The sequence below is a fragment of the Mucilaginibacter paludis DSM 18603 genome (assembly GCF_000166195.2).
GTDB lineage: Bacteria > Bacteroidota > Bacteroidia > Sphingobacteriales > Sphingobacteriaceae > Mucilaginibacter > Mucilaginibacter paludis.
Genome location: NZ_CM001403.1, coordinates 4,645,927 through 4,761,269, shown reverse-complemented (window position 1 = coordinate 4,761,269; position 115,343 = coordinate 4,645,927). Strand labels below are relative to the sequence as shown.

92 protein-coding genes (2 of these 92 only partly in view) are annotated in these 115,343 nt (G+C 43.0%); 50 read left to right on the top strand and 42 right to left on the bottom strand.

From position 1 onward, the window contains the following. Nucleotides 1-381: the 3' portion of a phosphoribosylglycinamide formyltransferase gene (gene purN, locus MUCPA_RS20110; RefSeq protein ID WP_008508927.1), read on the top strand. Its footprint begins 198 nt before the window's first position; only the last 381 of its 579 coding nucleotides appear in the window; its start codon lies off the left edge, out of view; the stop codon is at nt 379-381. Nucleotides 382-416: 35 nt separating this feature from the next. On the opposite strand, the gene MUCPA_RS20105 is transcribed toward purN, so the two are convergent. Further along, a complete protein-coding gene (locus MUCPA_RS20105; RefSeq protein WP_008508926.1) occupies nt 417-2,090 on the bottom strand; it encodes an ArnT family glycosyltransferase in 1,674 nt (557 codons plus the stop codon). Between the two features lie 184 nt (nt 2,091-2,274). Between MUCPA_RS20105 and MUCPA_RS20100 the strand changes: the two genes are divergently transcribed. Further along, complete coding sequence (locus tag MUCPA_RS20100) at nt 2,275-3,690, top strand: PAS domain-containing sensor histidine kinase (RefSeq protein ID WP_008508925.1); 1,416 nt, start codon at nt 2,275-2,277, stop codon at nt 3,688-3,690. Nucleotides 3,691-3,805: 115 nt separating this feature from the next. Beyond that, nucleotides 3,806-4,213 (top strand): hypothetical protein, encoded by a 408-nt coding sequence (locus MUCPA_RS20095; protein WP_008508924.1) that lies wholly within the window; start codon nt 3,806-3,808, stop codon nt 4,211-4,213. Nucleotides 4,214-4,286: 73 nt separating this feature from the next. On the opposite strand, the gene MUCPA_RS20090 is transcribed toward MUCPA_RS20095, so the two are convergent. The 3 genes from MUCPA_RS20090 to MUCPA_RS20080 all read right to left on the bottom strand — a co-directional run bounded on the left by MUCPA_RS20090 (nt 4,287) and on the right by MUCPA_RS20080 (nt 6,118). Then, entirely contained in the window at nt 4,287-4,478 is a 192-nt protein-coding gene (locus tag MUCPA_RS20090) for a cold-shock protein (protein ID WP_008508923.1), read from the bottom strand. Between the two features lie 88 nt (nt 4,479-4,566). Beyond that, nucleotides 4,567-5,649, bottom strand: coding sequence for a 3-oxoacyl-ACP synthase III family protein (locus MUCPA_RS20085; protein WP_008508922.1), 1,083 nt, complete (start codon nt 5,647-5,649; stop codon nt 4,567-4,569). Between the two features lie 259 nt (nt 5,650-5,908). Then, nucleotides 5,909-6,118: a PLDc N-terminal domain-containing protein gene (locus tag MUCPA_RS20080; protein WP_008508921.1), complete on the bottom strand. Its 210-nt coding sequence runs from the start codon at nt 6,116-6,118 to the stop codon at nt 5,909-5,911. A gap of 184 nt (nt 6,119-6,302) precedes the next feature. Between MUCPA_RS20080 and MUCPA_RS20075 the strand changes: the two genes are divergently transcribed. Together MUCPA_RS20075 and MUCPA_RS20070 are read left to right on the top strand one after the other, a co-directional pair. After that, nucleotides 6,303-6,638 (top strand): hypothetical protein, encoded by a 336-nt coding sequence (locus MUCPA_RS20075; protein WP_008508920.1) that lies wholly within the window; start codon nt 6,303-6,305, stop codon nt 6,636-6,638. Nucleotides 6,639-6,736: 98 nt separating this feature from the next. After that, entirely contained in the window at nt 6,737-7,300 is a 564-nt protein-coding gene (locus tag MUCPA_RS20070; RefSeq protein WP_008508919.1) for a hypothetical protein, read from the top strand. Between the two features lie 101 nt (nt 7,301-7,401). Here MUCPA_RS20070 and MUCPA_RS20065 read toward each other — a convergent pair whose 3' ends face one another. After that, a complete protein-coding gene (locus MUCPA_RS20065) occupies nt 7,402-8,346 on the bottom strand; it encodes a Smr/MutS family protein (protein WP_008508918.1) in 945 nt (314 codons plus the stop codon). Between the two features lie 227 nt (nt 8,347-8,573). Further along, entirely contained in the window at nt 8,574-9,227 is a 654-nt protein-coding gene (locus tag MUCPA_RS20060) for a hypothetical protein (protein WP_008508917.1), read from the bottom strand. Between the two features lie 44 nt (nt 9,228-9,271). Here MUCPA_RS20060 and MUCPA_RS20055 point away from each other — a divergent pair, with 44 nt between their 5' ends. From MUCPA_RS20055 to MUCPA_RS20035, 4 genes are all read left to right on the top strand, one after another. Beyond that, nucleotides 9,272-10,045 carry a phytanoyl-CoA dioxygenase family protein gene (locus tag MUCPA_RS20055; protein ID WP_008508916.1) on the top strand — a complete coding sequence of 258 codons (774 nt, stop codon included), beginning with the start codon at nt 9,272-9,274 and terminating at the stop codon, nt 10,043-10,045. Then, a complete protein-coding gene (locus MUCPA_RS20050; RefSeq protein ID WP_008508915.1) occupies nt 10,038-10,574 on the top strand; it encodes an NADPH-dependent FMN reductase in 537 nt (178 codons plus the stop codon). Before MUCPA_RS20055 ends, MUCPA_RS20050 begins: the two co-directional genes overlap by 8 nt. Before the next feature lie 311 nt (nt 10,575-10,885). Beyond that, nucleotides 10,886-11,098 (top strand): hypothetical protein, encoded by a 213-nt coding sequence (locus tag MUCPA_RS20040; protein WP_008508913.1) that lies wholly within the window; start codon nt 10,886-10,888, stop codon nt 11,096-11,098. A gap of 97 nt (nt 11,099-11,195) precedes the next feature. Next, the gene (locus MUCPA_RS20035) at nt 11,196-11,420 is read left to right on the top strand and encodes a VF530 family protein (protein ID WP_008508912.1); all 225 of its coding nucleotides are present in this window, start codon (nt 11,196-11,198) and stop codon (nt 11,418-11,420) included. Nucleotides 11,421-11,493: 73 nt separating this feature from the next. Here MUCPA_RS20035 and MUCPA_RS20030 read toward each other — a convergent pair whose 3' ends face one another. After that, entirely contained in the window at nt 11,494-14,301 is a 2,808-nt protein-coding gene (locus MUCPA_RS20030) for a PKD domain-containing protein (protein WP_008508911.1), read from the bottom strand. A 198-nt stretch (nt 14,302-14,499) separates the two neighbouring features. Between MUCPA_RS20030 and htpG the strand changes: the two genes are divergently transcribed. Next, nucleotides 14,500-16,383 carry a molecular chaperone HtpG gene (gene htpG / locus MUCPA_RS20025; RefSeq protein ID WP_008508910.1) on the top strand — a complete coding sequence of 628 codons (1,884 nt, stop codon included), beginning with the start codon at nt 14,500-14,502 and terminating at the stop codon, nt 16,381-16,383. Nucleotides 16,384-16,454: 71 nt separating this feature from the next. On the opposite strand, the gene MUCPA_RS20020 is transcribed toward htpG, so the two are convergent. From MUCPA_RS20020 to MUCPA_RS20005, 4 genes are all read right to left on the bottom strand, one after another. Then, nucleotides 16,455-17,354 (bottom strand): IS3 family transposase, encoded by a 900-nt coding sequence (locus MUCPA_RS20020; protein ID WP_157544057.1) that lies wholly within the window; start codon nt 17,352-17,354, stop codon nt 16,455-16,457. After that, the gene (locus MUCPA_RS20015; RefSeq protein WP_008503751.1) at nt 17,276-17,797 is read right to left on the bottom strand and encodes a helix-turn-helix domain-containing protein; all 522 of its coding nucleotides are present in this window, start codon (nt 17,795-17,797) and stop codon (nt 17,276-17,278) included. Before MUCPA_RS20015 ends, MUCPA_RS20020 begins: the two co-directional genes overlap by 79 nt. Before the next feature lie 356 nt (nt 17,798-18,153). After that, on the bottom strand, nt 18,154-19,872 hold the full coding sequence (gene ggt, locus MUCPA_RS20010; RefSeq protein WP_008508909.1) for a gamma-glutamyltransferase: 1,719 nt from the start codon (nt 19,870-19,872) through the stop codon (nt 18,154-18,156). A 4-nt stretch (nt 19,873-19,876) separates the two neighbouring features. Beyond that, nucleotides 19,877-21,640 carry an AMP-dependent synthetase/ligase gene (locus tag MUCPA_RS20005; protein ID WP_008508908.1) on the bottom strand — a complete coding sequence of 588 codons (1,764 nt, stop codon included), beginning with the start codon at nt 21,638-21,640 and terminating at the stop codon, nt 19,877-19,879. Between the two features lie 249 nt (nt 21,641-21,889). On the opposite strand from MUCPA_RS20005, the gene MUCPA_RS20000 reads away from it, so the two are divergent. Then, nucleotides 21,890-22,381: a hypothetical protein gene (locus tag MUCPA_RS20000; RefSeq protein ID WP_008508907.1), complete on the top strand. Its 492-nt coding sequence runs from the start codon at nt 21,890-21,892 to the stop codon at nt 22,379-22,381. Nucleotides 22,382-22,417: 36 nt separating this feature from the next. Here the strand turns inward: MUCPA_RS20000 and MUCPA_RS19995 are convergent, their stop codons facing one another. After that, entirely contained in the window at nt 22,418-26,173 is a 3,756-nt protein-coding gene (locus MUCPA_RS19995; RefSeq protein WP_008508906.1) for a S8 family serine peptidase, read from the bottom strand. 68 nt (nt 26,174-26,241) lie between these two features. Between MUCPA_RS19995 and MUCPA_RS19990 the strand changes: the two genes are divergently transcribed. Further along, on the top strand, nt 26,242-26,682 hold the full coding sequence (locus tag MUCPA_RS19990) for a carboxypeptidase-like regulatory domain-containing protein (protein WP_050982139.1): 441 nt from the start codon (nt 26,242-26,244) through the stop codon (nt 26,680-26,682). Nucleotides 26,683-26,693: 11 nt separating this feature from the next. Here MUCPA_RS19990 and MUCPA_RS19985 read toward each other — a convergent pair whose 3' ends face one another. Then, the gene (locus tag MUCPA_RS19985) at nt 26,694-28,358 is read right to left on the bottom strand and encodes an NAD+ synthase (RefSeq protein ID WP_008508904.1); all 1,665 of its coding nucleotides are present in this window, start codon (nt 28,356-28,358) and stop codon (nt 26,694-26,696) included. A gap of 64 nt (nt 28,359-28,422) precedes the next feature. Between MUCPA_RS19985 and gldB the strand changes: the two genes are divergently transcribed. Further along, nucleotides 28,423-29,466: a gliding motility lipoprotein GldB gene (gene gldB / locus MUCPA_RS19980; RefSeq protein WP_008508903.1), complete on the top strand. Its 1,044-nt coding sequence runs from the start codon at nt 28,423-28,425 to the stop codon at nt 29,464-29,466. Further along, nucleotides 29,423-30,268: a patatin-like phospholipase family protein gene (locus tag MUCPA_RS19975; RefSeq protein WP_008508902.1), complete on the top strand. Its 846-nt coding sequence runs from the start codon at nt 29,423-29,425 to the stop codon at nt 30,266-30,268. Before gldB ends, MUCPA_RS19975 begins: the two co-directional genes overlap by 44 nt. Before the next feature lie 87 nt (nt 30,269-30,355). Here MUCPA_RS19975 and MUCPA_RS19970 read toward each other — a convergent pair whose 3' ends face one another. Together MUCPA_RS19970 and MUCPA_RS19965 are read right to left on the bottom strand one after the other, a co-directional pair. Beyond that, a complete protein-coding gene (locus tag MUCPA_RS19970; RefSeq protein WP_008508899.1) occupies nt 30,356-30,544 on the bottom strand; it encodes a hypothetical protein in 189 nt (62 codons plus the stop codon). 107 nt (nt 30,545-30,651) lie between these two features. Next, nucleotides 30,652-31,509: a DUF4349 domain-containing protein gene (locus MUCPA_RS19965; RefSeq protein ID WP_008508897.1), complete on the bottom strand. Its 858-nt coding sequence runs from the start codon at nt 31,507-31,509 to the stop codon at nt 30,652-30,654. Between the two features lie 177 nt (nt 31,510-31,686). Between MUCPA_RS19965 and pelA the strand changes: the two genes are divergently transcribed. The 3 genes from pelA to MUCPA_RS19950 all read left to right on the top strand — a co-directional run bounded on the left by pelA (nt 31,687) and on the right by MUCPA_RS19950 (nt 34,586). Further along, nucleotides 31,687-32,862 carry a pectate lyase gene (gene pelA / locus MUCPA_RS19960; RefSeq protein WP_008508895.1) on the top strand — a complete coding sequence of 392 codons (1,176 nt, stop codon included), beginning with the start codon at nt 31,687-31,689 and terminating at the stop codon, nt 32,860-32,862. 57 nt (nt 32,863-32,919) lie between these two features. Continuing rightward, nucleotides 32,920-33,423, top strand: a complete 504-nt coding sequence (locus MUCPA_RS19955; RefSeq protein ID WP_008508893.1) for a GNAT family N-acetyltransferase — start codon at nt 32,920-32,922, stop codon at nt 33,421-33,423. A gap of 362 nt (nt 33,424-33,785) precedes the next feature. After that, entirely contained in the window at nt 33,786-34,586 is an 801-nt protein-coding gene (locus tag MUCPA_RS19950) for a 5'-nucleotidase, lipoprotein e(P4) family (protein WP_008508892.1), read from the top strand. Between the two features lie 219 nt (nt 34,587-34,805). Here the strand turns inward: MUCPA_RS19950 and MUCPA_RS19945 are convergent, their stop codons facing one another. The 10 genes from MUCPA_RS19945 to MUCPA_RS19900 all read right to left on the bottom strand — a co-directional run bounded on the left by MUCPA_RS19945 (nt 34,806) and on the right by MUCPA_RS19900 (nt 49,023). After that, on the bottom strand, nt 34,806-35,339 hold the full coding sequence (locus MUCPA_RS19945) for a hypothetical protein (protein ID WP_008508890.1): 534 nt from the start codon (nt 35,337-35,339) through the stop codon (nt 34,806-34,808). 401 nt (nt 35,340-35,740) lie between these two features. Further along, a complete protein-coding gene (locus tag MUCPA_RS19940) occupies nt 35,741-37,450 on the bottom strand; it encodes a trypsin-like peptidase domain-containing protein (RefSeq protein ID WP_008508889.1) in 1,710 nt (569 codons plus the stop codon). Between the two features lie 126 nt (nt 37,451-37,576). Beyond that, complete coding sequence (locus MUCPA_RS36285) at nt 37,577-38,746, bottom strand: TlpA family protein disulfide reductase (RefSeq protein WP_008508888.1); 1,170 nt, start codon at nt 38,744-38,746, stop codon at nt 37,577-37,579. Nucleotides 38,747-38,770: 24 nt separating this feature from the next. After that, a complete protein-coding gene (locus MUCPA_RS19930; RefSeq protein WP_008508887.1) occupies nt 38,771-39,943 on the bottom strand; it encodes an AhpC/TSA family protein in 1,173 nt (390 codons plus the stop codon). Between the two features lie 40 nt (nt 39,944-39,983). Beyond that, nucleotides 39,984-41,546 (bottom strand): PKD-like family lipoprotein, encoded by a 1,563-nt coding sequence (locus MUCPA_RS19925; RefSeq protein ID WP_008508886.1) that lies wholly within the window; start codon nt 41,544-41,546, stop codon nt 39,984-39,986. A 5-nt stretch (nt 41,547-41,551) separates the two neighbouring features. Next, nucleotides 41,552-42,313, bottom strand: coding sequence for a DUF4843 domain-containing protein (locus MUCPA_RS19920; protein WP_008508885.1), 762 nt, complete (start codon nt 42,311-42,313; stop codon nt 41,552-41,554). 11 nt (nt 42,314-42,324) lie between these two features. Beyond that, nucleotides 42,325-43,752, bottom strand: coding sequence for a RagB/SusD family nutrient uptake outer membrane protein (locus tag MUCPA_RS19915; protein ID WP_008508884.1), 1,428 nt, complete (start codon nt 43,750-43,752; stop codon nt 42,325-42,327). 11 nt (nt 43,753-43,763) lie between these two features. After that, nucleotides 43,764-47,177, bottom strand: coding sequence for a SusC/RagA family TonB-linked outer membrane protein (locus MUCPA_RS19910; protein ID WP_008508883.1), 3,414 nt, complete (start codon nt 47,175-47,177; stop codon nt 43,764-43,766). 192 nt (nt 47,178-47,369) lie between these two features. After that, on the bottom strand, nt 47,370-48,347 hold the full coding sequence (locus tag MUCPA_RS36280; RefSeq protein ID WP_008508882.1) for a FecR family protein: 978 nt from the start codon (nt 48,345-48,347) through the stop codon (nt 47,370-47,372). A 91-nt stretch (nt 48,348-48,438) separates the two neighbouring features. Next, entirely contained in the window at nt 48,439-49,023 is a 585-nt protein-coding gene (locus MUCPA_RS19900) for an RNA polymerase sigma-70 factor (RefSeq protein ID WP_008508881.1), read from the bottom strand. Nucleotides 49,024-49,349: 326 nt separating this feature from the next. Here MUCPA_RS19900 and MUCPA_RS19895 point away from each other — a divergent pair, with 326 nt between their 5' ends. The 8 genes from MUCPA_RS19895 to MUCPA_RS19860 all read left to right on the top strand — a co-directional run bounded on the left by MUCPA_RS19895 (nt 49,350) and on the right by MUCPA_RS19860 (nt 64,009). Further along, complete coding sequence (locus MUCPA_RS19895) at nt 49,350-50,192, top strand: oxidoreductase (RefSeq protein ID WP_008508880.1); 843 nt, start codon at nt 49,350-49,352, stop codon at nt 50,190-50,192. A 523-nt stretch (nt 50,193-50,715) separates the two neighbouring features. Further along, complete coding sequence (locus MUCPA_RS19890; RefSeq protein ID WP_008508879.1) at nt 50,716-51,312, top strand: RNA polymerase sigma factor; 597 nt, start codon at nt 50,716-50,718, stop codon at nt 51,310-51,312. A 250-nt stretch (nt 51,313-51,562) separates the two neighbouring features. Further along, the gene (locus MUCPA_RS19885; protein ID WP_008508878.1) at nt 51,563-52,744 is read left to right on the top strand and encodes a FecR family protein; all 1,182 of its coding nucleotides are present in this window, start codon (nt 51,563-51,565) and stop codon (nt 52,742-52,744) included. Between the two features lie 290 nt (nt 52,745-53,034). Continuing rightward, the gene (locus MUCPA_RS19880; protein WP_008508877.1) at nt 53,035-56,550 is read left to right on the top strand and encodes a TonB-dependent receptor; all 3,516 of its coding nucleotides are present in this window, start codon (nt 53,035-53,037) and stop codon (nt 56,548-56,550) included. 94 nt (nt 56,551-56,644) lie between these two features. Next, the gene (locus MUCPA_RS19875) at nt 56,645-58,261 is read left to right on the top strand and encodes a RagB/SusD family nutrient uptake outer membrane protein (RefSeq protein ID WP_169316189.1); all 1,617 of its coding nucleotides are present in this window, start codon (nt 56,645-56,647) and stop codon (nt 58,259-58,261) included. A gap of 38 nt (nt 58,262-58,299) precedes the next feature. Next, a complete protein-coding gene (locus MUCPA_RS19870) occupies nt 58,300-61,176 on the top strand; it encodes a SusC/RagA family TonB-linked outer membrane protein (protein WP_008508875.1) in 2,877 nt (958 codons plus the stop codon). Between the two features lie 10 nt (nt 61,177-61,186). Beyond that, on the top strand, nt 61,187-62,881 hold the full coding sequence (locus MUCPA_RS19865; RefSeq protein ID WP_008508874.1) for a RagB/SusD family nutrient uptake outer membrane protein: 1,695 nt from the start codon (nt 61,187-61,189) through the stop codon (nt 62,879-62,881). A gap of 27 nt (nt 62,882-62,908) precedes the next feature. Next, on the top strand, nt 62,909-64,009 hold the full coding sequence (locus MUCPA_RS19860; RefSeq protein ID WP_008508873.1) for a DUF5013 domain-containing protein: 1,101 nt from the start codon (nt 62,909-62,911) through the stop codon (nt 64,007-64,009). A 335-nt stretch (nt 64,010-64,344) separates the two neighbouring features. Here MUCPA_RS19860 and MUCPA_RS19855 read toward each other — a convergent pair whose 3' ends face one another. The 10 genes from MUCPA_RS19855 to MUCPA_RS19810 form a co-directional block, all read right to left on the bottom strand. Beyond that, nucleotides 64,345-65,592: a type II toxin-antitoxin system HipA family toxin gene (locus MUCPA_RS19855; protein ID WP_008508871.1), complete on the bottom strand. Its 1,248-nt coding sequence runs from the start codon at nt 65,590-65,592 to the stop codon at nt 64,345-64,347. Then, nucleotides 65,582-65,887 (bottom strand): helix-turn-helix domain-containing protein, encoded by a 306-nt coding sequence (locus MUCPA_RS19850; protein ID WP_008508870.1) that lies wholly within the window; start codon nt 65,885-65,887, stop codon nt 65,582-65,584. Before MUCPA_RS19850 ends, MUCPA_RS19855 begins: the two co-directional genes overlap by 11 nt. A 232-nt stretch (nt 65,888-66,119) precedes the next feature. Next, nucleotides 66,120-67,004 carry an ATP synthase F1 subunit gamma gene (gene atpG, locus MUCPA_RS19845; protein ID WP_008508869.1) on the bottom strand — a complete coding sequence of 295 codons (885 nt, stop codon included), beginning with the start codon at nt 67,002-67,004 and terminating at the stop codon, nt 66,120-66,122. Nucleotides 67,005-67,142: 138 nt separating this feature from the next. Next, entirely contained in the window at nt 67,143-68,717 is a 1,575-nt protein-coding gene (gene atpA / locus MUCPA_RS19840; RefSeq protein ID WP_008508868.1) for a F0F1 ATP synthase subunit alpha, read from the bottom strand. Nucleotides 68,718-68,751: 34 nt separating this feature from the next. Further along, a complete protein-coding gene (gene atpH, locus MUCPA_RS19835) occupies nt 68,752-69,297 on the bottom strand; it encodes an ATP synthase F1 subunit delta (protein ID WP_008508867.1) in 546 nt (181 codons plus the stop codon). 138 nt (nt 69,298-69,435) lie between these two features. Beyond that, a complete protein-coding gene (atpF, locus tag MUCPA_RS19830) occupies nt 69,436-69,933 on the bottom strand; it encodes a F0F1 ATP synthase subunit B (protein WP_008508866.1) in 498 nt (165 codons plus the stop codon). A gap of 99 nt (nt 69,934-70,032) precedes the next feature. After that, nucleotides 70,033-70,242, bottom strand: a complete 210-nt coding sequence (gene atpE, locus MUCPA_RS19825) for an ATP synthase F0 subunit C (RefSeq protein WP_008508865.1) — start codon at nt 70,240-70,242, stop codon at nt 70,033-70,035. 46 nt (nt 70,243-70,288) lie between these two features. Beyond that, nucleotides 70,289-71,362 (bottom strand): F0F1 ATP synthase subunit A, encoded by a 1,074-nt coding sequence (gene atpB / locus MUCPA_RS19820; RefSeq protein WP_008508864.1) that lies wholly within the window; start codon nt 71,360-71,362, stop codon nt 70,289-70,291. 14 nt (nt 71,363-71,376) lie between these two features. Continuing rightward, nucleotides 71,377-71,718 (bottom strand): hypothetical protein, encoded by a 342-nt coding sequence (locus MUCPA_RS19815; RefSeq protein ID WP_008508863.1) that lies wholly within the window; start codon nt 71,716-71,718, stop codon nt 71,377-71,379. 41 nt (nt 71,719-71,759) lie between these two features. Further along, a complete protein-coding gene (locus MUCPA_RS19810) occupies nt 71,760-71,984 on the bottom strand; it encodes an AtpZ/AtpI family protein (protein ID WP_008508862.1) in 225 nt (74 codons plus the stop codon). Nucleotides 71,985-72,062: 78 nt separating this feature from the next. On the opposite strand from MUCPA_RS19810, the gene porW reads away from it, so the two are divergent. From porW to MUCPA_RS19790, 4 genes are all read left to right on the top strand, one after another. After that, nucleotides 72,063-74,912: a type IX secretion system periplasmic lipoprotein PorW/SprE gene (gene porW / locus MUCPA_RS19805; RefSeq protein WP_008508861.1), complete on the top strand. Its 2,850-nt coding sequence runs from the start codon at nt 72,063-72,065 to the stop codon at nt 74,910-74,912. Between the two features lie 3 nt (nt 74,913-74,915). Further along, complete coding sequence (locus tag MUCPA_RS19800; protein WP_008508860.1) at nt 74,916-77,165, top strand: transglycosylase domain-containing protein; 2,250 nt, start codon at nt 74,916-74,918, stop codon at nt 77,163-77,165. A gap of 117 nt (nt 77,166-77,282) precedes the next feature. After that, nucleotides 77,283-77,921: a type IV toxin-antitoxin system AbiEi family antitoxin domain-containing protein gene (locus MUCPA_RS19795; protein ID WP_008508859.1), complete on the top strand. Its 639-nt coding sequence runs from the start codon at nt 77,283-77,285 to the stop codon at nt 77,919-77,921. Beyond that, nucleotides 77,918-78,769, top strand: coding sequence for a nucleotidyl transferase AbiEii/AbiGii toxin family protein (locus MUCPA_RS19790; protein WP_008508858.1), 852 nt, complete (start codon nt 77,918-77,920; stop codon nt 78,767-78,769). The genes MUCPA_RS19795 and MUCPA_RS19790 overlap by 4 nt, the downstream gene beginning before the upstream one ends. A gap of 95 nt (nt 78,770-78,864) precedes the next feature. On the opposite strand, the gene uvrC is transcribed toward MUCPA_RS19790, so the two are convergent. After that, nucleotides 78,865-80,679 (bottom strand): excinuclease ABC subunit UvrC, encoded by a 1,815-nt coding sequence (gene uvrC, locus MUCPA_RS19785; RefSeq protein WP_040626174.1) that lies wholly within the window; start codon nt 80,677-80,679, stop codon nt 78,865-78,867. A 162-nt stretch (nt 80,680-80,841) separates the two neighbouring features. Between uvrC and MUCPA_RS19780 the strand changes: the two genes are divergently transcribed. Both MUCPA_RS19780 and MUCPA_RS19775 read left to right on the top strand, forming a co-directional pair. Next, nucleotides 80,842-81,975 (top strand): AI-2E family transporter, encoded by a 1,134-nt coding sequence (locus tag MUCPA_RS19780; protein WP_008508856.1) that lies wholly within the window; start codon nt 80,842-80,844, stop codon nt 81,973-81,975. After that, nucleotides 81,962-82,993 (top strand): aldo/keto reductase, encoded by a 1,032-nt coding sequence (locus tag MUCPA_RS19775; RefSeq protein ID WP_217220278.1) that lies wholly within the window; start codon nt 81,962-81,964, stop codon nt 82,991-82,993. Before MUCPA_RS19780 ends, MUCPA_RS19775 begins: the two co-directional genes overlap by 14 nt. Nucleotides 82,994-83,312: 319 nt before the next feature. On the opposite strand, the gene MUCPA_RS19770 is transcribed toward MUCPA_RS19775, so the two are convergent. Further along, nucleotides 83,313-84,899, bottom strand: coding sequence for an SUMF1/EgtB/PvdO family nonheme iron enzyme (locus tag MUCPA_RS19770; RefSeq protein ID WP_008508854.1), 1,587 nt, complete (start codon nt 84,897-84,899; stop codon nt 83,313-83,315). 245 nt (nt 84,900-85,144) lie between these two features. Between MUCPA_RS19770 and porV the strand changes: the two genes are divergently transcribed. Both porV and ispF read left to right on the top strand, forming a co-directional pair. Next, nucleotides 85,145-86,329 carry a type IX secretion system outer membrane channel protein PorV gene (gene porV / locus MUCPA_RS19765; protein ID WP_008508853.1) on the top strand — a complete coding sequence of 395 codons (1,185 nt, stop codon included), beginning with the start codon at nt 85,145-85,147 and terminating at the stop codon, nt 86,327-86,329. Between the two features lie 6 nt (nt 86,330-86,335). Beyond that, a complete protein-coding gene (gene ispF, locus MUCPA_RS19760; protein ID WP_008508852.1) occupies nt 86,336-86,854 on the top strand; it encodes a 2-C-methyl-D-erythritol 2,4-cyclodiphosphate synthase in 519 nt (172 codons plus the stop codon). A gap of 6 nt (nt 86,855-86,860) precedes the next feature. Here the strand turns inward: ispF and MUCPA_RS19755 are convergent, their stop codons facing one another. Continuing rightward, entirely contained in the window at nt 86,861-87,331 is a 471-nt protein-coding gene (locus MUCPA_RS19755) for an FKBP-type peptidyl-prolyl cis-trans isomerase (protein ID WP_008508851.1), read from the bottom strand. 2 nt (nt 87,332-87,333) lie between these two features. Beyond that, the gene (aspS, locus tag MUCPA_RS19750; RefSeq protein ID WP_008508850.1) at nt 87,334-89,079 is read right to left on the bottom strand and encodes an aspartate--tRNA ligase; all 1,746 of its coding nucleotides are present in this window, start codon (nt 89,077-89,079) and stop codon (nt 87,334-87,336) included. Nucleotides 89,080-89,458: 379 nt separating this feature from the next. Between aspS and MUCPA_RS19745 the strand changes: the two genes are divergently transcribed. The 12 genes from MUCPA_RS19745 (at nt 89,459) to MUCPA_RS19675 (ending at nt 104,755) form a co-directional block, all read left to right on the top strand. After that, entirely contained in the window at nt 89,459-90,547 is a 1,089-nt protein-coding gene (locus tag MUCPA_RS19745) for an IS110 family RNA-guided transposase (protein ID WP_008508849.1), read from the top strand. Nucleotides 90,548-91,631: 1,084 nt separating this feature from the next. Then, the gene (locus tag MUCPA_RS19735; protein ID WP_050982220.1) at nt 91,632-94,046 is read left to right on the top strand and encodes a TonB-dependent receptor; all 2,415 of its coding nucleotides are present in this window, start codon (nt 91,632-91,634) and stop codon (nt 94,044-94,046) included. A gap of 1 nt (nt 94,047) precedes the next feature. Next, nucleotides 94,048-94,671 carry a nicotinamide riboside transporter PnuC gene (pnuC, locus tag MUCPA_RS19730; protein WP_008508846.1) on the top strand — a complete coding sequence of 208 codons (624 nt, stop codon included), beginning with the start codon at nt 94,048-94,050 and terminating at the stop codon, nt 94,669-94,671. 121 nt (nt 94,672-94,792) lie between these two features. Next, a complete protein-coding gene (locus tag MUCPA_RS19725) occupies nt 94,793-95,902 on the top strand; it encodes an acyl-CoA dehydrogenase family protein (RefSeq protein ID WP_008508845.1) in 1,110 nt (369 codons plus the stop codon). A 73-nt stretch (nt 95,903-95,975) separates the two neighbouring features. Then, the gene (pafA, locus tag MUCPA_RS19720; protein ID WP_008508843.1) at nt 95,976-97,637 is read left to right on the top strand and encodes an alkaline phosphatase PafA; all 1,662 of its coding nucleotides are present in this window, start codon (nt 95,976-95,978) and stop codon (nt 97,635-97,637) included. A 465-nt stretch (nt 97,638-98,102) separates the two neighbouring features. Further along, nucleotides 98,103-98,723, top strand: a complete 621-nt coding sequence (locus tag MUCPA_RS19710; RefSeq protein WP_008508841.1) for a thiamine phosphate synthase — start codon at nt 98,103-98,105, stop codon at nt 98,721-98,723. Nucleotides 98,724-99,080: 357 nt separating this feature from the next. Beyond that, entirely contained in the window at nt 99,081-99,863 is a 783-nt protein-coding gene (locus MUCPA_RS19705) for an enoyl-CoA hydratase/isomerase family protein (RefSeq protein WP_008508838.1), read from the top strand. Nucleotides 99,864-99,979: 116 nt separating this feature from the next. Continuing rightward, on the top strand, nt 99,980-100,840 hold the full coding sequence (locus tag MUCPA_RS19700) for an SDR family oxidoreductase (protein WP_008508836.1): 861 nt from the start codon (nt 99,980-99,982) through the stop codon (nt 100,838-100,840). A gap of 66 nt (nt 100,841-100,906) precedes the next feature. Continuing rightward, complete coding sequence (locus tag MUCPA_RS19695; protein WP_008508833.1) at nt 100,907-101,164, top strand: hypothetical protein; 258 nt, start codon at nt 100,907-100,909, stop codon at nt 101,162-101,164. A gap of 199 nt (nt 101,165-101,363) precedes the next feature. Continuing rightward, on the top strand, nt 101,364-101,645 hold the full coding sequence (locus tag MUCPA_RS19690) for an ATP-dependent Clp protease adaptor ClpS (protein WP_040626168.1): 282 nt from the start codon (nt 101,364-101,366) through the stop codon (nt 101,643-101,645). A 537-nt stretch (nt 101,646-102,182) separates the two neighbouring features. Next, nucleotides 102,183-104,063, top strand: coding sequence for a sensor histidine kinase (locus MUCPA_RS19680; protein WP_008508829.1), 1,881 nt, complete (start codon nt 102,183-102,185; stop codon nt 104,061-104,063). Continuing rightward, the gene (locus MUCPA_RS19675) at nt 104,060-104,755 is read left to right on the top strand and encodes a response regulator transcription factor (RefSeq protein ID WP_040626164.1); all 696 of its coding nucleotides are present in this window, start codon (nt 104,060-104,062) and stop codon (nt 104,753-104,755) included. Before MUCPA_RS19680 ends, MUCPA_RS19675 begins: the two co-directional genes overlap by 4 nt. 60 nt (nt 104,756-104,815) lie before the next feature. Here the strand turns inward: MUCPA_RS19675 and MUCPA_RS19670 are convergent, their stop codons facing one another. Both MUCPA_RS19670 and amaB read right to left on the bottom strand, forming a co-directional pair. After that, entirely contained in the window at nt 104,816-106,462 is a 1,647-nt protein-coding gene (locus tag MUCPA_RS19670; protein WP_008508824.1) for a S8 family serine peptidase, read from the bottom strand. A 114-nt stretch (nt 106,463-106,576) separates the two neighbouring features. Continuing rightward, nucleotides 106,577-108,118 (bottom strand): L-piperidine-6-carboxylate dehydrogenase, encoded by a 1,542-nt coding sequence (gene amaB, locus MUCPA_RS19665; RefSeq protein ID WP_008508823.1) that lies wholly within the window; start codon nt 108,116-108,118, stop codon nt 106,577-106,579. A 251-nt stretch (nt 108,119-108,369) separates the two neighbouring features. On the opposite strand from amaB, the gene MUCPA_RS19660 reads away from it, so the two are divergent. From MUCPA_RS19660 to gldD, 4 genes are all read left to right on the top strand, one after another. Then, nucleotides 108,370-109,773, top strand: a complete 1,404-nt coding sequence (locus MUCPA_RS19660) for a tetratricopeptide repeat protein (RefSeq protein WP_008508822.1) — start codon at nt 108,370-108,372, stop codon at nt 109,771-109,773. Between the two features lie 109 nt (nt 109,774-109,882). Beyond that, nucleotides 109,883-110,644, top strand: coding sequence for a phosphosulfolactate synthase (locus MUCPA_RS19655; RefSeq protein WP_008508821.1), 762 nt, complete (start codon nt 109,883-109,885; stop codon nt 110,642-110,644). Nucleotides 110,645-111,059: 415 nt separating this feature from the next. Further along, nucleotides 111,060-111,860 (top strand): shikimate dehydrogenase family protein, encoded by an 801-nt coding sequence (locus MUCPA_RS19650; protein WP_008508820.1) that lies wholly within the window; start codon nt 111,060-111,062, stop codon nt 111,858-111,860. Further along, entirely contained in the window at nt 111,857-112,438 is a 582-nt protein-coding gene (gene gldD / locus MUCPA_RS19645; protein ID WP_040627717.1) for a gliding motility lipoprotein GldD, read from the top strand. The genes MUCPA_RS19650 and gldD overlap by 4 nt, the downstream gene beginning before the upstream one ends. A gap of 108 nt (nt 112,439-112,546) precedes the next feature. Here gldD and MUCPA_RS19640 read toward each other — a convergent pair whose 3' ends face one another. After that, entirely contained in the window at nt 112,547-113,539 is a 993-nt protein-coding gene (locus tag MUCPA_RS19640) for a hypothetical protein (RefSeq protein ID WP_008508818.1), read from the bottom strand. A 1,425-nt stretch (nt 113,540-114,964) separates the two neighbouring features. Here MUCPA_RS19640 and MUCPA_RS19630 point away from each other — a divergent pair. Beyond that, a protein-coding gene (locus MUCPA_RS19630) for an MBL fold metallo-hydrolase (RefSeq protein WP_008508817.1) crosses the window boundary here: on the top strand, nt 114,965-115,343 show its 5' portion. 260 nt of this gene lie beyond the right edge of the window; only the first 379 of its 639 coding nucleotides appear in the window; its start codon is at nt 114,965-114,967; its stop codon lies off the right edge, out of view.

Sequence of the window (115,343 nt, the reverse complement as noted above, 5' to 3'; positions counted from 1 at the left end):
GATGTGATCAGGCTGTTGAAAAACTTACAGATTGACTTAATTGTACTTGCCGGCTTCTTATGGTTAATACCACCATCCTTATTAAAGGCATTTCCTAACAAAATTATTAATATCCATCCCTCGCTACTGCCAAAATACGGCGGTAAAGGAATGTATGGCGATAGGGTACACAAAGCGATACTTGCCGCTGGCGAAGAGGAATCGGGCATTACGATCCATTTTGTGAATGAGCATTTTGATGATGGCGAGGTGATACACCAATCCAGGTTTAAAATTGAGCCCGACGACGATATTGAAATGATCAAATTTAAAGGGCAGCAACTGGAGCATGCGCATTTTGCCAAAGTAATTGAGGCTTTATTGAAAAAGATGAAAAGCTAAAGCTGCTGGTTAGGAGGCATAATTCGCTTTTTCATTTATCGCACCACTACCAAATCAACCTGCTCCAAAGTACCTTTACGGGTTTTTGCATCCAAAAAAGCAGGCTTTAAACGCGTTATCCAGTACCGGTCAAACGATTTTACAGGTTCAATCTGCCATCCTTTGGTTTTTAAAAATTGAATGTTATCCGGATAGGCGTACATTAAAAATGGCCTCGATGGCAATTTACCTACCCCTTTTTCATCTATAGTATAAAGTGGCCTGTCCAGATAAAATTCAAGTGGATAGCCATAATCATTTACATGGATACATTGCACCACCGGCAAATTAGATGGATTATGATCATTGATCCAAACGGCCGCTTCGCTACCCGACTGGTATTTTAGTAATGAGGGATAAAATGCCAGGTTGAGGTACGTATTAACAATAACGGCGGCCAATACCGTGCGGATAGCTATTTTCTGATATCCTACAGCCGCTACGCTACCCGGCAAAAAGATCATTAAAGCCAGTAAAGCAATTAATAACACTCCGGTTAACCAGCTAAAACTATCGGGCCTGAAATAATATTGAAGCACGATAAGCAATAGCACCATTAATGCAACAATAACATTTTGTACAATTTGAATAGCCCGCAAGCTTTTACCGTTTGTAACGCTGTACAAATAAGCTGCGGTAATAATGGCATAGAACGGAAAAATGATGTTGGTATAAAACGGTAATTGAAACTTAGAAGCCGAAAATACCAGGAAAGTAAGCCCAAACCCGCAGATGCAATACCATTCGGCAGATTGCACTTGCCGTCTATTGGTTTTGATGAACTGGAATATACCCGCAAACAGCAACAACGACCAAGGCAAAAATGCCCATAAAGTGGTATGTACAAAAAAGAAGGGATCGCCATGGCCTTTAATTGGACCGGTATTAAAAAAACGGCCGAATTGGCTATCCCAAAAAAAGAACCTGATGCCAGATACATTGTGCTGCCCGAATACTGTTTTTTCGGGATGAAGATCAAACTGGCTGTACAAGCAATAAAGTTCAGGCAAAATAAACAGCAAAATAAATATTGCGGCTACCAACCATCGCCAGCTGAACAATTGTTTCCATTGTCTTTTGATAATCATTTCGCCGCCAAGAGCTCCCACTATGGGAATAAGGGCGAACAGGCCCTTTGTCATAACGGCGCAAGCAGCAAATAAACACGCAATAACAAGCTGCGACATTTGTTTTTGCGTGTGCGCACGGTAAAAATGGTAAACTGCGGCAATTATCAGGCCTGTAAGGTAAGGTTCGGCGCGTACGTCGGTATTGGAAATAACGATATGTTCGGCGGTGAGCAAAATTAATACCGCCCATAAAGCAACTTCCTGATTGTACAACTTTTTAGCAAACAGATAGGTGTAAACCGCGCCTAACATTAAAAACAAAATAGCTGGTAATTTATACGCCCAGGTTGTAAAATCAAAGCACTTGAACGACAAGGCAGCCATCCAAAAGGGGAAGTGCGGCTTATCCAGCCAGTCGTGCCCTTCGGCAAACAGATCGATATAGTTGTTACGCAACACCATTGATTTGGCAATAGTTGCATATAAAGCTCCATCGGGCGCCATAATGGTAACAAACAGACCGCTAAAGTTCAATAAAACCACTATCCCTATTAATGTTTTAAGCCATTGGGACGTATTAGCAGGGTTAATATTGTTCATAAAAGTGCAAATGAAAGCGGTAAATATAGGCAGATTTGCTTGAAGGTGGTTATTAAACCGGAAGTTAAGACGGCATATTAATTCAAGCTTAAATTATATTTTTTTATGCGGAAAAAGTTTACATTCATACTTTATTTGAAAAATACAGAAACTAACCGCTAAATGAATAACATAGGTCAAATTTATGCCTGGCTTTAAAAAGACTTTTCTTAGTGGAGTTAGTTTAAAAAATGTTCCGTTTTACATCAGGTACGGGGTACCGGTACTGTTAACCTTGGTAGCCACGTTAACCAAAATCACCCTTGCCGATTATATCGGGTATAAAACGCCCTTTTTGTTGTATTTGGGAATAGTAATTATTACAGCAAAACGCTTTGGCGCAAAGCCGGCAATTGTGGTGAGCCTGCTATCGGCAGTTATTGTTAATTTGCTTTTCATGCATCCACCTGATTATTTCCCAATAACCAGGGAAGCAATACTTCAAACTATCGGCTTTTTGCTGGAGTGTACACTGGTTATTGGTTTAAGCAGTGCATTAACAGATGCTGTAAGTCAAATTGATGAAAACGATGCCCGTTTTAAAACGCTGGTTGAAAAAAGTTCGGAAGGCATAGTTACCATGAATGTTGACGGAAAAATCATCTACAGCAGCCCCTCGGTTCAAAACATCATCGGTTATACAGATGAGGAATTTATCCATTTGCCAACGTGGCAACTGCTGCACGAGGATGAAGCATCAAAGGTAAGGGAGCAATTTTTCAGGTTTGCATCTCATCCCAACAAAACCCTCACCATTATACACCGCATGAAACACAAAAACGGTAACTGGATCTGGATAGAAAGCAAGATGACCAATTTACTGGATGAGCGGCCGATTAATGCTGTGATAGCCAATTTTACCGAAGTAACAGAACGGGTATTGAATGAAAAATTGAAGGAGGATTTTATAGGAATTGCATCACACGAGTTAAAAACACCGCTCACAAGCTTGAAAGCGTATACACAGGTATTACAACACCGTTTTAAAAACAGCGAGGATGAAACTTCCCTCAATATCATTAACAAGATAGAACACCAGGTAACCAGGGTAGTGCAAATGATTACCAATTTACTGGACGTAACCACACTACAAGAGAAAAAATTAAATTTGCATATCCGGGATATTGACCTGAATTTACTGGTCACAGAAATTGCTGATGCCATTCAACAAACTACTAAAGTTCACCGGATTATTTTGCAACTGGCCCCCTTACCAACTATACCGGCAGATAGGGAACGGCTGGCGCAGGTAATTAGCAATATGATATCTAACGCGATTAAATATTCGCCCAACGCAGATGCTGTGCAGGTGAGTACCCGGATTGAAAACGACCGGGTTATATTTTCGGTACTTGACCATGGTATCGGTATATCGCCCTCAGAACTAAACCAGGTTTTTGAAAGATTTTTCAGGGCCGATGGTGCAAAAAAATCATTCCAAGGTTTAGGCCTGGGCCTGTTTATCTGCGCGCAAATCCTTGAACAGCATGGCGGCGAAATTGGTGCTACCAGTAAAGAAGGCGAGGGTTCAACTTTTTGGTTCAGCCTGCCTTTAGCTTAGCGCTATTAACGCATCCGCAAAGATATTGTCTTAAGCAGCCCTATATCTTGGCCTTTACACCCTTCATTATTGTTAATTCTTCCACATAAATTTGTCATCAATTGATAAGGCAGCTATGGAAATACATCAACAAACAGAAACGGTAAACATATTTTATGTTCAGGCAGAATCATTTCCCGAAGGGATTATGAAGGCATTTGATCAATTGTATGCATTAATGGAGGATAAGGAACAGCACACACTCTTCGGTATTTCAAAACCTGATAAAAACACCATAGCTTACAAGGCCGGTGCCCTGGAAAAATACCCTAACGAGGGTAAGCGGTACGGCTGCTATACCTTTGTGCTTGAAAAAGGAGACTATTTAAGCGAAACGATTACCAATTGGCAAGCGCAAGTAGAAAAAATAGGATTTACTTTTAGCAAGATATTAACAGACCAAAGAATTGATCCTGCGGCATACTGTATCGAATGGTACAGGGATAACGATGTAACCTGTATGGTTAAAATAATAGCGGAATAGCCTTTACCTGTACAAACAAAAAAAAGCATCCACTTTTGGTGGATGCTCAACGATTTTTATGATGGTATTGTAATTAAACAACTTTCACGTTTACCGCATTGAAGCCTTTTTTACCGCGTTCTACTTCGTAGTTAACGCTATCGTTTTCACGAATTTGGTCAATCAGGCCAGATGAATGAACAAAGATTTCGCTATCGCCGTTACTTGGTACGATGAATCCAAAACCTTTAGTTTCATTGAAGAATTTTACTGTTCCACTTTGCATTGTAATATATTTTAATGTATTAATAAGTACGCAAGGTACCACTATTAATTGATATACACTAATTTATAATTTATAATTATGGTACAGCCTAAAATTGATACACAATGGCGTTGATATTCATACCGGCTCCTACCGATGCAAAAACCACTTTATCGCCTTTGCCGATATGGTGGCCGGGCATTTTGTTCTTTAATATGATATCTAAAAGCGTAGGCACGGTAGCTACCGAACTATTGCCCAGCCATGATATGATCATAGGCATCACCTCTGCCGAATCAAAACTTTCGATATCGTACAATTTAAAAAGCCGCTGTAAAATGGCGTTATCCATTTTATCGTTAGCCTGGTGGATAAGCACCTTTTTAATTTCAGAAAGGTGAACACCTGCTTTATCCAACGCAGCCTTAACAACCAAGGGCACATTACTTAAAGCAAACTCATATAGCTTACGGCCATTCATCGTTAAAAAAATGTCATTCTCTTCGCCTCCGCAATCATAAACCGGGTTGTGCATAGTAAGCAGCATGGCGTGCTCAAGGGAATGCGTTTGGGTTTTGTGCGACAGGATTCCCACGGTTTCCTCTGATGAAGCCTCTAAAATAACCGCCCCGCCCCCATCACTGTAAAGCATAGTATCACGATCATGCGGATCAACAACCCGCGATAGCGTCTCGGTACCAATTACCATACAACGCTTAGCATCACCCGAGCGAATAAAATAATCGGCCTGTATTACCCCCTGTACCCAGCCCGGGCAACCAAATGGTAAATCATAAGCTACACAGTCGGCATTTTTGATACCGAGCATATGTTTAATACGCGATGCCAGCGTTGGTACCATATCCGAGCGGTTAGTTTCATAAGTAACATCGCCAAAATTGTGGGCAACAATAATGTAATCCAACGTTTCGGCATCAATGCCCGAGCTTTCCAGCGCGTCTTTCGCGGCCAGGAAACCAAGGTCGGATGCGCGCTGTTCCGGGCGCGCATATCTGCGCTCTTCAATTCCGGCTATCTCCCGGAATTTCTCTATCACGGTGGCATTGTCTTTTAAAATCGGGGTGCCGTTTTTTTCAAAAAAACTATGATTTAAAAAATCAGAGTTTTTAACAATCATATCAGGAATATAACTTCCGGTTGCAGCAAAAACGGTTTGGATAGTATTCTTCATTTATCAGTTAAACCAGGTTATAATAAACAGAGTTTGGCCTGAGCCATGCAACGGCTTATCAAAATAGTAATAATTAGGACGAGTTGCATACCAGGAAATTTTGCGTTCATCAAATCAAAAAATCAATTGATATCAATAATCTAACTCGTCTATTAATTAAATAAACGTAGGTATAATATTTGGCATTAGAAACAAAAAATTGAAGATTTTATTATTAGAACCAAAATGGTATATGGTATTAAAAAATGCTCCAAAAGCACTAAACCCGTTTTTTAGGGCCGTAAACAAGATAAACCACCAAACCCGCCACGGGCGCAAAAAGTATAATAGCGGCCCAAAAAACCTTTACCGGCGTAAAAATATCCCTTCGCCGCGAAAGGGATACCAGCGAAAAAACGAGCACAATTAACCAGATCAACAAAATGATTAAGGTTGTATTGATAAGCACAGACGACAAACTGGTTTGCATAACACCGATTTTAATTTTATATAGCCATTTTTATGCCATAAATAATAAATCGTACCTTGCGGCTCGCAAACAAAATTTCTCGTTATCAATTTTGGTACAATATTTCAGCAGGTATTGGTGTTATAACAAGAATGTAAACTTAGGTGCTGTAAGATGCGGCAAGTTTAAAAAATGTTAGATAGTTATGTTGAGGCGTATTATTTTAGCACAAATTAAAAAACACCGTATAGCTACCTTTATCTATACTCTTTATATCGCGCTCTGGATGATGGTTGCCTATTTAACCTATCATTTTCTTATTAAAGGCGATTCGGAAACTGTAGGAACGATAACCTATTATTCTTTGTTAATATCCCTGCCCTACCTATGCTTTAATATGGTGTTTGCCTACCGTTTAACAAGCCGGAAAAGCAAATGGTTTTTTAGTGAGTTAAGCTATTTTATAGCCCTGCCCATTGGCATCGTTATTTTAATTTACATAGCACATGCTTTTATTGGGTATATGAATATGGGAATGTGATCAATGTGCGGATTATGAATGTGCAAATGATATGGCGATCATTGTATTGCATGATACAATGACAACAAATGATGAAACTATTTTAAACAATACCAGAAATGATAGCGCATCGGTTTCAAAACTACATTGTAAAAATTTTTAACGATCCAACTTTTTCAGTCAAGTCAACAGATCGCAATCATTCCTATCGAAGATGTTATTTCAGCAAGGATGCGTATGAATACCCTACTTCAAAGCATGGAATAAAAGTTTTTCAGAATGATATAGAAATCAATAGCTGCTTAATAATTGGACATGGCGGAGCAACGGGCATCAATAAAAACTCAACCCTCGTTGATGACGAAAACCTTTTAATTTGCTGTTGTGATAGCATTTTTTCCCTAAGAATTGAGACTCTTGAATTACGATGGCTTGTACAGGCCGACACGGCAACATGCTTCCAAATATTTAAACTGGAAGATGATTATGTGATTCATGGTGAAACCGAAATAACACGTATTGACAGCAACGGTAATATTAAGTGGAATTTTGGCGGTGCCGACATTTTTGTAAATATAAATGGCGAAACGGAATTTATACTCCATGAGGATCATATTCAACTTATCGACTTTGGTAACAGAAGGTATAAAATTAATTTCAACGGCAATGAACTGTGTTGCTAAACATCCATATTGTTACAGCCTATAAAACCGGCACCCTTTATTCAATTACCACCGCCGTTTTGCAGCGGTGGTACAAACTGAACATAATTTCCTTTAGCCATCTATTTCAAAAGCACTTTGGTAGCGCCATAGCCAAATTTTTCTTTACGGGCATCCATAAAGGTTTGTACATGCGGGTGCTTGCCTACTATTTTATGTAATTCGTTTTTAAGTGTACCGTTGCCTACGCCATGAATAAAGGTGATTGATGGCAACTTGTGTACAACGGCCGCATCGAGCGCCTTGCGGAAAGCAGTCAGTTGGATGTTGAGCATTTCGGCACTGCTTAAAAACTGGTAATCGTCGCGCAGCTTTTCTATGTGCAGGTCAATCTCGTTCACCGGTTTTTCAATCTCCTGCTTTTCTTCGGCAGGCTTAAAAAAGCTCTCCTTAATCTTTTCAGCATCAATTACCAGCTCGGGTTCATCCAGCCTGATCAGCCAGGCTTGTTGCTTAATTAGCGGCACCACTTTTTTAGTCCCCGAAAAATCTTTCGCCTTAAAGTTTTCCTTCACAATTAAAGGGCTGCTTAGCGCAATGTTTTGGGTAGTATAAAACAAAATCTGGAAATTAAAGGTGGGCCAAAGCTGAATATCCTGCAATGGTGCCGAAAATATTTTAACGGCAGATTTTGGCGCTATAATACCTGCAAATTCCCCTTTAAACTTATGCAGCTTTTCGGTAGTGAGTGATGCCAGTAGCTGGAACGATGTTTCGTTCACCAGGTAAAAATGTACTACCGAAGCAATCCGCTGATCGCTGGAAACAGCTAAAAAAACACCGCGGGTATCAAACGAACCATCTGCAGACCGCACTTCATCAAAGGCCTGGCTCTCCACCGCCGTCGATTTATGGCCATGAACCGTGGTTACCTTGCTGGCTAAAACTGGGATCTCAAAGTCGTCATCACCGGTTACGCCAATCATATCTTCGTCAATAATGCGGGTAACGTAGCCTTCCAGCTTCTCATCAACAAACCGCACAAAATCGCCTAACTTAAACTTCATAATATATCAAATAGGCTGCAAATTTACCTATAATTATTGGGCAAGCCAGTTTTTGGTTTAATGGTTATTAATATCGATGCAAATTGGAGCGTTTCCGCAGAAAAGGCGGCCGGGCTCACTGCAATCCAAACGCAAAACACCGGCAATGTTAAGTAAAACAGAAGCATAACATAGCAAGGGCGCTTAGGCAAAATAGGCTCACCGGGAAAACATAGATACAACAAAAACTAATCCACGGTATTGTATTGAAGAATCGCTTTATAATAATCTTTTTTCTTTAAAGCTTTAACTGCTTTAGGATTCTCTTTAATTACCGGTGCTAAAGAAGCGGAATCTAATTTTTGAATAGATCCCCCAAATACCTGGAAGGCGCGCAGATAATAACTGTCGATATCATCAGTTTCAGACAGATTGGAATACGCGTTCACCTTACCCCATATCACCTTAAATAACCAACAGCTATCCGTTGCCATAACTGTATATGTGGCTCCACCGCCGCTGCGCGAAATATTTAAAGTTTTATCACAATAAATTCTGATCTCTTTATATCTGTTAGGATCGGTGTCAGGTAAAGCTTTATCGGTATACATAAGGTAACTTTTGTGGGTTGTGGTGTCTGCGTATATTTTCGACTTAACTTCCTTTACCGAGCTATCCTTCATCATCACTTTAAACTTGTATTTTTTATTAACCATGTAGTTCATACCAAAATACCAGCGTTGGTTCATCATGCGGTTCATATTCATGTTCATGGCCGCGTTACTTTGCATACGATTAAAATCACCCCTAAAGCTTGCAGGAACGCCAGCCTGCCCCTCGGCTTTTAGAGATAAAAAAAACAATGGCGCTAATAACGCCGATAGGATGGATAATTTTTTCATTGTGATTGTGTAAGGTTATTTTTTGGCATTTGGGTAAAAATACAATGCAAGATAATATATTAGCCAATAAAAGAAGCAGTTTTTTTATGACTGATGGAAGAAAAATAACCCAGGAATTAGACGAGCTTGGTTTTACAATTATTGACGATGTTTACACAGACGCCGAGGTAGATCAACTGCTTAATACCATTAATGCAACACCGGTAAATGGAGCTACCTTCCGCAAAACCAAAGACTTATTCGCCATCAGGCAATTCTTGAAAGAAGTACCTGATGCCGAAGGGTTAATTTTTAATCATCGGCTAACCGGTGTTATTCAGCAATTATTTGGCAGTGGCTTTTTTGTAACCAAGTCTATTTATTTTGATAAACCTGCGCAATCCAACTGGTTTGTGGCTTATCATCAGGACTTAACCATTTCGGTAGATCAAAAAACTGAAATTGACGGATACGGTCCCTGGACGGTAAAGCAAAATCAGTTTGCTGTACAGCCCCCGGTTAAGGTATTGGAAAACAGTTTCACCATCCGCATTCACCTGGACGATACCGATCAAAATAATGGCGCGCTGAAGGTGGTTCCCGGATCAAACTTAAAAGGGATTTACCGCCCCGAAACCATCAACTGGCAAACGGAAACCGAAACCATTTGCAACGTAAAAAAAGGAGGAATCATGATTATGCGGCCACTACTATTGCATACCTCCAACCGCAGCACCAACCAGCAACCCAGGCGGGTAATCCATATCGAATTTAGTAATAGTGAACTTCCACCGACTATTAAATGGTCTGAAAAACACCAATATACCCAACATGAGTAATATCAATATCCTTGCTATATCCGGCAGCCTCAGGCCCAACTCTTCCAACGCTGCCATCATCAGGCAGGTTACTGCCTTTGCGCCCCCCGGTGTAACCATCAACCAGTACAACGGACTGGCAACGCTACCGCATTTTAACCCTGACCTGGATAACGATACACCGCCTGCCCCTGTTTTCGAATTACGTACTCTGTTAAAAGCTGCCGACGCCGTGTTGATCTGTACACCAGAATATGCCTTTGGCGTACCCGGCAGTTTGAAAAATGCCCTGGACTGGACGGTATCTTCGGGCGAGTTTGTGGATAAACCAGTGGCTTTAATTACGGCATCGAGCGTGGGCCAAAATGCCCATGCGGCTTTGTTGCTAACCCTTGGCGCTATATCGGCTAAAGTTGCAGACGATGCTAAATTGCTGATCCCTTTTATACGCACTAAAGTAAACAGTGACGGTGAAGTTATTGATGAGGAGGTTTTGCAGGCGTTGAAAATGGTTTTGAAGGCGTTGATCGGGGCGATTAATGATCAGTAAAAGCTTGATTAAATTATACCCTGATTTTCCTGAGTGAACAGGTTCCAGGCAATAATCCTGTTATTTTAAAATGCTCTATATTATTATAAAGAGCAACTCGTTGATCACTTATAATTTTATCAACAAACTCATTTTTGAATTCTTGCAGATTTGATTTGATGCATGTATTAGGAACAAGATACCCCTTATCGTTGAAAGTAAGCATTGAAGTGATTTATAAAACATCGTTAGCTATCCTGATTCAACTATTATAAAATGTTACCTCTATTTAAATCAAAAAATTCATTAATGAACCAGATAAGGAAAAGACGATGTACGATAGCAGTTTAAAATATAAATGGGACAATAAAAATGTGCTGGACTATGCCGTAAAGGAAGCCGACGCAAAGGCCCGCGAAGAAGAGCGACTGAAAGCCTCAGAAGAAAAAAAGGATATTGCCCGTGAGATGAAAAAAGATGGGCTGCCTATATCACAAATTTCAAAGTTTACCAAATTGCCCATTGAAGATATAGAGAACCTTTAAGTTCAGGAAACAGCATATTGAGGATGTTAGTTAACCGGTCAATCATTCCGGATGCTCAAAGAAGAAAATTTCACCACATATTTTCTACCTTTGCATTATGCCAACCGAACAAATCAACAACCCATTGCACGGTAAAACGCTCGAAATGATCGTCACTCAACTGGTTGAATATTACGGATGGGAACGTTTAGGGCAACAGATCAATATCAACAGTTTCAACCAAAATCCGAGCATCAAATCGAGCTTAAAATTTCTGCGTAAAACCGATTGGGCCCGAAAAAAGGTAGAAGAGCTTTACCTGGAAACACCGGGCCTTCGTTAATATACTTGTACCAGATATTGATTTCCTGTGTTAGCTTCCGCCGATACAAACAAACATTCGGGATAGCTTTCCGCTACCTGATAATCGTGACCGACCCTGCCAAGGTTGACCGCCCATGCTTGGGATTAATTACATAATAATACACGCCAACCGGTAAATCAGCCCCGTTATACCGGCCGTCCCAGGCGGTAGGATAACCGATGGACGAATACACTTTTTGCCCGTTCCGGTTATATATGTCCACCGTGCAGCCCGGGTACGAATCCAGGTATAATATAACCCAGGTATCGTTCCTACTATCGCCATTAGGCGTAAATGTATTGGGTATCACCGGCGTTTTTAACACCGTTACTTTTACCATGCTCGATGCCGTACAGCCTTTATTACTGGTTACGGTTAAAGTATAAGTAATATCTGATTTGGGTGTAACAACCGGATTTTTTATAGTAGTATTGCTGAGATAAGTAGCTGGCGACCAGGAATAAATTACGCTATCACTCGATGTGGCTTTCATTGTAGCGCTTCCGCCTTCCAGCACCGTCATATCGGCACCCGCGTATACCTTAGGCGTTGCGTTTACTGTAATCTTCTGAGTAACCGTATCTGCACAACCGTTGGTTGAGGTATAAATATATTGAATAGGAAAGGCACCCACACCCGAGACCGAAGGATCAAACACACCGGTCGCGCTCACACCCGTTCCGGCATATACTCCCGTAGCAGGGAGAGCTGTGGCCACCGGGTTAACCGCTAATTGAACTGTACCGGCATCCTGGCAAATAGCGCTGATAGCCGGAAAGCTTACCGACGGCGTAGCACGGAGCATAATTACTTTTAATGTATCTTTCTCACAACTTCCGCTTCCACCAGAATGAGCCTCTATATATATTTTATAAGTTTTGGTGGCTGGCGAATGGAACTCCGGGTAAGTATGCCGGTATAATTTGCCATAATATGGGCTGTTATCGGTTACCTGCAAAGTAGTATCGCCACCATAATCGAAATAAACTTTCACTTTAGTGAGGCTGCCAAAATCAACTGTGGAACGATTAGCAATCATCACTTCCCGGTTACTGCACAAGTTGAGAGAATCTAATACATCAAAATCTGCTTTCCGTGTTGCCCCATTTACGGTTAATGTTTTGGTAGCTGTAACGGAACAACCATTTATTGAAGTAACGGTAAGGCTCACCACGTACCGGCCTGTATCAGAATAATGATGCTGCGGATTTTTAGAAGTGGAGGTGTTTGGATAAGTGGTGTTGGCGTTCTTATCGCCAAAGTTCCACAAGTAGGTAAAATTACCCGAGTTATCGGCAATGGTAGTATTATCCGTAAAGTTGGAATAGAAATCGCTTTGGCAAACCGAAGGCAAACTAAAATTCACCACCGGGAGCGGATTAATGGTAATGCGTCTGAAAGTGCTACTCGAGCACCCGCCCTTACTGCCTTTTACCATCAGCGTTACCGTATAAGAGCCCGTGCTTGTATAAGTATGCACTAAGGCATCGCCTGTCGTTCCATCGCCGTAATCCCATAACCATGATGTAATAGTACCATCCACGGCGGTAGACTGATCGGTGATGGTTACCGGTTGATTTATACAACCTGTTGAGGGTATAGTAAATTGAGCAACCGGTGGCGTACTGATATAAATGGTTTTGGATGCCGTTGACGAAACACAGCCATTGGCATTGGTAAGGGTCAACTTAACTGTTTTATTGCCCGCTGTGGTATAAGTGTGCGAGGGATTTTGTATGGATGACGATGGCGTACCGTCGCCAAAATCCCATAACCAGCTTTTTACCGTTGTTCCGGTAACAACGGTACTATCAGTAAAAGCGGTGGAATTGCCCAAACAGATGGTATCGGCCACACCAATAAGCGGCATAGCCGACGCCTGCACCGTTAAAGTTAGCTGGTTTGATGCCACCACGCAATTAGCCGAAGTAATATTATCTGATAAAGCCGAAACCAGGCGGTATTGATAAGTGCCAGCCGCAGTGGGTGTGGTAATGGTGTAGGTATCATTTGTACTGGCCGCACTCAGATCTACCCAACTGCCATTTATATAAGTCTGCAGTTTTTGTACATAGCCGCTGGCCAGCGTACTGGTAGCCTTAATGGTATAGGTTTGTGCGGATCCTGCGCAGGTAGTTTCTGTATCATCAGTTGAGCCTACAAAAATTGTTGAAATAGTGGAGCCATAAGGGCTAAAAGAAATATCGTCCACTGCAAAATCGTTACCTACAGTTCCGTTGGCGTTACTTACCAGTTTAATCACCACATTTTCCGACCCGGCAGGCAATGTAAAGTTGGCCGTATAGTTATGCCATACATTCCCTGTTGGTACATCACCTGTAGATACCGGAGTGGCAAGGTCGGTGGTACCATCAGCAGCATAAATATGGAAAACCATATTGGGGAGTATTCCACTGGTTGACAATACATTTTTCACCCAAACACTAAACTGATATTGCGTATTACCACATAGGTTGCTCACCTTACGTGTGTAAACCGTTCCTGCGGTTACATTACCGTTAATCACCATCATGTACCCGTTGGTATTGCCTGTAGTTTCATAATCATGATCATAACTGGTAACAAAGCCTCCATGTGTTGCCGCGGTAACCTGGTTGGTAATGGTATAATAATCTTCAAATACCTGACCGCTGCCACTGTAAGTATAGCTTGTGGAACCGGAGTCTGCAGAGAGCGCTCCCGCCCGCGAAGCCGTACCCGACCCGAAAGTAATTTTAACAACCGGATCGCCTAAACTTTGCGCGTGGGATTGGCCACCACACAGTATAAACAACAAAGCAATATGCCCAATAACAATATAGTTTTCATACTTAAAATGTTTTGGTAATTGTTTATGCATCTTTTAGATAAGGTGGTATTAGCTGTAAAAATCAAATAGTGATACAAATTACGTGGGGCGAGATGAAATTCACATGAAAGGGCTGATATAAACAATTGCACTTTTTCAACCTGCCAATTTGACAAATACCCGGGTTTGGAACATGGCTTGTTAATAGCTTTGCAGTACAAAAATTAAAAATCAAAATAGATATAGATTATGCAAGAAAAAGGAACGATCTCGATACATACCGAGAACATTTTCCCCATTATCAAAAAGTTTTTATACTCTGATCATGAGATATTCCTGCGCGAGCTGGTATCAAACGCGGTTGATGCTACCCAAAAGATCAAACGCTTAGCCTCTTTAGGCCAATACAATGGCGAATTGGGCGACCTAAAAGTGGAAGTTGCTTTTGACGAAGCAGCAAAAACCATTACCATATCCGACAACGGCTTGGGTATGACTGCCGAAGAAATTAAAAAATACATTAACCAGATCGCTTTTTCGGGCGCTACTGAGTTCATGGAAAAATTCAAGGACGCTAAAGATGCCAATGAAATCATCGGCCGTTTTGGCCTTGGATTTTACTCCGCCTTTATGGTGGCCGACCAGGTAGAAATTCAAACTTTATCTTACCAGGATGGTGCCGAGCCTGCCCGTTGGGTTTGCGATGGCAGCACCGAGTTTGAAATTACCGAAGGCAGCCGCACCACCAGGGGTACCGACATCATTATGCATATTAATGCTGATGGTGAAGAATTTTTAGATAAGAACAGGATTCAAGGCATCCTTGATAAATACTGCAAATTTTTACCCGTACCTATTAAGTTTGGTACTCAAACCGACCGCGAACAGGATGGTGAAGACGAAGAAGGTAAACCTAAATATACCGAGGTTGAAACTGACAACATCATCAACAATACCAACCCAATCTGGACCAAAGCTCCATCTGAATTAATTGACCAGGATTACCTGGATTTTTACAAAGAGCTTTATCCTTTCTCTGAAGATCCTTTATTCTGGATCCACCTGAATGTTGATTATCCGTTCAACCTGACTGGGGTATTGTACTTCCCGAAAGTGAAGAACGATTTTGAGATCCAGAAAAACAAAATCAAGCTTTACTCTCGCCAGGTATTTATTACCGATGAAGTAAAAGATATTGTTCCCGAATTTTTGATGTTGCTTCACGGTGTGATCGATTCGCCGGATATTCCGTTAAACGTTTCCCGCAGCTTTTTACAGGCTGACGGCAACGTTAAGAAGATCAACAACTATATTACCAAAAAGGTTGCTGACAAATTAGCCGAGTTATTTAAAAGCGACCGCAAATCGTTCGAAGAGAAATGGAGCGATATTGGCCTATTTGTAAAATACGGCATGATAAGCGAAGACAAGTTTTACGATAAAGCCAAAGACTTTGCCTTGCTGACCAATACTAAACAAGAGTTCTTTACTTTAGAAGAATACAAAGCCAAGGTTACGCCTAACCAAACTGATAAAGACGGTACTACTGTTTATCTGTACACCAACGATCCGGCCAAACAGGATACTTTTATCCAATCGGCCAATAAAAAGGATTATGATGTGTTACTGATGAATTCGCCCATCGACAATCACTTTGTGGCACAGTTAGAGCAAAAGCTCGAAAAAACTTCGGTAAAACGCGTAGATGCCGATGTAATTGATAAGCTGATTAAAAAGGAAGATGCTCCGGCCCATGTTTTAACCGAAGAGCAATCAGCCAAAATTAAAACCATATTTGATAAAGCCGTAGCCAAAGCCAACTTTAAGGTGGAGATTGAAAGCTTAAACCCTGATGAGTTACCGGTAACTGTAACCATGGACGAGTTTATGCGCCGCATGAAAGATATGGCAGCCATGGGCGGCGGTATGAGTTTCTATGGCTCGATGCCTGATAACTATAAAGTATCTATCAACGGGAACCACAAACTCATCAGCCGTATAGCACAAGCCGAAAGTGAAGAAGAACAAACTCAATTAGCTAAACAGGCTTTTGATTTAGCACTGCTTTCGCAAGGCATGCTAACCGGCCCCGAACTAACCGAATTTGTGAACAGAAGCGTTAGTTTGATTTAATTTTTTTGAATAGATTGTAAGAAAAGGCTGTTCCAATGGTGTGACCCCAAAAAGTTGGACAGTTTACAAAATTAAGTTTTTTGTACGAGAGCTCGGTATTCCACCGGGCTCTTTCCATTTAACCTGTTTTTTATTCTTTCATTGTTATAGTAATGAATGTATTCTTTTAACGAAGTTATAAATTCTTCCGCAGTTTCAAAGCTCTGTTTGTACAGTAATTCTGTCTTTAAGATCCCAAAGAAGCTTTCGGCCAAGGCATTATCCAAGCAGTTTCCCTTTCTGGACATGCTTTGAATAATTCCATGTTTTTCCAAAGCCTTTCTATATCCATAATGTTGATATTGCCACCCTTGGTCAGAGTGAAAAATAAGTCCCCTTATATCTTTCACTTTATCAAAAGCCTCATATAACATTTCATCTATCATCTGCATATTTGGAGATTTTGAAATACTATAAGAAATGACTTCCCCGTTGAACATGTCAATTATAGGAGATAAATAGATCTTCTCCCCTTTAATGTTCATCTGAGTGACATCCGTAGCCCATTTCTGATTAGGCAGATTTGCCTCAAAATCCCTTTCAAGTACATTAGGGGCAATTTTACCAACCTCACCTTTGTATGAGCGATAACTTACTTTCCTGATATTGCATTTTAGGCCTAATGTTCCCATCAATTTTTGGACAGTCTTGTGATTTATGCTATAACCCCGGTTCTTCATTTCGGCGGTGACCCGCCGATAACCATATCTGCCTTTATGCAAGTGGTATATACTTGCGATCTCTTCTTTTTCATGCTTGTATTTATCATCATTTAGGCGCTTGCGATGATAATAAAATACAGAACGAGCCATCTGTTTGCAATCCAATAGAATTGAAACATCATGTTCGGGCCTTAGTTCTTCGATGGCTTTTGCCCACTCATGCGTTCGCGGGCTTCTTTTTCCTTGACTAAGGCCGTGACTTTTTTTAATAGTGCGTTCTCCGCCCGCAAACGGCTATTTTCCGCCTGGAGCTTCTCTACTTCTGTTTCAGGTTCAAGCTTCTTTGATCTTCCCATGCATTTAGGTGGTCGTCCAGGATTCTTTTGCTGGTATAGTACTGCATATCCCTCAACCCGTACTGATCTTACCCAGCGCTCTAAAGCAGTCTTGCTTAATCTATATTCCAGAACAACCTGATTTAAAGGTACTTTTTTTTCTATGACAAGCCTTACAACTTCTTCTTTGAAATCAGGCGTGGGCTTGACGTTAGGTTGTTTGAGCAGCCCACTTTCGCCATAAAGATCATATTTCCGAACCCATTCCAATATCATGCCTTCACGGATATGGCGTTCGCGGGATATCCGTAGAATCGGCTTTCCCTTTCTTACTTGAGAAACTACATCAAGTTTCTCTTCAAATGTGTGCTTTGACATAAATAATAAACCCCAAAAGTTTTTGTCTAACTTTTGGGGTTCACTTCACAAAAGGAGCGGCCTTTTTTGCGTAATTATATCATCATTTGTTAACAAGGGGCTATACGGACATATAAACACCAATAGCTTAGCCCGCGAAGAAGATCTCTCCTCCGTCGAGATGACAACGGAGGTTAAATTCGTTCAAAAAAACATTCGGGTTAACAGGAAAAAATTCGTAATAGTAGAATAACAATAGCTTTTTTAAAGGACGGTACTCTCAACTATGTCATCCCGACAACGGAGAGATCTTTTACGCGTGATAATTCTACTTCTGGTATAAGCCCATGCTCAAGATTTCTATGTATCGCCTCACCCTACCACCCCAGCTTCGTATCATCCCCGCGCGGATCGGCTCCGCCTTCGTAATATCCCCAGGGAGTTAATAAAATGGCATCAACGCGGCCTATTTTCCCTCCCTCTGTTATTTTATATCCTTTTTGCTGCAGCTTAATTTGGGTCAGACTGTCAATGGCGTCTTTTTCACTGTATACCTCATCGGGCAGCCATTGGTGGTGAAACCGTTTTGAAGCCACGGCTTGTTGCATATCCTGGTTAAACTCAAGCACATTTAAGATAGTCTGAAAAACCGAGGTGATAATGGTTGAGCCTCCCGGCGTACCTACCACCATAAAAAGCTTACCGTCTTTTTCGATGATGGTTGGCGTCATGGATGATAGCATCCGCTTGCCGGGTTCAATGGAATTGGCTTTGCCACCTATTAAACCAAACATATTAGGTACGCCTGGCTTGGCGCTAAAATCGTCCATCTCGTTATTCAGTAAAAATCCGGCTCCTTTTACAAATATTTTAGAGCCAAAGCCCCCGTTTAAAGTGGTGGTGACCGATACCGCGTTGCCATCATGATCAACAATAGAGTAATGTGTAGTCTGGTCGCTCTCATACCCCGCAAACGCGCCCGGCGCCACAGCTGAACTTGGCGTAGCCATGGCCCAGTTCAAGCTTTTAAGACGGGAAGTAATATAGGCTGATTTTAACAAACTATCTACCGGCACTTTATAAAAGTCGGGGTCTCCTAAATATTTGGATCGATCGGCATACACCCGGCGTTCCGCCTCTACCATCAGCTGGATGGTTGAATCGCGATGATAGCCCCATTTTTTTAAGGGGTAACCCTCAACAGATTTTAGCAACTGCAATAAAGCGATCCCTCCGCTTGATGGAGGTGGCATGGTGATAATTTTGTAACCCTTATAATCACCAATAACAGGCTTACGCCAAACGGAATGATAATTTTGCAGGTCGGCTTTGCTGATCAATCCCTTACCTGCTTTCATTTCGTTAAGCATCTGGTCTCCCACCACACCATCATAAAAACCGGAGCGGCCCTTATCCCTGATCTGTTCCAGCGTTTTAGCCAAATCCTCCTGGATCAAAATGTCGCCTTCTTTATAAGGCACCTCCTTAATCAAATAATTTTTATCCGGATTTAACCTTTCAAAGTCGGCCCGAACATAATTAAGCGCCCTTGCGGCACCAGTGGTAAGCTTAAAACCGTTGCGCGCCAGGTTAATCGCCGGTTCAACCAAATCACTCCATTTCAATTTCCCGTATTTGCGATGTGCTTCTACCATACCATCCACAGATCCTGGTACGCCCGATGCCTGGTGCGTGGCCAAACTCATGCCTGCAATTACATTGCCGGCAGAATCCAGGTACATATTGGTACTTGCGGCCTGCGGCGCCTTCTCACGAAAGTCGAGCGTATTGGTTTCGCCCTTTGCCGACCGGTAAACCATAAAGCCCCCACCCCCGATATTACCGGCCTCAGGATAAGTTACTGCCAATGCAAACTGCACAGCTACGGCGGCATCAACGGCATTGCCACCCTTTTTTAAAATATTCAGGCCAACCAATGCGGCATCCGGATAAGCGCAAACCACCATGCCATTGTGGTATTGCTCACTATTATTCTTACTTAACCGCCCTTGCACACATCCGGCAGGCAAAAAAAATCCCGCTATTAACAGCAGGATAAAACCATATTTATAGTTACTATAAGGAATGTTAAACATGAGACTACGCGCTTTGGTAAATTTTCTGCACTAATTTATCATATTTCTTTAAAATCACCTTACGTTTTAAACTCAACTTGGGCGTCATTTCACCGGTATTGATCGACCATTCGTCGGCTATCAGTTCAAACTTTTTCACTTGTTCCCAATGCCCGAAGCCGGCGTTATAGCGGTCGATCTCACGCTTAAATTTATCAATTACCTGCTGGTTGGTTATCACCTCTTCCCTTGTGGTATAAGGGATGCCTTTTTTAGCACACCAATCCTTCAGCGCGTCAAAAGCAGGCAATATCAATGCGGCAGGGAACCGTTCGTTCTCGCCAATAACAATAATCTGCTCTATTAAAGGCGATTCTTTAAACTTATTCTCAAGCGTTTGCGGTGCAATGTATTTACCCCCAGCTGTTTTAAATATCTCTTTTTTACGATCTGTTATGCGCAGGTATCTGTTATCCACAAACTCGCCAATATCACCCGTATGGAAATAACCATCAACGTCAATGGCTTCTTTAGTAGCATCCTCGCGCTTGTAATAACCCTTCATCACGTTTGGCCCTTTTACCAAAATCTCCCCATCTTCGGCAATCTTTACGCTTACACCCTCCAAAACAGGCCCTACGGTTCCAAATTTAGTACCACCCGAAGCCGGGAAGTTTACCGCCATCACCGGCGAAGTTTCGGTTAAGCCATAACCTTCCAGCACCAAAATTCCAGCCGCCCAAAATACCCTGGCCAACCGGGGCTGCAATGCCGCGCCTCCCGATACAATGGCTATAATGTCGCCACCTAAAGCTTCCTTCCATTTGCTGAATACCAGCTTGCGGGCAATTTTAAGCTTAAGCTCATACAACCAGCCATTTTTTTCATCCAGTTCATATTTCAGGCCCAGTTGAAGCGACCAGTTAAAAATCGTTTTCTTAACGCCGGTAAGTTCAGCACCTTTTGCTACTATCCTATCGTAAACCTTCTCTAGTAAGCGTGGTACAGTGGTAAAGCAGTGCGGTTTCACTTCCTGCATATCGGCAACAATGGTGTCCATACTTTGGGCGTAGTAGATGGAAATACCCAGGTACACATACATATAGATTACCATCCGCTCAAATATATGCGACATCGGCAAAAAGCTTAATGCCCGTTTTATTTCCGCAGGATAGAGCTTGGATGATTCCAGTACGTTACTTACCAGGTTGCCATGCGTCAGCATTACACCCTTCGGAGTTCCGGTGGTGCCTGATGTGTAAATCAATGTCAGCAGGTCATCGGGTTGAATATTGTCCCGGTATTGCTGTAAATCCAGCTGGGTATTGGCTTTACCTAATTCCAATACTTCGCTCCAATGCTTAGCGCCAGGTACCTTTTCGTAAGTGTAGATAACCAGGTCGGGCGATACCTTATCTTTAATGCTATTTATTTTGGAGTAGATCTCTTTATCGGCAACAAAGATCACCTTTACCCCGGCATCCTTTAAAATAAACTCAATGTCGGCATCGCTCAAGGTTGGATACATAGGCACCTGCGTAGCCCCGATCTGCATAATGCCAAAATCGCAAAAATTCCATTCAGGCCGGTTTGGCGACATGATAGCCACCTTATCCTCCTTAATTACTCCCAATGCAAGCAAACCATAACTCACCAGGTTAACCGTATCGGTGACATTTTGAGTAGCATATTTAGCCCAGGTGCCGTTCTCTTTAAAAGCCAGCATATCGGCCATCGGAAACTTATCTAAATTATACGGCAATAAATCAAAAACCCGTGTAATGGCCATGTTAGTGTTATTAGTATTTATAAAATAGGTTTTGCAGAATTGGCTTAGCCTTTATGGCTTACATCAAAGATAGCTATTTATGTTTGTTTGATATATACCAAAACTGCTTTAAGTACAAATGTTATGATGGTAATGCTATTGGTTTATTTTTGCTAAAAAAAAGCAGCATCATACTTATACGCCACACAATGCGTTAAACCACCATGGCGCTAAAATTAATTGTCTGCCTTTTTTAACTTAAACGCTAATATGAAAAAGCTATTACTATTTGCACTCACCCTCAGTGGATTTTTATTTTCAGGAAAAAAATCAGATGCTCAAACTTACCAATTTGCCGCCGGGCTTAAATTCGGCGGGTATGAAAACGGGATTTCCGGAAAGTATTTTGTAAAACCGGATGCCGCCCTGGAAGGGATATTCGGTTTCCGCAAAGGCGGCGTAGTAATTACCGGCCTGTACGAAATCAATCAAACTGCTTTTGATGTGGCCGAACTGAAATTTTATTTTGGAGGCGGGGCGCATGTTGGTTCGATAGGCGACGCTTACCAACGTTTTGGCAGCAGCAACCATGATGTGCCGAATAACCAGATTCTGATAGGCGCCGATGGCGTAGTTGGCCTGGAATATGTGATACCCAAAGCACCCATTGCCGTAAGCCTCGACCTGAACCCCAGGCTTGAACTTGCCGGCGGCCCGTTTTTTGACCTTGCACCCGGTATTGGTGTGAAATACATTTTTTAATTAAACATTGGGCAGGGCAATAAATTGCCCTGCTATTTATTTAACGATCGAAATTTTACGGGTATAGGTTTTATCGCCGATAACCAGGCGCATATAGTAAGCCCCGCTCGACATTTCAGTCAGGTTAAGAATGGTGTTGTAAGCGCCGCTTGATAATTGCCTTACATCCTTATACACCCGCTGCCCTATCATATTAAAGATCAGGATAGACAGTTCCTCGTTTTTCAAGGCGTTAAAAGCCAAATTAACCTTGCCACTGCTCGGAACAGGAAATACCGCTAATGCTATCTCAGACCCATCGCTATTATCCCTGGCCGGCAAAACAAAACTAAAATCGTCTGATTTTGAGATACAGCCCGTGCTTGAAGTTACATCTACCCGGTAAATACCGCTTTGTAACGGTTTATAGGTTGACCCGGTAGCACCGGTTATGATATTGCCGTTCAGATACCACTGGTTGTTCTGGCTAAAGTTTGATACCAGGTTTACCCCATTCAGCGTAATTGCAGGTTTAAGTAACGGAACGGCGGTTCTTGCTGCTGACGGGCAGCCCAAACTCTGTACACGCATATTGTAGAAATAGTAATAGTAATTTCTGTAATAGCTGGTATCAGCCGCGTTGGTTGTTGAAGTAGCGCTATTACCCGAGATGCTGAAGATGTTCCCGATGGTGAACGGATACCCGCTAATGGTGGCCAAATTACGGAATAGTGTGGCGTTATCCGGATAGGTGGCTGTTATGTTATAGGTGCCCGCGGCAGGCAGCGACAGGTTTAAATTATACACCTTACCCTGATCGGTAGGATCGTCGGCCAGCGCGCCGGCGCCAGGGTTAGCCCGAGTGGCAACCACATCAATGGTAACGCTTGATACCACCTGCCCGCCTGTTGTACTTGCTGTAAAGGTAACCTTACCCGAATTGCCAACATATAAACGGGCGCTTTGAATAAGAACCGGCACCTGGGTAGTAAAATAAACCGACGGCGTAAATTGATTATAACCGCCACCCGAATATACGTTTTTGGTAGCCGGGCCAACGGTACCGCTAAAATCGTTCAAACCGGCGTAGTAATTATTGTTGGTAGGCGCCTGCGATGTAATTACGCCTGAACCGTAGGTAAAGGGTATGGCATCGCCGATGTTTTTGTACCAGAAAATCTGCCCGTCGCCGGTGGCGTTCAGACTATAGGTTTTTGCATCGGTACAATAAGAAGCATAAGCGCTGGTAACCACCGGCGAATTATTGATTACCGCGGTAGCCGTTGTTTGGTTGTTTGAGGTAATTAAATCGGCAGCCACCGCGGTAGCCGCGGTTACAGTATAGGTTAGCCCTGCCGAAGCTGAAAAAGTACCCGATAAGGTAAAATCCGTTTCGGCCAGCGACGCCAGCGTACCGGTGTAGGTTTCATTTAACGTGGTAACCACACCCGTGGCAGATGTAAGCGTTACATTTACCGGAATGCTGGTTAATGTGCTTGTGCCGTAATTTTTTATCCTGACGGAAACTGTACTGCTGGTGTTAGGGCAGGTTCCGTTGGCGGCAGGATTATTGATCGCGGTTATACCGGCATCAATACCCGCCCTGATAAAGGTAACTTTATAATCCTGCGTTTCGCCCTTGCCGTAAGTACCGCAAGGGTTAACCGCGGTGGGGTCGGTTGTTTCGGTTAATACCACGCGCATTAAGCTGAATGTACCCGGCACAACACTTGCAGGCACGGTAACATTAGCGGTAAAAGTACCTGTGCCGTTTATTACGCCCGAGGTAGCTACCAGGTCGCCCGCATCGGTAAAGCTGCCATTGGCATTCCAGTCGATATAAACCTTGGCTATCTTATTAAAGTTAGCCCCACAAGTGCCCACGCTTACACTGAGCGGGTATGTTTTACCTTGCTCCAACGTGGCGGTAAGGTTGGTGTAATTTGAATAGGTGGTGCAGCCTGCGGCGGGGGTATTGTTCACCTCGGCCAGGCTGACGTTATTGATACGCGAATCGGCGCTTGATGTGGGATTGGAGGTACAGTAAATTGAGCCGCCAACGCCGGTAACAATTAACGAGTAAGGCTGCGAACCATTGGTTAGCGTGCCCTTGTGTGTTACGGTAATGGTATAACTTGTTCCAGGAACTGTATTGGCAATATAAACCTGTTCCACGTTATCGCGTATGTTGTCGCCGGTGGTGGCATTGGCAGATGGGTTACTGTAATCAAGCACCCAAGGACTAAAGGTAGTACTGCCGGTGCTCACCCGGATATCCAGATCGTTAACCAATTTTGGGGTGCGGTTATTAATTACGCCGGTTGATGTTACGGTTCCCGCCGGATCTGTCCAGGCAATGGTAGCTCTGAGCGGGCCACTGCCCGACGAGATCACATTATAAGTTTGTGTTTGCCCCTGGGCCAGCGTTTTTTCGCTAACAAGGCTTTTTGTGCCGTTATCGGTAATGGCCTGGGCCGCTTTTGACATATCCAGCAAGCCCCATCCATAAATATAATCGGGGCCGGGGTTACCGGCATCAAACGCGGTATGGCATACCAGGCCCTTTAAAGTAGATGAAAGCATAAAGCTTCCGTTTTTTTGCATATAGTATTCCTGCAACAAATACAACGAACCGCTTACATTGGGGGTTGCCATGGATGTGCCCGAAAGCGTGATGTAGGCGTCTTTGGCCGTTACGCCGGTTGATAGCACGTTAACACCATCCCCGCAAATATCAGGCTTCACGCGGCCATCGTCTGTTGGGCCCCAACTGCTAAAATAGGCAATCTGCACATCTGAAGAGGTAGAGGGACCGTTAGGCAAGGGGTTAACCGCTCCTACGGTTAGGATATTTTTAGCGGTAGCCGTTGTAGAAATAATATCATACCCATCGTTACTGCTGATATTAGCCGGCCTTGGCCCTTGCAGAACAATGGTTGAGCTTGTTCTACTGGCATAGCCATAATAGGAGCCGCCAACCGCAGGCCCTGTTTCCCCCCGGTTATTACCCGCTGCCTGAACAATAAGGTAGTAAGGCGCATTAAAAGCTATTTTATCATAAGCCTGCGTATTTGAATCGTAAAAACCGAATTTATAATCTTCATTATCGCCGGGAAGGCCGTACCACTCCCAACGGTTGTTTTGATCGCCGTTTTGATACCAGCCCGCTAAGTAACCGTAAGAATGGTTAGATATTAAAAGGTTAGAAGCGGCAGCGGCCATTTCGGTAGCATCGTTATTAAAATCGTATGATTGCAGGGTTGTAGCTCCGAACGACATCCCCTTAGCCGGAGCATATACCCCTTTGGCTATCATGGTGCCTGCGACGTGGGTACTATGGTCGCTGATGCTCGTTGTACCGTCTTTAGTGGTAATGGTTTTGCCCGCAAACTCCTGATGAGAGGTATAAATAGCACCACCATCCCAAATGGCTAATTTATTGTTTAGCGCCGTGCTCGATCCGGATAAATTAAGCCCCAATAGGCCGCCGGGCTGCACCGCATTGGTTTGGGTTGTAGCCGCAGCTATAATGTTATTGTACGTGGTTAAATAAATAGGGAAACCAAGAGCGTCAACTCCTTGCAGCACTACTATCCTGCCATCGCGCCTTACCTGTTTGGTGAACCAGCCTTTTTGAAGAGCCAGATCAATCGCTTTTTTATGATTGGTACTATAAAGCGTATTTGAACTGGATGAAAAATCGGCCAGTTCCTTTTTCTTAACGGCGTCAACAGGCAATTGCTGGCCTGTTACCGCGTTGGCGCAAAAAACAAATAAAAAGAATAAAACTATCCCGGAGTAAAATTTATTCATATATAAAACTATTGTATTATCTATCACTAATAGAATAACTACCAGATGATAACGTTAGTGTGAAAGGTATGAAAAAAATGTTATTGCTATATAGTATAATTTTTGCTTATACGTACACAAATCAGTCCGGGTTAGTTAAACAGGGGATTAGCGGCAAAGTTTACCTAAAGCAGGGTAACTACATGCCTTCGCCAGGCAAAAAAGCGGGACCGGGACAAGCCGTTAGCAGAACTATTTGGATATACCGGTTAACTGCCCGTGAACAGGCCCGGGCCAGCGGCAGCTATTTTGATCATATCCAAACCAAGCTGGTGGCTAAAACACAGAGCGATAGCGAAGGTAATTACGCCATAGCCCTGCCCCCTGGCAAGTATTCGGTTTTTGTGGACGATAACAGCCTGCTTTATGCCAATAGTTTCGACGGTAAAGGGAATATCAACCCGGTAGAGGTTAAAAAAGACAGTATCAGTAATAAAGATATCACCATCAGTAGCCAGGCGGTTTATTGAGTATGCTTAAACTACGATAAATATTTACCTACAATAGGCATCCTACGGCCCATACCAAAGGCCTTGGGCGATACCCTCAGGATAGGCGGGGTTTGGTAGCGCTTATGCTCAGCCGTGTTCACCAGCTTAATAATGCGCCTCACCACCTGCTCATCGTATCCCATGCTGATAATCTCTTTGGACGATTTACGGTTTTCGATATACTCCAGCAAAATAGTATCCAGGATATCGTAATCCGGCAATGAGTCGGAATCCTTTTGTCCGGGCCTTAACTCGGCCGATGGTGGTTTGACTATCGAATTAATGGGGATGATCTCGCGCTCGCGATTAATATAATTGGCCAATTGATAAACCTGCGTTTTGTAAACGTCGCCCAGAACAGAAATACCGCCGCACATATCGCCATACAGCGTTCCATACCCTACGGCTGCTTCGCTTTTGTTGGATGTGTTGAGCAATATATAGCCAAATTTATTGCACATGGCCATTAACAGCACGGCGCGGCTGCGCGACTGGATATTTTCTTCGGCAATATTAAACGGAAGGTTTTGAAACTGCGGGTGCAGGGCGGTTTCAAAGGCTTCGGTAATGTTTTTGATGGCGATGGTTTCGCTTTTGCAGCCCAGGTTGGTCACCAGGTCATCGGCATCGGTAACGGAATGATCGGACGAAAAACGCGATGGCAATAATACCGCCATTACATTATCAGGCCCTAAGGCTTCTGCCGCCAGCGCGCATACCACAGCCGAATCAATACCGCCTGATAAACCCAATATGGCGCGGGTAAATCCTGACTTATAAAAATAATCGCGGATACCCAACAATAAGCCCTGATGAATTTGCTCAATATCGCCGGTGTATTCGGGCTTGACGGTTGGGGTATGGTTAAAGCTGATCACGGCTTTATCGCCAGCCTTATCCAATTGATAATAGGCAATGTGTTCTTTAAAATAAGGCAACTCGTCAAGCATATCGCCCTTATCATCAAAAACTAACGATCCACCATCAAAAATAAGTTCGGTTTGAGCGCCTACCTGGTTTACGTAAAATAAGGGCAGGTGATATTGTTTGGAGTTATTGCTTAAAATATCAATCCGCTCCTTATCGTGGTTATAGGCAAAGGGCGAGGCCGCTATGTTGATCATCACATCGGGCTGCTGCTCTATCAGCTTATCCATAGGCCGGGTAATGTACAGGGGGTTCTCAATGGTATTCCACAAATCCTCGCAAATGGTTAACGCTATGCGGTGTCCTTTAAAATCGATACAGTTAAAATCCGTTTCGGGTTCAAAATAACGGTACTCGTCAAAAACATCATAATTAGGCAACAGCGCCTTATTTACAACAGCCTTTACCTTTCCGTTTTCGATAAAATAGGCCGAATTGAAAAGGTCTTTCCCCTGCTCCTTCAAATTAGGCGTAGGTAAGCCAATAATACAGGCTATATCAGTACATACGGCGGCTATTTGTTGGGCAGCTTCTTCGCAAAGGCCAATAAATTCGGTAAATTCAAAAAAATCGCGCGCCGGGTATCCGCATACGCATAATTCGGAAAACACCACCAAATCCGCGCCTTGCCTGCGCGCTGTTTCAATAGTACCAATTATCTTTTTTGTATTCGATTCAAAGTTGCCAACGTGGTAATTAAGCTGGGCTAAAGCTATATTAATCATCATTATAACATATAGTAACAGAAATAGACTTCCGTTAATGTAATTTTTAAATTTATTTTTGCAGGCTATGAATGCATTGATGCACAATAAACCCTTAAAGCAAATTTACCTTTTTTTTTCTATAGCCTTGCTATGTGCAGCCTGCGGAAGAGATAAAAAAGTTGATGTAAGCAATATCCCCGTCACTATCACCATTTCGCGCTTTGACCATGATTTTGATGAAATGCGCACCAAACCCATGGCCGCCCAGGCCGAAGTTTTGAAAAAAAAGTACGGCGTATTTTACCAGGATTTTATTGAAAGGATATTACAAGCGGGCAGTATTAGCGATACAGCCTATTTTGCAACACTCAGGAAAGTTTTTGCCACGCAATCCTACACGGATCTGAAACACGAGGTGGATTCTATTTATCCCAACCTCAACAAACAGAACGAGCAATTAACGGATGCCTTCAGGCGAATTAAATATTACTTCCCCAAAAAGCAAATACCACAAGTTTATGCTTATTTTTCGGGCTTCCAGGCTCAAACTTCTCTCGGCAACCATTACTTCGCCATTGGGCTCGACCTGTTTTTAGGCACCGATTCTAAATTTTATCCGGCGCTGATCGAAAACTTTCCGCATTATGTATCCCGGCGCTTTACGCCCGATAATATTCCGCCACGTGTGGTTGAAGGTTTTGTGCGCGAGGATATGTTTAGCGAAAAGGACGAAGATAAAACCCTGCTGTCAAAAATGATCTATAACGGTAAAATTATGTACCTGATGGACCAAGTGTTGCCCGATGTGGCCGATTCTACCAAAATTGGCTATACCAGCAAGCAATTGAAGTGGTGTCAGGATTTTAAACCGCAAATATGGGCCTTTATTTTAGAGGAAAACCTGCTTTACGAAAGCGATTACCTTAAAATACAAAAGTACCTGAACGAAGCGCCCTTTACGCCGGGCCTGGGCGAAAAGAACGAGTCCGCGCCAAAGTTAGCCGTTTGGACGGGCTGGCAAATTGTTAAACAATACATGGATAAACACCCGCAAATTACATTGGCACAATTAATGGCGGATACTAATGCACAACAAATACTCGATGAATCCAAATACCGACCACAATAAACCCCAGAGCATAGGGCTGGCCTTATCAGGCGGCGGGGTAAGAGGCATTTCGCACTTAGGGGTGATACAGGCCTTAACTGATAATGGCATCCAGTTTTCGCATATCTCGGGCACCAGTGCCGGGGCTATAGCCGCGGCCTTTTGTGCAGGAGGCTACGCTCCGCGCGAAGCTTTAAAGATTATTAAAGAAACCAAGTTTCTGCCTTTACTGCGTCCGTCAATCGGTAGCGCTGGATTGGTTTCTATCTTAAACGTGCGGTTTTTATTTGGGAAGTATATCGCTCACAACTCCATTCAAAAACTAAACACTCGCGTTACCATTTCGGCAGTAGACCTGGGCGAGGGTAAGTTGGTTTACTTTACCGAAGGGGAGCTGGACCTCGCTGTTTTGGCCTCGTGCTGCCTGCCCGGAATTTTTAAGCCCATCGTTATTAACGACCACATGTATGTGGACGGCGGTGTACTCAATAATTTTCCGGTTGAGCCGCTGGTTGGCAATTGCGATTTTATTATCGGCTCATCATGCAATCACCTCCCGGTTGTTACCGAGATCCGCTCGTTCGGCAACCTGATTGAAAGGGCTGCCATGATTGCCGTTAACGCTAACCTGAATGCCCACAAGGCCTTATGCGATGTAGTTATTGAACCGCATGGACTGGGCGGCTACGGTATATTTGATACCAACGCGGCCGAAGAGATTTATATGATAGGTTATGAAGAGGGGCTGAAAGCTATTGAAGGGAACGAAAGGCTTAAAGCCATTGTGCAAACCTATAAAAAGAACAAAAAGAAGAAAGCTTAAAAATCCCCGTTTAAAAAGCTGGGATATAAAAAAGGCGCATTAGTTTAAAACTAAGCGCCTTTTTTTATATCTGTTTAAATATTTTGACTACTTCATGATAGCGAATACGGTTCTGAGTGCGATGATCACACCGATAACCAGGATGATATTTGATATGGCGTTGATAGCAAACGAATCGCCCAAAAACCGAAGGAATACACCAACTATGCCTATAATGATGGCAACAGTTAATATTAAGTAATGTGCTGGCGCATTTGCGTTCTCTCTTGTATTCATGCTGATGTTGTTTTTTGTTGTGCCAAAAATAGGAATGTTTACCGAAAATAAGTAACCCTCGCCTAAACTTTTTAATTATTTAACAAGCTGGACTTAATTAACATTGCCTATGCAGGTACTACGGCGTTCTTCCGGCGCAAATACCTGTAAATTAACCATCCCGCTATGGCGGCCAAAATAAACATCCATAAATTAGCCAAGCCAATCAGGGTATCTGTAAATATCAGCCAGCCATTGGCCAAAGCCTGCCCAAACCTGGTAAAAAAGGGCAACTTAAAGTTCGCGGGATCATCATTTACTATAGTTTCTCGGGCTATGGTATTACTCTGATAAAAGTTGAGGCCCAGCGTACTATATTTAACGGCATCATCAATCCGCTTATTGTTGATCTGCTGGTCAATCATTTCATCTTTCAGATCTAAAACAGCAGCCGGGTTTTTAATTTTTATCACACCTTTTTTTTGTTGATCAATGATCTGGCTGCGGCTTGATAATTTCATCTGGGCCGAAAGGTAATCCAGCGTTTTATCCTGGATGTCCATATTCCGGTTATTGACATACACAGCCATCTTCCCTACCTGGTTCATAAATTCTTCAACCTGGGCAGATGGTATCCGGAGCGTCATGTCCGCACTTGTATTGTATGATGAGATGCGTAATACGGAATCGGTATTTAATAATACATCCTGGCTGCGGTTGATAGATGACTGCATACTATGGTGCATCACCATGCCTTTGTATTTTACAGTCAACGCCGAAATATCCTCGCTTACGCGTTCAACATTTTTCACTTTAAAACGCATATCCGCGGTTTTCACCATTTTGGGTTGCTTTATTGTATCCGCATTGTAGTTATTTGATATCGTATCGGCAGCCGAAACTTCGGAATGCGATTTTCTTCCGCTGCATGCCACCCAAAAAATTGAGCATAGCAATCCCATACACACTAATTGTTGTTTTTTCATGGTTATTAAGTTTAATGGTTTTATTATTAATGCGTTAAAAGCATAAAGGTGACCGTATAAAACATTCGGTAACTTAATTATTACGAATTGCAGGTGAATGTATTTTATTAATTACAATCGGCTTACCAGTAAAATTTTAATCTAAATTGTGCCACCAATTAATAAACCCGGAGGCTCATGAAAAACTTATTTTTTAAGTTATTAGCTATTAGTATACTGCTTGGCTGTACAGCTGAAGCACAAACCCGTTATCATTATAAAATTGACGCGGAGGCCTTTGGCGATAATTCAAGGCACTGGTATGGCATATTTGATAAGGCAAACATGATTAACCCGCTTCCAGGCAGGCCGCGTTATAAGCCAACAGACATTATTAATGTGGCTGATAATATTTTACTGTACCAAAAAAACAATGGTGGATGGCCCAAAAACTACGATGTATTCGCCATACTTACCCAGGCACAAAAAGACAGTTTAATTGCCGGTAAAAACGTTTTAAATACTACTTACGATAATAATTCAACCTATACCCAGATTATTTGCTTAGCCAACGTATATACCGAAACCCATATAGAAAAATACAAGGAAGCGGCCCTCAAGGGGCTGGATTTTATATTGGCCTCGCAATATAAAAATGGTGGCTGGCCGCAATATTACCCGCTCGAAAACAATTACAGCAGGTGTATTACCTATAACGATGGCGTTTTTGAAGGTATTATTGAACTTTTATATGACATTAAGAACAACCAACCGCAGTATGCTTTCATAGATGGCCAACACCGCGCAAAGCTGATAGCCGCCTATAACAAAGGCTTAGACTGTATTTTAAAAACCCAGATAAACGACAATGGAAAACCTACCGCCTGGTGCCAGCAATACGACGAGGTTAAGCTAACGCCGGCCTGGGCACGTAAATTTGAACCGCCCAGCATTTGCAATGGCGAGAGCTCGGGCATAGTACTTTTTTTAATGGGCATTGACAAACCCTCCAAACCAATTATCAACGCTATCCAGAATGCTGTGGCCTGGTTTCAGCAATCAAAAATCTATAATATCCGTGTTAAAACTATTCCGGCTCCACGCCTCGTCACCCCGTTCAGGGTTTCTACAACCGACCGTGTAGCGGTAACCGATTCTACAGCTCCCCCGATCTGGACACGCTACTATGAATTGAAAACACATAGGCCTTTATTTTGTAACCGCACCAGCGTGCTGGTATATTCGTTAGCCGAAGTAGCCCGGGAACGCCGCGATGGATACGGCTGGTATACTTATGCGCCGCAAAAGGTGTTGAACAATTACTCCAAATGGCAGCAAAAATGGGCTCCTGATGATGATGTATTAAAGCGATAGGAGTTTTTGTGTTTTGTATGGGCACATACCTGCTATAAACAACTTACATTATAAAACATGCTCATCCGCAAAGGCACTTTATCCGATGTACCCGCCATTATGCAACTCATTGATGATGTGGTACCGGCCATGATTGCGGCAGGCAATTTTCAGTGGGACAGCAATTACCCCAACCCGGCTGTATTTGAGCAGGATATTCAGCTCAACCAGTTATGGGTAGCAGAAATAGAAAATGCTATAGCCGGGGTAGCCGCCATAACAACCGATCAGGATGAGGAATATGCCACCGTTGGCTGGGATATTACCGAAACCGCTATTGTTACGCACCGGCTGGCGGTTAACCCTCAATACCGGGGTTTGGGCATAGCCGCCGAGCTGCTCAACCAGGCCGAGCAGGAAGCTTTAGCACGGGGCATCAATTTTTTACGTATCGATACCAACAGCAATAACCAGGCAACACAAAAACTTTTCCCCAAATTGGGCTATGTATATGCCGGCGAAATATCATTAGCCTTTAGGCCTGGCCTCAGGTTTTATTGTTATGAAAAAAAATTGGGCTGACAGTGAATGTGGAAAAACTGGCAAACATTGATGGATATATAGCGGATGAGTTTATACAGTTTCAGATCAGAGCAAACGCATTAAAAAAGTAAGGGGGGCCACCTACGGAGCCAAGGCAGGTTAAAAACCGTACTAAAGTCGGTGGGGACACCGACTTGGCAAGTAACAAATCGTTAAAGAGCTCCGGCAGGAGCTTCCTGTTTATAGACAAAAAAAGAAGTTTTGGCTCCGTAGGCGCCCCCTTGTCAGCAGGTTTCCCTTTTTGCACCAATAATTTTTAATGCGTTTGGACTGAGCTCCAGATACTGTTTTTTTGATTCTGCTACTTTTCAACTATCTTTAAATTAAAAACCACAATATCGATGTTCAAAAAAACGATTGTTATCGCATCTGCCGCATTCCTTACCCTAACCAGCATAGCAAAAGCGCAACAAACACCATCAACCGCAAACTTTATTGCCGATGGTAAATTATGGAGCAGCTTATGGCAGCAAAAAGCGGCCGAATACCGCGCTTTGTGTTTCCAGGCCTATAACATCGCGCAATTACGTGCCGATCAATCTCTGCTGAAAACTTACGGTAAACCTTTAGCCATCGTGACCGACATTGATGAAACATTGTTAGACAATAGCCCCAACTCGGTACACCAGGGCTTATTAGGGAAAGATTACGAAACCAAAGCCTGGCTAAACTGGACCAGCAAATCCATTGCCGATACCGTACCCGGTGCTCCCTCGTTTTTAAAATACGCGGCATCTAAAGGTATTACGGTATACTACATCACCAACCGCGAAGAGAGCGAGCGGGCGGCAACCTTAAAAAATCTGCAGTTGTACGGTTTCCCCAATGCCGACAATGAGCATTTGATGATGCGCCAAACTACCTCAAGCAAAGAACTGCGCCGCCAGGAAGTAGCCAAAACTCACGAGATCATTTTATTGCTGGGCGATAATTTAGCCGATTTTTCGAGCCTTTTTGATAAAAAAACAGTTGATGAGCGCCTTAAAAACACCCAGGAGCAAGCTGCCTTATTTGGCAAATTGTTCATCATCATCCCCAATGCCAACTATGGCGACTGGGAGACCTCCCTCTACGAATACAACTACAAATTAACCCCTGCCCAAAAAGAAGAGATCTTTAAAAAGAACTTAAAAACAGAGTGATTTTAATGTGCGAATGAGGTGGTGTGCAGATGTGCAAATGATTTGCTGGCTGTGCAACCTAACAACTGCTAAGCGTTCGCAGAGCAGTGAGCCCGTCCCTACAGCCGCATTTTCCAATCCAACCACGTTAGAGATAGATGATAAAACGTGTGGTAACAACAATAATTATAAATTTATTTTATGATTAAAATAATGCCACTCCTATACTATTCAATTGTATTAATTCCAAAGTTTAGGAACAAATACAATTGCTAATCCTAAAAAAATATAGAATACATATTCAGAAAATCCATAGCCATTAAATATACCGTAAAAATAATGAGTTGTAGTAGTTCCATAGCCAATAGAAGTATAAGAAGTGAAAGGCCAAAAATCAGGCTGATTACTTCCACTTGTAAATAAACACGTAGAATATTCAATATTTGAATTTGCTTTTTGGTAAATTATATCTGTACCACCTGATGCTCCTTTTTTAAGAGGAGAATCATAATTTCCTTTATAAGGAGTTTCTGTAGAATCATTTTCTTTTAGTTTAGCAACTCTATACAAAGATTTCTTAATTAAATCATCTAACGAATCAGATTTAATAGAATCAAGTTTATTGTTAGATTTTTCAGAGAGGCTAACAACATCAGAATTAGAAAAAGAAGAGTTAATTCTACATTCTATATCTGCAAGATTTACAAACAAAGCAAATGAGTGAAAGAAAACCCAAATAATAAGAAATCTCTTTTGGTTAATCGTAAGCTGCATGTGGTAATTTTGAGCTAAATAAATAAAGGATGTTACTTAATCTTTTACTGCTGAAGGCTTACCACACCCTAACTAACGTAAAAGACACAGTTAATACCTGTTTTAGGGATGCACTTATAATCTTTGATTGCGTTAGTTGAATACTATAAAGTGGTAATTTAGAGCAGTATTTCTACAATCGTAAGTACAGTATATTAGTTTCTAATCATAACATTTATTTGGACTTATAGCAAATATAGTTATAGTTTTTGATGAGCGTCCCTACCGGCTCGCAAAATGCATTTCGCCAATATTGCTACCGAACTTTAACCCCGATGGGATTTTGTTTACAAGAATAGGAGTACACCGCCTCCTCTTAAGAGGAGGCGTTTCGCCCCACAACAAAACCTTCCCGGTTAAACTTAACTCCGCTGATCACCCAAAGCCTTTAGTAAAAACTGCCGAAGCTGACTTACCGGTACTGCCAAGGTAACCACACGGCTAAACCTGGCGATGTTGATACCATAAAAATTACCCTGAACATCTATCACCGGCCCACCGCATTCTTCGGGCGTGATGCGGGCATCGTGGCCAAATATTTTTGCAAATCCATCGCGCCGGATACTTTTTCCGCCGGTAAATTTCTCAGCGTTGTGATTGGGGCTCGCAACCGGCCTGAGGCCTAAGGTTACCGCCATAACCGTATCTTTTCCGTTTCTTGATGCCGCAATTTCGATATCATCGCCCGGCTCATATTTTTTTAGCTCCCGTTGCAATTCCACCAGGTTATTTACCTGCTCATGGTTGATGCTGTTTAACGTATCATCGGCCTTTAAACCGCCCATACCTGCGGGCGAGCCTTGCTGTACCCTCGAAACTACAATTTTGCCTTCCTTTATAAATGAAGTAGCGCCGAGATAGCCCATGCTAAACTTAAGTGTTAAGGGAAAGCCCGTACTACCTAACGCGCTTACCTTCGGCAGGGAATCGGGTCGCGGCGACAGCAGTATCGTTCCAACCTGATCAAATTTCAAACTATCATTCTTCGCTGCTTTGATATCAATCCCGCCATCGAGTTTACGATCTATCTTTAATAAAACCAGGTCATCCGTTACGCTTCTGAAAACCACCTGCGCTTTCACCGCTCCTTCTTTCGGCAGCCATACCACGGGCTCGTTGCCCACACAAGAGTTTTTGCTGATCAACATACTCCCTGCTCCTGACTTTTTAAATTTCGGATCGTCGGCAATAATCAGTGTACCTAAAATTTTCTGCTCCGAATTTTTCACCCGGCTCGTAATTAAAAACTGACTACTCTTAAATCTTGCGGCCTTTTTAGTGAAGATGGACGGCAAACTTTTTAACTCAGGCACGGTATAAATATGCGCCGCCATGGGATCGGCTTTTATTTCATCTTGGGTTTCAGGCAACCCGGTGTAGTTTTTAGGCTGATTCAGAGCAGACCAATATTTCCGGTACAGATCCACCGGAACTTCACAATTCACTTCCTCGCTTTTAAAGCAACGGCTGTGGATGCCAATAAGCCTTCCGCTGTAATCAAATAGGGCACCGCCAGAATCTCCCAACTCCATAGCACAGGTAGATTGTACAAAGCCCAGATCATCGCACACAACAGCAATCCGGCCAAATCGCACCAATGGCAAAGACTGGTTTAAATCCTGAGGATAAGCTATGCTGAGGCATGGCTCATCTACCTTTAATGCAGCCGACCAGGCCATATCAACGTATGGCCAATTTCCCTTCGTGATAATTTTAATCATCGCGGCATCCGGCAGTGTTGCAGTACCCGTTAAAGCTATTCTGCCTAAACCCACTGCCCAACAGTTCCGGCCGTCGGGGAATAGCACTTTGTATATCTTATAAGGCTGAATGGCATGGGCCGCCGTGAGAATATGCCCATCTGCGCTCACCACTACTCCGCTAAACTGTGCGCTATTCTGGATATGCTTAACGGTATCAAAACCCATAATTTTTACGCTGGCCGGGTAGGCTTTTTTTATACCAGCCTTAATTGTTTTTTCAAGCTGATCGCTTTTAAATTCCTGCGCATATACATTCGGTAAAAGAAAAATTAAAATGAGAACAAGAAAAATTTTAGAATGATTGATCATACAGAACTATAATAAAACTAACCTGCCAGTACAGGCATATTTTTGCACTGGCAGTTAGGTGCGTAATTATGATTTTTTTGACGGCCTTCCCTACCGGATTTGAATTAAACGGATAGGCCAGGGGTATTACCCGCCCACTTTTTCTTTTAGTAATTGCTCCAGCCGGGAGCTATAGCCGGTAAATTTCTCTATAATTTTTCCGTCCTTATCCAGTAAAAACAAAGTGGGGATACCCTGAATCATAAAATCGCTTAGGGTTTTTTCCTTATCCGGACTAACCACCTGCGCCCAAGGCATGGCTTCTTCAGACATGGCCCTCTTCCAGGCAGAATGATCGGTATCAACAGAAACGCTCAATATCTCAAACCCTTTATCTTTATATTCAGTATACAATTCCTTCAGCTTCGGGATGGCCTTGCGGCAGGGGCCGCACCAACTTGCCCAAAAATCAACCAGCACATATTTCCCTTTTAAAGAGCTTAGGTTAATAATCTGCCCACCGGGGTTTGCGTAAGCTATACCGGGGGCCACACTACCTTTCTGCAGCAATTTTTGCTGGGCTGCATAGTTAACAACCTCTTTTTTTACCTGGGCGGCATCTTCAAAGCCAGGGTTTAAGGCCAGTAATTTATCCAGCCCTTTGATTACATAATCCGGTTCTTTCTTCCAATCCATCGCAGCCAGTAAAAAAACCGATGCCGAATTATTAACAGACGCTTCTATCATCATCTTCAAACGATCTTCACCCAGCGTCTCCACTTTGCGATAAAGCATCTGCTTGCGATAGTAAGCATACCAGGCTGAATCGGTATTACGTCGCTTTTGTGCGGCAAACCCTTCGTCCAATAAATCAGCCTTAATTTTATTATCCAGGTAACGGTTATACATGGCCATGCTGATCAACTGGGTTCCGGCTGATTTGCTTTCTACCTTTACAAAACCGGAGTTTTTACTTTTGTATTTGGCAGTATCATATCCCCGTGCAGAAACATTAATATCCTGATCGGCCCAAAAGGCTACATTTTGCCATTTAAGAATATCCAGCTGGTAAATTGCAGGCTTAGTCACCATCAGTTTGAAACTAAATGTACCGTCGGCTTTCACCAATACAGAATCGATACTTTTGGAGCCAAACCCTTTTTTAAGCCATACCATATTGTACTTTTTAAACCCTTCAGGATTTAAGTACTCAACCTTTCCGGTTATCAGTATCTGCTTTTTCACCTGCGCGTTAGCACAAAAGCAAAGTAACATGAGGGGGATAATAGCGGCCCCGTACAAATTAAATATCTTCATATCAACTAAGTTTATATCGTATGGCTATTTAATAAAAATGGTGTTCAGCTTCTCGTCAAGCTCCTTGCTTTCGGCGCCAATCCACCGGGCTATAATATTGCCGCTTTTATCAAGTAATATTTTGGTGGGGAAGGCATCTATGCCGTATAGCTTTACTACATCTACCTTCATACCGGCTTCGTTGTTAATTACCTGTGGCCAGGTCATTTCATCCTTTTCAATCGCTTTTTTCCATAATATCTTTGCAGTTTCAAGCTCGGGCGCTTTCTCGCTGGCTACACCAAGTATTTCAAGCCCCTTATCTTTATATCGGGCATAGAGCTCCTTTAAATGCGGGTTTGATGCCCTGCACGGCGCGCACCAGCTTCCCCAAAAATCGATCAATACATATTTGCCCTTTAATTGCGAAAGGGTAATCATTTTATCATCGGGAGTTGGCTTGGTAAAATCAGGGGCCAGACCTCCGGTAGCGGCGGCCGACATGATTTTAATCCGCGAAGCAACGTCCATTCCTAAATAACTGCTTTTCAAACTTGCATCAAGACTATTGTATGCCTCTTGTAGCTCTGCTGTGCTGTACTCCCGCGCAGATGTAGCCAAAAGCCAAACGCTCGAGAGCGCCGCAGGATGCTCTTTAATAAACTTTTTGTGGATAGCGATTGAGGCATTCCGGTTATCCAGCATTTTTTTTCCTACATCGCCAAGGCCATCTTTTACGCCCATTGTTCTCAGCTGGATCATATCTTTTTGCAACTGTGTCATTTGGGCCTCTGTATTCCCTTCGGCCTGGCGTAAGGCGTTAAAACTTTCGTTATAGGCATCGCCTTCAACTTTTGCGATGTTAATATCCTCGGCCGTTCCGGAAATGTTTAATTTACAGTTAGGGCTTAAAACCACATTGAGTGGCATTGAGGGGATAAACATGGAATTTTTTTGTTCGCCTAAGTAAATATTCCTGTCGACGCCGGTGTTTAACCTGGCTACTACCGGTTGGGCTGGCGACGGGCCCGAAAGTGTAAAAGAACCATTTACAGCTTCTACAGCATTGCTTACGTTTTTAGTACCGTCAAAATAAGTCAGTATAATTTTTTCGTTTCCCTGGTTTTTTAACAAACCGGTTATCTGGTAAGTTTGCTGCGCTGCGGCAGCAAATATGGAGGCACACACAGCGTAAGCTGTAAGAATTGTTGTTTTCATTTTTTAAGTGTTATTAAATGATGTTGTTTTTGATAGGTGTTTAGGTGATGATATAAGGTTTCCAGGCCATGGCTTTTATTTTACCAAAGCCGGTATATTTCTTTTCGGTACCACTGATGATGGCTCCGCTGGTTGGGTCTACCTGCATTTGGTAAACAGTTCCGATTTGGGTTGCCGCATTATACGTAGCGATGTACAGGATTTTGGAAATATTTTTAGGATTTTGCAATACACCTAAAGGGGCCGATGTATTGTAATACTTTTGCAAAGTGATATTGGTAATGGTTTCGTTAGCAGGCGGAGTCCATAATTTGGTTGTGATACCGGCGGTATAATTAAACTGATACATATTCGTACCAGAGCTATAGTAAAATACCTGGCCGGAATAGCCTGCGGTGATGGAGTTGATCTGCGATATTTCGGGGCAGGCGCTCATATCATATTTACCTTTGCCGATGGTGCCAATTTCGCCGTCTTTAAAGTCAACCGTCAGCATCCAATATTTACCTGCGGCATCCTTCATCACCATATCCTCCCAATAATTCCAGCCGAGGTCAGACATCAAAAAGGTCATGCCTACGTTATTGCAATCAAACGCCGCAGCCGCTGTCTGGCTTGTGGCAATCGGTATAACAGCTGTTCCGTATGAAACCACTTTCATAAACTTCATGTTGGTTTGATCATACAGTATTGCATCAAAAGCGGCGCTGGTTGTTGCGGCTATCCATGGTGCCAGCGTGCCGTAAGTGCCGCTTAAAGCATCCCCAAAGGCCCTTCTTCCTGCTCCTATGATGGTATAGTCATTGACATGCAGTTTATTATTATTGATGATAAACTCCTTTCGCCGCTCGGTTGCTTTAACCATTTGCGGTGCCCTTACAGCAGGAGGTGTCCAAAAGATGGTTCCAAAATCATACACCTTTTGAAAAGTTCCGGGGTTAACAGAAACCACATCACCACTGCTCTGAATATAGATCTGATAAGAGGATGGAAAGTTGGCTACCGTATAAATGATGGAACCGGGAGTACCAGAGATTGGGACACCGTTAGAGTTAGCATACAGATCAAGTATTACTTTCTCGGTAGTGATGGCTGTTTTTGATATTTCATTATTAACGATCAAACCCACATCGGTATTTCCGTTTTTTTCATATAATACCATCCATCCTTCTGCAAGCGATGGTGTGATGGCCACCGAAAACTTGGCAAATGCTTTTACCCCTGTATTGGTATTGGTTACTGTAAATAACACAATCCACGACGCTTCTGGTTCTTTCATAACGCTATTTAATGCTATGGCGTTGCCAATGGTATCTTTGGCGTTAAGGCTTGGTGCAGAGCTTTGACTGGTATACATTTCCCAGGTAAACTTCAGCTCCTTAAACTGGGGGTTAGTAGGGTTTACAACCTGGCCTTTATATTTGACCACCGGCTGAAGTTTGAGCGTATCAAACCGCAGCCTGGTATAGGCAGTAGCCAGCGATGACACATCTATTGTAACGGCGTCTAACGCGGTATAATCGTAATTACCTTTATCTTTTGAGCAGGACGACAGCAAGGCGAACATGCTTATGCAAAAACCGATATAAAATATTTTTTTCATGATGATCAGGGAAAAGTAACGGGGTTATTGTTTTCATCTTTTAAAGTAGCGGTAGGGTTAGCCGCATTATAATTAGCCAGCTGTACTTTGCAAGTATTTTTATAATAGGTAACCGTTGTGTAATCAATTTCGCCAGCCCCCGGTGTACCAGCACTTCGTACCTTGAATATAGGCGGCTGCCCAATTGCGGTGGTGATGAACTGAAATTTCACATTACTGTAGCTGCCAAAATAAGTAGCCAGCTTAACGTACGGATAAGCATCCACATCCCAGTTGCCTGGTTTTGAAAACAGATTTGTAAAATTGATCACCATCTTCGATAGTTCATTTACCCCCGACTTGAGCTCCCCCTTATCAGTAAGGCCAAAAACCAGGCGAGCGGGTTTGCTTAAAAAATTGGTTGTACGCTTGACATAGATGGGGAAATAGCCCTGGTAAGTATTCTTTTTGATCACGTAAGTGCCAAAAACATAGTCGGTACCGGCTTTGAGCCTTGCCGTATCTCCGGCTATCGCTTTCAAAAAAAATGTCCTGTCGTGGTCGGCGGCTTTCCCTATTACCAGGCCCGTAAATAGGATTGAATCCGTTGGGTTTGTGGATTTATAGGCAAAATTATAGGCTACACTATCCGGATTAAATGATGTGATGCCCAGTTGCAGCTTGATACCATCCGACGCAGATGAGTACATCAATGGGTTTGTTTTATTGCAGGAGAAAAATATTCCTCCGGCTAAAGTTACGAGTAAACAAATGATGTTTTTTTTCATTTTGGTGTGTTTTATTGATTATCAACCCGGCCTACTCCATTTACAATTTCGCTTACCGGTATGGGCAGTTTATACCCTTTAAGCGCAACCAGATCCAGCCCGCCTGCTTTAGGTATACTCACATCATTTCTGCGTTTATGATAAAAGAAGAGCTGCCCCTCACCGATAAATTCTTTCCTATATTCCGATGCAAGTGCATTGTCAAAATCCACGGTATTGACAGCCGAAGAGTTAACACCCCTAGCTACCCGTACTGTATTGATGAGGCTAACAGCTTGAGTATAATTAGTGTTTTTTAAGCATTCAGCCGCAATAAAGTACATTTCGGATAACTTGATCAGCGGTAACTTGTTCCTGTAAGCCTGCGGCCAGGTGGCAGCGGCGAGCTGGGTATACTTATACAAAAAAAGATTTCCCTGGTCATTAGGACTGAACCAATACAGGTAACGAAAATCCGAACTACTGTTATAATAATCCGATAAACTGGCAGGCGTAATATAAAAGGTACTGTTCCCTGTAGCAGTAAAGGCATCATTAGAAATGGTTTTGAGCCGGACAACATTCAAAGCAAAAAGATGCTCCGTAGAAAAGGTTAGATCGGACACGGTCTTGTTGGTTAACGCCTCGGACTTGATCCATGGAAACTTAGCCGACTGGATAACAACCTGCGCGTTGGCCAGGGCATTAACATAATCTTGCTTATAAAGGTATACCCTGGCCAGCAAACCCTTTACAGCATAATAATTCAGGTGTACCTGCCGGTTAAGCAGGTAACCACCATCGTTAGCGGTTGTAATGGTTTGGCCGGTTAATATCGGGTCAACCTGCAACAGTTCAGCAGCTGCCGTAAGGTCCGCTATCACTTTATCTAAAACCTGAGAAACTGTAAGCTGCGGAAAATTCTCCTTTGTTGTTAAGGTTACATAGGGGATAGTTAACTTATTTGGGTTTTCGGCATAGCTGGCGCCAAAGATCCGCAGCAGGTCAAAATGAATGAAGGCCCTGAGCGCAAGCGACTCGCCTTTGATCACATTATAGTTGTTACCCGAAAATACCGATTTTTGACCGTCGATATTGGACAGGATCATATTATTGTTAGCTATAGCATTATATGCCCCATTCCAGATGGCATCAATCCTGGTAAGAGACTTTGTATTTTTGTAAGCATAAATTTTATCGAACTCATAGCTACTCGACTGATAATCCCATTCGTAGGCAAGCACGCCCATCAAGCCAAACGTCATTTCTCTACCATAAAGGGGTTCATAGGTTAACGAACTATACACCCCGGAAAGAGCTTCCTTAAATCCTAATTCCGAAGAAAAAAGCTCAGAATCCTTAACCTGGGCTTCGGGCTTAACATCAAGAAATTTACTACACGAAGCCAATGCCATTACCATGAGCACCGCGGTTGTTATAAATAGTAATTTTGTTTTCATGTGGATCATATTTAAAATGTGGCCTGGAGTGAAAATGAAAGTGAACGGGCATAAGGATAATCCAGCCCGCGCTCTGTTTGAATGGAAGAAACCGTAAACAGATCGTTGGTGAACATGGTAGCCTTAAACCTTTTTAAACCCAGCTTTTTTAACAATGCGGCATTTTTAAAATCGTACGATGCGTTAATTGATGACATGACCAACTGATTAAGGTTTTGTACAAACCGCGAGGTTGGTTCGCTTTTATTAGGTCGGCTGGTTATGTTTTTAAAAAATGATTGGTCGCCGGGTTTTTTCCAGGTATCGGTAAACACCCGGCTATCTACGTTGTATTGAATGTCGACATTCTCCACACGGTCGGCCAGGGTTTGGTTGTAATATTGCCCGCCAACTTTATAAGAAAAAGCACAATTTAATCCCCACCCTTTGTATACAGTGTTAAAACCGAAACTTCCGCTCACTTTGGGGTTAGAATCACCCAATGCTACCTGATCATCAGCATTCCATAGATATGTTTTAGTACCATCTGCTTTTAAATAGATTTCTTTACCGTTTGCTGGATCGATGCCTAATGACCGGACAGCAAAAATAGCCGATGTTGACTGCCCTTCCTGGTACCGGATGAATGGCGCAGTGGAGCCCGAAGAAGCCCTGGCCGCTTCACGCTGGTCATTGAGGTTTTTGAGCGCGTTGGATATTTTCACCAACTTGTTTTTGTTGCTCGCGGCAGATACAAACAGGTTAAGGAACGAACCCTTTTCTGGATTACTCAACACTTTAAAACTAAGTGTTGCATCAATACCTTTGTTTTGCACAGCTCCCAGATTATCAACAATGGTAAAAAAACCGGTTGAACCAGGTAATGATATATCTGTAAGCAGGTTGTCTGTATTTTTGATATAGTAATCAAACCTTAAACTCATCCGGTTAAACAACTTTATATCCACAGCATAATTATGTTCCCGGGTTTCCTGCCACTTTAACTGGTTGTTAGCTAAGGCCATTAATTTAGCACCCACCACGTTATCATAGTAGGTATCGGTATAAAAATTATACGTTGCCATAGCCTGGTAAGGATTAAAATTTTGACTACCGGTATAACCTGTTGATGCCCTTAATCTTAATTGGTTTATCCAGGTTACTTTCCTCAAAAAAGTTTCATTGTGTAAATTCCAGCCAATACCTTTCGACCCAAAATCGCCCCACTTATTATCGGCACCAAAAATGCTTGAACCTTGCTTACGGTAGCTCATATCAAGCAGAAAGCGATCGTCGTAGGAATAATTTAATGCCGATATGATACCGGTTTCCCTGGTTACGGCATCAGAACCGGTTGGGCGGCTATCTGACGGGTATTGTTTAGCAAAGCTGATATTATCAACCTGATCATTCAAAAACCCCTGAGCGCTAAAACTATAGGTTTCGCTTTTTACGTCGGATATGTTCCATCCTACGTTCAAAAACAGCAAGTGTTTTTTTAACTGTTTGGAGTAATTAAGGGTAACATCCGACCTGATAGAAATATCGCGTCCATCAGAGATACTATAATCGCCGCGCTGAAAATAAAGTGAATCGGGATAGTTAGCATATCGGGTACTCCCTGCCGGGTAAAAGTCTTCACGGTGGTTTTGCTGCTGATCATAAGAAAACCTGGTGATCAGCTTTAACGATTTGGCAACCGACCACTCGATTTGAAAATTATCATTGATATCAGTATAACGCGAAAAGTTTTTTGTGCCTATAGTGGCATCATATAAAGGATTGTAATAACTAATTGGTGTACCTAACCCTGCATCAAATGTGCCCAACAATTTACTAACACTGCCGGTACTATCTTTTGGAGACCAGTACGGGTTAAGCCTTGAATATTGAGAAAAGGAACCATACGGCGAATCATCGCTCCTGTTAAAACCAACTGTTAATGTATTTCTGAACAATACATTCTTTACCCGGTATGATAAGTAAACATCGCCCAAAGTAGTATTACGATTGGAGCCTTTCATCGCGCCGGTAATCTTGTTATAGCTCATATCAACGCCGTAACGAAAGGCGGCATCGCCGCCTTCCATGGATAGCGCGTGTTTTTGACCAAGGCCGGTATGTACTGGCTGTGCAAGCCAATCGGTATTAACCCCTCTCACTACGTCGGTATAAGTACGATTATATTGCTCGGCCAGAAGCTGTGTCGAATAAAAATAGGGCGTGGTGTAACGACCGGCATTTTGCTCGATCTGTAGTTTTTGCGACGCGTTTGCCAAATGATAACTGCTCAGGTCGGGCGCCGTTACATTAACATCCGCTGTATAGCTAATCTGCAGTTTGCCTGCCTGCGGGCGCCGGGTTTCAACCACAACCACTCCATTTGCGGCCTTTGAACCATAAATGGCCTTTGCAGCGGCATCTTTTAAGATGGTTACCGAGGCTACCCGGTTCATGTCCAGATCATAAATTTTTTGCTCGCTGGCTTCAAAGCCATCCAGGATAAAAAGTGGCATATTAGGTTCGGAGGAGTACGAACCCTGTAACCCTGGCAAACTGCTACCTCCCCTGATTTGTAAGTTAGGCAAAGTATTAGGATCAGAACCCATACTATTATTCTCTATCTGGATAAATGATGGATCAAGGATCTTTAGGCTCTGGATGATATTTTGATCGCCTACAGAGCGCAGATCCTCCTGGGTAAAAGTTACCGCCGCACCGGTAAAGCTTTCGGCCTTCCGGGTAAACGGGCCCACTACCACCACATCGTTCAGGCTTTGTTTTGAAACATCCATCATCACCTCGTAGCTATCGGCATCAGAAATTAAAATCTCCTGCTGAGCGTACCCAATGTGAGTGATCACCAAGGTTTTGGCGTTTGCCGGAAAACTGATTGTAAATTGACCACTATTGTTTGTTTGGGTACGTATCGGCACAAACTCCTTCACCATGATCGTCGCGTTAGACAGGGGCAGATTATCATCAGACGCGGTAACCTTACCATGTATGCTACGCATCATGATGCTTGACATAGGCACTTGCGTTGGGGGCGTAACGACACCCCCCATTTTAGTAGAACTGACACTCTTTTTATCTACAATAATGCACTTGCTTTCTTTAAATTGGAATTCGAGCCTGGTATTTTTAAGCAACGCAACAAGCACCTGTTTAACGGTTTCGTTCTGCGCTTTCAAGGTGGCATGATAAGGCGCTACCGACTCTTCGTTGTAAACAAATTTCAATTTGCTTTTTTTCTCTATCTCCTTGAAAGCCTGCTTGAGTGGAATATTGTTAAAGTCGACATTTACTTTAGCGTCTTCTGGTTTCTGAGCTGCGGATTTTAACGGCCCCAGGATGATGAGTGTCAGTAAAAGATAAACTATTTTTTGCTGAAAGTTACTCAGACGGCTATAAACTGGCAGTAAACTGCGAGCATAATTTTGCATACCTTTGATGGTGTTTTGTTAAGAAAGTAAAAAAGATTGATAAAACATGCGGGCAGTAAAGTGATTGGCGTTACGTACTGACCCTGATTGAGGCCGGAAAGTTGAAACTTTCCGGCTTTGTAATTTGGAGTAATTTTTAGATCATAGTTTAAGGGGTTAAGGGGGTAAAACAATTAGGGGACTATTAACTATTTATGGCTTGGCGCGTGAAATTTGTACGATTTGATTTTTTAAAGTATACTGCAGCCCTTTGGTTAAGGTAAGAGCGTCGAGCACATCATTTAAATTTTCGGTGGGCTCAAACGATGCAGAGAAGTGATATGATGCGATTGTACTATCCTCAAATTCAATTTTAACGTTATACTTATTTTCGAGTAAACCGGCTACCTGCCCAAAGGTCTCGTTAGTAAATATTAGCCTGCCATCCATCCAACCCATGGCGTCCTGAGCTTTAACTTCGCTCTTTTGCATTTCTCCGCTGGTTTTATTATAGGTAATTTGCTCATTAGGCAACAAAAAACACGCTTTACCCCGCGCCTGTCCAGATTGGCTATTTACTGCCACCTTTCCGCTGGCCACCGTTACGGTAACATCTCCAATAAAACTATATGCTCTGATATTAAATGCTGTACCCAATACAGTTGTACGTGTTTTATCTGCGTTAACGATAAATGGCTTTTTGATATCGTGCTTAATATCAAAGTAAGCTTCGCCACTTAACAGCACCACTTCGCGTTTTTTGTGGTTGAAGCGTTGCGGATAACTCAACCTGGTCCCGGCGTTCAAAGTAACATTTGATCCGTCAGGCAAAGTTAATTTTAGCCGTTCGCCGGGTTTGGTTTCAACTAAAACGTTTGATGAGGAGAGGAGGTGATCCAGCAACTCATCCTTAAATAAAAACCCGGCAACAAGGCAGGTTAAAATTATGGCCGCTGCCGATAACGTCATCAGTCGCCTAATGCGGTGCCTGTGTTGTGTTTCAGCACCATTGATGCTGGACACAAGGCGATTTAAAATCCGCTCACCGGTTTCATTCTCGTCCCCCATCCTCGTAGTGTCCCACGGTGACGGATTTGATTTGAAAGAATCTACTGTAAGCGACATTTTTAACGCCGCATCATCCTCTTCAGAACTTTTTTTCTTGCTGCTTTTAAAAAATGAGAGAATCATAGGGCTGCTTTGGTAGTAAAGACACAACCATTCAACCTATCCCCCAAAAGAAATTGTATTTTTTTCGTAAAAAGCCAAATAAGCTACATTATCACATAAAAAGACTACAAAAAACCACCAGATATACTAAAAACTCATCGAGTTTAACGCGAATCTGGCGCAGAGCAATGGTAATTTGGTTTTCAACTGTTTTTGGCGTAATGTTTAACCTGGCGGCAATCTCTTTGTTCGAAAGATGTTCCTTTCTGCTCAGAATCATAATTTCACGGCACCTGTCCGGCAAACCAGCCAGGGCCATATCATAAATTTTATTGATTTCGATAGAGTTTAGGCGATCGTCTAATGGTGTATCAGAAGATACAGGCGAAGGTTGAGCATTGGCAATCCTCAGCAGGCTTTTTTCTGAACGTATTTTATTAAGCGCCCTGTTTTTTACAGCTATGTACAGGTAATCTCTTAATGATTTTACGTTCAGCGAAGCCCTCTTATTCCACAAAAATAAAAAAACATCGTGAATCAAATCCTCGCATGTTTCCTGGTATGGGAATATCTTAAAAGCACAACGATAAAGCTCAGACCAATATCTATTGTAAATACATACAAAAGCAGCCTGATTGTCATGATGTAATAATTCTAAAAGCTCCGGATCTGATAAATCCTCAAGAATGCGCTTCATTGCATAAACCTAAAAGAGACGAATATCATTTCTAAATATAATCTATTCCCGCAACAGCGGCAAGATAAAATATCAAACCATATAAATATATGGAGTATTTGTTAATCTAAGTTATACGTTTAGTTAACATACCCGTATTAAAATCTACATGACTCAACTAAAGCAAAACGGATGCATGACAGTATGAACCCATCAAAATTTCTTGCTCCATTAAGTAGGAAGAATAAAACTGGCATGATGTTATTCGCCAGAATTAATGAATCTGTACTGACAAACAAATTCAGTTTGTGATGTTATTTTGTTGAATATAAAGCAAAATAAACACAATGAAAAACAAAGTGTGGTTAATAACTGGCTGTTCCACCGGCTTTGGCCGCGAACTGGCTAAATACGTTTTACAATCGGGCTATAAAGCGGCTGTTGCAGCCCGCAATACCGATGATGTAAATGATATTGTGGCAGCATACCCAGACACCGCCATAGCGGTGAAACTCGACGTAACTAAGCCCGATGACATTAAAGCTGCTGTTGAACAAACATTGGCCAAATTTGGCCAGATAGATGTGTTGGTAAACAATGCCGGGATAGGTTACTTTGGCGCTATTGAAGAAAGCGAAGAGGCCGAAGTACGCCGGATGTTCGAGATCAATTTCTTTGGCTTGGCTAACATGATTAATGCCGTGTTACCGCACATGCGCGCTAAACGCAGCGGCCATATTGTAAACGTGGCATCTATCGGTGGCCTGGTGGGTTTCCCTGCGGTTGGTTTTTATAATGCCACTAAATTCGCGGTCGACGGCTTATCCGAGTCGTTATCCAAAGAAACCGCACACTTGGGTATTAAGGTGACCGTAATAGCACCAAGCGGCTTCCGTACCGATTGGGCAGGCCGTTCGGCAAATAACAGTAAAATTGTAATTGACGATTACCAGGATACCGCACATAAAAACAAAGCCGCCATCCGCGGTTATAGCGGCGCCCAACCCGGCGATCCGGTACGCGCGGCCAGGGCCATTGTAAAAGCTGTTGAAGCAGAACACCCGCCGTTGCGTTTGCTTTTAGGTGCGGCTGCACTAAAAGGAGCTCGTAACAAGTTGGAAGAACTGAAAAAGGATTTTGACGCCTGGGAAGAAACAACCAAAGGGGCTGATTTTCCGGTTGGAGAATAGTATTGGGGCTAATATCCGGACCGAAATTGTAAAACTAAGATGCTAAATTGATTAGGGGCTTAATTTCTAAGTCAGTAAAACTGGCGAGTAATTAAGCCTCTTAGCTTATTGTAAAATCTCATTAGTCGCCGTTGTACTTTAACGGCTTCCGCGCGTTAACGCAAACTTTGAAAATCTTCAAATCCGCCTGTAATTATTCAAATTACTTTGCATTGCCGGCATTAGGTGGCGGCACATATAGCATCTACTAAAACCATAAAACTATCTTCTGTTACATATATTTAACCAAGGGCAAAAACTTGTTAAAAACCTGCTTCTTATTGATAAATTCCACCTATAATCCAATACCAGAATAGTTAACTTTATATAAAATTTTAGTTAACGCTGCGTGGTGTCAGTTTATTAAAAAGCCTCCTAAAATCTTAATTTGTTATATTGTCAATTATTTATAGGTTTACAAATTGGAAGTATTTTCTTGATACTTTGCCACCAAGCCAGTTAAACCGTTTTTGTTTTTTTCGTGATGCGCACAATATACTTTAATGATAACGAGCTGGTAATTGCGTTACAAAACGATAACGTAAAAGCGTTTGAACAATTGTATTTAAAATACCGGTCGGGTATTTATAAAAACATTTTCAAACTTTTAAAGGAGCCTGATGAAGCAAAAAATGTGATGCAGGATGTATTTGTTTCGTTATGGGAGAAACGGATGACGCTTGACCCATCAAAACCGGTATCGGGCTGGCTGTTTGGCGTGAGCTACAATAAGTCCATTAACCGGATAAAAAAAACACTCAAAGAGTCATTAATGTTTAAACAGCTTGAAGATGAGGAGCTGTGTGCAGATCAAGATTATGCTTATTTAAAAGAGGCAAAATTAAAGTTGCTTGATGAAGCCTTTTTAAGCCTTTCACCTCAAAAAAAACGAGTTTTTGAACTGTGTAAATTGCATGGTAAAACATGCGAAGAAGCAGCTACAGAGCTTAACATTTCGAAATACACCGTTAAAGAATACTTGGCTGCTGCAGTTAAAAACATTAAAGAGTATGTTGAAAGACACCCCATCGACTGTATACTGTATATTTTTGTGTTTTTTATTTTAAAAACTCTCCATTAACCGCTATCGCACAGGGCCTTTTTTAAACCCCGGTAAATATGCTCCAATACAGGCGTCAAAACCTGCCGAAAATAATTTTTAAATATTTCCGTTCGCTACCCCCTCTTTTTACATTTTTTGAGTATTTAGTATATAAGCAATGCTGATTTATCGGTCTTTGCTATTCAATTAACGCGGCAATGCACACTGCCTAACGTTTTTTTGATTATAATCTATTACCCGTAATTAAAATACTTATTTGTTATTATTGATGAAAGACACAGACAAAAAGCTTTTGCAATTGCTTAATAAGCGCGAGTTATCAATAGACGATAAGCGGTGGTTATTGGATTACATTGAAAATACCGATCAGAAAGAACTGCTGCAAATATTGAATCTTGAGTTTAACAGTCACATTCATGATCCCAAAGAGGTAGATGTAGATTTTCCGGATCAAATACTGGCCGAAATTTACAGCAAGGCCGGTATTCAGGCCCCGGATAAACCCAAGATTAAACACCTGTGGGCTAAGCGCCTGGCCGTTGCCAGTACATTTGCGGGTCTGTTTTTAGCTGTCTACTTTGGATTTTTGAACGGTAAAAAAAACACTTCCCCAAAGTATAGTGCTTTGGCCACTCATGTTTTTAAAAATGATATAAAACCAGGTTGCGATAAGGCGATACTCACCCTCTCCAACGGAAAAAAAATCATTCTTGATTCGGCCAGAAACGGGGTAATTGCCAGCCAGGGCAGTAGCGTGGTCATCAAATCTAAAAACGGCGCATTAGTATATAATCCAGCCACACAGAACCAGCACGAACTGGTATTTAACACAATTGCCACCCCTCGCGGCGGCCGTTACCAGGTGGCACTGCCCGATGGTAGCCAGGCCTGGTTAAATGCAGCATCGAGCATCCGCTTTCCAACATCTTTTAACGGCAAAGAACGGGTGGTTGAGATTACCGGTGAGGCTTATTTTGAAGTAGCTAAAAATAAAGAAAAGCCATTTATTGTAAAGGTTAATAACTCGGAGATCCGGGTGTTAGGCACTCACTTTAATGTAAATGCTTACGCCGATGAAGCAACCATTAAAACAACTTTGCTTGAAGGCGCCGTTCAGTTTACTGCCGGAAGCTCGCACTGCCTGCTTAAACCGGGTCAGCAATCGGAGTTGAATAAAAACGGACAAATAAAAGTTATACCTGATGCTGATATGGAAAGCGCCCTGGCCTGGAAAAACGGAATGCTGCATTTTGAAGATGTTGACATCAGCTTTGTAATGCGCCAATTATCAAGGTGGTATGATATTGATGTGGTTTATCACAATAAAACCAGCGATCACTTTTTTGTAGACCTCACCGCCCGGTCAAAACTATCCGACGTTTTGAAAATGATGGAATTGACCGGACGCATCAAATTTGATATTCAAGGAAAAACTGTAGTTGTTAACTAAATGCCGATCACTCACTAAAAATTAACTAACCCGAAACGTAAACCCAAAACTTAAAGTATGAAGAGAAATTTATAAACCCTACGGCTGATCACCTTTTCAGCCAATTAATTTGATGGCCAAAAAAAACCGAAAGTGTTGGAAGCACCTCCGGTCAATGTTCGGGCTATTCAAATATCGAATTGACGTATACCATATTATTAACGCCCAAATTATTCAAATTTATGGAAATTATTCCGAAATGCTGCCGCATGGTTTCTCGGCATGGTCATATTCTAAAAAAAATAATCATCATGAAGCTTACTGTTATATTTTGTATAACGCTTTGTCTCAATGCTTCTGCAAAAATTTATGCTCAAAAAGTTAATTTAAAAGAAAGCAACGCTTCCCTACAGTCGCTTTTTAAGGAAATTACAAAGCAAACCGAGTATAAGTTTTTGTACACCCGCGAGCTTTTAAAAAGGTCGGGCAGGGTAAATGTTAACCTTGTTAATAAACCCCTGGAAGAAGCCTTGAAGCAAATATTTGCCGATCAGCCAATTACCTACCTGGTATATGATAAGGTAGTAATTGTAAAGGATAAGGTTTTGGAAAGCCCCGTTACCGTGTATGCGGCAAAAGTTATTACCGGAAAGGTTGTTGACGAGCAGGGACAACCCTTGCCGGGCGTTACGGTTAAGGAAAAAAACACCAGCAATACAGCCATAACCGATAGGGACGGAAACTACAAAATCAAGGTATTGAACGAGAAAGCCATTCTGGTTTTTTCATTTGTAGGTTTTAAGCAGCTGGAAGTTGAGGCCGGTGCAAATGCCACGCTCAATGTACAGCTCAAACCAAGCTTGAGCGCTTTAAATGAAGTTGTGGTTGTAGGATACGGTAAACAGAAACAAGCCACCATTACAGGTGCAATCGGCGTTATTTCTGGTAAAGATCTAACCCAAGCTCCCCTATCCAATGTTACCAATATGCTGGTTGGACGCACTTCAGGCATCAGTGCAGTACAATCAAGCGGCGAACCCGGCCAGAATGCAGCAACGATACGCATTCGTGGTATTGCTACCTTAAACGGCTCGGATCCTCTTATTGTTATTGATGGTATCCAGCAACCTTCCGAACAGCCATACACCGTGCTTAACGCTATGGACGCTTACGAGATAGAAAACATCAGCGTTCTTAAAGACGCCTCCGCAACGGCCGTTTATGGTATCAGGGGTGCAAACGGCGTTATCATTGTTACCACTAAACGCGGGAAAACAAACGGCTTACAACTGAGCTTTACCGCAAACCAGGGCTTTACAAAAGCCGCGTCGCTTTTTCAAACTGCAAACTCTGCGCAATTTGCTGAACTGCGCAACGAAGCGGTTAGAAATGCCCAGGCATTCGGCGACCATAGTTTTGACCAGCTGCTTTTTAGCAATGATGAAATATGGAAGTTCCAGAATAACCGCGATTATACGCCTGCCGAGGTGAACGCGATGGGCTCCCTTTCGTCGACACAGAAAACAGCACTTTTAAACAGCCCTGCTTTGTATTATACCAGCCATAACTATTATCATGATCAGTTTGATGGATTGGGCCGCCAGCAACAATACAATTTAAATATCTCCGGCGGCACCGATAAGGTAAAATATTTTAACTCGCTGGGCTATTTTCAGCAAAATGGCATTCTGTCAAACTCATCATACGGGGGCGCTAACGTAAACCCGCAGTATACCCGTTATAATTTCCGGTCAAATTTTGATATCAACGTTGTTAAAAACTTCCAGTTATCGTTCAATATTGCGGCTCAATCATCAATAAACCAGGTTCCGGGCGCCAACAACAGCGCAAGCGACTTCGGTAACCGGTATCAAAATATCATTCAAAGCATTCTCGAAAGCAGCCCTTTCAGCGGCCCGGGCATAGTTAACGGGCACCTGGTAACTGGCTTTGTTGGCCTCCCCGGCGATGCCACCAACCCGCTGGGCTCAAAAGGAGGAGGCGGTTATACCCCCCTTGCACAGTTGCTTACGGCCGGCACCATAACCGTGTACGGCACCAATTTAACCAGCAACTTAACGCTCAAACACACCATGAATTACATTACCGATGGTTTGGAAGCGCATGCAACTATTTCTTATGACGACAGCTACAACAAGGGGTTTGCCCAAATCAACAGCATACCGCAATACAGCGCCATGCGCGATCCATCAAACCCCGCCAACATTATATTTATAGGTGGCCAGGTTAACCCCGCTTACACAGCAGACAATGTTGGCAATAGCTCGTGGCGCAAGGTTTACGCTGAGGCAAGTATAAATTACAACCATAACTTTAATGGGCACAGCGTTGGCGCCCTATTGTTAGGTAACGCGCAGCGTTATACATCTAATAACATGTCGTACAATGCGCCGTCAGGTTTGATGGGCCTTGTTGGCCGTGTAACTTATAATTACAATGAGCGCTATCTTTTGGAAGGCAACCTGGCCTACAACGGCACAGAGCAATTTGCGCCCGGGCATAGATTTGGCCTTTTTCCGGCGGTTTCAGCAGGCTGGATTATTTCCAACGAGCCCTATTTTCCGAAGAACGACTGGGTTAGCCTGGTTAAGTTCAGAGGATCATATGGTGAGGTGGGGAATGATCAGTTGAATAACCGCCGTTACCTTTATCTCCCTAATACCTGGGGATACACCGGTTATGGTTACTACTTCGGCAGCGCCGACGGATCGAGCGCAAACCCCTATTACTCGCCCGCACAGGAAACAGCGCTGGGTAACCCACTGGTAACCTGGGAACGGGCCAGGAAAACCAACATTTCTGCCGATTTACAATTCTTCAAAAGCCGTTTATCTGTAACCTCGTCATTATTCTGGGAAAACCGGAATAACATTTTGGTTACCCTGGGCATTATTCCAGGCACTTATGGCGTGGCATCTGCCAATGTACCTCCTGCTAATGTTGGCCGGGTAACTAATCACGGTTTTGAGCTTGAGGGCGGCTGGGCCGATAAAATAGGTAAGCTTAACTATTATGTAAAAGGGAATTTTTCGTACGCGGTTAATAAAATTGAGTACAAAGCCGAAGCCAATTATCCTTACCCCTGGATGAATGATACAGGCTATCCCATAGGGCAATATAAGGGCTTACTTACCGATGGTTTTTACAACACGCAGCAGGAGCTCAATAACCGGCCTTATAATACATACGGCAACAATGCAAGGCTTGGCGATTTGAAATATGTTGACGTAAACGGCGACGGGGTGATCGATCAGAAAGATATGGTACCAATTGGTTACCCTAATGTACCCGAAGTTGCCTATAACTGGACTGTGGGTTTTTCTTATAAGGGATTTGATGTATCGGCATTGTTTATAGGCACTGCTAAAGGCTCGTTTCCACAATCTGGCTACATCTTGAGCAGCCCTTTTGCAAAAAATGTAGGCGAGGTTTTACAATCAACTTATGACGGGCATTGGACAGCTGCAAAATATGCAGCCGGCGAAAAGATTACTTATCCGGAGATCTCCTTTAGCGGGGGCGGGCCCAATAATGCGGTGCTCAGCGATTTCTGGCTAAAATCGAATGATTTCACCCGGTTAAAAAACCTGGAAGTGGGTTATACTTTTCCAAGCAACATGGGTTTTCTAAAAAAAGCGAAAATTAAAAGCATGCGGTTGTACCTTAATGGCAACAACCTGATTACCTGGGGTTCTGCCCTTATCAAAGGGATAGATCCGGAGCAAGCCGATGCCGGAAAAAACAACATGGGTTACCTGTATCCGCTAACCAGGGTTTATAACATTGGTGCAAGCATCCAACTTTAACCGTAAACTTTTTATGAATATGAAAAATATAACATTATTAGCTGCTATTGCAGTCATAATTAGCTTAGCATCCTGTCAGAAGCAATTTTTACAGATGCCCATTTCTAACTCAACTACTGTAGATACCGTTTTCTCAACCTCCATAAATGCCCAGGCTGCAATTACCTCAGCTTATCAGCAAAGCCTATCCCAGGGAATTCCTTACCAGGGTTACTGGAACTCCATGCTCCAGGACAATCTTTCCGGTGCAATGAATTACGGTTTTGCATGGACAATAGCTAACGCCATGGTGTTGAACGGCATGAGCGCGAGCAGTGGCAATGAAGACATGGACGGTTTTAATTATAACTATACTGCCATAAGGCAGGATTACCTGGTGAAGGAGAATATCGGAAAAGTGAAAGACATGTCTGACGCGGATAAAGCAGTTGTAAGAGCTGAGATGCAGGCTTTAATAGCCTACCGCTATGTGCAAATGATGATTATGTATGGCGGCGTACCTATTGTAAGCAAAAGCTTCGCCTCAACCGATAACCTGGCCATACCGCGGCATCCACTTAAACAGGTGCTGGATTCCATTGTTACCTGGTGCGATTATGCATCTGCCGTAGTACCCTCGCAATGGCCATCTACATGGAGAGGCCGCATGACTAAGAGCGCTGTTTTGGCAATTAAAGCTAAAGCATTATTATACGCCGCCAGGCCCTTATTTAACTCTGCCACTCCCTATCTTAATTTTGTCGGCAATAACAACCTGGTTTGCTTAGGCAGTACCGACCCATCGCGATGGGACGCTGCAGTTAAAGCTGCTGACGCTGAAATTACAGAAGCAGAAGGGCAAGGCGGATTAGGCATTATCAACACAGGCGACCCCCTGGACGACTATGGCAAAGCCACCTCCCTACCCGGAAATAATGAAGTGATACTGGCTTATAAATCAGACAACTCATCATCGATATATACTTTTTATAATGCGCATACCTGGCAGGCTTACGGCAACCTGTTAAACACCAACCAACTGAAATTTTATTATAAAAGCGACGGCACAGATGAAGTTTGGCCCAATACCACAACGGTAAAGCCCTTCTCGGAATATTTGAGCAATATGAATGCTATCGAGCCCCGTTTTAAAGCTTGTTTTCAGCCATGGCAGATGGATGCCTGGAACAACCCAGGCGACAACAACTGGAGCAACCAAAGCATGTTTCAGTGGCAAAATCCGGGATGTGCCCGTATTACTAAGTTTTATTACAAAGCAGGTACACGTGGCTGGTTTGAGTTTCCCATTTTCAGGTTGGCTTCGGCATACTTAAGTGCCGCAGAAGCCTACAACGAACTTGGGCAAAGCCAGCTTGCACTGGACAGGCTTAATAAAATACATCTGCGCGCAGGCTTGCCTGCAATTACGCAAAAAGATAAAACTTTGTTAAGGGCAATAATACAGCGCGAATGGATGGTTGAATTTTTTGATGAAAATTATCGTCTCCATGATATTAAACACTGGAAGCTCGCCGACATCAACAACGGGCTGATAGGTGGAACCATCACCGCGTTTACTTATAATGGCAACACCGGGGCCACCCTCAACGGAAACGCCGATTATCAGGACAAAGTACTCTATCAGGCGTTTTGGGCAGATCGCGAATACCTTAACCCATTTCCCCAGACAGAAGTTAACAAAAGCATTATCGTTCAAAACCCAGGCTATTAGTTACTTCTGATTTTATTAACCAATAATTACGCGATGATATGAAAAAAACGATTAAACTCATGATATGGGCTATTATCACTTTGCCATTGAGTGCACAGTTGTTAAGCGCCCAGCAAAAAAATATTCCCACAAGCGTTACCCCTGTTGACTCGATGAAACGCATGGCAAAGGGCACCTTGTTAAATATTCCGGACGCGGAAAATGTAAAAGCACAAGCCTCGGTTAGCGGCTCAACACTATATCAAACGCCAACCGCTAATATCACCAATACCTTATATGGCCGCTTACCTGGCCTAACCGTACTACAGGGATCTGGCGAACCGGGATATGATGCAGCCTCTTTATACATTCGCGGGCGAGGTACTTATGACAATAGTTCGCTTGTTATTTATGTAGATGGCTTTCAAACCACCTCGTCGTACTTTCAGTATATGTCGCCAGCCGAAATAGAAAGCATCACAGTTTTGAAAGATGCCGCCGCGCTGGCCAGCTTTGGAATGAAAGGAGCAAACGGCATTTTATGGGTTGTAACTAAAAGAGGGAAAACCGGCCCATCCAAAGTGGAAGTAAACGTAGTTAGCGGCCTGCAGCAAGCCATCAATATTAACAAACCGCTTGGCGCTTATGATTATGCACGGCTGTACAACCAGGCTATAAGTAATGATAACTATAGCCTAAACGGCTATCAATTTTTATGGACGCCTAAATACAGCGACAAGCAACTACAAGCTTATAAAAATGGTACTGCCACAAATGTTGACTGGCTTGATCAGGTACTCCGTAAAAATGCTCCTTACACCGATGCCAACGTTAACTTTAATGGTGGAAACGCGGCAACAAGATATGCGGTGATACTGGATTATATGAATCAGGGCGGGCTATATGATATAGCTAATACGGCCTCTACATCAAATGCGCAAATACAACGATTTAATATCCGTACCAATCTTGACCTTAACTTTTTTAAAATTTTTGAGGCCCGGATTGATTTGGGGGGAAGAATTGAAGACAGGCATTACCCTAACTACAATGGCCCGCAACTATGGCAGGATTTAGCCAGCTATCCATCAAACATTTATCCCGTTCGAGACAGCCTTACCGGCCATTGGTCTGGCACGGCATTATATCCTAATAACCCGGTTGCATCACTGCATGGATTAGGTTGGATTGGCACACATGACAGGACATTGCAGGCAAACTTCGCGCTTAAAGAAAGACTGGACTTTATTACTCCGGGCCTGTATTTAAAAGAGGCTGCCTCTTTAAATACCTGGACACGCAACGCGTTTAGTTATACGGCTACTTACTCGCGCTACTACAATGGCACACAAAGTACAACCGATAAACAGACAACCATAGTGGCCAATGGATCATCGCCGGTTAATCAATACGACTGGAAACAAGGTACCTTAACCGCAGGCTACGACCGTACCTTCGGCAACCACCGGATAAGCGCAGCAGTAGAATACCTGGCCAGTAATTTCATGACCGATTATTCTACCAACAGCCCTGGTTTAAATACGGGAAACAATATCTTTTATCATTACGAGAACTTAAGTTCGGCGGTACACTATGCCTACCTCGCCAAATACTTACTGGATTTGAATGTAGGTTATAGCGGCTCCGATAGTTATGCCCCCGGTAACAGGTGGAAAGCCTATCCGGCAGTTGGCGCAGGCTGGATTTTATCTGAAGAATCGTTCCTCAAATCCTCCTCCGTGATCAGCTTTCTTAAATTACGCGGCTCCATTGGCTTATCCGGGAACGATCAAACCAACAACGGCAGATACCTGTACCAGCAATACTTTACAACAAACGGCACTTACTATACCGGTAATAACGGCTTAACAAGCAACACCGGTACGGCACAAAGTTACATTGCCAATCCAAACATCACTGCCGAAAAAAGCTTGAAATACGATATGGGTTTTGATATAACGTTAATTAAGAAACTCTCATTAACAGCCGATGTGTTTTTAGATAAGCGCAGTGGCATTGTTACCAAGAGCAATGACCTGTTGGCAACGTTTGGCGGCTCGCAGCCTTACCTCAATATTGGAAAAGTAACCAATAAAGGTTTTGAAATAAGCGCCCAGTATGCCGATCATGCGGGTAAATTCAACTATAACTTTGGCGGTAGTGCATCTTTTGCCAAAAACACGGTGGACTACCAATCTGAAGTTCCAACAGTCAACTCATTCAGTAAAACTACCGGATTAGCTATCGGCACCCCTATCGGACTGGTTTCCACAGGCTTTTATAACACAACCGACTTTAACAGCGATGGCACGCTCAAGTCCGGGCAACCTGTGCCTGCATTTGGTGCAGTGCAACCCGGCGATATCAAATACAAGGATCTTGACGGGAACGGAAAAATAGATCAAAACGACGTTACAGCAATCGGCAAATCTCCATTCCCGACACTCACTTATACTTTTAACGCCGAAGTAAATTACAGCGGCTTTGATTTTTCGGTACAGTTTCAGGGAGCATCGGGCAACAATGTAAATTTGCTATCAGCAGCCTATTACCAAACCGTAGGTTTAGTTAATAATACCAACGTTTATGCCATAGCACAAAATGCCTGGGCTTATTATCCTACGCAAGGAATTGATACACGGGCAACTGCTACTTATCCCAGGTTATCTACCCTGGCCAACAGCAATAACTACAGGTATTCCAGCTTCTGGATGGTTAGCGGCGATTATCTGCGTGTGAGAAATGCTCAATTAGGTTATACCTTTTCGCCGGCGTTGCTTCAAAAAATCCATACCGAGAACCTTCGTATCTATGTTAGCGCGGTTAACCCTATTACATGGTCATATTTAAGCAAGCACTACAATATCGACCCTGAAACAACATCAGGCTACCCGGCCTTAAAATCTTATAACCTTGGCCTGTCATTGAAATTTTAATATGATTAACATGAAAAGAAAAAACATATATGCGGCATTATTTTTTACCGTTATACTGGCGGTGGCTGTTAGCAGTTGTCAAAAAAACTTTCTTGACACCAAAATTGATACTTCTCAAACGGCAGAAACCCTTAACTCCAATTACAGCTCGCTGTACGGGTTTGGCAATGCGCCATACATTTACCTGCGCAATGAGTTTACCATGATAGATAATAATCTTTTTGCACCCGTTTCCGACGAAGCTAAGCAAACCGCGTCAAGCTCATTCGTCATGTTGTTTAACAACGGCAGCTGGAACGCCAATAGCAATCCTGATAATTACTACGCTAGCTATTACGCCGGCATCAGGGCCGCCAATTATTTCCTGGAAAATTCAGGCAATTACAAATCGTTTTTAGCCATGAACCGCGATACCATATCGGCCAGCGGCAAACTCAGCTATCAAAACGATTTACTTAACATTACCTGGTACCGCGGTGAAGCCCATATTTTGCGGGCTTGGTATTATTTTGAATTGGCCAAACGATATGGTGGTGTTCCGCTGGTAACCAAAACGCTGTCTATCTCAGATAACACCAACATTCCAAAGTCTTCGTATGATGATATTATCAATTTTATCACCTCCGAGGTAGACAATTTTAAAGACAGTGTGCAGGTAAATTGGAAAACATCATCGTTTACCAATAACGACGGCCGGTTAAGCAAGGGTGCCGCCCTCGCCTTAAAGGCCCGTGCGCTTTTATTTGCTGCAAGCCCGCTGCATAACAGCACAAATAACGTTACACGCTGGCAGAACGCCGCAAGCGCTTTGCATGACCTGGTGGTATTTGGCCAGGGGGCAGGCCAGTATGCGTTAGATGGTAACTATCGTAATTACTTTTTGCTCAATAATCCGTTAACAAGTGCCGAAACGATCTGGGCCATCCGGTACCAGGCCAATAATACGCTGGAAACGCAAAATTATCCGATAACTACACAAGGGGGAGCCAGCGGAATAACACCTTCGCAAAACCTGGTAGACGATTACGAATATACCTCTACACCGGACGCTACAAACCCGTATTCCAACCGTGATCCACGCCTGGGTTTTTCTATCGTAACCAACAACAGTACATGGAACAGCCGCACTATTAACGAAGCACCGGGCGGAACGGACGACATGTCGATAACTAATACCAGCCGTACAGGTTATTACCTTAAAAAGTTTGTTAACGATAACCTCAACCTTACGCAGGGCCAAACTGCCGTACATAACTTCCCGATTTTTAGATATGGCGAAGTGTTGCTGGAATACGCCGAGGCGATGAACGAGGCTTATGGCCCGGATAATGCCAATGGCTATGGGCTAACGGCCCGCCAGGCACTTAATATGGTACGGAGCCGCACAGGCGTACAAATGCCGCTGGTAACCGTTGCTGATCAGGCATCTTTCAGAACAGCGGTAAAACATGAACGCCGCATTGAGCTGGCTTTTGAAGATTACCGCTACTGGGACCTGCTACGCTGGAAAGACGCGGCCACGGTATTAAACCAGGCTATCCGGGGTGTTGCCGTAGGCAAGGATGCTTCAGGAAAGTTTACATACAATAGCAATGTTGTGGTTGAGAACCGGGTGTTTGATGCTACCAAAATGTATTACTACCCGTTGCCCCAAACAGAAGTATCTAAATCAAACGGAATTTTGATCCAAAATCAAGGTTGGTAAATTATCATTAACGAAATATAACAAGTTATGAAATTCAAAAACACGCTATGGTTCGCTGTCGCAGTAATCGTTTCTGCACTGCAAATCAGCTCCTGTAAAAAGGACGCTTCTCAATTATCGTACGGCTTTTCCATGATCTATATGCCGCAATCCATTCTCAAATCCGGGGGTGTGAACAACAATTACCCGGTGCCATCGGGCACCGATTCATCCACCTATAATTATGTGGTTGATCAAACCAAAGGTAAGGTGAACGTTATTTTAGGCGTTTCGGTATCCGGCCCCGGTAAAGATGGCTATGGTGTAGATATCAAAACCAATAGCGATACGGTGCGCCAGCTATTTACCTCAGGAGTAATTGATACGGTTACCTATAAATTAATGCCTGATGCCATGTATACGCTGCCATCGCACATCGATATTGCATCGGGCAGCACAGCCGGAACATTTTACCTGTCGATAGATCTGGCCACAATCAAAAAAGCGCAGTATACCGGCAAAAAAATGGTTTTAGCGGTATCCATAGCAAACCCATCAAAGTATGCTTTGAACAAGGCTTTAGCTACCACCATAGTTATTATAGATGTAGATGCCCTGGTAATAGGCCCGGCTAACGATATAACCTCCAAGTATATTCAAAACCCTGGCAATAATTTCATTGCATCAAGCATGGATGCGGGCGGCCGATGGGGAACACTGGCCTCGTGGACAACGAATGCGGCCGCTCTCAGCCATAACGGCAAGGGCGGATATGCAACAGATGGCGACGGCATCAATATGGATCTGGAGTCGGGCTGGGGTTCGCCTCAAATTTTAAACGGTAAAATCTACCAAACCATAACTCTGCCCGCAGGCAGTTATACTTTTGATATCGCTCCTTTTGTTTGGCAGGGTACCAAAGACGTAGCCTACGTGGTTGTAGCGCCTAATAGCACATCCCTACCAGACTATAGTGCCATACCAGGAAATACCGGTATTAACTATGCTCCGTTTACTAATTCAGCCGTGTCGTTTAAATTAACCGCCTCAACACAAGTTACTGTTGGCGTAGTAGTTAATTACACGCAAGACCAGCAAGGTTTTAAAACTCACGGAGTTCACCTGTATAACTACCCCAAGCACCTTTAAGCTTTTTTTAAAGCTTATGTTTATGAAAGAAGCTGCTCTGGTTAACAGGGCGGCTTCTTTTATTTTGTGCCAAGCCCTGTACACTGTTATTTATCAATAAACATTCAGCTGAATTACCCAATCACCTTCATCGGAAGCAGCAGCAATAAACCACTTTTCAGCATTATTCTGAAGTGACTCAAATCTATTTATGAACGCGAAAACGGTAGCAATCAAAAAGTATGCAGGCGTATCAACACCTTACCTCCCTTTTTCCAGCACAATGCAAAACATCTTACCATCCTTGCAAACAGAAGTGAACAACAAGATATTTCCCTGTGTATCCATCTCTTCCATTATAACATAAATGCCCTACGCATCAGCATCTGTTCGCTACGCGTGATACCTATTTCATTTGCCAGCCGCTCCCAGGTTGATACTGACGTTTGCACTTCATCAATAATAATATTCATTTCTTTTACGCCAAGGCGAAAATATTGTCCTACGCTTTTTGCAAGATCTATATTCAATGCATTATTATCCATATCAATATTTAATGCCAATCCATTTTTGTCAACAGATGGATTGATATCAAAAGCAGGTGATAAACGCCATCCCTCTTCTTTTAATATAAAACCGTGATTACGAAGATGATCGTCAGTATTGGAAATGAATATATTGAAAATCATCCTGCGCCAAATCTGGTGCAGGTCTTCTACCACTGTGGCACCAGAGAATTGGATAAACTCGACGATATCCAGGTATGAAGGTGCTTCGTCGCGTATCAGATCTTCATTTTTCCCGGTCATAGTCATAGCTGAAGCAAAATGAATGCGCTCATGGCCCTGTCTGTCAAACCGCTTGGTGAAAAAGGTATGATACTTTCCTGCCACCTTTTCTATTTTGGATTCTGCCATAGCAATACCGGCATTAACAGCCAGTTGGTATGCAAGATATTCCCATGCCCCCTTATCAATCGTGTCATTTTTCGAAGGGAATTTGGCAATCCAGGGGTGTCCCTGTTCGTCAAGTATATTGGCTTTAGGCCTTGCGCCCCCCAATGAAGACCCTGGAGCCATAAGCATCGCCAGCCATTTCTTTACCTCGTTGGCGTTTTCATTTGATTCTATTAGCGATGCCCCGTATTGAAGTTCCCTGATACTCGACCATGGTGGAGTTGGAAATATTGGGTCATTGTCCAAAAAATCTCCTTCAGGTGCTGTTTTAAAGCGTAATGCTCCCATCCGGCTCATATCGTGAACACCCAATAAAAAATCTATATCGTATAAAACAGGCGATTTCTTGCCTTGCTCCTGGGCAAAAATAGCAGCACGGCGCCTCATCAACGTTCTACCCCAGGTATCTGGCATTGAGTCCATAAATATGCCAAAATTTTCTTTTCCGGTTGGATATTGGTGTCCACCAAACCAGGCAATGTCCGGATCAAGCAACAGTTGCTCCTTTGTTGTAATCCACTCCTTATCGTAAGAAAAGCTAAATGCCTTCTTGCCCTTAGCCTGATGTGCAGATAATATTCCAATAAGCTTGGGAGCGCTCATTCCTCTCCAATGTGCGTACACCCATACATCTATCTTATCTGCCATTGGCTTTGCCTAATAATTTCAAATCCTGCAACCTTTTTCCAAACTCGTCGTCGGCAGCCAGTTTTAAAAAATCATCCTGTAATCCTAATACCCTTAATACATTAAAATAAGCACCAAGTGAAACACTGGGATTTCCTTTTTCGATATAATATAGCGTAGTACGGTCAATGCCTGCCCGTTCAGATACCTGAATGGTAGTCAAGCGTCTACGCTTCCGCGCGAGTTTAATATTTTCGCCCAACTGTTCCAGTAATTTTTGGAATTTTGGAAGCAAAGTTTGTTTTTTTGTTTGCACGCCGTTGTATATTATAAACAAATATAAAATTTTTGTTTATAATATACAACACTAATAGAGGGAATGATTTTTAATAAAAACAGGACATTACGGCTTTAGCTAATGTCACACACCAAAATGCATCTTCGGAGCCGTCTATAGAATACTCACCACACCATTCAAATAAAACAAAAAAAGGCCCCGGATAACCGGAGCCTTTACATCAAACAGGTTTATACCTGGTACGATACTTTTAATTACTGGATAGAGCCGCCGCGCCGCTCACAATTTCGGTAAGCTCAGTAGTGATGGCTGCCTGGCGTGCCTGGTTGTATGATAACCTTAAGGCGCGCAGCAAGTCTCCGGCATTATCAGTAGCCTTATCCATCGCCGTCATACGGGCTCCATGCTCAGAAGCATGTGAATCTAATACTGCTTTGTATAATTGTATCTTAATATTTTTAGGGATCAGCTCTTCAACTATCTCTTCTTTAGATGGCTCCAATATGTAGTCAACATTTGACGTTGGCACATTGGCTTTCTTTTCAGTTTTCGGAACGGGCAGCAATTGCTCAGTTCTTAAAATCTGCATGGCAGCATTTTTAAACTGATTGTATACCACTTCAACACGGTCGTAATCGCCATTTACGAAACCCTGCATAATCGATTCTGTAACTTTCGATACATTCTCAAAATTCAGCGCAGTAAACAGTTCGTTATTGTTTCCAATTACGTTGTATTTGCGCCTGGTGTAAAACTCCTGTGCCTTTTTACCTATACCTACAATTGATACATTACCCGCCTTAAGTTGCTCGCTGTATTTTTCGGCTATTAAATTATTGGCTGTTTTAATAGCATTAGCATTAAACGCACCCGCCAAACCACGGTTTGATGCTACAACAACAATCAATACACGTACAGGCTCGCGTTCCTGCAAATACGGCGAAGATCCATCCTCGATACTTGCCGACAGGTTGCCCAATATATCGTTCAACTTACCGGCATACGGGCGTAACTGCACAATAGCATCAGTAGCCCGCTTCAGTTTAGCCGCCGAAACCATTTTCATGGCCTTGGTGATTTGCTGGGTTGACTTAACGGACGCTATCCGGTTTCTTACTTCTTTTAAGTTTGCCATTTTTGTGGGTATTGATTAAAGCGTAGCGCGTATTGAGATTATTTTAATCTCGGGGCAACTATACCTTCCTCTTTATTACATCGAATAGTTAGTATTGGCATTTAATCGCAATACGCAATACCAACTACGCACATCTCATTAATATTTTCCAGCCAATTCCTTAGCTACAGTCTCCAACACGCCTGTTAGGCTATCATCAAATTTACCTGCCTTTAAAGCCGATAAAACTTCAGGATTACGCAGCTCAAGCTGGCTTAAAAACTCAGTCTCAAACTCTCTTACCTTATTAACAGGTATGTTACGCATTAAATTTTTGGTCCCGATGTAGATAATAGCAACTTGCTTTTCAACTGTTAAAGGTGAAAACTGGCCTTGCTTTAAAATCTCCACGTTACGTGCTCCTTTATCCAGTACGGTTTTGGTTGAAGCGTCAAGGTCTGAACCGAATTTAGAGAAAGCCTCTAACTCGCGGTATTGAGCCTGATCTAACTTTAAGGTACCTGCAACCTTTTTCATCGACTTGATCTGCGCGTTACCACCCACACGTGATACCGAGATACCTACGTTGATAGCCGGGCGAACCCCTGCGTTAAACAAGTTTGATTCAAGGAAGATCTGTCCGTCGGTGATCGAGATTACGTTGGTTGGGATATAAGCCGATACGTCACCAGCTTGTGTTTCGATAATTGGCAACGCTGTTAACGAGCCACCACCTTTAACAATATGCTTGATAGACTCCGGCAAATCATTCATATCCTGCGCAATTGAATCAACCGAGTTGATTTTAGCGGCACGCTCTAACAAACGACTGTGCAGGTAAAACACGTCACCAGGATAAGCCTCACGGCCCGGTGGACGACGTAATAATAAAGACACCTCACGGTAAGCTACCGCTTGTTTTGATAAATCATCATAAACAATTAATGCAGGACGTCCGGTATCACGGAAAAATTCGCCGATAGCGGCACCAGCAAATGGCGCAAAAAACTGCATTGGCGCAGGGTCTGCAGCAGATGCTGCAACAATGATAGAGTAAGGCATAGCACCATTCTCTTCCAGGGTACGCAAAATGTTAGCTACGGTTGAGTTTTTCTGGCCGATAGCTACATAAATACAATATACTGGTTTACCAGCTTCGTAAAACTCTTTCTGGTTAATAATAGTATCAATACAAACCGCAGTTTTACCTGTCTGCCTGTCACCAATAACCAACTCGCGTTGTCCGCGGCCAATCGGAATCATGGCATCGATAGCCTTAATACCTGTTTGCAAAGGCTCCGTAACCGGTTGCCTGTAAATTACCCCTGGTGCTTTACGCTCCAAAGGCATTTCGTAGGTGATACCTGCAATTGGTCCTTTACCATCAATCGGCTCACCTAAAGTGTTTACTACACGGCCAAGCATACCCTCACCTACCTTAATAGATGCGATTTTGCTGGTACGTTTAACAGTATCGCCTTCCTTAACACCATCAGATGCGCCAAGTAATACAACACCAACATTGTCTTCTTCCAAGTTCAACACGATACCCTGCAAAGCGTTGTCAAACTCAACAAGCTCGCCTGATTGTACTTTGGTTAATCCGTAAACACGGGCGATACCATCACCCACCTGGAGTACAGTACCTACTTCTTCTAATTCAGATGCTGACTTGAAGCCCGACAATTGCTGACGCAATATTGCTGAAACTTCGTCTGGTCTTACCTCTACCATTTTATTTATTTTAGAGTTTAGTTTGTATAATTAATTAAACTGCCTTTTGGGCAAATTCCATTTTTAACTTTTTCAGGCTATTGGCAATGCTGGTATCTACCTGCCTGTCGCCAACGGTTATAATAAAGCCGCCTATTAACTTAGGGTCTACTTTAGCTTGCAAATCGATGTTTCCACCAACTTCAGTTTGCAGTAAATCTATGATGTGTTTTTTGTTCGCTTCAGATAAAGGCGTGGCCGATGTTACCAAGGCGCTAACAATGTTCTTTTTGCTATTGTACTGATAAATAAATTCCTGCGCTGTATAATACAATACCTCACCGCGGCTTTTACTGATCATGATATTAAAGAAACCTATAGTAGCCTTGCTTACCTTATCGCCAAAGATAGCGTTAAGTATACTGATCTTTTTATCGTGCGCAATAATGGGGTTACGCAAAACAGCATACAACTCATGGTTTGCCTTTACTGTATGTAAAAACAGCTCCATATCTTTTTTTACCTCTTCCAGAATGTTTTGTTCCTGCGAAAGATCAATCAATGATTTGGCATACCGGGACCCTACTGTTAATTCAGACATATTAATTTTTGGATTGAGATGTTAGATTGGCAACCTGCGACCTTCTATCGATCACCTTATTACCTTTTCCAAATCTTTTTTTTCAATTTATCAAGATATGTGAATCTTGTCTCAGATCCCACATCCCAATACTTATATCTAGTTCAATTTTACTTGCTTCAACAAATCAGCAACCAATTCGTCCTGTTTATCCGCTTTTTCAAACTGTTTACGTAAAACCTTTTCAGCTATTTCTATCGATAGTTCAGCAACCAGGTTTTTAACATCAGCCATTGCGATAGCTTTTTGATTGTCAATTTCAATACGTGCTTTTTCGAGCATTTTGGCACCTTCTTTCTGAGCTGATTCTTTTGCTTCGCTAACGATCTGATCTTTCAGGTGTTTGGCTTCTCGTAATATCAGGTCGCGCTCGGCACGGGCCTGCTTCAACAATTTTTCATTCTCGTCAGTTAAACGGGCCATCTCTTCCTTGGCAGCTTCAGCCTTCAGTAAAGCATCTTCAATAGAGCGTTCACGTTCGTCGATAGCACTCATAATCGGTTTCCAGGCAAATTTTGCTAACAGGAAAAACAAGATGAGGAATGCAACCGATGTCCAGAATACCAGTCCGATTTCGGGGGTAACTAATGGATTCATATTAAGTAATTATTATGCTTCTAAATAAATCAAATCTTTAAAAACTGTATCTGCCGCCAATCGCTGCAGAATACAGTTTTTGTTTTGTTAGGGGAATGATTATTTCAATCCCAGGAACGATACTACCACACCGAATAAAGCCGCACCTTCAATAAGGGCCGCAGCGATAATCATGGCGGTTTGAATTTTACCGGCAGCTTCTGGCTGACGGGCAATACCTTCCATAGCTTTGCCACCAACCTGACCGATACCTATACCGGCACCGATAACTGCTAAACCTGCACCTAACGCAGCAATACTTCCAAACATTGTTTTAAAATTTAAGTGAATATAGTATATATAATTAATTACAATTTTAGTGGTGATGCTCCTCAATAGCCGTACCGATAAACAGTGCGGTTAGCAAGGTAAATATAAAGGCTTGCAACAAGGCAACCAATAACTCTAAAACATCCATAAACACCACAAACGGAACCGACACAATCGATACTGCAGCCGCTTTGAAAACAAAGATGAGCGATATTAAGCTCAACACAATAATGTGCCCTGCGGTAATGTTGGCAAACAAACGGATCATCAAGGCGAAAGGCTTTGAAATGATACCGATCAACTCAACCGGCCACATGATAGGATAAAGCCAGAATGGTACATCGGGTAAAAAGATGTGCTTCCAGTAGTATTTGTTGCCATTAACATTCACCACAATTAAGGTGATGGTTGCCAATACCAGGGTTACCGCGATATTTCCGGTTAGGTTAGCCCCTCCGGGAAAGAAAGGCACCAGGCCGATGAGGTTATTGATCCAGATAAAAAAGAAGATTGTTAACAGCAGCGGCATAAAGCGCTGGTATTTGTAACCGATATTAGGGCGGGCAATATCGTCGCGTACAAAAACGATAACGGGCTCGATAAGGGATTGAAAGCCCTTAGGTGCTTTCCCCACAGTTTTTTTGTACGATGCGGCTACCGATAAAAATATAATCAGCAATAATATAACCGACAGCCATAATGATACCACATTTTTGGTGATCGAGAAGTCGTAAACTTTGGCGGCGGTGTCAATTTCGCCGGCGGCATTTACAGCTTTTACTTTATCCTCTTCCAGCTTGTAAGTGTAATGGCCCTGGTAAGTTTTTTTGCCGTGATCAAACACATCCGATGAGAAAAAATCAAGCCCCTTGTCCGTGTACAAAATTACAGGCAGGCCCATAAATTTATCACCATAAAAGTGAATGTAGTGGGAGTCGGCAATGTGTTCAAGGATCGTCTCGCTCGGATTAAATTCTTTTTTTTCCGTGCTCTTTTCTTTCTCTGACTGTCCTACACTGTCCTGTGCCGCGAATGATCGTGCGGACAAAAACGCCAGAAAAACGGCGCAAATTAGGGCGAGGGTAATTTTTTTTGTATTCAAAATGTGGCTAAAATTCATTTATAGCGTGATTTTTACTTAGAATTTTGGTTGCGCAAGTTAGTTAACAAACTATAAACTTCAAAGACCGTATTTAATAAATATAAATAAAAAAAACAGGCCAAAAAATAAAGATTGTTTACGCGGTTTTGATGCAGATATGCGAGGGCAAAACCCATGCATAAAAGTAACTTTACCGTGGTGCCTATTAAAAACACTTGCGCCGCCAAAGATTGATTTTTTTTGTTGGTCATGATGACCGCGATACTCACCATAAAAGTAAGCACCGAGAAAAAAAAGAACATCACGTTAAACTTGTTCACCAGCATATAAGCATATCCGCTGTAATGCAGTGCAACAGGGATAGCCGCTACCATAACGGTAAATATAAAGTACGAAATAATAAAACGCGATATATTCAATTCTTTAACGATTTGATAACAATATATAACGATACAAACACCCCTGTAAGCGACAGCAAGGCCGTAACCCATTGAATTTTGTGTGCAGCATGCTGATCGATCTCGTACCCTGCGAACGAAAAAACTCCGATGATAACAATCATTTGAATACCAATACTGCTATATTTAGCGTAATTATTGATTGGCTTATTATCGTTATCAGGAGGAGTGGGTAATTGCATGTGCAAAATTATCTAAATAATTCGTTGAATAATGTATGCAAAATTGGTTTGAACAAATAATTTATCAAATACCTTTGCATGTTACTAATTGTTAAAAAGAAATTGAGATTGCGCCCATCGTTAAAATTTATTATCAAACTTAATTTCTGGATGCTGGGCGTATTGCTGGCCGGATGCACGCTTGAGAAAAAGAGTGCGTTTAACCGTAGCATGCAAAATTTAACGGCACGTTACAACATCCTTTTCAACGCGAATGAAATTCTGAAGCAAAAACAGGAAGACTACGCTCTTGGCTATGTTGACGCTTATGACAGACTGCTGAGCGTTTACCAGGACACCACCGCCAAAACCGCTACGCCAGATAAACAACTGGAATCGGTAATTAAACGGGCCAACACCATTATCAGCGAAAAAGATCAGAGCCATTATATAGGAGATGCCTACCTGGTGCTGGGTAAGGCCAATTACCTGGAAGCTAATTTTTATAATGCCATTGAGTTTTTAAACTATGTGATACGTAGCTATCCGCAGCAAAAAAACCTGGTACAGGAGGCCCGGGTATGGAAAGCCCGCTCTCTGATGCGCATTGACCAGATGTTATTGGCAGATACGGTATTAGACACTGCCCTTTTAAGCATTTTCCCCAAACAGAAAAACATAGCCGATGTATACGCAACCCGTCTACAGTACGATATGGACGTAGAAAAGTATCAGCATGCCGAAGACATGGCCAAACAAGCCATACATTATAGTCAGGACGCAAAGCACCGGTTGCGCTGGACATTCATTTTGGCACAACTGCAAGAAAATAATCATAAACCTGATGAAGCCGTTACAAATTATACCAGGGTAGTTAACAGCAACGCCCCGTTCGAGATGGCTTTTAACGCGAGCCTTAACCGCATCAGGATACAGGAAAACCAGAACGGCCAGAAATTGAGCCGTACCGCCGCTCTGCTTAAATTGCTAAAAGACGATAAAAATCAGGATTTTATCGACCAGATCTATTTCCAGATAGGCGAACTCTACCTTGCGCAGGGCAACATTGATGATGCCATTAAAAACTTTAAGCTATCGGTACGCAAAAGCACTAAAAATTTAAACCAGAAAGGCCTGTCCTATTTAAGACTGGCCGACATCAGTTTTAAAAACAAGGCCGATTATGCCGACGCTAAAAAATATTATGATAGCACCTTAACTAATTTATCGCCCAATTACCCGGGATACCAGATTATTTATAAAAAAGCCAACAACCTGCAACTGTTAACAGACAGGCTGCAAACCATAGCACGCGAAGATACTTTACAAATGCTGGCCAAAATGGACGAAGGCGACCGCATGGCTAAAACCCTGGCCATGGCCAATGCTCGCATACTGCAACAAAAAACCATCAGTAATAATACCGCCAGTGCTTTAAATAACAACGCCGGGCAGTTTAAACAATCAAGCGCAAGTGTTTCTAACAATGCAAGCACTTTTTATTTTTATAACAGCAGCGCCATAAGCCAGGGCTTTACCGATTTTAAACGAGTATGGGGCAACCGCCCTTTAGCCGATAACTGGAGGCGGAGTGTAAAATCGCCAAACGAAAGCAACAGTGCACCTGTGGCCGCCACTATTCAGAGTTTAAGTTCAAGTGCGTACCCCAGCCAGGCGCAAAAAACAGCGGCCGATGTAATGTCTAACAAAATACAGCAGGATATATTGCAAAATATTCCGCTTACACCGGGCCAGCTTTTACAATCAAATTCCCGTATTTTAAATGCCTATACTGACATTGCTTCTTTTTACCGTGATATCCTGGACGACCGCAAAGAAGCTATCGCCACTTACGAACTGATACTGACCCGCTTTCCAAACACGGCGAACAGGGCATCCTTTTATTATAATTTATACAGGCTTTACAGCGATATCGATCAGACCAAATCCGATTATTACAAGAACCTGATCCTAAAAGAGTACCCTGAATCAAATTTCGCAAAGGTTATTCTTGATCCAGACTTTAATCAGAAGCTGAATGATAAAAATGCTGAGTATACGGCGTTCTATAATCAACTTTTTGACATGGTAGCCAAACGAAATTATCCTGATGCCATTTTAAGAGCGAACGAACTGATAGACCAGCACGCCGGCAATAACCAAACCTCACAGGTTTACTACCTACGAGCCGTAGCCATGGGCCACGCGCAAACACTTGATCCTTTCCGGAAAGAGCTACAGGAAATTGTCGATAAATTTCCGGATGACCGGCTGGTTACCCCTTTGGTTAAACAGCATCTTACTTTTATAGATGCCAATGAAGCCGAAATCAGGCAACGCCCAACCGTACTGGTAGACGGCGACCCTAACGAAATCCCGTTTTTGCTGAGGCCTATCGATGTTACTCCTGGTATACCTTACAGACCGATAGCTAAAACACAACCTGTTACTGCACCGGTAAAAAAGGGCCAACCAGCCGTTAACGTTGTCAAACCGGCAACACAACCCGTAAGCAATACAGCCCCGGTAGTAAGCCCACCGGCAACCAACACTACCCAGCCAGTTGCAACAGTTAAAGAGGCACGGTCAATATTCTCGTTGAAAGACAGCACAAATTATTACTTTGTAATTGATGTGGCTACCAATACCGTTAGCCTTGCCCCATCGCGCTTCGGCATCGGGCAATTCAACAGGGCCAACTTGCCGGGCAGCACCATTAAGCACCAATTGAAACCAGTAGCCGATCATCAGTTAATTTATGTTGGCCGTTTTGGCAGTTTGGCCACGGTTAAAGATTATGCCCGTGCTATTGCACCACTGTTACCACAAATTATGAAGGTACCTGCGGATAAATACAACTTTTTTATCATCACACAAGAAAATCTGGATAAATTAGCTGACAAGAAAACCTTGGATAGCTATTTTGACTTCTATCAAAAAAAATATTAACCCATGTGGACCAAAACCCCTAATAGTACTTTAACTCCCCAGGATATCAAACGATACAATTTAATGATATGGAAATTTATCATTGGCTGTTTCGCCTTTGTTGTTTTAATTATCTTACTTACTTCTTTTGAAATATTTGGCAAGCTACCTTCCTTCCGCGATCTGGAAAATCCCAAGAGTAACCAGGCGTCTGAGATCTACTCGTCGGATAAGGAAGTTTTAGGTACTTACTATATTGAGAACCGGTCGAACGTAAACTATAAAGACATTTCGCCTAATGTGATCAACGCGTTGATAGCTACCGAGGATAAACGTTTCTACGAGCATTCGGGGATTGATTTCAGCCGGATATTTACCATCTTTTTGCATAACCTTTTAGGCAGCAAACAAGGCGGCAGTACCATTACCCAGCAATTGGCGCTCAACTTATTTTCGGATAAAGGCCGCGAGCATAACTTTTACAAACGCATTCCACAAAAATTAAAGGAACTGATAACCGCTGTACGCATTGAGCGCCGTTATACCAAGCAAGAGATTATCACCATGTATTTAAACACGGTTGATTTTGGCGCCTACAGCACCTTTGGTATCAAATCGGCAGCGCGTACCTATTTCAATACCACGCCTGATAAGCTAAGCCCAGACCAGGCTGCTTTGTTAGTTGGTATGCTGAACGGAACAGGTTTTTACTCGCCCTTAAGACACGCCGACCGCGCCTTGGCACGCCGTAATTTAGTTTTAGGCCGTATGGCCGAAGCCGGCTTTTTAACCGATGGGCAGGCAGAAGAGTTTAAAAACAAACCATTAGGCCTTGATTTTAACCCCATTGACCATAATGATGGGCTGGCCACTTATTTCAGGGATGTTTTAAAACGTAATGTGCAGCAGATATTTGAAGATAAATCCATCAACAATAACGGTGTACCTTATGATCTGGATCGTGATGGGTTGAAGATCTATACCACCATTAACTCAACCATGCAGGAATATGCAGAGGAAGCACAAAAGGAGTATATGCGCGTTCTGCAAAACCAGTTTAACCAACACTGGAAAGGGATCAGCAAGTGGAAAACTATTGCCAATTTCAAACTATTGCTTGACCAGGGGATGCGCCGCAGCGACCGCTATCGCGAATTAAGGGCCGAAGGAAAATCGGACGAGGAGATCAAAACTGATTTTGATACCCCAGTAAAAATGAACTTGTTTACCTGGAAAGGCAATATCGACACCACGATGAAGCCCATCGACTCCATTGTGTATTGCAAAATGCTGTTGCGAAACTCATTAATGAGCATGGACCCAACCACCGGCTACATCAAAGCATGGGTAGGCGGTATTAACTTTGAGCATTTTAAGTACGACCAAGTAAAGCAAGGTACCCGGCAGGTGGGATCAACAGCTAAGCCTTTCACCTATGCGCAAGCCATCGATAACGGGTACTCGCCCTGTATGATCATACCGAATGTACCTGTAACAATTAGTGGTTTTGGGCCTGACTGGATTCCAGGTTCATCAGACACGCGCCCGGGTCAATTAACATTACGAGAGGCCCTGGCCTGGTCGCAAAACTGGATTACCGCCGCCGTGATGAAAGAAGTTGGCCCGGTAGAGGTAGCCAAGCTCATTAAAACGATGGGCGTAACAAGCCCTGTACCGCCGTATCCGTCTATCTGCTTAGGAACTTTTGACGCGTCGGTATACGACATGACCGGCGCTTATTCCGTATTTGCCAACCACGGCATCTGGACGGAACCAACCTACCTGCTGCGTATTGAAGATAAAAACGGCAACGTATTGTACGAGAACAAACCTAAAGTTGTACAGGCCCTGAACGAGCAAACCGCATATGTAATGACCTATATGTTGAAAGGTGTTATTGAAAGCGGAACTGGCTCGAGGTTGCGGTATAAATACGGCCTGAGTAACCCCATAGGCGGCAAAACCGGAACCACCCAAAGCAACTCTGATGGTTGGTTTATCGGCATTACCCCACAATTGGTTACCGGCGTATGGACCGGGTGCGAAGACCGCGACATCCACTTTCGCTCTACTTCATTGGGCGAAGGTGCCAACTCGGCATTGCCTATTTTTGCCCTGTACATGAAAAAGGTATACGCCAATAGCGAATTGGGCATTAAAAAGAATGTGGATTTTGATCCGCCGAAAGCACCTTTGACTATTACCCTGGATTGCAATGCTTATAAACAGCAGCAACCCGGCACTACTGAAGCTGATAAGAAATTGAGTTTTTGATGATGAAGGTAACCATAACGGCAGCAAAAAAAACGGAGGCTTAGGAACTACTTCAATTTTTCATTTTATACAACAAATGTAATTTCCGATTATCTTATGATATATCTACATTTGTAAATGACGATTGATCAGGTAATATATCATCATTCTACCCAACCGTTAACACACCAGCTGTTAACGTCGTGGCTAAAGGATTATAAACGCCCTAATGATAAGATCAATGCATTGAAGTCAGAGGGTCTTTTATCGTCAGTAAAAAAAGGACTGTATATAGCCGGAGAAAAAATACACGCCATTAAGCCGGAAACCACCTTAATGGCTAATCATATCCTTGGACCCAGCTATGTATCTGTAGATACTGCTTTATCATATTACGGTTTGATACCCGAGCGGGTATATGAGATCGCCTCTATGACCACTAAGGCCTCCAGAGAATTTAATACGCCGATGGGCGTGTTCACTTATACCCACTTGCCTTTACCTTATTATTCTTTTGGCTTACGGACAATAAAACTCTTATCTGAGCAATACGCTATAGTTGCATCGCCCGAAAAAGCACTATGCGACAAGATTGTAACCACTTCCGGGTTGACATTAAGAAGTATGGCAGGTGCTTACAGCTACTTGGTTGATAATTTGCGAATGGACGAAACGGCATTAAAAGAGTTTAATACCCCGATGATGGAGGAATGGATAAATAATGCACCGAAAAAAGAAAGCTTGCTGATGGTTATTAAAACGATTGACAGCTTATGATAAAAGAGTGGCTGGACGATTATAAGCCGGCAAACCAACAGGAGGCAAAAGACGCGCTCAGAGAAATTATGCAGGAGATTGCATTGGCGGGACTTTACAGGGCTGGCTTTTTTGAAAACGCTGCATTTTATGGAGGTACGGCATTGAGGATATTCTATGGCCTCGACCGCTTTTCGGAGGATCTTGATTTTTCGTTGCTGGCCGTTGAGCCGGGGTTTACATTACACAAATACCAGGAAGCGATCATTCATGAATTTGAGGCCCTGGGTATGCGGGTAACCATCAGGGAAAAGCCAAAGACAAATAAAACAAATATCGGCTCGGCTTTTTTAAAATCCGAAACTATCTGGAAAGAACTTGTATTGGAAAACATTATTCCACAAAATGGCCTGAGCCAGGTGGCTAACATCACCATTAAGATAGAGGTTGACCGGGAGCCTCCTTTAGGATTTGAAACCGAAGAAAAGCTTCTGTCGCGGCCTTTCTCCTTTTACGTGAAATGCTTTACCCAGCCCAATCTTTTCGCTGGTAAAATGCATGCCCTTCTTTTTCGCAAATGGGGCAACAATGTTAAAGGACGCGACTGGTATGATATGGAATGGTATATCCGAAAAGGAATCCCTTTGAATTTAAATCATTTCGCAATCAGGGCTAAGGATAGTGGCGACTGGCACAAGGATACAATAACTGAAACTGAATTCAGAGAACTCCTGGCTAAACGGATTGATACTGTAAAAATGACTTATGTTGTAAATGATATAAGGCGATTTATCCGCGATCCAAAAGTGCTGGAAATTTGGTCAGCGCCATATTTCCATAAACTTACGTTGCTGTTGAAAATTGTGTGATTTTTATTGATCCATCTTAATTTTTAAAACGGATTAGCGATCTATAATAACAAGCGAGGTGTGAGATAACCCGCCCATGCACTTTATCATTATGCCTATACTATTTCCTGTTTATCCTGCGTAAAATATTGCGTAATGGCTTTGGCCTGTTTGGTGTTAACTACTTCCTGTAGCTCCTCGGTTGTGGCTTCGCGGATCTTTTTGACCGATTTAAAATATTTCAACAGCTTTTCGGCCGAGGTTTTTCCTATCCCGTCAATCAGTTCCAGTTCGGTAGCCAACGTGCCCTTGTCGCGCTTTTTACGGTGAAAGGTAATGCCGAAACGGTGCGCTTCATCACGCAGGTGTTGGATCACTTTCAACGTTTCCGATTTTTTATCCAGGTACATAGGGTACTGGTCGCCGGGATAAAACAGCTCTTCCAACCGTTTGGCTATGCCAATTACTGTGATCTGCTTATCGATACCCAAAAGTTTAAGGCTTTTTAAGGCTGACGATAGCTGCCCCTTTCCTCCGTCGATCACGATCAACTGGGGTAATTCGCCGCCTTCATCCAGCATCCTCCGGTATCTCCGGTGAACGGCTTCCTCCATGGTGGCAAAATCATTAGGCCCCTCAACCGTTTTAACATTAAAGTGGCGGTAATCCTTTTTAGATGGTTTGCCGTCCTTAAATACAACAATGGCCGAAACAGGGTACTTGCCTTGAAAATTGGAGTTATCAAAACACTCGATATGCCTTGGCAGCTGGTTCATGCGCAAATCCTTCATCATTTGCGTCAGTAAGCGCTCAGATCGTACTTCCGGATTTAATTTTTCATATTGCTCAATTTTATCGCGCTTAAAAAAGGTGACGTTTTTTTGGGACAGATCTAACAGCTTTTTCTTCTCGCCTAATTTAGGAACCGTGAATTTAATGTGTGGGTCATCGAGGTCGATATCAAAAGGCACAATAATTTCTTTGGCTTTGCTGCTGTAACGCTCACGGAACTCGGTAATGGCGAATGTGAGCAACTCTTCATCATCCTCGTCCAGGCGCTTTTTAAGCTCGATGGTTTGTGTTTGGATGATGGTGCCGTTCATCACCTTCAAAAAGTTAACAAAGGCGTACTTCTCTTCGGATGCTATGCTGAAAACGTCGATATCGGTAATTGAAGAGTTAACCACAGTCGATTTGCTCTGATAATTTTCCAACAAATCAAACTTGCGCTTTAACTGATGCGCCAGCTCAAAGTTCATGTTAAGGGCGGCATTCTCTATATCGGCTTTCAAGTTTTTTAATATCGTGCCTATTTTACCGTTCAGAATATCTTTAATCTCTTCGATGTTGCTGGCATAGTCATCCTCGGTTTGATAATTCTGGCAGGGCCCCTTGCAGTTACCCAACTGGTATTCCAGGCAAACCTTAAACTTGCCGGCATCAATATTAGGCTTGGTTAAAGGCAGGCTACAGGTACGTAAGGGATAAGTTTCGCGTATCAGGCTCAATATGGCGTGCATCATGCTCACCGAAGCATAAGGGCCCAGGTACTTGGAGCCATCGCGTACAATGGTCCTGGTCCAGTATATGCGGGGATAATTTTCGTTCTTGATGATGATCCAGGGATAGGTTTTATCATCTTTCAACAAAATGTTATAGCGTGGCTGATGTTTTTTAATCAGACTGTTCTCTAACAACCAGGCATCTACCTCGGTATCAACAATGGTGAACGTGATATTACGTATTTTGCTAACCAGCACCCTGGTTTTTCCGTTAACATTCAGATCCTTGTTAAAGTACGAGCCTACCCTGTTACGCAGATCCTTGGCTTTACCTATGTAAATCAGCTCGTTATCAGTATTCCAAAACTGGTATACTCCTGGTTTATGCGGAATGTTTTTTATCGCGGCTTTGTAATCAAAAATATCCATCGGATTTATCATACAAAATTAGCTTAATTTATGATTAAGCCATGTTTTTAGTAAAGCAAAATATTTAACCTTTTGGCCCAACAATTGTTAACAGTGTGAATCAACACCAAAAAAATAATTTATATTACATGCAAATTGTAATATTGTTTAAATTGAAACTCAATGAATAAAACCGTTTTACCCTATTATGCCAAACTTGCATTTGTATTAGTTAGCCTGCTATGCATCGGTTATATCGCCATTATAGGTAAAGAGCTATTGGCCCCACTGGTATTTTCGTTTTTGTTTGCCATGTTACTACTGCCAATGGCCCGGTTTTTAGAAAACAAGTGCCGTATTCCGCGCGGAGGCGCAGCCATGATCTCGGTGATTTTGTTTACGGCATTTATCGCGCTTATCATTTATCTGGTTGGATCACAGATGGGTACCTTATCAGAAGATATCCCCAAGATCAAAGAACAATTTACCAACATCACAGACCAACTGCACCGCTGGCTGGTGAATGAGTTTCATATCAACGTAAACCAGCAAATTAATACGGTTAAAAAAGAGGCTAATGCCGCAGGAGCCTCGGTTATAGGTTCTGCTTTCTTATCGCTTTCGTCTATCGTGCTGTTCCTGGTATTCATCTTTATTTATACCTTCTTTGTTTTGTTTTACCGCAAGATACTGATCGGCTTTTTACTGAAGGCTTTTGGCACAGATAGCGAGGTGCTGGTTTTTGATGTTGCAGAGCAAATTCAATACATCATGAAGAAGTACATCTCGGGCCTGTTTCTCGAAATGCTCACCGTATGCATCATAGTATTCGGCATATTAACTATCCTGGGCATCAAATACGCGCTTTTACTGGCCTTAATTACCGGGATATTTAACCTTGTTCCATACGTGGGTATATTTACCGCCATGGCCATTGGCACAACACTCACCTTAGGTACATCCGGCCCTGCTAAGGCGATAGAGGTAGCAGCAGCCATAGTTGGTGTGCATTTGGTTGACAGTAACATTATTATGCCACGCATAGTAGGCTCAAAGGTTAGGCTGAACGCTCTAATTGTAGTGCTGGGCGTAGTAGTTGGCGAAATGGTATGGGATATATCGGGTATGTTTTTATCGATACCGGTTTTAGCTATTGTAAAAATAATTTTCGACAGGGTAAACGACTTGAAACCCTGGGGTTTGTTACTGGGCGACCAAACTGAATATGCCGAAAGTGTGATTGCTAACGTTGAGCAGCAAGACACTACCGAAAACCCAGAAGATGATAAAAGAGAACAACAACATGATGAAATTTAAAACATTAGGAAGATCGGGCCTTAAGGTATCCGAGTTATGCCTCGGTACGATGGGTTTTGGCACCGAGAATGGTTGGGGTGCCGATAAAGAGGTAAGCAAACAGGTTTTTGATACCTATGTAAATGCCGGTGGTAATTTTTTAGATACCGCTAATTTTTATACCAAAGGTACCAGCGAAGTTTTTTTGGGCGAATTTATTGCCGCCGAAAGAGATAGCTACGTGGTAGCCACCAAATACAGTTTGTACGAAAACACCAAACAGGTTAATGCCAGCGGCAACAGCCGTAAAAACATGATGCGCTCGGTTGAAGCCAGCTTAAAGCGTTTAAATACCGGTTACATCGATCTGATGTACTTGCACATCTGGGATAATTTAACCCCTGTTGATGAGATTTTAAGGGGCCTGGATGACCTGGTAAAGCAGGGGAAGATCATGTACATCGGCATATCAGATACGCCTGCCTGGGTAATATCCAAAGCCAATACTATGGCCGAGCTGATGGGCTGGAGCCAGTTTATTGGTTTACAGGTTGAATATAGCCTGATACAGCGTACAGTGGAAAGAGAGCTAATACCCATGGCCCAGCATTATAACATGACGGTATTACCCTGGGCGCCATTAGCGGGCGGAGCATTATCGGGCAAATACCTCCGTGGCGAACGGGGCCGGATTAAGGAGACCAGCAATCGCCTGAACGAAAGAAGCACCAACATTGCGCGCGAAGTGGTGAATATCGCTAACGACTTAGGTGTTGAACCATCAAGCGTCGCTTTGAAATGGCTGATGCAGCAAAGCTTTTCGTGTATTCCTATTGTGGGTGCCACCAAGCCACAGCAAGTTGCAGAAAATTTAAAATGTGTTGATGTAACCCTGAGCGATGAACACATGAGCAGGCTCGATAAAATAAGCGCTTACGACCTGGGCTTTCCGGCGGCTTTTTTTGAAGAAGAGGCCGTTAAGAAAAATCTTTTCGGGGGCTTTTATGATAACATTCAGCACCGCAATTTTGTAAAATAAATACAATAGTAGATAAGAACACTGGGATTTACAATCGCTCGCATAGTACACACCCCTCCGCCCCTCTCAAGAGGGGAATCACACGGGCCACCGTTTTTTCTACATAACACATTGACAATGAACATATTTAGCATACTCCCCTCTTGAGAGGGGGCGGGTTTGGCTGTGCGGCTGCGGGGGTGTGTTTCTCCGCGCGACGAACTCTACACCCCTCTGCCTGAAACTGCTTAACTAAACAACATTGCTGTAAACAGGAAACGGCACCATAAAAAAAGAGGATTATTTTCGTAATGCTCTTTTTTTTATGTCTTTTAAAATATCATTTAGGGCTGTACTTTTTAGGCTTTTTAACCCTGAAGTGTGGTTGATTTTCCGGATGAATTTCGGACGCGCCTTCCATATCCATTGCGCAACGGAAGCCAACATCAGCGCTTGCGTCGGCCTGATCCATAAAGCGGCGGGTGGCCGGGTTAAGCCAATAAGCCATATCGTTCCATGATCCGCCCTTGTATACCTTCGAGCGGTCGTTCACCAAGGTTGTACGGCCATATAACACCGTATTTACGGTATCGTTATATCCGCGCTGGTCGGGGTTGTAGGGTTTACCATCAATGGTAGAAGGGTATTTGCTGGTAGATACCGGTTGAGTTTGATCTGGTATCTTGGTTTGGTTCTGGCTTCCCTGCAACTCAGCCCATGTTTGTTTTTTACCTCCCTTGGCAGGGTCGTAAATGGGGTGTCCAAATTTATCCTTCGCTAAAATTCCCTTTTGGGCATCGGCCATCCGTGTATTTTTGAATTGGTTACCACGGAAAGGATTCAGGTCGTCACCATCTTCGCGTATCTGTCTGTAGGTATCGGCAGTCCATTCGTTTACGTTACCCGCCATATTGAAAAGGCCAAAATCATTTGGCTCGTATGATCGAACGGGTGCAGTAATATCAGCTTTATCGTTTAACGATCCGGCAACGCCGCTGTAATCACCAATGCCGCGTTTAAAGTTAGCTAATATTAAACCCTGGGTTTGGCGCTTAGGCGACCGTACGCCCATCCCCTTCCAGGGATACATTTTGCCTTCTGTAATATTTTCCTGTTTGCTTACAATACCTAAGGCAGCGTACTCCCATTCGGCCTCGCTTGGTAATCTGTAGTGTGCTTTTAAAATACCATCTTCGGCACGTACGGGGCGTGTGGCTTTGCCACTGGAATCAGCCTTTTTACCAACTGACAGGTCGGGAAGCATTTTTTTACCATCGTAATCTTTTCCGCGAAGCTGGCCGTTCAGATAGATTTCGGTATTAAAAGGAGCCGGGATTTTTTTCCCATCTTCAGATGCTGTCTTCCAATCGGCAATGCGGCCAGTTTCCCTTAAAATAGTTTCGTTCACCGCATCGGTGCGCCAATCGCAGTAGTCATTGGCTTGCTCCCAGGTTACGCCTACCACAGGATAATCCTGAAAAGCGGTATGCCTGAAGTAGCTATTAACATAAGGTTCATTGGCTGACAATGCCCTGCGCCATACCAGGGTATCCGGAAGGGCATTATAATACAGTTCGCGGTCGGCAGGATAGTGTATCCTTATCCAGGTTAAGTAATCCAGCCAATCCCGGTTTGAAACCTCGGTTTCATCCATATAAAACGACGTAACCGATCGTCTTGCTTTATCAATAAAATCGTATTGAACATCCTGATCGGCAGAACCGCCTTCTACAAACGTTCCGCCCTCAATGGGTATAAGGCCAGGCCCCGGCGCCGGATGCTTATTTTTAAAAACCTGAAACCCTCCGTTAGTTCTGTCATTATATTTCATTCCAGTTTTTGCCGACCGTTGCGGACGGTGGCAAGCAGAAAAAACTACACAAATTATCAATATCGCTAAAACTCTCCCAGTCAAAATCATTTTCATTGGTTCACAAAACTTCGTTCAATCAAACAAGTATAAATAATTGGTTTCGCTAATATACACCAATCAGATAAATTTTTTGTTTTTTTAACAATTACACTCATATTAACGTTAAAACCGAAAGTTATTATGGGTGATATATCTTAATAATTGTGCGAAAGCTTAGCTCAAAAAATTATCCGTTATGTATATTGCATCAGGTAACTATTAAATATATATTTAAAAAAAATTACTCCTAAATTAGGGCGATGAATCTACCAAAACATTTTATACGGTTAATCATCTATCTTGTTGCGTTTGTTGTGCTTTATCCCGCCACAACTGCAGCACAGGTAGTAGGTGCGGGCGGCACCAATACTAATGGCAGTTCTGCCAACGCCATACCTACCGCTGTTCCTTTTTTAACAGTTTCGCCCGATTCACGCTCCGGGGCGCTGGGTGATGCCGGGGTTGCATTATCGCCCGATGTAAACGCTAATTACTGGAACCCGTCAAAACTCGCTTTTATCGAAGATAAAACCAGTTTATCGTTATCCTACAGCCCTTGGCTGCGTCACCTTTTACCCGATGTTAATCTGGCTTATCTCAGTTTCGCAAAAAAAATTGACGACAGGAATGCCTTCGGCGCCTCATTACGCTATTTTAATTTAGGCACCATCGAGTTGTTCGATCAATATCAAAGTGCGCAGGGCACCTACCAGCCCAACGAGTTTTCAATCGACGGATCTTACGCCCGCAAATTCGGTACTAATTTTTCCCTGGGTTTAACCTTACGCTATATCCATTCCAGTTTAAGCAACGGGGCCTTTGTTGAGGGGCAGCAAATAAAAGCCGCAAATGGCGTTGCAACAGATGTTTCATTATATTATACCAGTAAAGGGCAACAGTTTGGCCGCGATGCTACCTTCGCCTTCGGCACCAACATTTCAAACATCGGTACCAAAATTGGGTATACTGATGGCGGGCAAAAATATTCGTTACCTACCAATTTAAAAATCGGCGCTGCCAATACCTGGTTTTTAGATGAGTATAACCAGGTAACCTTAGCGCTTGATTTGAATAAACTGCTGGTACCAACCCCGCCGATACGTGACGCCAACGGAAATATTATTTCTGGAAAAGATGATAACCGGTCAGTAGTTTCGGGCATTTTCGGCTCTTTCAGTGATGCGCCCGGAGGCTTTAGCGAAGAGCTTAAAGAGATTAGCTACTCCACAGGCTTAGAGTACTGGTACAACAAACAATTTGCGTTGCGTGCAGGCTATTTTTACGAAAACCCGGATAAAGGCAACCGGCAGTACCTTACCCTTGGTGCTGGGTTAAAGTACAATGATATTGATATTGATTTCTCATACCTGATCTCGGATCAGCAACAGAGCCCCTTAGCTAATACCCTTCGTTTTTCCTTAGGGTATAAATTTGGTGGCAAATAATAATACATGAAAATAAAAGTAGGTTTTGGTTTTGATGTGCACCAGCTGCGTGCCGGTCATCCCTTTGTTTTAGGTGGCGTAAAGTTAGATCATCATTCGGGCGCTTATGGGCACTCCGATGCCGATGTTTTGTTACACGCTATTTGCGACGCCTTGCTTGGCGCTGCTAACCTGCGCGATATAGGCTACCATTTTTCAAACACCGACGACCGCTGGAAAGGTATCAGCAGCCTCGTATTATTGCAGGAAGTGGTCAAGCTACTAAGCGAAAAAGACTGGCGAATCGGTAACATCGATGCCATGGTATGCCTTGAGGCACCCAAGATTAATCCGCATATCCCGGCCATGAAAAAGCACATTGCCGATGCGATAGCCATCAGCGAAGAAGATATTTCTATAAAGGCCACCACCAACGAACAAATGGGCTTTATTGGCCGCGAAGAGGGTGTGGTTGCATATGCTGTATGTTTGATTGAGAAGGATACCAACAAGCTATATGCTCCTCAACCAAATATTATCAGCTAAACCACTTTAACTAAAACTTATTAAATCGATAGTAAAGGTCAATACCGTATTAGCCGGTATACTGCCTGCACTGCTATTGCCATAAGCCAGGCCTGAAGGAATGATGAGCAAGATGCGGCCACCGGTTTTTATCAGTGGTACGCCGATCGTCCATCCCTGAATTACACTTTTCAATGAAATGGTTAATGATTTCTTGCCGGTCGTTGTATCAAACGTAGTACCATCAAGCAGCTTCCCGGTATAATTTACGGTAACGGTAGAGCTACCGGTTGGATTATTTCCCGTTCCCGGCGTAATAATCTGGTAATATAAACCCGAAGCATCTTTTGTAGCCGTGATGGAAGGGTTGGCTTTCAGATAAGCCTGGATAGTGGCATCATCTTCAATAGCTTGTTTGGCGGGATCAAAGGTTGCGCTTTTTTTACAAGCAGATAATCCTGAAACCAGAATTAATAAAGCAATGATATATTTTTTCATGTTTAAACGGTCGTCTTAATCTTTAATTCATTCAATTGTGCGTCGGCAATAGTTGATGGCGAGTCGATCATCACATCGCGGCCCGAATTGTTTTTAGGGAAGGCAATTACATCGCGGATCGAATCCAGCCCGGCAAAAATAGAGCACAGGCGGTCAAACCCAAAAGCGATACCACCATGCGGAGGGGCACCAAACTCAAAGGCATCCATTAAAAAGCCAAATTGTTTTTGCGCTTCTTCCGGCGAAAAACCAAGGTGCTTAAACATTAACGCTTGCAGTTCGCGGTCGTGGATCCGGATTGATCCTCCGCCTACCTCAATACCGTTGATCACCATATCGTAAGCATTGGCGCGTACCGCTCCAGGGTCGGTTTCCAGCAAAGCAATATCTTCCGGTTTAGGCGAAGTGAAGGGGTGGTGCATGGCGTGGTAGCGTGAGGTTTCTTCGTCCCATTCCAGTAAAGGAAAATCCAGCACCCATAGCGGGGCAAAGGTATTTTTATCGCGTAAGCCCAAACGTGTTCCCATTTCTAAACGGAGTTCGTTCAGTTGTTTACGCACCTTATCGGTTTGCCCGGCCAATATCAATACCAGGTCGCCTGGTTGGGTATCAAACGCTGCCGACCATTTTTTCAGTTCGTCCTCGTTATAAAATTTATCAACCGACGATTTTAAGCTGCCATCACTATTGTGACGAAGGTAAATCAAACCTGTAGCACCAATCTGCGGGCGTTTTAACCATTCGGTTAGTTCATCTAATTGCTTGCGGGTATAATCGGCGGCGCCTTTGGCATTAATACCCACAACCAGGCCGGCATTATCAAACACGCCAAAACCTTTACCTTTAACTATATCATTCAGTTCAACAAACTGCATCCCGAAACGCACATCCGGTTTATCCGATCCGTATAAACGCATCGCATCGGCATACTGCATCCTTGGGAAATCAATCAGGTCAATCCCCTTTACGTTTTTAAATAAGGTCCGCGCTAAACCTTCAAACGTATTTAAAATATCTTCCTGGGTTATGAACGACATTTCGCAGTCAATCTGGGTAAACTCCGGCTGCCTGTCGGCGCGCAGATCCTCATCGCGGAAGCATTTCACAATCTGGAAATAACGGTCAAAACCGCTCACCATCAGCAGTTGTTTAAACGTTTGCGGCGATTGCGGCAAAGCGTAAAACTCACCGGCATTCATACGGCTGGGCACCACAAAATCGCGTGCGCCCTCCGGGGTCGATTTAATGAGTACCGGGGTTTCCACCTCAATAAAGTTCATCCCGTCCAGGTATTTTCTTACTTCCTGCGCCATTTTATGACGAAGGATCATGTTGTTGCGTATCGGCGCACGGCGCAAATCCAGGTAACGGTATTTGGCACGCAGCTCCTCGCCGCCATCGGTATCGTCCTCAATTAAAAACGGCGGAATTTTGGCCGAATTAAGCACCTCAATTTCGGCTACCGTAATTTCAATATCCCCGGTTGATAGTTTGGCGTTTTTGTTGGAACGCTCTACCACCTTGCCGGTAACCTTAATTACAAACTCACGGCCAAGCCCACGGCTAACTTCGCGTAAAGCAACGTCGGTATCGGTATTAAACACCAATTGGGTTAAACCATACCGGTCGCGCACATCAATAAACGTGGTACCGCCTAAATCGCGCGATTTTTGCACCCATCCGCATAAAGTAACAGTTTGGCCTAAATGGCTGATGTTTAAATCGCCACAAGTGTGAGTTCTGAGCATAATTGATTTAATAAAGTTTGCAAAAGTAACATTTTCTTTAAAAGATAGGCGTATTGATTGGCCACTGATTGGATTGATTTTTTTTGATTGCACTGATTAAATTAGGGCAGCTATTTATTAAGCATAATGCTTTGGGCGTTTCCCTCCTCCGTCGGGCCGGGCTCATATCTTTACATTTGTATAAATCAGAATAAAAGGAGGCACTTTGAGTCCGGGCAGGACACGTAGTAATTACGATGTTGATGAGAAAGGCTTACCCTCCTTTTTTTACTTCTTAGAGTCAGAACAGTACCTATTGACAGGTTTCGCACCTGATCAGCTATTAACATGAGCAAAGACTTAAAAGAGGTTTACTGATGATAACTATAATTTGTAAAGCATGAAGAATTTAAAGTATTCTGTGGGGATTGATATCTCCATGAAAGATTTTGCCTGTTGCTTATCTGTTATCAACGACCAGCAGGATGTTAAAGTAAAAGCCAGTCACAAATTTGATAACAGCAAGGTCGGCTTTCAATCACTTTTAGAATGGATCAAAAGTCATTGTAAAGAAGCATTGCCTATTTTTTTTGTAATGGAAGCCACAGGTGTGTATCACGAGCAACTTGCCTGGTTTTTAAATGGTAAGGACAGGAATGTTAGTAACCTGTTACCTAATAAGGCGAAAAAGTATTTACAGGCAGACGGCAACAGATCCAAGAACGATAAGATAGATGCACGTGGTCTTGCCAAAATAGGTGCAGAGAAGAAACTGCAACTGTGGACACCCCCAAGCAAAGAACTATACACACTTCGCGACTATACACGCCAGCATCAAAACCTTAATGAAATGCACACGGCTACAGCTAATCAACTCCATAGTATCGAACATAGCCAGTTCCAAAACAAAGACATCATTAAACAACTTAAAAACACCTTAAGACTGATTGAAAAACATCTTAAAGAAATGGAAGACATTATAGCTAAGGTGATCAAATCAGATCCTGTCCTCAAACAGCACCACAAAAATATTTGTGAGATTAAAGGCTTTGGTACATTATCCTTTGCCGTTGTAGCAGCGGAAACCAATGGCTTCATTTTATTTGACAATGCAGCAAGCCTAGTCAAATACGCAGGATATGATGTAATAGAAAATGAGTCGGGAAAGCACACAGGAAAAACTAAAATTTCTAAAAAAGGCAATTCAAGGATCAGGCGGATATTACATATGCCGGCATTCTGTGCAGTCCGGGATGATCAGCCTCAATTCCAAAAGTTATTTGAGCGGGTATATGACCGCACAAGGATCAAGATGAAAGGTTATGTAGCGGTACAAAAAAAGCTACTGGTGATGATGTATTACTTGTGGAAGAAAAACGAAAAATATGACTCTAAATTCGATCATAATAAAAAAATAATAGCCCCGGCAATGCCTGGGGCTACACTTGATGAACATCTAAAAGAAGCTCTCATTGAACAACAAAATTAATTTAATTTTTTATGAAATATTATTTGTTTTTAAAGACAGTACCTTTACACTGCAAGTCCTCATTCGCTATCGCTCATTCCGGGCTTTACGTTGCAATCCCTAACGCGGTCGGGCATATCTTTCAGTATTCATAAGTAATGGGCCCAGTTAAACGAAAAAAATGGGGACGACGTAAAGCCAGGCGTATAGACCCCTTTCTGCACCTTCCCAAGGGAAGGAATCGCACGGGGCCGCCACTTTTTTGAATCTTTGCGTATTAACAGATTGCCGTAAACTTATCGCTCGGAAAGAGATCTTACCGGAAAAAATAGCGGGGACGCTTGATGTCGATTGGTTATTTGGTGTAGCGGATGGAAGCGGGCAAAGGCCAGACTGCACGCCGGGCCGGGAGCTGGCCTGTGGGTGGAAGGATCGGGCAGTCTTGATTTTTTTGGTTCTTTTTGTATCAAGACAAAAAGAACAAAGCCCTTCCCGCGGCGTTTGAGCGGGCCGATGTTCTAAATTAAGAATAATGATTATAGGAGCAAAATATGCGCACTGACTAAAGAAGAAGTCACTATAAGCAAGTGCTAAAATAATAGGCATCCAATTTCATCCTATAGCAATCTGAAAGCAGTTTAAAAGAACTGAAGAGAATATAAGTCTTTCATTTTTTACCCTTTCCATCCAATGTCACCTATCTTATAGCACCTATCCCATTTTACCTTCTCATCTTCCATAATTCTCCCTATTCCCCATTTATCAAATCTATTTCTATATTTGCAGCATAATTCTCAAGGGGTGCCTTGCTTTGGAAAGATAAAACAAGTTGCAAATTGTTTTAACCAAACTGAAAGACAGGCTGAGATCAAACCCATTGTTTAAGTACAAAGTCTTGAGTCAAAAAGTCTTGAGTCCGATAAAAAGGGCTAACGACTATTGACCGCCGACTATTGACTGAAACATGCACCTGATCCGGGTAATGCCGGCGGAGGGAGAGGTAAAATAGTTAAGTGTACTGCTTGTTCGCCCTGACGGGCAGATGGTTTAACTCAATTTAATTCAACACACATTGAAAAAATTATTATTGGCCATTAGTGGCCTGATGCTGCCTTTTGTGGCGGCGGCCCAGTTTTCCGTATCCGGAAAGATTACCGACCAGCGTACAGGCGAAACCTTGCCCGGCGCTACCGTAAGTATCGAAAATACTTACTTAAACACCCTTGCCGATAGTAAAGGCAATTACCGCATTAAAAATATTAAAGCAGGCAGCTATACCATTAAGGTAACTTACATTGGTTACCAACTGGCTCAAGCCTCCATCAGCGTAAGCGGCAACCAGGATCGCGATTTTCAATTAACTAAAAGCAACATGATTACCGACGAGGTAACGGTGAGCGCCACACGTGCATCCAACAATGCCCCTACCACCTTTACCAACCTGAGCAAGAAGGATCTGCAGAAAAATAATTTCGGACAGGATCTGCCCTTTTTGCTTAATCAAACACCATCGGCTGTAGTTACCTCCGATGCCGGTACAGGGATTGGCTATACCGGGATCCGCATTCGCGGATCGGACGGTACGCGTACCAATATCACCCTGAATGGCATACCATTAAACGATGCTGAAGATCAGGGCGCCTATTTTGTCGATCTGCCCGACCTGGCTTCCTCTGTTGATAACATCCAGATACAGCGCGGCGTAGGTACATCAACCAATGGCGCGGGAGCTTTTGGCGCCAGTATCAACATCCAAACTACCACACGCCGCGATAGCGCTTATGCCGAAATTAACAACTCCGCAGGCTCGTATGGTACGCTTAAAAATACGCTGAGCCTGGGTACAGGTTTGATAGATGGTAAGTTTACCTTTGACGGCCGCTTATCGCGCATCAAATCCGATGGATATATCGACCGCGCCTCGTCCGACCTCAAATCCTATTTTTTTAGCGGCGCTTATTACGGTAAAAATACACTGATCCGGGCTAACGTTTTCTCCGGTTACGAAAAAACCTACCAGGCCTGGGATGGTGTGCCGCAAGATATTTTGAATGCCGGTAACCGTACTTATAATGAGCTTGGCTTAATGCCTGATGGCAGTTACTATTACAACCAAACCGATAACTACACACAAAATTATGCGCAGCTACTGGTTGATCAAAAAATTACCGACAACCTATCGTTCAGCGGTGCCTTGCACTACACCAAAGGTTTTGGTTATTACGAGGAGTATAAAATGGACCAGAGTGTAGCCGACTATGACTTAACACCCGTAACCGTTGGTGGCACAACCATTAACACAACCGACCTGGTGCGCCGCCTTTGGTTAGATAACGATTTTTACGGCCTAACCTATTCTTTAAACTATCATCCTAAAAAGGAGTTTAACCTGATACTGGGCGGCGCTTATAACGAGTATAAGGGCAGGCACTATGATAACATTGAGTGGACACAGCAAACCACCACGGCAACTCCCAACTATGAATATTCGCGTAACGATGCTAAAAAAACCGACTTTAATATCTTCGGAAAAGTTAATTACACCGTAGACGACTTTACTTTATTTGCCGATTTGCAATACCGCCACCTGGGTTACTCGTTCTTGGGTTTCGACCGTAACCTGAACAACGTTCAGCAACAGGTGAGCCTCGATTTTTTTAACCCAAAGGTGGGTATCACTTACCAGCTTAATACCGCAAGTAATGTTTACGCCTCCATCGCGGTAGCTAATCACGAACCCAACAGGCAGGATTATATCAACTCCACGCCCGATAGCCGCCCTAAGCCCGAAAACTTGAAAGACCTGGAAGTTGGTTACCGCATCAGGGAGTCTGATTTTACGGCTGGCATTAATGGCTTTTACATGTTGTATAAAAACCAGCTGGTGCTAACCGGGCAGTTGAACGATGTTGGCGAAGCAACACGCCAGAATGTTGACGATAGCTACCGCGCCGGTTTGGAGTTTGATGGCAAGCTGCGTATTACCAAATGGTTTAACTGGGCAGCAACTGCGGCATTGAGCACCAATAAGGTTAAAAACTTTACCCAATACCTGGTTAATCACTACGATCCGAATGATTATGACAAAACCAATATCGTGAGTATTCAATACAATGGTAAAACCGACATCGCTTTTTCGCCATCGTTTGTTGGCTCGAGCGAGCTGTCGTTCATCCCGGTTAAGGGTGGCGAGATAGCCTTCATCAGCAAATATGTTGGTAAGCAATACCTGGACAATACCTCCAACGGGGCATTTATAGGATACGCCGCGGGCGACGCTAACCCGAACAGATCGTTAAACAGCTATTTCATCAACAGTATGCGTTTAAGCTATAACTTCAAGGTTAAATCTGTTAAAAACATAGGCGTAGCTCTATTGGTGAATAACATTTTCAGCAAAAAGTACGAAGCCAATGGCGCTACCTATCCTGAAATTGATGCCGGTACAGTGTATAACTACAACTACTATTATCCGCAGGCACCGCGTAACTTTTTGGCCTCACTTAGTTTAGCCTTTTAAAATGCACTGGCACGATTGGTACAACCTGTTTATAGAACAGATGAAGCACACCAGCCTGATTGAATGGCTGGCTGTAGCTTTTGGCGTTGCCGAAGTTTTACTGGCCAGGGTAAATAATATTTGGCTTTACCCAATGGGCATTCTGGGTACGGTGCTTGGCATTTACCTGCTGCTGGATGTTCAGCTCTATGCCGAATCGTTGTTGAATGTTTATTACCTGGTGATGAGCTTTTACGGCTGGTATCTGTGGGTGAGAAAGAGCGATAAGCCCCCGGTTAAAATCAGTTACTCCACAGCCCGGGAGTGGGTGGTTACCATGGTGATCATCATTGTGGGTGGCGTGTTTTTATACTACGTATTAAAAACGTATACCCCATCAAACGTACCCGCGCTGGATGCTTTTGTAGCCGCAACCGGATGGGCGGGCATGTGGCTGCTGGCAAAACGAAAAATCGAGAACTGGGTTATCTTAAATATATCAAACATAGTGGCCATCCCATTATTGTTTTACAAAAAGCTCCCCATGCTTGCCGCGCTTACCGCGTTTTTATTTATTGTGGCGATATGGGGCTTTTTTGACTGGCGGAAGATTTATAACAAAGAGAAATCGCCGGCAACATATTGATCTATTATTTTTCTTTTAAAAACGGAAAACTTGTCTAAACAAGCTATTGAACTGGTTCCGGCCATTGTTCAATAGCTTGCTTTTTACATTCCGCTAAAACACAAATAGCTATCATACTACTATGCATATCACATCACATCCTTCAAATATATTACAGCAAAACTGGATCGATACCATCCGCGGTTCTGCCGATGCTGCCGAGCAGGCCCGGCAATTATTACCGGAGCAATTAGAGCTCATTTACCAACAACGATGGTTCAACATCATCACACCTAAGGAATACGGAGGCCTGGAGCTTGATCTGAATCAGGAGGTACGGCTGATAGAAGCCTTAAGTTGGGCCGATGGAAGCCTGGGCTGGGTTGCTACCCTATGTAGCGGCGCCGCCTGGTTCGCGGGATTTTTAAACCCACAACTGGCCGTGGAAATATTTGCCGACCGTACCGCCTGTCTGGCCGGAAGCGGTGCCCCAAGCGGAACAGCCGCCATCAGCGGAGATGGCTACATCATTAACGGCACCTGGAAATATGCCAGCGGCGCTTTAAACACCACTCATTTTACCGCCAACTGCCGGATAATGCAAAACGGACTGCCTGTTTTAAACCCGGAAGGCGAACAACTGATTATCCCTTTTGTATTTAAAAAAGACGAGGTTAAAGTGATACCCGCCTGGAACTATATGGGCATGGTGGCAACAGGAAGCCATAGCTTTGAAGTTAACCAGGTTTGGGTACCGGCCAGCCGCAGTTTCAGGATCGATCCGGATTTTATGATGATCCACAAGCCGCAGTATGCTTATCCTTTTTTGCAATTGGCTGAGGCCACCATCGCGGTTAATATTTCGGGGATGGCCATTCATTTTATTGATCTTTGTAAAGCCACATTTGCCGCCAAGCGGGTTAACAAAAACTTAACAGAGGCACAGGATAGCGAATTGAACGAGGTATTTGAACAGGCTGTACATCAACTGAACGATACCCGGAACACCTTTTATGAAGCGGTTGACAGGTCGTGGCTAAATTATGCCGATGGCGATACGGCCAACCAGGCCGAAAATTTACAAAGTGTAAGTGATACAAGCCGCAAGCTGGCCAAAAGTGCCCGCCAGGTAGTTAATGAGCTGTATCCTTACTGCGGCCTGGAGGCAGCTAAGCCCTCATCCGAGATAAACCGGGTTTGGCGCGATATCCATACCGCCAGCCAGCATGCGGTACTAACCTTTGCGAGTTAAGCTGGCGAATGTTAACGGAAATATCACATTACATTTGAATTGTATTGCTGATATTTGGATTTTACAGCTCACAATGAAATTAAAATATCTCTCTGCAGCCCTTATCACGGGTTTAACTTTGGCCGCATCGGCACAAACAAAAAAATCAGTTACCGCGCCTGCGGCAACATCCATACCTCGCCCTAAACTGGTGGTGGGTATTGTGGTTGACCAAATGCGCTGGGATTACCTTTACCGGTTTTACGACCGTTACCAGAACAATGGTTTAAAGCGCATGCTGAACGATGGCTTTACATGCGATAATACCAACCTGGATTATATCCCAACCGTAACCGCTGCCGGGCATACTTGTATTTACACGGGTTCGGTTCCGTCTATACACGGCATGGCCGGGAATGACTTTATTATCCAGGCTACCGGCAAAACGATGTATTGCACCGAAGATACTACCGTTAAAACCGTGGGCAGCACATCAAGGGCGGGAGAAATGTCGCCACGCAATTTGCTTACCAGCACTGTTACCGATGAGTTGAGGCTGGCCACAAACTTCAGGTCGAAAGTAATCGGCATCGCGTTGAAAGACCGGGGAGGAATTTTGCCCGCCGGGCACACCGCCAACGCTGCTTATTGGTTTGATGATGCTACAGGCAACTGGATAACCAGCACCTATTATATGAATGACCTGCCAGCCTGGGTAAAGAAGTTTAACGATGAAAAACTGGCCGATAAATATTTAAAGCAGGATTGGAACACACTTTATCCTATCAACACCTATCAGCAAAGTACAGAAGATAACAGCCCCAAATACGAAGGTAAATTTCCGGGGATGGACGCGCCTACCATGCCCGTAAAAACATCGCAGATGATGAGCAAGGGTTATGGCTTAATCCGCAGTACTCCTTATGGTAACTCTATTACCCTGGACATGGCCAAAGCCGCTATTGAAAACGAGCATTTGGGCAAAAATACAGTGACCGACTTTTTAGCGGTGAGCTTATCCTCAACCGACTATGTTGGCCACCAGTTCGGCGTTAATGCGGTTGAAACGGAAGATACTTATTTGCGCCTCGACCGCGATCTGGGCAGCTTTTTTACCTACCTGGATAATACTGTAGGTAAAGGGAACTATACCGTGTTTTTAACTGCCGACCATGGTGCCGCCCATAACCCAACTTTTTTAACAGATCATGGTGTTCCGGCTGGTGTATGGCCAACTACAGCTATTCAAAAAGAATTGAATAGTATTTTAGCAAAAAAATACGGTATCGATAATTTGGTACTTAGCCTGATGAATTACCAGGTTAATTTAAACAACCGGGTAATAGCCGATAAAAAAATAAGCGAGTACGCTATTAAGCAAGATTGCATCCAATTTTTACAGAAGCAAGACGGTGTTGAATACGTAGTTGATAACCAGAACGCACAAGCCGCCAATGTACCCGAAGCCTTAAAATTGCGTATTATAAACGGCTATAACGCCGAGCACAGCGGCGCAATTGAAATTATTTTAAAACCAGGCTGGTTTGACGGACACGGCACCACCGGCACCACGCACGGCACCTGGAACCCTTACGATACACACATCCCGCTGGTATTTATGGGCTGGGGGATTCCGCATGGCCATACCAACGCCTCAATCCACATGACGGACATAGCGCCTACCATAGCGGCTCTATTGCACATCCAAACCCCGAACGGTAATATTGGACTGCCGATATTGGAGATTGTAAAGTAAAAAGGTACGACGAAGCAATCTCTATGCTATGCTGGGCGAATGTGCCTGGCGGCTGCGCCACTATGTCATTGAGTTACGAAAGTAAGTTCGTTAATAATTAACCTCTAACCCCGCCGTCATTGCGAGGAGGTACGACGAAGCAATCTTTATGCTATATAGAGCGAATCTACAGAGCCGCTCTGCCTGTGTAGAGATTGCTTCGTTCCTCGCAATGACGATGGGTGAGTTGGTTAATGATCTGCGAGATTTGATTACCTGGCACATTTTCCCCGCCGTCATTGCGAGTAGATACGACGAAGCAAACTCTATGTTGTACAGGGCGAATCTGCAAAGCCACTCTGCCTTTTTAGAGATTGCTTCGTTCCTCGCAATGACGTTTGGGTGAGTGATTTTAACAATGCTAATGCATAAGTTAACTGTTAAGAATCATCATTGTTTAATGTATATCTTTGGTAGTCAAAACAAATGAAAAAATACATCTCCCGTTTCCACTACCTTACCCAGGACCTGCCTAACCGCAGCCATGCCGAGCAAACCCTGATGGCCTGCCAGGCTGGTGTTAACTGGATACAATACCGGTGCTTAACCAAACCGGACGACGAGATGATACCCGAAATTAATGAGGTAGCCAGCATTTGCGACGAATGGGGAGCTACGCTGATCTTAACGGATCATTATCATTTGCTAAACAGGGTAGATGCCCAAGGCGTACACATCGAAGATTTTGATGCCGATCTGGTAGTCATCAGGGAAGTTATTACCGACGAAAAAACATTAGGTGCTTCGGCTACCAACATCGAACGGATATTGGCCTTACAACAAAGCGGTGTTGTTGATTATTGTGGTTACGGCCCGTTTGCACATACCGATACCAAACCTAACAATTTCCCGCTGCTGGGCTATAAAGGTTATCGTGAGCTGGAAAAATATCCGATTACTATCCCGGTTATAGCTGTAGGCGGCATACTGTTAGCGGATGTTGAACATTTAATGAAAACCCCGATAACGGGTATAGCGGTATCCGGTGCCGTTAACCATTCGGTTGATCCGAAGGCCATGTTAAAGGCCTTTTATCAGGCGGTTTAGGGCAGCACTTACAGTACATAAAGCCTGGGTGCCGCGTTAGGGATTGCAACGGAAAGCCCGGAATGAGCGATAGCGAATGAGGACTTGTAGTGAAAAGCCCGCCCGCCTTCTTCTGGCGGGAACGCCCAAACCTAACAGCCCGTAGTTTATTATTGTTAAAGCTCCCGGTAACTTGGTGAATCAATAAACAACTACCAATAAATGCCTATCCGGCAATCGCAATCTCCAATTCTTCGGCTCCTGCCATTTTTAACATTTCAAGTTTCCAACCGTTCAACTTCCCAACACAATAATTACTATGCATGCATTGCAATTACGAAAAATTAACCCGACATTGGCTCAATAAACCTTTGCTTAATGAACACATTACAGGTAACTATTAAAGATAGGATGGCCGTTATTGCGCTTAACCGGGGAAAATCAAACCCGATGAATGCCGAGATGGTTAAAGAACTGCATACGCTGGTTCATAGTATTGACAATGATGACAATATTGGCGGCTTGATTATCACCGGGAAGGAGAACTTTTTTTCGGCCGGGCTGGATTTGATTGAGCTGTATGATTATAATGAAGAGCAGAGCCGTATTTTCTGGAACGACTTTTTGGCCCTACAGGCCAAATTGGTTTCGTTTAAAAAACCGATGGTGGCGGCCATTAGCGGACATAGCCCGGCTGGTGGCTGCGTAATTGCGATTAGTTGTGATTACCGGGTGATGGCGCAGGGTAAATTTATTATTGGGCTGAATGAAATCCCGGTAGGTATCGTTGTTCCGGATAGTATTTTTAAACTGTACTCCTTTTGGTTAGGCGAGCGTAAGGCTTACCAATTACTTATGGAAGGCAAGTTATTATCAGTTGAAGAGGCCTTACAAGCCGGTTTAATCGACGAGATATCGAACCCGGAAAGTGTGATCAGCAATGCCGAAAAACAGATCAGGAAATACATGCAACTGAACCTGGCTACCTGGAGCCAAAGCAAACTGAATTTACGTAAGGATTTAATAGCCGCAGCCACGGGCGACCAAACCGAGGCTTTGAACCAAATGCTGAAACAATGGTGGGCACCCGAAACAAGAAAGGCCCTGCAAATGATTATTCAGAATTTAAAGGCTAAGAGCGCGGGCACAAGCCCCTCCTAAATCCTCCCCGGTAGAGAGGACTTTAAGAAAATTGAGTTGAGAAAGATAACGATATACGATCTATAACTAAAAATTAAAAGTCTCCCCCTACCGGGGGAGATTTAGAGGGGGCTAATATGTTAAAGGATGATGCACTAAAAGGAAAAACAATTATTGTTACTGGTGGTGGTACAGGCTTAGGCAGGGCCATGAGCACTTACTTTTTAAAGCTGGGCGCCAACGTAGTTATTACCAGCCGTAAATTGGATGTACTGCAAAAAACAGCTACCGAAATGGAAGCCGAAACCGGTGGCAAAGTGCTGGCAGTGGCCTGCGATGTACGCAATTACGACGAGGTGGAAGCGATGCTGAAGCAATCTATTGAAGCATTTGGCCAGGTTAACGTGCTGCTGAACAACGCGGCGGGTAATTTTATATCGCCTACGGAGCGGCTTTCCGCCAATGCTTTTTCAACCGTGATCGATATTGTTCTAAAAGGTTCGGCCAATTGTTCGCTGGCCCTGGGTAAATATTGGATAGATCAAAAAATAGCCGGTACCATTTTAAATATCATAACTACGTATGCCTTTACCGGCTCGGCTTACGTGGTGCCATCAGCTTGCGCCAAGGGTGGCGTATTGGCCATGACGCGCTCGTTAGCGGTAGAATGGGGCAGACATGGTATCCGTACCAATGCCATAGCCCCCGGCCCCTTCCCTACCAAAGGCGCATGGGAACGTTTACTGCCTGGCGAAATGGCGCAAAAATTTGATTTTAAAAACCGTGTGCCGCTAAAACGGGTAGGCGAGCACCAGGAACTGGCCAACCTGGCGGCATTCCTGGTGTCGGATTTTTCGGGATATATCAACGGCGAAGTGATTACTATTGATGGCGGCGAATGGTTACAGGGTGCAGGCCAGTTTAGCGCCCTTGAGATGGTGACCGACGATATGTGGGACAATATTGAAAAGATGACCCGCTCTGCCAAAGGAAGCTGACATGTTTTTTCCGCACTGAGCGGTTAGGACATTTCTACCAAAGCGCGGAAATTAAGTTTGGTTTATATGGACTTACAGGAACTTAATCAATTATTAAAAGAAAATGGCATTCCGGAGGCCTGGTATTCCATTAACGATGGTTTGAAACCTGGCGCCTGTATCCTATACAAAAATGATCCGGTATGGGAGTTCTTTTATTTGGATGAAAGGGGGAACAGGGTTGACTACAAAACCTTTGCAGATGAGGCGGAAGCGTACAGACACCTTTGGGAAAAAATGAGATATCAATTAAAGGTTGCGGCACTGCTGCCGTGGGTTAAATAGTTTAGCATAAATGTAAAGGTATGGTTTGATCTAAATGAAAAAATGAAGGGTGATGACTAAACGCACTTTAGCGCTGCCACCGGGTTGGGGTGCTGCTATAAACTGTATTATCGATTTCGCCATCAAAAAGTAAATCAAGATAATAAAATACCTTTTTTTACAAGGTATAAATTTGTTTTTGGTAAATTTGCCTGTAATTATGTCGACCCAGGTAGAAGAACAAACACTCACACTCGAAGAAATTTTAGCCGGACTAAAAGAGCTGCACCGGTTAATATTATGGAACGATGATGTTAACAGTTTCGATCATGTGATTTATTGCATGATGAAGTACCTGGACTATACCGAATCGCAGGGCGAAAAAATTGCCTGGAAAGTGCATAACGAGGGCAAATGCGCCGTACTGGAAGGCTCATTCACAGAGATGGAGATCTACCGTAAAATTTTACAGCAGGAAGGCCTTACGGTATCCGTCGATTAATTGCAAAACGCGGCAGCTGGTAATGCCGATACTATTACTCTTGGACTATCCTTTTCCAAAGCCATTTACTGGCTTGTTTAGCCTGCAAAGAAGGCGATGCTATTTTGCGGGGTTTCAATTACTATCTTTCTACTGTTTGTCGCGCGTTTGGCCTTCGTTATGGAGTTTAGGTCGCTTGGCTTGGTTATTTTTAGCCCGCGCCAATAAAGTCGTTCATCATCACAAAAATCCGGCAAACAGCAGCTTCTAAATGTTTTTTGTGGTTTATCATAGTAAGGCCATGAGTTATGATAACTTTGAACTTTTAACATTCTTCGCACTAAAGGTACAGGCAATATAAACAAACAATGCTGTTAATAGAAACATAAATTAAAGGGTTTAACCTAATCATTTCGTTTTCATAGCCGATCAGATTTAACAAAGCTTAGCATAATTTACCCGGAATAAGCAATTCACTGTATTTTAACACGTTAAAGGAATGTTAAAAAATGTTAAACCAAAGTATATTGATTTATTCTTGGATATTTTTGTAGCTGGATGAAGAAAAGGAATATTAGTTTGATTGCTGTGCTAATGGCCTTGGCGCTGTTGGGTGTAATGGCTATGCAATTTTATTTTCTTCGCCAGTCATACGGCCTGCAATCCAGTTTGTTTGATAGCTCTGTTAACCTGGCGCTAAATAATGTGGTTGATAAATTAAGTAAAGAGGATGCTACCAATTTCCTGATCGATAAGATTAACAATCAAAATCTATCCCGAAAAACCCAGGATCATGCTAAGCAGAATAAATTAGTACTACGATTAACCGAAACTACCACTCACTATCATAAAAGAAAAATAATCGCCCGGTTAAATGGCGCTGGCGCAAATCTAACGCGGGCGCAGCGCATTGCCAATTTAAGGGACAGCTTGAGACATTTATTAGCTGAGCGCAAACGCGAACGCGAAGTTGACGAGATCAGGGGACAGTTCAACTTTCAGCTCAAGGTTGAAGAGTACACCGATGAGTTTGGCAATGTAAGCCAAAACGTAATCCCTCAAATTACCAGTAATATTATTGATCCTAAGCCATACAGTAAACCCAAAGCCAAACCCCGAAAATACTTAGATACCGCACATTTTGTTTACATCGACCCGCAATTTGGCAAACAGATTATATCTGTGCCCCGGTTAAATCCATTATGGGTACAGGAGCAGGATTATAAAAAAAAACAGCAACAACTTAAACTGGTAAAAAAATTATTGCAAGATGAAACTGCTGATACGCCTATGCGTTCGATCAGGGAAAAACCCAATGTTATTGAAAAACTTGCACGTGAATATCAAAGGGCTAACGAACCACTCAAGCAACGCATTAATCCGTACCAATTAGATTCATTATTGCGCAACGAGCTGCGTAGCCAGGGCATCAACCTTCCTTTTAGTTATGATGTTTCCACACAGCATAGTGATTCGCTCATATTTTCAAACGCAAGGGATACGCTGGGCAAAAAGCCTATTTTTTTAGTTAATAGTACCTACCAGGTGCCTGTATTTAACAGCCAGGTCATCAACGATCCGGGAATGCTTAAAGTTGCTTTCCCACAAAAAAATTCGTTAATATTGAGCCATATGGCGGCCACAATGGCAACAACTGCCGGTTTACTTTTTATATTGATATTTTGTTTTGGATATACTATTTACTCCATCCTGAAGCAAAAAAAGATATCGGAAATGAAAACCGACTTTATCAATAACATGACTCATGAGTTTAAAACTCCGGTATCAACCATTATGATAGCCAGCGAGGCTTTAAAGGATGCCGAAATTGCCGAAGATAAAAATCGCGTTGCCAAACTGGCCAATATTATATACGAGGAAAATGTACGCCTGGGCAGCCACATTGAACGGGTACTGAATATTGCCCGGATTGAAAAAGACGATTTTAAATTAGATATTAAACCCGTTGATGTAAACGAAATGATTACAACGGTACTGGATAGCATGCTGTTGAAACTACAGAAACATCATGTTAAAATTGATACTAATTTAAGCTATACCGGCGGGCCGATGATGATCAGGGCTGATGAGCTGCATTTTTCGAACGTGATTTATAACCTGGTTGATAACGCCATTAAATATAGTAAGGATATCCCCGAAATTACAATCACCACGCACAGCAAAGGCGGACAGGCCATAATTAAAGTGGCCGATAAGGGGATAGGCATGAGCTCAGATCAGCAATCAAAAATATTTGAACAGTTTTACCGTATTCCCACCGGTAACCTGCACGATGTAAAGGGGTTTGGCTTAGGTTTAAGTTACGTAAATACTATTGTTAAGCGCCTTGGCGGAACTATCAGTGTGAAATCGGAAAGAGATAAAGGCTCTGAATTTGAATTGAGGTTTGATAAAATTTCACCTGGAAAATCCATATGATGAAGATATTACTTGTTGAAGACGATCCGAATTTAGGAATGCTGTTGCAGGACTATTTGCAGTTAAAAGGTAAGTTTGATGTGGTGTTGTGTAAAGATGGCGAAGAAGGGCTCAAGGCCTTTACCAAAAGCACCTTTGATTTACTGATACTGGATGTAATGATGCCCAAAAAAGATGGCTTTACGCTGGGTAAAGAAATCAGGAAGATGAACCCTAAGGTACCCATTATTTTTGCTACCGCTAAGGCCATGATAGAAGACAAAACGCAGGCCTTTAACCTGGGTGGCGATGATTACATTACCAAACCCTTTAGGATAGAGGAACTGCTTTTGCGCATCAATGCCCTGTTAAAGCGGGTGAACGAAAACGGCAAAGACAGCGGCGAAACGCTTTCGCATTTTAAAATAGGAAAGTATGAGTTTGATTATACATCGCAAATAGTGAAAGACGGCGAACACCTGCAGAAACTATCTACCAAGGAAGCCGAACTGTTACGCCTGCTATGCCTTAAACAAAACGAAGTGCTAACCCGCGAGGAAGCTTTATTAAGTATATGGCACGATGATAATTACTTTAACGGGCGCAGTATGGATGTATTTTTAAGCAAGATTAGAAAATACCTGAAGGACGACCCCAAAGTGGAGATCATCAATGTACATGGGAAAGGATATAAACTATTAATTAACAGTTAATTATAACAAAAACGGCAGTGATTAATCACTGCCGTTTTTGTTTATTTTAAACACAATTATTTATTTCAGTTCGCCTTTGGTTTTTGAGGCTATCAGCACAGCCTGGTAAGCGTTAACAATACCGCCGGATTTGCACAGCGTAGTAAAGTCGACCTTTTCGGTGGTGCTGCCGGGCTTTAATACCATCACACCGGTTAGCGGCCTGGCTGATTGCATAATAATTTGCTTAACCTGCCGTGCACTCAGTTTAGGGTAATATTCCAATAACAGCGCTGCTATGCCGGCAGTTATTGGCGATGCAAAGCTGGTACCGTCGGCAGTATTAAATTCGGCATCCTTATCAATCGAGGTTACTTTGGCTCCGGGCGCAAAAACATCTACATTTTTTTTACCGTAATTACTGAACGACGCAGCCAGCTTTTCGTCGAGCTTGGCCGCCGAGGCACCTACGTTAATCAGATTAGCAGCATCGGTACCCGAGCCATCCTGAAACGTATCGTTAGGAAAAGAAGGAACCGCATCAACATCCTGGTTATCGTTACCCGATGCCATTACCAACAGAACATTTTTGGCGGCGGCGTATTTAAAAGCTTCGTCAACCCAGTTTTTATGCGGAGATAATTTTTTGCCGAAGCTCATGTTAATCACCTTTGCGCCATGATCAACAGCAAAATGGATGGCATTTGCAATATCCTTATCGTATTCATCACCATCGGGCACAGCTTTGATAGGCATAATACGTACATTATCGGCTACGCCATCAATACCATAACCATTATGGCGTACGGCGCCTATTAAACCTGCAACCCCGGTTCCGTGCGATGCATCCTCAAATTTAACCAGGTTATTGCCGTATTTGGTGTTGGTATTATCATCAGGGTTATCCCCAACAATATTTTTACGCGAATCCAGATCAGGATTGATATCGTTATTCAATTTTTTTAAGTACTCGCTCAAATCTTTAATAACCTTGGTGCTATTGGCAGTACCTCCCTCTTGTTGTAAAACACCTGTCCAAATGGTTTTACTTTGTATCAGGGTATCATTCTTGGTATCCAGCTTATCCAGGTCGCTTACGGTGAACGAGGCATCCGGAGTTAACTTGAGGGCACTTTTAAGTACGCCGCTGGTTACCATAAATACATTCATTATCGGCGAAAGCTGCTTGATCTCTGCGTCAGATTTGCTCACCGTTGAGTCGCGGATGGCTTTTACTTTTAGCCAGTAGGCATATTCCTTTTTATCGGTTGTTGTAGCATCTGTAACGTTGGTATATTTAGCTTTCAGCTTAAAAAACTCGCGCACCTCTTCAGTTGTTTCATTAAAGTCGCATTTTCCGTTAGCGCCGCCTAAAAAGTTCCAGCCATGCACGTCGTCTACATAGCCGTCGTGGTCATCATCGATACCATTACCCGGAATTTCTTTGGGATTGGTCCATAAAATACTTTTCAAATCCTTCTGCAAAGTATCGGCGCCACTATCAATAGTAGCTACAACTACTGTTTTACTTTTTTTGCCTTTCAAAAACTGATAAGCCTGGTTGAGGCTGATACCGTAATAGCCATCGGCTTTCAGGTCCATTTGATGCCAATTTTTAGGTAGTGGAACTTCTACGACGGCGGTAGTGTTTTGCGCCGAAGCCGTAATATTTAAAAAGAAAGCCCCGCATATCGCGAAGCCATAGAATTTATTAGATAGATTGATCATCAAAAATGGAATTTTTCACAAGATATTATAAATCGTACAGAGTTGAAATTTTTGCGCTTAGTTTTAGCTCTGCCGATCATAAATTTTACGTATATAGGAAATTAAGAGTGAATTTTAAAGATTAAACTGAATGCCTTGCGCTAAAGGCAAATTGGTTGAATAGTTAATGGTATTGGTTTGCCTGCGCATATAAACTTTCCAGGCATCAGAGCCCGACTCGCGCCCGCCACCTGTTTCTTTTTCGCCGCCAAAGGCTCCGCCTATTTCCGCTCCGGATGTACCTATATTTACATTGGCTATACCACAGTCTGATCCTGACGCAGATAAAAAGGCCTCGGCCTCGCGCAGGTGATTGGTAATAATAGCAGATGAAAGCCCTTGCGGAACGGAGTTTTGCAGATGGATAGCTTCGTCGAGGGTATTGTATTTGATGAGGTAGAGGATGGGTGCAAAAGTTTCGTGTTGCACAATCTCAAAATGGTTTTCTACCTCGGCAACGCAAGGCTTCACATAGCAGCCGGATTCGTATCCTTCGCCGCTCAGCAAGCCGCCTTCAACAATAAATTTACCGCCCTGTGCTTTACAGGCATCGATAGATTGCAAGTATGCCTCAACAGCGTCCTGGTCAATCAGCGGGCCAACATGGTTACGCTCGTCCAACGGATTGCCTATGCGCAGCTGAGAGTAGGCGTGCGCCAGCTTTTGCTTAAAAGTATCGTAAATGCTTTGATGAATGATTAACCTGCGCGTGGTAGTGCAGCGTTGGCCAGCCGTACCCACTGCGCCAAAAACGGCACCGGTTAAGGCTATACTCAAATCGGCATGCTCGCTAATGATGATGGCATTGTTACCTCCCAGCTCAAGCAGGCTTTTACCTAAACGGGCTCCAACAGCGGCGCTCACCGCTTTACCCATCCGGGTTGATCCGGTGGCCGATACCAGTGGTACGCGTGTATCATTGGCCATCAATTCGCCTATGGCCCTGTCGCCCATTACCAGGCATGATACGCCTTCGGGTATTTCATTGGCCTCGAAAACAGATTGTACAATGTGCTGGCAGGCTATGGCTGTTAAAGGCGTTTTTTCGGAAGGCTTCCAAACGCATACATCGCCGCAAACCCAGGCCAGCATGGCATTCCAGCTCCACACCGCCACCGGAAAATTAAATGCCGAAATAATACCTACAATACCCAGCGGATGATACTGCTCGTACATGCGGTGCTGCGGCCTTTCCGAGTGCATGGTTAAGCCATACAACTGCCTGCTCAGGCCAACGGCAAAATCACAAATATCAATCATCTCCTGCACCTCGCCACGGCCCTCCTGCAGGCTCTTGCCCATCTCGTAAGATACCAGCCAACCCAGGTCGTCTTTGTGCTTACGCAATGAGTCGCCAATCTGCCTTACCACATCACCACGTTTAGGAGCCGGTACGGTACGCCATTGTTTAAAAGCATCGGCCGCTTTTACAATAACTTTGTTATAACATGCCGGTGTTGAAAATTTTACACTGGCAATTTTTTGGCCGTTAACCGGCGAGACAATAGCATGAATAGCTGCTTCCGCCGCGCTATCCCAGGTTTTACCTGTACTAAAGGCCTCATTAACTTCGTTAATACCTAAATTACTTAATATGGTTTGAGTTTTGTTATCCATAGCTTTTAATAACTTTGTCAAAGTTAAATAATTATCCCGGGTCAATTAGGTTAAATACCCCCTGGTTAAATACTTATCGGGTTAAAATGTTTTGAATTTACTATCAGGCAGTTAATGCAGGTTGGGGTTAAAAATGGGGATATGTGGAAAACTAAATTATTTGGACGGGAGTTTTATAACTAATTTAACTAAAGAATTTGTTACCCTAATTGTTATAAAGCGCTAAGCAGAAGTTCTGCAAACCAAACTGAATGGAAGAAGAATTTGAATTTGATTTTACAGAAGACCCCCGGTTTTCGGTAGAACGATACGAGGAAATGATTCGTAACCACGACCAGTACTTTTTTGATGCACAAGCGTTTGAGAACATCATCGACTACTACATTGAAAAGAACGACCCGGTTAAGGCTATACAGGTGGTAGAATATGCCCGCAACCAGCACCCTTTTGCAGCGGTTTTCCTGATCAAGCAAGCACAGTTATTTGTTGTAACCAACCGGATTGCTGACGCTTTTAACGCGCTCGACAGGGCACAAACCCTCGAAGCGTCTGATGCGGATATCTACATCATCAGGGGTAATCTTTACGAGAGTATCGACCGTTACCCCGAGGCCCTGGAAAATTACGAAAAAGCCCTGGGCATGGCTGAAGAAACCGATGAGATTTTGTTACACATTGCCTACGTTAACCAAAACATGGGCGATTATGATAACGCTATCACCTACCTGAAACTTTGCCTTAAACAGAATATGGAAAACCAGGACGCCTTGTACGAACTGGCTTTTTGTTATGATGTGATGGATAACCAGCAAGAAAGCGTTCAGTTTTATCAGCAATATATTGATAACGAACCATACAGCTATGCCGCCTGGTATAACCTGGGCAATGCCTTTACCAAACTGAGTTTGTTTGAAAAAGCCATTGACGCCTATGATTATGCCATTTTAATTAAGGATAGTTTTGCATCAGCCTACTTTAATAAAGGTAATGCGCTGGTTAACCTTGAAAAATATGCAGAAGCTATAGAGGTATACCGCCAAACGTTTGAGTACGAGCAGCCCAATGCCGATACTTATTGCGCCATAGGCGAGTGCTACGAAAAGCTGGAGCAGATGGACGAAGCACGTGCCTTCTATAAAAAGTCGGTTAAAATGGACCCTAAGCTGGCAGATGCCTGGTTTGGCGTAGGGGTGACACTTGATTTTGAGGAGCGTTATTTTGAAGCTCTTCATTTTTATAAAAAAGCGCTCGACCTGGACATTGCCAATGCCGACTATTGGTTTGCCATTGCCGATGCCGAGTATAAACTTGGCCACTTAAAAGAAGCTGAATCGGCCTACGAAAAAGTAGTTGAGCTTAATCCGCTGGATACCGATGCCTGGCTGGATTATTCCTCTATACTGTACGAACAAAAAAAACTGGATAACGCCATCGAGGTTATAGCCGAAGCCATCAAAAACAATCCCGATTCGGCCGAACTGTATTACAGGATGGTTGCCTACCTGTTTGCCCAGGGCCAGCTTAACGAGGCGCTTAACTACCTGGAGCAGGCTCTAACAGCCGATCCAGATAAGCATTACATCTTGTTTGATTACCTGCCGCAACTACAGGAAAATAAGGTTATTATTGATATCATCAATCGTTACACGCAATAAACAGCGTAAATAAAATTTAAATCCGGAGCTTTTAAAGTTCCGGATTTTTTATGAACTTTGGGCTTCAAAACTTTTAGTTATAGGCTATAACATATTTGAATAATCTATCATGAACTACCATCTTAATGACCTTCCTGAACGTGTTTACAAGCCGCGCAACAACGGCTTAACCATGGTGATGGACAAGGGTTTGAGCTGCCGCCAGGCAGAAGATTTTATTGAAGTTGCCGGTCCGCATTCTGATATTATTAAACTGGGCTGGGCCACTTCATTCGTCACGCCTAAACTGGAAGAAAAACTACAGATCTACCGGGAAGCAAACCTGCCTGTTTACTTTGGAGGCACCCTTTTTGAGGCCTTCATCGTGCGTAACCAGTTTGATGATTACCGCCGGATACTTGATCAATACAAAATGGAACATTGCGAAGTTTCGGATGGCTCCATTACCATTGAACATGACATCAAATGCGAGTACATCCGTAAATTAAGCGAGCAGGTTACCGTAATATCCGAAGTTGGCTCCAAAGACGTGCAAAAAATATTTGCTCCCTATAAATGGATCAAACTGATGAATGCCGAAATTGAAGCCGGATCGTGGAAGGTAATAGCGGAAGCCCGTGAAAGTGGCAACGTAGGCATCTACCGCGACTCGGGAGAAGTAAGGCAGGGCTTAGTTGATGAAATACTAACACAAATACCACAGGAAACCATCATCTGGGAAGCTCCCCAAAAAGCACAGCAGGTGTGGTTTATCAAATTATTAGGTGCCAATGTTAACCTGGGCAATATCGCCCCTGCTGATATGATACCGCTTGAAACCTTGCGTTTAGGCTTACGGAGCGACACCTTTGATCATTTTATTAATTTGTGATTTGATTCCACTGATTATTTTTTGATTTCACCGATTAAGTTTGATTTAATTTCACCGATTGGTTGAGGTTTAAGGCGATTGTGTAAATTACTGACGCAGGTTTAATGATTAGTAATTGATTTGTTTACCGGTCGTCAGGTTTTTAAATTATTTAAACAGTATGGTTTGAATATTGTTATAATTGCATGTTGTTTAAATCGATAGCCTGAAGAATAATCTCTCTATTAAAAAACTAAAAATCGGTAGTATTTCGTTGTGATGTTATTGAATTTTCACCAGGCTGGATAAGTAAAGCTCAATCAGTTTAATTGTATTTTAGTCAATCGGTGAAATCAAAACCTCATTAATCGATGTAATCACAAATCAAAATCAATCGGTGAAATCAAAAAAACAATCAGTGTAATCCCAGTAAATAATGAAACAATTCGGCCTGATAGGTTACCCTCTTTCTCACTCTTTCTCCAAAAAATACTTCGAAGATAAATTTGAAAAGGAAGGCATTACCGATCATCGGTACGATTTGTTCCCCATCGAACATATATCAGCCCTATCTGAACTGTTACACCAAACACCACATTTGTGCGGGCTCAATGTAACCATCCCCCATAAAATCAATGTGATGAAACAGCTGGACTGGATCAGCCACGATGCTAAGGAGGTAGGTGCGGTAAATTGTATCCGCATTTCAAACGAAAGCCCGGTAATGGCAGCCTTTAATGGTGAAGTGGGCATAAACGGCCATGATTTCAGGTTAGAAGGCTTTAATACCGATATTTATGGTTTCGAGATGTCGTTAAAACCGCTGCTTACTAATGCGCATACTAAAGCGCTGATATTAGGCAACGGCGGTGCCGCTAACGCGGTGAAGTATGTACTGGAACAACTGGATATCAGCTATACAGTAGTGGTACGCAAACCCGCTGCCGGTGCCATTTTGTTCGACGATTTAACAAACGAGCACATTGCCGAACATAAGCTAATTATCAATACCACGCCTGTAGGCACATCCCCCAATGTACACGAATGCCCATCGATCCCTTACGAATTTATAACAGATGAGCACCTGTTGTACGATCTGATCTATAATCCGGAACAAAGCCTGTTTTTAACCAAAGGGAAGGAAAACGGCGCTGCTATTAAAAATGGATACGAGATGCTTGTTCTGCAGGCCGAAAAATCGTGGGAGATATGGAACTCAAAAACCAAACATCCATGAGGCTGGCCGGCTTCTTAATGATTATTGCAATGCTGTTTTCAGCATGCGGAGGCAACCGCGATTATTCGCCTAAGCCACGGGGGTATTTCAGGATCGAATTTCCGGATAAGGTTTACCAGCAGTATGATGGTGGTTGCCCTTTCACTTTTCAATACCCTAAATACGCCGTTGTAGAAATCGACAGCATGCGCGGTTCAAAGCCATGCTGGTTAAATGTTCAGTTTCCGCAGTTTAAAGGCACCCTGCATTTAAGCTATGAGGATATTACATCCAAAAAGGTTTTTAATGAACTGGTTGAAGACGCGCACCTTTTTGCCTTTAAACATACCATCAAAGCTACCTCTATCGACGAGGGCGCCATCGCCCATCCGGCTACCAAGGTTTACGGCATCTATTATACCATTGATGGCAACGCGGCATCATCAGCCCAATTTTTTTTAACAGACAGCACCCGACATTACCTGCGCGGCGCACTCTATTTTAACACCGAACCCAGGCTGGATTCCATCCAACCGGTATTAACCTTTATCAAAAAGGATATGGACGTGATGATCCAAGGTTTGCGGTGGAAAAATTAGGGAGCGAGGTGAGTAATCAAAAGAGAGCCACAAGTGTGCTTAACGTTCTTCAGATACTATTGTATGAATAAACGACTATCTGAACCGGCTGGTTATTTAAATATGCAATTAAATACCTACAACATTAGCAACAAAAGGCTTATAGCGACTGTGCGAATCGAAGGCTAAGAGCGTTGGCACATGCCCTTGCGTATCGATTAATGGGAGATAAAATTTGGTTGGATCCATATTTATAAGTTCTAATTCAAAATGCTGATTCACTAAAGAGGAAAAGGTATTAGACTGGTCATATAATGCATGTGGACTATACATTACGGAAAACATCACCAGGTTAGCAACTACCGCTTTGATGCAATTAAGTAGTGTTGCCTCTGAAAAATTTGAGTTTCTATCGTGCTTAGTTTTATTATATGAGTCATACCAATCGAGCGACTTCGTTGGCGACAAGGAATCCCAGTTAGAAAAAGGAATGATTGGAGCGATACCTTCATATGCTTGAAGCGCAAATTTGTATTCTTTGAGATGTAGGTGTTGCGCTAATTTTACATAATCATTGGTAGTATAAGTTCGACCATTCTGTTTGGGTACAGATGATAATGACATATACACGTTCCAAAAATTCTCAACCTCCGTCGACGCTAATATAAGTAGCTCTCGAGTTTTGTGACTATACGTACCAAAACTGCTTTGGTTAGGTTCAATGTAAACAAATAGCTCATCTAATCGCTCTATTAACAATTTAATGGATTGAGAAGACAGCCGCATTTCTTTGGCAGTAAAGTTGAAGGCTTTGAATGTATCATCTTGAAAAAATAAGCCCGGTCTCCAAACGCATTTATTGACCACCCCAGGTTCCGAAAGCATCGGCTTGATATGTTGTGCACCAAACGTTTTCCTAACCCAATTTTCCAAGCTACCTGTTTTTTGCTCTGTAACAGTTATCCCATTTGAGATTGTCCACCACCGTACATTCTTACCATAGAAGTGCACAAAGTGCGTATCTGTTTCATAAGCGTAGCCTATTGGGTTATTAACATGAGTTCGATTCGATATCCCAGCGATATTTTCTGTGCTTGTGGTAGTGTATGTGATGGCTTTCATTGATTGTAATTAAATCATGTAAATAAGATATTTATTGCATCTCACTTCGCAGGATGTCCTTTAGAGTAACATCCGGAGCGCCGAATGTAATAATTAATCACGTTCGAACTCCGTTAATTATTGATGTAGATAGCAAAGTGCGCAAAGGCCCTGACTGCACGCCGGGCCGGGAGTTGGCCTGCGGGGGGAAGGATCGGGCAGTCTTGATTTTTTTGGTTACTTTTTGTATCAAGACAAAAAGTGACAAGCCCCTTCCCGCGGCGATTGAGCGGGACGATGTTCTAAGTTAAGAATACCGATTATTAGCGCAATAAAAATACGCTCATAATCAACAACTTGGGTAATCGAAATGATAAACCACATCAAAAAAACCCGTACAGGGCCATGCCGAACGTCCTTCGACAGGCTCAGGAGGACAGCTTTCGCGCACAAAAAAAGAGCGTGTCATACTGAGTAAGGCTCCGGCTCTAAATTAATAATACTGATTTTTATAGAAAAAAAATACGAGCTGATAATCAAAAACTTAAGAAGACGTCATTATAAGTAACGGACCCGGCCAACCGGAAAAAAATAGGGATGACGTTTGAAACCTGTAGGCTATTTTGCGCAGAAAGAAATGTGCGCAAAGGCCAGACTGCACGCCGGGCCGGGTTTGGCCTGCGGGTGGAAGGATCGGGCAGTCTTGACTTTTTGGTTCTTTTTTGTCAAGAAAAAAGAACAAAGCCTTTCCCGCGGCGACTGAGGGGGCCGATGCTTTAAATTAAGAATACTGTATATTAGAGCAATAATATACAGTATGACAATCAGTATCTTATGCAATCGAAATGATAAGCCGCATCAAAAAAAGACCTCGTACAGGGCCATGCCGCACGTCCTTCGACAGGCTCAGGATGACCGCTTTCGCGCACAAAAAAAGGCGTGTCATACTGAGTAAGGCTCCGGCTCTAAATTAAGATACTAATTTTTTACAGAAAAAAATACGCACTGATAATCAAAAACTTAAGAAGACGTCATTATAAGCAACAGATCCGCCAGTCAAAAAAAACAGCGATGACGTGAACCTCGTACACTTGTTCAGGCGTATGTTCATCGTGCGACTAAATTTGCCTGTTTCATGGGCTTATCATCTGGTTAAACATCGCTCGAATAGTACACACCCCTCCGCCCCTCTCAAGAGGGGAATCGCACGGGGCCACCGATTTTTACCCCGTCATCAGTCCTAAACTATTGATTACCAATAAAACAACAGTATGATTGTCAGCAATCTATTCAAAAAAATTTTAAATACCTTTAAATGCCAAGCGCTAAAAATTAATAATAGATGAGGCACCACTACTATCGGTACTCAATCATTATGCCTTATTCGTCTTCTACAATTCACACCGCTCAACTCAGCAACTCATTAAAATAGTTTACTTTTGGAGTATGTTACAGATACAAGCATTTCCTAATAATCCATACCAGGAAAATACCTATATCGTTTTTGACGAGAGCGGCGACTGCGCCATTGTTGATCCGGGTATGTATACTGCCTCAGAGCAGAACATAGTGGTTAATTTTATTAAGCAGCATAATTTAAAACCAGTTTTATCACTCAACACACATTGCCACATAGATCATGTTTTTGGCAATAAGTTTATTTTTGAACAATACGGTTTAAAACCTCAATTTCATGAGGGCGAAGTGCCTGTATTGGTTGCGGTGCCATCATATGCCCCTCAGATGGGCTTCAGATACGATGTTTCGCCGATGCCGGACACCTTTTTACCCGAAACGGGGACAATCACATTAGGCAAAGGAACGT

Bases quoted from the DNA above. Each gene is read 5' to 3' on its own strand.
- MUCPA_RS20105 (WP_008508926.1), bottom strand. From the start codon at position 2,090: ATGAACAATATTAACCCTGCTAATACGTCCCAATGGCTTAAAACATTA.
- MUCPA_RS20100 (WP_008508925.1), top strand. From the start codon at position 2,275: ATGCCTGGCTTTAAAAAGACTTTTCTTAGTGGAGTTAGTTTAAAAAAT.
- MUCPA_RS20095 (WP_008508924.1), top strand. From the start codon at position 3,806: ATGGAAATACATCAACAAACAGAAACGGTAAACATATTTTATGTTCAG.
- MUCPA_RS20090 (WP_008508923.1), bottom strand. From the start codon at position 4,478: ATGCAAAGTGGAACAGTAAAATTCTTCAATGAAACTAAAGGTTTTGGA.
- MUCPA_RS20085 (WP_008508922.1), bottom strand. From the start codon at position 5,649: ATGAAGAATACTATCCAAACCGTTTTTGCTGCAACCGGAAGTTATATT.
- MUCPA_RS20080 (WP_008508921.1), bottom strand. From the start codon at position 6,118: ATGCAAACCAGTTTGTCGTCTGTGCTTATCAATACAACCTTAATCATT.
- MUCPA_RS20075 (WP_008508920.1), top strand. From the start codon at position 6,303: ATGTTGAGGCGTATTATTTTAGCACAAATTAAAAAACACCGTATAGCT.
- MUCPA_RS20070 (WP_008508919.1), top strand. From the start codon at position 6,737: ATGATAGCGCATCGGTTTCAAAACTACATTGTAAAAATTTTTAACGAT.
- MUCPA_RS20065 (WP_008508918.1), bottom strand. From the start codon at position 8,346: ATGAAGTTTAAGTTAGGCGATTTTGTGCGGTTTGTTGATGAGAAGCTG.
- MUCPA_RS20060 (WP_008508917.1), bottom strand. From the start codon at position 9,227: ATGAAAAAATTATCCATCCTATCGGCGTTATTAGCGCCATTGTTTTTT.
- MUCPA_RS20055 (WP_008508916.1), top strand. From the start codon at position 9,272: ATGCAAGATAATATATTAGCCAATAAAAGAAGCAGTTTTTTTATGACT.
- MUCPA_RS20050 (WP_008508915.1), top strand. From the start codon at position 10,038: ATGAGTAATATCAATATCCTTGCTATATCCGGCAGCCTCAGGCCCAAC.
- MUCPA_RS20040 (WP_008508913.1), top strand. From the start codon at position 10,886: ATGTACGATAGCAGTTTAAAATATAAATGGGACAATAAAAATGTGCTG.
- MUCPA_RS20035 (WP_008508912.1), top strand. From the start codon at position 11,196: ATGCCAACCGAACAAATCAACAACCCATTGCACGGTAAAACGCTCGAA.
- MUCPA_RS20030 (WP_008508911.1), bottom strand. From the start codon at position 14,301: ATGCATAAACAATTACCAAAACATTTTAAGTATGAAAACTATATTGTT.
- htpG (WP_008508910.1), top strand. From the start codon at position 14,500: ATGCAAGAAAAAGGAACGATCTCGATACATACCGAGAACATTTTCCCC.
- MUCPA_RS20015 (WP_008503751.1), bottom strand. From the start codon at position 17,797: ATGTCAAAGCACACATTTGAAGAGAAACTTGATGTAGTTTCTCAAGTA.
- ggt (WP_008508909.1), bottom strand. From the start codon at position 19,872: ATGTTTAACATTCCTTATAGTAACTATAAATATGGTTTTATCCTGCTG.
- MUCPA_RS20005 (WP_008508908.1), bottom strand. From the start codon at position 21,640: ATGGCCATTACACGGGTTTTTGATTTATTGCCGTATAATTTAGATAAG.
- MUCPA_RS20000 (WP_008508907.1), top strand. From the start codon at position 21,890: ATGAAAAAGCTATTACTATTTGCACTCACCCTCAGTGGATTTTTATTT.
- MUCPA_RS19995 (WP_008508906.1), bottom strand. From the start codon at position 26,173: ATGAATAAATTTTACTCCGGGATAGTTTTATTCTTTTTATTTGTTTTT.
- MUCPA_RS19990 (WP_050982139.1), top strand. From the start codon at position 26,242: ATGAAAAAAATGTTATTGCTATATAGTATAATTTTTGCTTATACGTAC.
- MUCPA_RS19985 (WP_008508904.1), bottom strand. From the start codon at position 28,358: ATGATGATTAATATAGCTTTAGCCCAGCTTAATTACCACGTTGGCAAC.
- gldB (WP_008508903.1), top strand. From the start codon at position 28,423: ATGAATGCATTGATGCACAATAAACCCTTAAAGCAAATTTACCTTTTT.
- MUCPA_RS19975 (WP_008508902.1), top strand. From the start codon at position 29,423: ATGCACAACAAATACTCGATGAATCCAAATACCGACCACAATAAACCC.
- MUCPA_RS19970 (WP_008508899.1), bottom strand. From the start codon at position 30,544: ATGAATACAAGAGAGAACGCAAATGCGCCAGCACATTACTTAATATTA.
- MUCPA_RS19965 (WP_008508897.1), bottom strand. From the start codon at position 31,509: ATGAAAAAACAACAATTAGTGTGTATGGGATTGCTATGCTCAATTTTT.
- pelA (WP_008508895.1), top strand. From the start codon at position 31,687: ATGAAAAACTTATTTTTTAAGTTATTAGCTATTAGTATACTGCTTGGC.
- MUCPA_RS19955 (WP_008508893.1), top strand. From the start codon at position 32,920: ATGCTCATCCGCAAAGGCACTTTATCCGATGTACCCGCCATTATGCAA.
- MUCPA_RS19950 (WP_008508892.1), top strand. From the start codon at position 33,786: ATGTTCAAAAAAACGATTGTTATCGCATCTGCCGCATTCCTTACCCTA.
- MUCPA_RS19945 (WP_008508890.1), bottom strand. From the start codon at position 35,339: ATGCAGCTTACGATTAACCAAAAGAGATTTCTTATTATTTGGGTTTTC.
- MUCPA_RS19940 (WP_008508889.1), bottom strand. From the start codon at position 37,450: ATGATCAATCATTCTAAAATTTTTCTTGTTCTCATTTTAATTTTTCTT.
- MUCPA_RS36285 (WP_008508888.1), bottom strand. From the start codon at position 38,746: ATGAAGATATTTAATTTGTACGGGGCCGCTATTATCCCCCTCATGTTA.
- MUCPA_RS19930 (WP_008508887.1), bottom strand. From the start codon at position 39,943: ATGAAAACAACAATTCTTACAGCTTACGCTGTGTGTGCCTCCATATTT.
- MUCPA_RS19925 (WP_008508886.1), bottom strand. From the start codon at position 41,546: ATGAAAAAAATATTTTATATCGGTTTTTGCATAAGCATGTTCGCCTTG.
- MUCPA_RS19920 (WP_008508885.1), bottom strand. From the start codon at position 42,313: ATGAAAAAAAACATCATTTGTTTACTCGTAACTTTAGCCGGAGGAATA.
- MUCPA_RS19915 (WP_008508884.1), bottom strand. From the start codon at position 43,752: ATGAAAACAAAATTACTATTTATAACAACCGCGGTGCTCATGGTAATG.
- MUCPA_RS19910 (WP_008508883.1), bottom strand. From the start codon at position 47,177: ATGCAAAATTATGCTCGCAGTTTACTGCCAGTTTATAGCCGTCTGAGT.
- MUCPA_RS36280 (WP_008508882.1), bottom strand. From the start codon at position 48,347: ATGATTCTCTCATTTTTTAAAAGCAGCAAGAAAAAAAGTTCTGAAGAG.
- MUCPA_RS19900 (WP_008508881.1), bottom strand. From the start codon at position 49,023: ATGAAGCGCATTCTTGAGGATTTATCAGATCCGGAGCTTTTAGAATTA.
- MUCPA_RS19895 (WP_008508880.1), top strand. From the start codon at position 49,350: ATGAAAAACAAAGTGTGGTTAATAACTGGCTGTTCCACCGGCTTTGGC.
- MUCPA_RS19890 (WP_008508879.1), top strand. From the start codon at position 50,716: ATGCGCACAATATACTTTAATGATAACGAGCTGGTAATTGCGTTACAA.
- MUCPA_RS19885 (WP_008508878.1), top strand. From the start codon at position 51,563: ATGAAAGACACAGACAAAAAGCTTTTGCAATTGCTTAATAAGCGCGAG.
- MUCPA_RS19880 (WP_008508877.1), top strand. From the start codon at position 53,035: ATGAAGCTTACTGTTATATTTTGTATAACGCTTTGTCTCAATGCTTCT.
- MUCPA_RS19875 (WP_169316189.1), top strand. From the start codon at position 56,645: ATGCCCATTTCTAACTCAACTACTGTAGATACCGTTTTCTCAACCTCC.
- MUCPA_RS19870 (WP_008508875.1), top strand. From the start codon at position 58,300: ATGAAAAAAACGATTAAACTCATGATATGGGCTATTATCACTTTGCCA.
- MUCPA_RS19865 (WP_008508874.1), top strand. From the start codon at position 61,187: ATGAAAAGAAAAAACATATATGCGGCATTATTTTTTACCGTTATACTG.
- MUCPA_RS19860 (WP_008508873.1), top strand. From the start codon at position 62,909: ATGAAATTCAAAAACACGCTATGGTTCGCTGTCGCAGTAATCGTTTCT.
- MUCPA_RS19855 (WP_008508871.1), bottom strand. From the start codon at position 65,592: ATGGCAGATAAGATAGATGTATGGGTGTACGCACATTGGAGAGGAATG.
- atpG (WP_008508869.1), bottom strand. From the start codon at position 67,004: ATGGCAAACTTAAAAGAAGTAAGAAACCGGATAGCGTCCGTTAAGTCA.
- atpA (WP_008508868.1), bottom strand. From the start codon at position 68,717: ATGGTAGAGGTAAGACCAGACGAAGTTTCAGCAATATTGCGTCAGCAA.
- atpH (WP_008508867.1), bottom strand. From the start codon at position 69,297: ATGTCTGAATTAACAGTAGGGTCCCGGTATGCCAAATCATTGATTGAT.
- atpF (WP_008508866.1), bottom strand. From the start codon at position 69,933: ATGAATCCATTAGTTACCCCCGAAATCGGACTGGTATTCTGGACATCG.
- atpE (WP_008508865.1), bottom strand. From the start codon at position 70,242: ATGTTTGGAAGTATTGCTGCGTTAGGTGCAGGTTTAGCAGTTATCGGT.
- atpB (WP_008508864.1), bottom strand. From the start codon at position 71,362: ATGAATTTTAGCCACATTTTGAATACAAAAAAAATTACCCTCGCCCTA.
- MUCPA_RS19815 (WP_008508863.1), bottom strand. From the start codon at position 71,718: ATGGTAGCGGCTATCCCTGTTGCACTGCATTACAGCGGATATGCTTAT.
- MUCPA_RS19810 (WP_008508862.1), bottom strand. From the start codon at position 71,984: ATGCAATTACCCACTCCTCCTGATAACGATAATAAGCCAATCAATAAT.
- porW (WP_008508861.1), top strand. From the start codon at position 72,063: ATGTTACTAATTGTTAAAAAGAAATTGAGATTGCGCCCATCGTTAAAA.
- MUCPA_RS19800 (WP_008508860.1), top strand. From the start codon at position 74,916: ATGTGGACCAAAACCCCTAATAGTACTTTAACTCCCCAGGATATCAAA.
- MUCPA_RS19795 (WP_008508859.1), top strand. From the start codon at position 77,283: ATGACGATTGATCAGGTAATATATCATCATTCTACCCAACCGTTAACA.
- MUCPA_RS19790 (WP_008508858.1), top strand. From the start codon at position 77,918: ATGATAAAAGAGTGGCTGGACGATTATAAGCCGGCAAACCAACAGGAG.
- uvrC (WP_040626174.1), bottom strand. From the start codon at position 80,679: ATGGATATTTTTGATTACAAAGCCGCGATAAAAAACATTCCGCATAAA.
- MUCPA_RS19780 (WP_008508856.1), top strand. From the start codon at position 80,842: ATGAATAAAACCGTTTTACCCTATTATGCCAAACTTGCATTTGTATTA.
- MUCPA_RS19775 (WP_217220278.1), top strand. From the start codon at position 81,962: ATGATGAAATTTAAAACATTAGGAAGATCGGGCCTTAAGGTATCCGAG.
- MUCPA_RS19770 (WP_008508854.1), bottom strand. From the start codon at position 84,899: ATGAAAATGATTTTGACTGGGAGAGTTTTAGCGATATTGATAATTTGT.
- porV (WP_008508853.1), top strand. From the start codon at position 85,145: ATGAATCTACCAAAACATTTTATACGGTTAATCATCTATCTTGTTGCG.
- ispF (WP_008508852.1), top strand. From the start codon at position 86,336: ATGAAAATAAAAGTAGGTTTTGGTTTTGATGTGCACCAGCTGCGTGCC.
- MUCPA_RS19755 (WP_008508851.1), bottom strand. From the start codon at position 87,331: ATGAAAAAATATATCATTGCTTTATTAATTCTGGTTTCAGGATTATCT.
- aspS (WP_008508850.1), bottom strand. From the start codon at position 89,079: ATGCTCAGAACTCACACTTGTGGCGATTTAAACATCAGCCATTTAGGC.
- MUCPA_RS19745 (WP_008508849.1), top strand. From the start codon at position 89,459: ATGAAGAATTTAAAGTATTCTGTGGGGATTGATATCTCCATGAAAGAT.
- MUCPA_RS19735 (WP_050982220.1), top strand. From the start codon at position 91,632: ATGCTGCCTTTTGTGGCGGCGGCCCAGTTTTCCGTATCCGGAAAGATT.
- pnuC (WP_008508846.1), top strand. From the start codon at position 94,048: ATGCACTGGCACGATTGGTACAACCTGTTTATAGAACAGATGAAGCAC.
- MUCPA_RS19725 (WP_008508845.1), top strand. From the start codon at position 94,793: ATGCATATCACATCACATCCTTCAAATATATTACAGCAAAACTGGATC.
- pafA (WP_008508843.1), top strand. From the start codon at position 95,976: ATGAAATTAAAATATCTCTCTGCAGCCCTTATCACGGGTTTAACTTTG.
- MUCPA_RS19710 (WP_008508841.1), top strand. From the start codon at position 98,103: ATGAAAAAATACATCTCCCGTTTCCACTACCTTACCCAGGACCTGCCT.
- MUCPA_RS19705 (WP_008508838.1), top strand. From the start codon at position 99,081: ATGAACACATTACAGGTAACTATTAAAGATAGGATGGCCGTTATTGCG.
- MUCPA_RS19700 (WP_008508836.1), top strand. From the start codon at position 99,980: ATGTTAAAGGATGATGCACTAAAAGGAAAAACAATTATTGTTACTGGT.
- MUCPA_RS19695 (WP_008508833.1), top strand. From the start codon at position 100,907: ATGGACTTACAGGAACTTAATCAATTATTAAAAGAAAATGGCATTCCG.
- MUCPA_RS19690 (WP_040626168.1), top strand. From the start codon at position 101,364: ATGTCGACCCAGGTAGAAGAACAAACACTCACACTCGAAGAAATTTTA.
- MUCPA_RS19680 (WP_008508829.1), top strand. From the start codon at position 102,183: ATGAAGAAAAGGAATATTAGTTTGATTGCTGTGCTAATGGCCTTGGCG.
- MUCPA_RS19675 (WP_040626164.1), top strand. From the start codon at position 104,060: ATGATGAAGATATTACTTGTTGAAGACGATCCGAATTTAGGAATGCTG.
- MUCPA_RS19670 (WP_008508824.1), bottom strand. From the start codon at position 106,462: ATGATCAATCTATCTAATAAATTCTATGGCTTCGCGATATGCGGGGCT.
- amaB (WP_008508823.1), bottom strand. From the start codon at position 108,118: ATGGATAACAAAACTCAAACCATATTAAGTAATTTAGGTATTAACGAA.
- MUCPA_RS19660 (WP_008508822.1), top strand. From the start codon at position 108,370: ATGGAAGAAGAATTTGAATTTGATTTTACAGAAGACCCCCGGTTTTCG.
- MUCPA_RS19655 (WP_008508821.1), top strand. From the start codon at position 109,883: ATGAACTACCATCTTAATGACCTTCCTGAACGTGTTTACAAGCCGCGC.
- MUCPA_RS19650 (WP_008508820.1), top strand. From the start codon at position 111,060: ATGAAACAATTCGGCCTGATAGGTTACCCTCTTTCTCACTCTTTCTCC.
- gldD (WP_040627717.1), top strand. From the start codon at position 111,857: ATGAGGCTGGCCGGCTTCTTAATGATTATTGCAATGCTGTTTTCAGCA.
- MUCPA_RS19640 (WP_008508818.1), bottom strand. From the start codon at position 113,539: ATGAAAGCCATCACATACACTACCACAAGCACAGAAAATATCGCTGGG.